This is a genomic window from Micromonospora sp. URMC 106 (assembly GCF_051386395.1).
Taxonomy (GTDB): Bacteria; Actinomycetota; Actinomycetes; order Mycobacteriales; family Micromonosporaceae; genus Micromonospora.
The window spans coordinates 1-103,528 of the sequence record NZ_JBPQTP010000008.1 but is presented as its reverse complement, the minus strand read 5'-3'; the positions used below and the strand labels follow the sequence as shown (position 1 = coordinate 103,528).

Here is a 103,528-nt window from a genome sequence, read left to right as displayed (position 1 = left end):
GCGGGAGGGGGGTCAGGTCAAGAGGTGGGCGCGGAGGGCGGCTAGCTGGGCGTCGGTGACGCCGGCGTGGCGGAGGTAGCCCTCGATCGAGCCGTGGGCTTCGCGCAACTCGGCGAGGAAGAGCGTCATGGCCTCGGCGGGGCAGGTCAGCGGCGGGAGGCTCTGCCCCGTCTGCCGGCTGGTGGCCTCGTACCAGGTGCGGAACCGCTCGCCGGCCTCGGTGCTCAGCGCGTAGTCGGCGGCGATGTCCTCGTCGGGGACGCCGAGCGCGGCGAGGGTGAGCCCGCAGACGATGCCCGTGCGGTCCTTGCCGACGACGCAGTGCACCACCACGGGGGCGTTGGCCGCGTCGGCGATCAGCCCGACGGCCCTCGCCAGCCCGGCGGTGCCGGTCTCGGCGAGGTCGGCGTACCGGTCGGCGAGGTAGCGGGCCAGGTCGCTGCCCGGCCGGTAGGGGGTCTCGCCCCACTCCGCGTGCTCGGGGTGGACGTGGTGCCAGGTCAGACCGTCGAAGTGGGGGACCCGGCCGTCGCGCTCCACCTCGTGGGGGCGGCGCAGGTCGATGACCGTGCGCACGCCGAGGGCGGCGAACGCCTCCCGGTCGGTGCCGTCGATGCGGTGCAGCGAGTCGGAGCGGTAGAGCCGGCCCCGGCGGACGGTGCGCCCGTCGTGCCCGTGGTGGCCGCCCACGTCGCGGAAGTTGAAGATCGTGGCGAACGGGAAGCTGCGGTTGACCTCGGTGGTGTCCACGCTGACACGGTAACGACCTCCCACGGGACGCGGGAGGCCGTCGCTCGCCGGTGACTACCGGGCGGTGCCGGGCGGGATGGCCGAGTACGTCTCGCCGTAGTAGCCGCCGAGCCGGTCGCGGTAGGTGGGGTCGGTGTCGGCGGTCTCGTCGTACTCCGGAGCGGCCTTGATCTGGTCCTTGCTCCGGTCGACGTGGACCTTGCGCTCGTCGTGGTCGACGTGGTTGACCGTGCCGGCCGGGATCATCACCTTCCGGCCGAAGACCCACGGCCCGGTGTCCACCACCAGGTAGCTGTCGTTGACCTCGTGGCTGGCGCTGTCGATCTTGCCGATGCCGCCGTCGGTGGCCTCGACCTTGTAGCCGACCAGGTCGGCGTCAGCCACCCTCGCGGTGTCCCGGTAGCGCCACGGGTCGAAGGCGCCGGCGGGCGCCCCGCCGGCGAACTCGCCCCGGCCACCGTCGCGCACCGGATCCGGGTTGCCGTGCGTGCTGTGCGGGTCGAGCCTGTCCATGTGACAACTCCTGCCCCGACTGTCGCCAGTCGTCTCGCCGGATCGTGTCCTCGTCCCGGGAGGAGCTACCCGGGCGGTCGCCGGCGGAAACGGCGGTGGGCCGGCGCCGTCGTGCGGCACCGGCCCACCGGGGGCGTACGCGTCAGGCGAGCGCGGCCTGGGCGTCCAGGGTGACCGCGGCGGCGTGCACGACGGCGGCGATGCGCAGCCCCTCGTGCACCTGCTCGCGGCTGAAGCCCGCGGCGCGCAGGGTCTTCTCGTGCGACTCCAGGCAGACCCCGCAGCCGGTGATCGCCGAGACGGCCAGGCACCAGAGCTCGAAGTCGGCCTTCTCCACGCCCGGCCTGGCGATGATCTGCATCCGCAGCCGCGCCGGGATCGACTGGTACTGCTCGTCGCCGATCAGGTGCTTGGCCCGGTAGTAGACGTTGTTCATCGCCATGATCGCCGCGGCGCCCTTGGCCGCCTCGACCGCCTCCGGCCCGAGGTGGGTGGCCGCCTCGTCGGCGATCTCCCGCAGCACCACCGGGTTGCGCGCCGCCACCGCGCAGGCCAGGGCGGTGCCCCACGCCTGCTCCGGCTTCAGCGTCGAGGTGCCGATGGTCGAGCCGAGGTTGAGCTTGATGTCCTTGGCGTACTCCGGCAGAGCCGCCTTGATCGCGTCCAGACCCATGGTCAGGCCCCGGCGCCGGCGAGCAGCTTGGTGGCGTCCAGGGTCTCGCCGCCCTTGTTCCAGTTGCACGGGCAGAGTTCGTCGGTCTGCAGGGCGTCGAGCACCCGCAGCACCTCGGAGACGTTCCGGCCGACCGAACCGGCGGTCACCATGACGAACTGGATCTCGTTGTTCGGGTCGACGATGAAGGTCGCCCGCTGGGCCACGCCGTCCTCGCCGAGCACGCCGCAGGCGGCGGTCAGCTCGCGCTTGATGTCGCTGAGCATCGGGAACGGCAGCTCGCGCAGGTCCGGGTGGTCCTTGCGCCACGCGTAGTGGACGAACTCGTTGTCCACCGACACGCCGAGGACCTGGGCGTCCCGGTCGGCGAACTCGTCGTTCAGCCGGCCGAACTCGGCGATCTCCGTCGGGCAGACGAAGGTGAAGTCCTTCGGCCAGAAGAAGACGACCCGCCACTTGCCCTCGTGGGACTTGTGGTTGATCGTCTCGAACGCCTTGTCGGCGTCCAGCGACACGCAGGCGGTGAGTTCGTACTCGGGGAAGCGGTCACCGACAGTGAGCACAGGTCCTCCTTGACAGCGGCACGAGGGCCGGTAACTGGATCGGTTCCAGATACTTCCGCAGCGTTGTTTCCGCCTGGTGGCGGCCGGGTGACTTGTGAAGTCGATCACCAACGTCCGGTTCCGGCCGCGCCCCGACCGCCGGTGCGGTATCGCGACCCTGCGTGATCGTCCCGCCATGTGGATTTCGCCTCCCAAAACCACGCCCGGATGGCAGAGTGGCGATCGTGAACAGCACCCACCTGATTATTCGGACCTAGCGCGCCGGCCTCCCCTCCGCCGAGCGCGCAGACCTCCCGCATCCGCGGGGGGTCTTTTTGTTGCTCTCGAAAGGATCCCTGATGACCTTCCAGGTGTACGACACGACGCTGCGCGACGGGGCCCAGCGCGAGGGGCTCAGCTATTCGGTGGTCGACAAGCTCGCGGTGGCCCGGCTGCTCGACGAGTTCGGGGTCGGCTTCATCGAGGGCGGCTGGCCGGGCGCGGTGCCGAAGGACACCGAGTTCTTCCGCCGGGCGCGCACCGAGCTGGACCTGAGACACGCGCTGCTGGTCGCGTTCGGGGCCACCCGGCGGGCCGGGGTGCGGGTCGCCGACGACCCGCAGGTCCGCGGCCTGCTGGACGCGCAGACCCCGGCGGTCGCCCTGGTCGCCAAGGCCGACCTGCGGCACGTCGAGCGGGCGCTGCGCACCACCGCCGCGGAGAACCTGGCGATGGTCCACGACACCGTGGCGCACCTGGTGGCCGAGGGGCGCCGGGTCTTCGTCGACGGCGAGCACTTCTTCGACGGCTACCGGCACGACCCGGCGTACACGGCGGCGGTGGTGGAGACGGCGCTCGCCGCCGGCGCCGAGCGGATGGTGCTCTGCGACACCAACGGCGGGATGCTGCCCTCCCAGGTGACCGCCGCCATCGCCGACCTGACCGCGCGGGTGGGGGTCGGCCCGGAGCTGCTCGGCATCCACTGCCAGAACGACACGGCGTGCGCGGTGGCCAACACCGTCGCCGCCGTCGAGGCGGGGGTGCGGCACTTCCAGGGCACCGCGAACGGCTACGGCGAGCGCCCCGGCAACGCCGACATCTTCGCGGTGGTCGCCAATCTCCAACTCAAGCTCGGGCTGCCCGTCCTACCGGAGGGCTGCCTGGGGCAGATGGTGCGGGTCTCCCACGCCATCGCCGAGATCGCCAACATCGCCCCCGACACCCACCAGGCATACGTCGGGGCCGCGGCCTTCGCCCACAAGGCGGGGCTGCACGCGAGCGCGATCAAGGTGGATCCGCTGCTCTACAACCACGTGGACCCACAGGTGGTGGGCAACGACATGCGGATCCTCGTCACCGAGATGGCCGGCCGGGCCAGCGTCGAGCTCAAGAGCCGCGAGCTCGGCCTGGACCTGGCCGGCCATCCGGAGGCGCTGTCCCGCGTGACCCGGCGGGTCAAGGAGCTGGAGGCCGGCGGCTGGTCGTTCGAGGCCGCCGACGCCTCGTTCGAGCTGCTGGTCCGCGCCGAGTTGGACACCGCGCCGGCGAAGCCGTTCGCGCTGGAGTCGTACCGGGTGCTCGTCGAGCACCGGGAGGACGGCGCGGTGGTCTCCGAGGCGACCGTCAAGATCCGCGTACGCGGCGAGCGGGTCATCGCCACCGCCGAGGGGAACGGCCCGGTGAACGCCCTGGACGAGGCGCTGCGCGCCGGGCTGGCCCGGCACTACCCGGAGCTGGGCGACTTCGAGCTGGCGGACTTCAAGGTGCGCATCCTGGAGGGCAGCAGCGGCACCGGGGCGGTGACCCGGGTGCTGCTGGAGACCGCCGACCGCACCGGCCGCGACTGGACGACGGTCGGGGTGCACCCCAACGTGGTCGAGGCGAGCTGGCACGCCCTCGTCGACGCGCTCACCTACGGCCTCGACCGGGCCCGCGTCTGAGGCGGGATCACCCCGCCGGAAGGCGCAGCTCGGCCAGGACGGCGCGGTGGTCGCTGCCCGGCACCCGGTGCACGGCCACCGCCCGCACGGCGATCCGCCGGTCGACCAGCACGTGGTCGATGGTCACCGGCGGGATCGGGTCGCCGTCGTAGGGGCCCCAGGTGCCGGTGAGGCCCGCGCCGACCTCGTCGGCGGCGTCGACGTATCCGGTGGACAGCAGTGCGCGCAGCGGGGCGTGGTCGAGGGTGGCGTTGAAGTCGCCGGCGAGGATCCGCAGCGGCCCGTCCGGAGTCGCGGGCGGCTGCGCCGCCAGGTCGGTGCGCCAATGGCCGACCTGGTCCACCGCGTACGGGGCCGCCGGGTGCGCCGACTCGACGCGGACCGGCGGCGCCCCGGGCACCGTCACCGTGCCGTACGCCTGGTCGAAGCCCCAACCGCCGCGGTTGTGCCGGACGCCGCCCTCGCCGACGGGGAACCGGGCGTAGATCCCGGAGCCGACGGTGCCGGGCCGCGGCTCGAGGTGCCGATGGGGGAGCAGCCGGTCGAGGCCGAGCCGGTCCAGGTCGGCCCGGGCCTCGGGGGTGAACTCCTGCACGGTGAGCACGTCGACCCGGTGCCGCTCGACCAGGTCGACCAGCGCCCGCGCGTCGGCCGCCCCGGCGAGCAGGTTGGCGGTCAGCAGCCGCACTGTCGGCCCGCCGGTCGCGGGCTGCCCGGCGGGCAGGGCCCGGGGCGCGACCACGGCCACCAGCGCCGCCGCGACCACCGCCGCGACCACCGCGGGCCAGCGGCGCCGCAGGGCGAGCGCGAGCACCAGCGGCAGCAGGCTTCCGGCGGCGACGTACGGGGTGAAGGCGAGCAGTTGGACCAGCGGCCCCCGGTCGAGACCGGCCAGCCGCACCACCGTCCAGGCGGCCCCGGGCGCGACAGCCGCCCAGCAGAGCACGGTGCCCGGTAGCCCCGCCCGGCTGTCCGTCGGCCGCTCCGCCTCGGTGATCATGGTGAGAGGGTAACCCGGCGCCGCCGCGCGCCGTGGCCCGTCGCCCTGCCGAACGCATTTCATGAATGACAAAGCATTCGCATTTCACAAATTGTCGACGCCGCCCCGAAGGTGACCGGAAAGCGTGATCGACTATTGACGTCTGGCTTTTTATGGTGCTACGTTCCAGTGGGTTGAGACGTCGAAACTCTGAGTAGTAATCCCTGCTCAGAGCCGGTGAAATTGTTGAGGCGACAACATCTAGGGTGCGGCCTGAAGTGCGGGCTTCCGGCGGTTGTCGCTTATTTCCCGGGCCCGAGAATTGGAAATCAGCCGTTCCGCCGTCGGGCGGGAACGGTCGAATCCGCACGGTCAACAAAAGGGAGACCTGTCATGACCACACTCTTCCGACGCAAGGCGGCGGCGGTGGCCTTCACCGCCCTGGCGCTCGCCCTGGCCGGAGGCGGCATCGCCGTCGCCCAGCCGGCGGCGCAGGCGCCCGCCGAGGTCGCCCAGCCGGCCCGCCAGCCCGGCTCCGGCAGCCAGCCGGCCGTGACGCCCGCCGAGGCCCGCAAGGCCAAGGCGGCACTGGCGCAGGGCCCGTCCGCGCTGGCGACCGCGCCGGGCACCGTCGCCTCCGCCGTCGTCTCCAGCGGCGGCACCCTGCTCCGCGGTTCGCCCGAGGCGATCTCCGCCACCCGGTACGGCCCCGGGCAGTACCAGGTCCTGTTCAACTACAACGTCTCGCTGGAGACGTTCGTGGCGACCATCGGCACCACCGACCCGTACAACGTGCCGCCGGGCGGCGAGATCTCGGTGGCGCCGCGGCTCCAGACGCCGAACGCGGTCTTCGTCCAGACCCGGAACTCGTCCGGCACCCCGGCCGACCGGCCGTTCCACCTGGTCGTCGCCAACTGAACACCCGCTGACGACGCCGGTCCCCACCCCCGGGTGGGGGCCGGCGCCCCCGCGTCCGGTGGGACGTGCCGCGCCGGTCCTGCCGGGCCGCGAGGCTCGTCCCGGTTCGGACCGGTAAGGGCCGTGCCGGCGCTGATAATCCGACGTTTGTCCGACGGCCGCCACGGGAAGCAAGCACCGTGACGGACATCTCGGACACCCTGGCCAGCGTGCCCAGCCCGGCCGATCCCGATGCGAGTTCGGCCGAGCTGGAACAGACCCTCTTCGAGGTCAAACGCGTGATCGTCGGGCAGGATCGGCTCGTCGAGCGCCTGCTCACCGCCCTCGTCGCCGACGGGCACTGCCTCCTGGAAGGCGTGCCCGGGGTGGCCAAGACGCTCGCCGCGCAGACCCTCGCCACCGTGGTCGGCGGCACCTTCTCCCGCATCCAGTTCACCCCCGACCTCGTGCCGTCCGACATCGTCGGCACCCGGATCTACCGCGCCTCGAAGGAGACCTTCGACACCGAGCTGGGCCCGATCATGGCCAACCTGGTGCTCGCCGACGAGATCAACCGGGCCCCCGCCAAGGTGCAGTCCGCGCTGCTGGAGGCGATGGCGGAGCGCCAGGTCTCCATCGGCGGGCGCAGCTACCCCGTGCCCGACCCGTTCCTGGTGCTGGCCACCCAGAACCCGATCGAGTCCGAGGGGGTCTACCAGCTGCCGGAGGCGCAGCGCGACCGGTTCCTGATGAAGGTCGTGGTCGACTACCCGAGCGACGCCGACGAGCTGGCCATCCTCTACCGGATGAGCGCCGACCGGCCCACCGCCCGCCGGGTGCTCGACCCGCAGCGCCTCCGGGACCTGCAGGCCCGGGCCACCCACGTCTTCGTGCACCACGCCCTCGCCGAGTACGTGGTCCGGCTCATCCTCGCCACCCGTGACCCGGGCCGGTTCGGCCTGCCCGAGGTCGGCCGGCTGCTCGCGTACGGGGCGAGCCCCCGGGCCACCCTCGGCCTGGTCGCCGCCGCCCGGGCCCAGGCGCTGCTGCGCGGCCGCGAGTACGTGCTGCCCGAGGACATCCGCGAGCTGGCCGTCGACGTGCTCGCCCACCGGCTGGTGCTCTCCTTCGACGCGGTCGCCGACGGGGTGTCCGCCGAGTCGGTGGTGCGCCGGCTGGTCGAGGCGGTGCCGCCGCCCCGGGTCGTCACCGGTCACCCCGAGCACGCGGCCGACCTGGCGGCGGCATGAGCTGGCGCGGGGCCACCGCGCCGGCGCCCACGCCGGCCGACCCGGGGCTGGCCGACCTCGCCCCGGACCGGCGGCTGCGCCGGCTGGAACTGACCGTCACCCGCCGGCTCGACGGCCTGCTGCACGGCCGGTACCGCGGCCTGCTGCCCGGGCTGGGCAGCGAGCCCGCCGGCAGCCGGGAGTACCGCCCGGGTGAGGACGAGGTGCGCCGGATGGACTGGGCGGTGACCGCCCGGACCACCGTCCCGCACGTGCGCGAGGTCGACGCCGACCGGGAGCTGACCACCTGGCTGCTGGTCGACGCGAGCCCCAGCATGGAGTACGGCACCGCCGAGCTGGACAAGCGGGAACTGGCCGTGGCGGCCGTGGCGGCGGTCGGCTTCCTCACGGCCGGGGTCGGCAACCGGCTCGGCGCGCAGGTGCTCGGGCCGGCCGGGCTGCGCCGCTTTCCGCCCCGCAGCGGGCGCACCCACCTGCTCGGATTGCTCCGGGCCCTGCTGACCGCGCCGCGCGCCGGCGGGTACGACGAGCGGACCCCGCCGCCCGACGGCCCCGACCTGACCGACGGCCTGGCCGCCGTGCACCGGGTGGCGCTGCGGCGCGGCCTGGTGGTGGTGGTCTCGGACTTCCTCGACGGCCTGCCCGACGACCCTCGGCACGCGCCGCCCTGGGAGGGGCCCCTGCGCCGGCTCGCCGTGCGGCACCAGGTGCTCGCCGTGGAGGTCACCGACCCGCGCGAGCTGGAACTGCCGGACGTCGGCCTGATCACCCTGGTCGACCCGGAGACCGGCCGACGGCGGGAGGTCTGGACCGGCGACCCCCGGCTGCGCGAGCGGTACGCGGCCGCCGCCGCCGCCCAACGCGACCAGGTACGCGAGGCGCTGCGCCGCAGCGGGGCCACCCACCTGCCGCTGCGCACCGACCGCGACTGGAGCGCCGACATCGTGCGCCACGTGCACGCCCAGCGGCGGCTCGCCGCGGCCCCGGCCCGCGCGGCCCGGGGAGGTGCGGCGTGATCTGGCAGTCGCCGGTGCGGCTCTGGCTGCTGCTCGGGGTGCTCGCCCTGGCGGTCGGCTACCTGCTCATGCAGCGCCGGCGCAGCCGCTACGCCGTCCGCTTCACCAACCTGCGGCTGCTCGACCGGGTCGCGCCGCAGCGGCCGACGTGGCGGCGGCACCTGCCGGCCGGGCTCTTCCTCGCCATGCTGGCGCTGCTGGTGGTCGGCTTCGCCCGGCCCACGGCGGAGGTGCGGGTGCCCCGGGAACGGGCGACGGTGATGGTGGCCGTCGACGTCTCCACCTCGATGCTCGCCGGCGACGTGGAGCCCGACCGGCTCAGCGCCGCCAAGGACTGCGCCCGGCAGTTCGTCGACGGCCTGCCCGACGAGTTCAACGTCGGGCTGGTCGCCTTCGCCGGCAGCGCGGCGGTGCTGGTGCCCCCGAGCACCGACCGGGAGGCGCTGCACGAGGGGATCGAGCGGCTGGTCGAGGGGGCCACCGGGGTGCAGGGCACCGCCATCGGCGAAGCCATCAGCACCTCGCTCGGCGCGGTCAAGGGCTTCGACAGCCAGGCGGCCAAGGACCCGCCGCCGGCGCGGATCATCCTGCTCTCCGACGGCGCGAACACCTCCGGCATGGACCCGATGGAGGCGGCGGCCGACGCGGTGACCATGAAGGTGCCGGTGCACACCATCTCGTTCGGCACCCCCGGCGGCACCGTCGACCGGGGCGGCCGGCCGATCCAGGTGCCCGTGGACGGGCAGACCCTGCGCGCGGTCGCCGAGGAGACCGGCGGCGGGTTCCACGAGGCCAGCACCAGCGACGAGCTGCGCGCGGTCTACGACGACATCGGCACCTCGGTGGGCTACCGCACGGAACGGCAGGACGTCTCGGCCCGTTTCATCGGCCTGGGACTGGTGTTCGCCCTGGGCTCCGCGGCCGGCTCGATGCGCTGGTTCTCCCGGCTGCCCTGACCCCCACCGCCGAGAAGGACACGTGAGGAGCGTACGCATGGCAGTGCAGACCGGGTTGGGCGAACCACGCGGCCCCTGGTTCATCTCGCCGGAGCTGGAGCCGGACGGGCGGGCCCGGTGGGACGGGCCGGGACCGGACCGCGGTCCGGCCGGGTGGCGCGGGCGCGGGCGGCTGCTGGCCGGGCTGGCGGTGGTGGCCCTGTCCACCGCCTCGGGCGCGGTGGCCGGCGGCGTGGTGGCCAGCCGGGACGGCGAGCCCGGCCCGGCGGCGGCCTCGGCGGCCCCGGTGCCGGCGGAGCTGGTGACCGCGGCCGAGAAGACGGTGCCGGGGGTGGTCTCGGTGCTCGTCGGCGGGGGGCGCGGCGCCTCGGCGACCGGATCCGGCTTCGCCGTCGACGACCAGCAGCACATCATCACCAACGACCACATCCTGGCCAAGGGGCGCAACGGCTCGGTGACCGTGGAACTGCCGGACGGGCGGCGGTTCGCCGCCGAGGTGGTCGGCCGCGAGCCGCGCAGCGACCTCGCGGTGCTCCGGGTGCCGCCGTCGGCCGGCCTGGCGGCGCTGCCGCTGGCCAAGCCGGGGTCGACCCGGGTCGGCGAGCCGGTGCTGGCGGTCGGCTCGCCGCTGGGGCTCGCCGGCACGGTCACCGCCGGCATCGTGAGCGCCCTGGACCGGCAGGTGCGCCTCGGCGACAACCGGCACACCGCGGTGCAGACCGACGCCTCGATCAACCCGGGCAACTCGGGCGGCCCGTTGGTCAACGCGCGCGGCGAGGTGGTGGGGGTGAACACCGCGATCGCCACGATCGACGGCAACGGCTCCATCGGGATCGGCTTCGCCATCCCCATCGAGCAGGTGCAGCAGACCGCCGACACGATCATCGGAAAGGGTGGCTGAGCTGCCCGTACGACCGCCGCGGCGCGGGTGGGAACGTGAAAACTGTCGGATACCCGGCGCGGAATGATCGGACCATGGAAATATTACGCTGAGTATGGATACTGGCGTGGGTGGAGCGTCCTGTAATCGTGGTCCTCCTGCTGGTGGGCCTGATCATCGGAACCGGTGTGGGGTCGGCGTACGCCCGGGCGCGACGCGGGTGGGCCGACTACCAGACCGTCAAGAAGACCGTGCCCGGTGCCCGGCGCACCGCGTGGCTGCTGATCAAGGTGGCCACCACGAAGATCGGGGTGATCGCCCTGCTGCTGGTCGGGGCGGTCGCGTACGCCGCCGTCGGCTCCGACGGCGAGCCGGCGCCGCCCGGCCCGACGACGGACCCGTCCGCGACCCCGAGCATCCGGGCGGGGCGTTAGCCTCGGGGTGTGGACGACGGACTGCGGGTGACCGACCGGTGGGTCGTCCCCGCCGCTGAGCTGCGGGAGCGTTTCTCCCGCTCGTCCGGGCCCGGCGGCCAGGGCGTCAACACCACCGACTCCCGCGTCGAGCTGAGCTACGACCTGGGCGCCTCGCCCGGGGTGCCCGAGTCGCTGCGGGCGCGGGCGCTGCAACGGCTCGCCGGGCGGCTCGTCGACGGCGTGCTGACCGTCACCGCCAGCGAGCACCGGGCGCAGTTGGCCAACCGGGAGGCGGCTCGGGAGCGGATGGCCGCCCTGCTGCGCGAGGCGGCGGCCCCGCCGCCCCCGCCCCGGCGGCCCACCCGGCCCTCGCGCGGCGCCAAGGAGCGCCGGCTGGCCGAGAAGAAGCGCCAGTCGCAGCGCAAGCGCGACCGCCGCGTCGACGGCGACTGACGGGCTCGGACACAGCCCCGGGCGTCACGTCAGCGCGCCAGCCGTCAGCCCGCCGGCCCGTCAGTCGCCCGCCGTCACCGGCCGGGCGTGGCGGGCACCGGCTGCTCCGGTCGGGTCGCGCGCTCCAGCAGTCGGAGCAGGTCGGCGACAGGCTGGACCCCGGAGACCGGCGGCTGGCCGTCGATCACCAGGTTGGGAACACCGGTGACGCCCAGCTCGACTGCCCGACGCCGGTCGGCGCGCACCTCGTCGGCGTAGCCGTCGCCGGCTAGCACAGCGCGTGCCTGGTCGGCGTCGACCCCGGCCGCGCCGCTCAGACGCTGCAGGATTTGAGGGTCCGCCACGTTGAGCCCTTCGGTGTGGTAGGCGTGCAACAGTGACTCCATCATCTCGTCGGCCCGGCCATGGTCGGCGGCCAGCTTGCACAGTCGGTGCGCGTCGAAGGTGTTCACCGGGCGGGCCAGATGCAGGTTCAGCTCCACGCCTGCCGCGGCGCCCATCGACTGGATCCGGGCGACGCGGGCCGGCGCCTGCTCGCCCCACCAGCCGGCCATCGCTTCGGCTGCGGTCGGGCCGGGAACCCGTCCCTCCTCCGGCGCGAGTTCGAAGGCGCGCCAGACCACCTCCACGCTGTCCCGGTCGGCGTGTCTCGCCAATGCGGCCGACAGTCGTCTCTTTCCGATGTAGCACCACGGGCAGAGCACGTCGGCGAATACCTCGAGCTTCATGGATCTCTCCTCAACGATGTGCGGGGCTGTCGGTGGTACGGCCGCCCCGCCCGGCCCGCCCGTTGACGGGCCGAGCCGGTGGTCGGGGTGGTCAGGACTCGAGGCGCTGGGGGCCGGGGCCGACCTCGCGGACGACGGTGTAGGTCGGCGCCCCCGTCATGCGCGGCTCGGCCGTGCCCGACAGCGCCGCCAACGCCCTGCCGATGGCGGCCATCCGGCCGTCGGTGTCGGAGGTCCGTACAAAGTTCTGGTAGTCCGCCTCGCTCGCCCAGTGGACGATGTTGTAGACGCGGGTGCCGTCCGTACTCACGTGGAAGCGGGCTGACCGGTAGCCGGGATAGAAGCGCACCCACCGTTCCTGGATCTCCGCGAAGGCCTCCACGAGCTCGCGCTGGGTGTCGGGTCCGTCGACGGTGTAGTCGATGATCGAATAGAAGCCGGAATCCGCTCTCACGGAGCACTCCCAAGATCGGTTGCGGGGCTTTCCCCGAGGGTCGGCCCATCCTGCGACCTCAACTCAGGTTGAGGTCAACTGTGGATCCTGGACACGTCCACGCCATCCCGCCGCCACGTCGAACGTCCGTGCCAGCCCCGCCGCCGCGGCAGCCCTCGATGTCGCCGGGGACAGCGGGGGCCAGGACGGCTCAGTCGGTCACACCTTCACCGTGCCGGCGGCTCCGCCGCGTCCAGCAGCGTCGCGCACACCTCGATCAGCCGGGCGCGTAGCCGGCCGGCACGTCGCGCGAACTCGCGTTGCCGAGCCACGTACTCCGCCTTGCCCTCCGGAGTCTCGATGGCCACCGCCGGTTGCCCGTACGAGGAGAGGTCGTACGGGGACGCCTGCATGTCGAGCAGCCGAATGTCCCGCGCCAGCTCGAAGCAGTCGAGCGCCAGGTCCCCCGGGACCGCGGGGCCCAGCTTGGTCGCCCACTTGTGGCAGTCCATCGAGGCGTGCAGGCAGCCGGGCTGGTCGAGCTCCACCTGGCTCTCCCTGGTGGGCCGCAGCCGGTTGAGGCCCACCGCGTCGGGCGTGAAGAACCGGAACGCGTCGAAGTGCGTGCAGCGGATCTGGTGCGACTCGACCACCGCGTCGGTGCCCGCCTGCCCGAGGCGCAGGGGGAGCGGGTGTCGATGCTCTCGTTGGCGGTACACCATCGCCCACTCGTGCAGGCCGAAGCAGCCGGTGAAGGCGGGGCGCGACGCGATCGCGGACAACAACCGGTGGACGAAGCGCACCGAGTCACCCCGGTCGGCGAGGAACGCCGCGACGTCGAGACCCACGACCCCGTCCGCGTCCGCGGCGTACCAGCGCCACCGCCCGTGCGGGACGGCGACGTCCGGCCCGGGCTCCAGCCGGACACCCACCCCAGGGTGCCACCGCCGCAGCACGGAGGGCCGGGTCCCGTAGTAGTCGTACAGGAAGTCGTCGATCGCGTGGCGCTCCCGGGTGGTCCGGCGCGCGCGGTGGCCCGCGGTGAGAGCGTCGGCGCGCTGCTCGTGGGCCGCCATGAGAGGAAGCCAGTTCGCCACGGGGATGCTGGTCATCGTTCCCGGCCCCTGTTGCCCGCTCCGAGCCGCCTGACGAATCCCCAGCTCGGGCAGGTCGGGTGCGCAGGCGGCGGTCACGGACCCCAGGGTACGACCGCCGCCCCGCCGCCGGTCAGGGCACGTCCACCCGGACCCCGGCGGAGAACACCCCGCTGCGCAGCTCCAACTGCTCCGGCGGCGCCTGCCCGTCGACCGTGAAGACCAGCGGCAGCACGGCCCGGCTGCCGGCCGCCATCGGCTGGGCGAAGACGTCCCGGCCCTGGTTGGCGGCCCGGGTGGCCTGCTCGTCGGTGGTGACGAAGTTCCCGTCCGGCAGGTACGCCCGTTGCAGCCGGCCGTGCCAGCTCTGCTGCTCCGGGGTGAGGTTGCGCACCCCGACCGTGGCCTGGCACTGCCGCGCGCTGCGGCCCGGCTCGCACGCGATCCGGTAGACGGTGAACTCGAACGCCGACTCGCGCAGCGGCTCGCCGATCGCGCCGTTGGCGCCCCGGCCGATCCACGCGCCGCTGGTCGGCTGGCTGTCGGTGTCGATGGCCGCGACCTCCCGGGTGGCCGTCCAGGCGGCGGTGCCCACCGTGCCGGCCAGTACCGTGGCGGCCACCGGGACGATCAGCCAGACGGACGGGGTGCGGCGGGCCTGCGCCGGCCGGGGCGTGGCCGGCCGCGGGTAGACGGTCCCCCGCCCACCGGGGGAGAGGGCCGCGGCGACCGGCCGACGGCGCCGCCGCCACGTCCAGACGCCGCCGACCGCGAGCACCGCCACCGTGGCCAGGCCGGCCAGCAGCACGGGTGTGTGGCGCCACGCCGGTGTCCCCGCCGTCTCCTGTGCGGCCGCCGGCGCGGCCGCGTTCCAGGTCGCCGTCGCGCAGTCGTACGGCCGGCTGCCGTCGCGGGCGAAGGCGCAGGCCGGCGCGGTCAGCGGCCGGTGCGGGGCGGCGGTGGTCAGCGCCGTGCCGAGGGTGGTGGTGCTCCGGGCGGGGAGCTTGAGCTGCCAGGTCACCTCGGTGGCCGACCCGGCGGCGCGGCTGGCCCGGCCGCCGGCGGTGATGGCGGTCGCCGAGGCGCCGGGCGGCAGCTCCTGCCGCACGGTGGTGTCCACCGGCGAGCTGCCGGCGTTGCGGACCTCGATCCGGTAGCGGGGCGCCGGCGTGCTCTCCGGCGCCACCGCCACCGTGACCGGCGGTTTCGCCACCGGCGGGGCGGCCCGGGTCGGGGTGGGCACCGCCGGCGGCGCCGACGGCATCGCCGGCGCCGGGGTCGGCGCGGCCGCCGCCGGTGGTGGCTGCGCGGCCGCCGCGGGCGGTGCCGCCGTGGGCAGTGCCGGCACGGCGGCGAGAATGCCGAGGCAGTGTACGAACACTGCGAGGGCCCTGTGGTGTCGTGTCGATGCAGGCATACGAACGAACCTCCGGAGCCGACGCTAGGGGCGGGGCGGCGCCGGGCGGGTACGAAGTCGGGAAGTGCGCCCGGGCGGGCGGCCGGTGGCGTAGGGTGCGCGGCTGGCCCGCCCCCGGCGAGCCGGGGAGCCGCCCGCCCACCAGGCGAGGATCCACACGACCACCGGCAGGACCCGGTGAACGTCGGTGGACACCGCACTAGATTGGCCTGGTGCGTATCGCTCGTTTTGCTCATGCCAAGGGAATGTCGTTCGGGGTCGTCGAGGGCGAGCCGGAGGCGGGCCCACAGGGCCTGACCGTCGCCGAGATCGAGGGCCACCCGTTCGGCCAGATCACCTTCAGCGGCGCCCGCTGGGCGCTGTCGGACGTCCGGCTGCTCTCGCCGATCCTGCCCAGCAAGGTCGTCTGCGTCGGTCGCAACTACGCGGAGCACGCCGCCGAACACGGCACCGAGGTGCCGAAGGAGCCGCTGCTCTTCCTCAAGCCGTCCACCTCCGTGATCGGGCCCCGGGACGCGATCCGGCTGCCGATCTTCTCCAAGCAGGTCGAGCACGAGGCCGAGCTGGCGGTGGTCATCGGCGCGCCGGGCGCGCGCCGGGCCGACCGGGCCGCCGCGGAGCGGGCCATCTTCGGCTACACCTGCGCCAACGACGTCACGGCCCGGGACCTCCAGCGCTCCGACGGCCAGTGGACCCGCGCCAAGGGCTTCGACTCGTTCTGCCCGATCGGGCCGTGGATCACCACCGGGCTCGACGTGCGGGACCTGGAGATCCGGTGCGAGGTGGGGCGCAACCCCGAGGAGATGGAGGTCCGCCAGCTCGGCCGGACCCGGGACATGGTCTTCGACGTGCCGGCCCTGGTGTCGTACGTCTCGCACGTCATGACGTTGCTCCCCGGCGACGTGGTGCTCACCGGCACGCCGGCGGGGGTTAGCCCGCTCACGGACGGGGATACGGTCACCGTGCGGATCGAGGGGATCGGGGAGCTGACCAACCCGGTGGTGCCCGTCGCCTGATCCGCGTCGAGGCCCGGTTCACGCAGCTCAGAGGCGTTTCCGGGGGCTCGATTTGGCCTGCCGGCACCGGGAGGGTAAAGTTTGTTCCCGGCGCCGCAAGGGGCCAATGGGGTATGGGGTAATTGGCAGCCCGACTGATTCTGGTTCAGTTAGTCTAGGTTCGAGTCCTGGTACCCCAGCGCAGCCGAGGTTCGGAAGAGCCTCGGGCGCTGGATCTCGCTGGAGTGGATCTCCGGTTCCCGTCAGGGAGTCGGAGGTTCTCTCTGATAGAGTCCAGCGGCGCCGCTCGGCAGAGCGGCGTGGCAAGGAAGTTCTGGCCCCGTCGTCTAGCGGCCCAGGACGCCGCCCTCTCAAGGCGGTAGCGCCGGTTCGAATCCGGTCGGGGCTACAAGCATGGTCGGCCCGTCTCACCCCGGTGAGGCGGGCCGTTTCGCATTCCGGCCGCCGCGTTGCGGCCCGTCATGCCCGGCGCGGCCCGTCATGCCCGGCCAGCCCGCGCCGTTGCCTCCAGAGGCTGCCCGCGCCGGCCGTCGCGCGGCGGACCCGCTGCCGCCGGGCGTCCCGGACGCTGCCCGGCCGACGGCCGCCTGCCGCGGTGTGCCGGGCGACCCGGTGCGGACCCCCGCGGGGGACGCCGCTAGACTACAGCCGCACCGCTCGCGTGGGCGGTGGAAGCAGGGAAAGTCTTGGCCCCGTCGTCTAGCGGCCCAGGACGCCGCCCTCTCAAGGCGGTAGCGCCGGTTCGAATCCGGTCGGGGCTACAAGCATGATCGGCCCGTCTCACCCCGGTGAGGCGGGCCGATCCGCGTTCCAGGCCCCTCGGCGCGTCCCGAATCCCCGGGTCGCCGACCATCGGCTGCCCGGCGCCACCCGGTCCGGGGCGAGGGCCGGTCCGGGGCGAGGGCCGGACCCGGTTACGGTCCGGGACCGATGCCGGGCCGGCGCCACGGGCAGCGTCGCGGCCGGGTCCGGGCTGACACGGGCCGGTGCCACGGGCGGGACCCACCGGTGACACCGGCAGGGTGGGGTCCGGTCAGCACCGCCGCTGCGGGCCGTCCCACGGGCAGGGTGGGGTCCGGCCGGGGCCGGACGCTCCGGGTCGTGCGAAGGGACAGGGGTCAGAGGCCGGAGAGACGCTGGCCGGCCCGGACGACGGCCATGGCGTGGCGCTCGCCGGGGCGACGGCCCAGGCGCTCGATCGGGCCGGAGATGCTGATCGCGGCGATGACCCGGCCCGTGCGGTCGCGGATCGGGGCGGAGACGCTCGCCACACCGGCCTCGCGCTCGGCGACGCTCTGTGCCCAGCCGCGGCGGCGCACCTCGGCCAGGGTGCGGCCGGTGAACTTCGACCGGGGCAGCAGCGGCATCACCGCCTCCGGCGGCTCCCACGCGAGCAGGATCTGGGCCGCCGAGCCGGCCGTCATCGGCAGCACCGAGCCGACCGGCACGGTGTCCCGCAGGCCGCTGGCCCGCTCCGCGGCGGCCACGCAGATCCGCTCGTCGGCGCGGCGCAGGTAGAGCTGCGCACTCTCGCCGGTGGCGTCACGCAGCGCGGCCAGCAGCGGCTCCGCCGCCGTCAGGAGCACGTCCGGCGCGGCGTTGGCGAGCTCACCCAGGCGCGGGCCCGGGCGCCAGCGGCCCTGGGTGTCCCGGACCAGCATCCGGTGGATCTCCAGCGCCTGCGCCAGCCGGTGCGCGGTGGCCCGGGGCAGCTTGGTGCGTTCAACGAGTTCGGCCAGGCTGGCGCCGTCGACACAGGCGGCCAGAATGACCACCGCCTTGTCGAGAACGCCGACACCGCTCATACTGTGTCCCACAAGCCGAAATTTACCTCCCAGAATTTAGGATGTCCAGATGGTGGGAGTCACTACTACCGAGCCGAGGACCCTGGCCGAGAAGGTCTGGGACGCGCACGTCGTACGGTCCGCCGAGGGGGAGCCGGATCTGCTCTTCATCGACCTGCACCTGCTGCACGAGGTGACCAGCCCGCAGGCCTTCGACGGGCTGCGCCTCGCCGGCCGCCGGGTGCGCCGCACCGACCTCACGCTCGCGACAGAGGACCACAACACCCCGACCGGGTACGCCGACCCGTCGTTCCGGGAGCGGCGTGGCGATCTGCTCACCATCGCCGACCCCACCTCGCGTACGCAGATCGAGACGCTGCGCCGCAACTGCGCCGAGTTCGGCGTCCGGCTGCACCCGCTCGGCGACGCCAACCAGGGCATCGTGCACGTCATCGGCCCGCAGCTCGGCGTCACGCAGCCCGGCATGACCATCGTCTGCGGCGACTCGCACACCGCCACCCACGGCGCGTTCGGGGCGCTCGCGTTCGGCATCGGCACGAGTGAGGTCGAGCACGTGCTGGCCACCCAGACGCTGCCGCAGACCCGGCCGAAGACGATGGCGGTGAACGTGACCGGGCAGCTCGCCCCCGGGGTCACCGCCAAGGACCTGGTGCTCGCGTTGATCGCTCAGGTGGGCACCGGCGGCGGGCGCGGACACATCGTCGAGTACCGCGGCGAGGCGATCCGGTCGCTGTCCATGGAGGGGCGGATGACCATCGCCAACATGTCGATCGAGTGGGGCGCCAAGGCCGGCATGATCGCGCCGGACGACACCACCTTCGCGTACCTGAAGGGGCGGCCGAACGCGCCGCAGGGCGCCGACTGGGACGCGGCGGTCGCGTACTGGCGGACCCTGCCCACGGACGAGGGGGCGACCTTCGACGCCGAGGTGACGCTGGACGCCACGGCGGTGACCCCGTTCGTCACCTGGGGCACCAACCCGGGTCAGGGCGCCCCGCTGGGCGCGGTGGTGCCGGATCCGGAGGAGTTCGTCACCGAGGCCGAGCGGACCGCCGCCCGCCGCGCGCTGGAGTACATGGACCTGCGCGCCGGCACCCCGCTGCGGGACCTGGCGGTCGACGTGGTCTTCGTCGGCTCCTGCACCAACGGCCGGCTGGAGGACCTCCGGGCCGCCGCCGACGTGCTGCGCGGGCACCGGGTCGCCGACGGGGTGCGGATGCTGGTCGTGCCCGGCTCCGCCGCCGTCCGCGAGGCGGCCGAGGCGGAAGGGCTGGACAAGGTCTTCACCGACGCCGGGGCGGAGTGGCGCTTCGCCGGCTGCTCGATGTGCCTGGGCATGAACCCGGACACGCTCTCCCCGGGCCAGCGCTCCGCGTCCACCTCCAACCGCAACTTCGAGGGCCGCCAGGGCCGGGGCGGACGCACCCACCTGGTCTCCCCGCCGGTCGCCGCCGCCACCGCCGTGGCGGGCCGGCTGGCCGCTCCCGCCGACCTGTAGAAGGGCACACCGCAGATGGAGAGGTTCACCACCCACACCGGCACGGCCGTGCCGCTGCGCCGTTCCAACGTGGACACCGACCAGATCATCCCCGCCGTGTACCTCAAGCGGGTGACCCGGACCGGTTTCGCGGACGGCTTGTTCAGCGCGTGGCGCGAGGACCCCGAATTCGTGCTCAACGACGCGGCGTATTCCGGTGCGTCGATTCTCGTGGCCGGTCCGGAGTTCGGCACCGGCTCCTCGCGGGAGCACGCCGTCTGGGCGCTGCGCGACTGGGGCTTCCGCGCCGTGATCTCCCCCCGCTTCGGCGACATCTTCCGGGGCAACGCGCTCAAGGAGGGGTTGCTGCCGGTCGAGTTGGAATTGAAAGCGGTCGAGGAGATCTGGGATCTGGTCGAGGCCGACCCGACCACGCCGGTCACCGTCGACCTGACCGCCCGACAGGTCCGGGTCGGCGAGGCCACCTGGTCGTTCCCGCTGGACGACTTCAGCCGCTGGCGGCTGATGGAGGGCTTGGACGACATTGGACTCACCCTCCGGCACGAGGCCGAGATCAGCGCCTTCGAGGCCACCCGGCCGCCGTTCCTGCCCACGGTCGCATAGCCGTACGCCCGATCGCGCAGCGGATTCCGCCCCCACCGGTCTCACCGGTGGGGGCGAATCCGTTACGACACAAGGGCTTTTTTCCACCGAATGTTTGTGTCCCGGCAGCACAGGGCATACCGTGCGCGCAGAATGGCTCGCGTCGAGTCAGTTGCACAATCGGGAGGAAGTCGTGAACAAGGCCGAGCTCATCGAGGCGCTCGCCGTTCGCCTGGGGGACCGGAAGACGGCGACGGCCGCGCTCGACGCGGTCCTCGCTGAGGTCCAGGCGGCGGTCACCAAGGGCGAGAAGGTGGCGATCACCGGATTCGGAGCGTTCGAAAAGCGCGTCCGGGGCGCCCGAACAGCGCGCAACCCGCGGACCGGCGAGGCGGTGAAGGTCAAGAAGACATCCGTCCCGACCTTCCGGCCGGGTGCCGGATTCAAGGAGATGGTGGCCAGCGGCAAGGTGCCGAAGGCCACGGCGGCGGCGAAGAAGACCGCCACGGCCGCCGCCAAGACCACCGGGGCCAAGGCGACCGGCGCCAAGGCCACGGGCGCCAAGGCGACCGGCGCCAAGGCCACGGGCGCGAAGGCGACCGGCGCCAAGGCCACCACGGCCGCGGCGAAGAAGACCACCGCGGCGAAGACGACCACGGCGGCGAAGGCGACCAAGACCACCGCGGCGAAGAAGACCGCGACCACCAAGGCCGCCCCGGCGAAGAAGAGCGCCGCGGCGACGAAGGCCACCGCGGCGAAGAAGACCACCGCGGCGGCGAGCAAGAGCGCCGCGGCCAAGAAGGCCCCGGCCAAGAAGGCCCCGGCCAAGAAGGCCCCGGCCAAGAAGGCCGCGGCCAAGCGCTGAATCGCAGCGGTACGAGGGCGTCCACCGGCACGGTGGGCGCCCTCGTCGCGTCCCCCCGCTCGTCGGGCGGGCGTTGACCGGGGCGGTGCGCCGCACGCAGAATCGCCGCACCCCTTCCGGTCGGCGAAAGGCAGCCCCCGTGCGCTACCGCCACCTCACCACCCTCACCCTCGCGCTGGGCGTCGTGCTCCTGGTCGACGTGCTGCGCGTCTTCCTGCCGGCCGTCATCACCATCTTCGGGCAGGCCGCCTCGACCCCGGCCGAGCTGCTGGGGGCGTTCGCGCTCGGTTGGTTCGTGCTCGCCCTGGCCGCGCCCGCGCTGGTCCGCCGGGTCGGCGCCCGCCCGGTCACGCTCGCCGCCGCCGTGCTGCTGGTCGCCGCCCGGCTCGCCGTCGTCGGCCAGCCGGGCGGGCGGCCCCAGCTCTGGATCGCCGCGGCCGGGCTGCTCGCCGGGCTGGTCTGGCTCGCCGGTGTCGCCGCCGCCACCGACCGGCCGGTGCCCGGCCTGGCGTCCGGGCTGGCGCTCGGCGCGGTCCTGCACACCGCGCTGGACACGTACCACCCGCCGTTGCTCGGGAGCCGGGCGTCGTGGCTCGCCGCCGGCCTGGTCGGCGCGCTCTTCCTGGCGGGGCAGGCGCGGCCGGCGCCGCCGGCCGGACCGGGCGGCGTGCGGAGCTGGCTGCTGGCCGGCCCGGCGCTGCTGCTCGCCGGCATGGTGGCGCTCTCCCCGGCGGTCGCCCGCACGGCGACGTCCTACCAGTTCGGCCTGCTGCGGTCGCACCCCGGCGACGACGTGGGGGTCGCCACGGTGCCGCTCTTCGGTCCCGCCCCGGTCGCCGTGGCCGTCGGCGGCTTCCTGCTCGCCGCGCTGGCGTCACCGCGCCGCGGGGCGTGGCGGTGGCTCGCCCCGGCGGCCCTGGTGGCCGGGGCCGTCCTCTTCGCCCTCGAACGCGGGGAGCTGCTGCTGCCGGCCGTCCTGCTCACCGCGGTGGGGCTCGGCGGCTGCCTGGCGTCGGCCGGCGCCGCCGACGGACGCGATACGTCGGGCGTCCGGCCCGCCGCCGACCCGGCCGGAGCGGTCGACGGCGACGCCGGATCCGGCGGGACGGCCGACGACGACGCCACCGATCCGGTCCGGGAGGCCGGGCGGCGGGCGTACGCGGTGGTCGCCGGGATGCTCGTCTTCGCCGTCGCGGCGGTGCTCTACTACGCCGCGTACGACCTGGGCCACCCCAACGCCGGGGTGCCCGTGGCCGTGGCCGTGCTCGTCGCCGCGACCGCGCTGGCCGCCCGGCCCGGGTCGGGGCCGGTGGCGCGGTCGCTGCCGCCGGTGCTCACCGCCGCCTCCGCCGCCGTGCTGACCCTGCTCGCCGCGATCGTCAGCGACGAGCTGCTGACCGCCACCAACCGCGACGGGCCGCCTGACACGGTGCGGGTGGCGGCGTACAACGTCCGGATGGGATTCGGGATGGACGGCCGCTTCGATCCGGACGCGCTGGCGCGGGCGGTCGCCGGGGCCGACGTCGTGGCGCTCGGCGAGGTGGACCGGGGTTGGCTGCTCAACGGCGGTCACGACACGCTCGACCTGCTGGCGGAGCGGCTGGACATGCCCTACGTCTTCGCGCCCGCCGCCGACGCGCTCTGGGGCGACGCCGTGCTGAGCCGCTGGCCCCTGGACGAGGCCCGGACCCGGCGGCTGCCGGCGGTCGGCGCGCCCACCGGCGCGCAGGCCCTCGGGGTCACGGTCGACTTCAGCACGGGTGTCCGCCTCGCGGTGGTCGCCACCCACCTGCAACCGCCGCCCGGCGAGGAACCCGTGGTCCAGGCCCGCGCGGTCGCCGGGTTCGCCCTCCGGTACGCGGCCGGTCGCCCGCTGGTGGTCGCCGGCGACCTGAACACCGAGCCGGACGACCCGGCGTTCGCCGAGTTCACCCGCGCCGGGCTGGTCGACGCGCTGGCCCCGGCCCGCCCGCTGCCGACCAGCCCGGCGGACGACCCGCGCCAGCAGATCGACCACGTGTTCGTCTCGCCCGGCCTGGCCGCCCGGGACGCGGCGGCGCCGCGCGGCACGGCCAGCGACCACCTCCCGGTCGCGGTGACCCTGACCCTGCCGTCGACCTGACCGTCGGGCCCTCCCGCGACCGACGGGAGCGGCGCGAGCCGCCCCGCCGCCCGGGCGGAAGCCGCGGGTCAGAGGCGGTCGGCGGCGAGCATGCGGTCCCCGGCGAAGGCGAGCAGCCAGCCGCCGCCCTTCGGGGTGGTGAAGTCGTCGGTCCGCCCGGTCAGCCGCTCCAGGGCGCCCGGGATCACCTTGCCCTGGCTGCACACCCCCACCTGCCCGCCCGAGGTCGCCAGTGCGCTCAGGCGGGCGGCGGCGGCCAGCGCGCACTCGTCGGGCTGCTGACCCGGCCTCGGCTCGTCCAGGTCGCCGTCGACCTCGATCGGCAGGTCGAGCAGCGCCGCCGCCGGGTCGAGGGTCTGCACGCACCGGCGGGCAGAGGCCGACAGCAGCCGTGCCGGGCGGACCAGCGCGACCAGCGGGGCCAGCGCGTGGGCCTGCGCCCAGCCCCGGGCGTCGAGCGGCCGGCCGGTGTCCGGGCCGGACCAGGTGGCCCGCTTGCCGGCGTGCGCGTGCCGGACCAGCGCGATCGTCCCGGTGACCGCAGGCAGGGCGGCGAACGCGGCCAGCACCTCGGCGTCGTGTGGGTAGCTGACCAACCGGATGGCCTCGTCCACGCCGAGCCAGCGCACCTCGTCGACCTCCGTGTCCGGCTGGAAGCCGCCGTCGGCCACCGCCCGCATCGACCAGTAGTCGACCACCTTCGGCCGGCCCTCGCTGCGGTAGCGCACGGTGGGCAGCCGCACCTGCGGCACCGCCCGGACGTCGGACTCCTCGGCCACCTCGCGTACGGCGGCGAGCAGGGGGTGCTCGCCCGGCTCCAGCTTGCCCTTCGGCAGCGACCAGTCGCCGTAGCGGGGCCGGTGCACCAGGCAGACCAGCATCCCGGCCCGCCGCGCGCCCGGCGCGGCCTGGTCGGGCTCGTCGGCGGGGCGCCACACGACGCCGCCCGCCGCGCGGATCGATGGCGCCCCGTCGGGGACGTCGGCCGCCCAGGTCCGACCCGGGCCGGCCGCGTCCCGCTCATCCAGCATCTCGTCAGCCTATGCGCGTGCCGGTCAGCTCGCGGTGCCACCGACCCGACGCAGCAGCAGTTCCTGCAGGTGGACCAGCGGCTCCTCCGCCGTGCCGGTACGCCGGCTCCAGGTGCCGTCGGCCGCCAACTCGAACGCCTCCACGTCCGGGCCCATCGCCGCGGCCATGACGTGGTCCAGCTCGGCCCGGGCGACCGGATCGCTCACCCGCACCAGCGCCTCGACGCGGCGGTCCAGGTTGCGGTGCATCAGGTCGGCCGAGCCCATCCAGAACTCGGCGTCGCCGTTGTTGCCGAACCGGAAGATCCGGGAGTGCTCCAGGAACCGGCCCAGGATGGAGCGGACCCGGATGTTCTCCGACAGGCCCGGCACCCCCGGCCGCAGTGTGCACATGCCCCGGATCAGCAGGTCGACGTGCACACCGGCCCGGGAGGCCCGGTAGAGGGCGTCGGTGATCTCCTCGTCGACCAGCGAGTTCACCTTGATCTGCACGAGCCCCGGCATGCCGAGCCGCACGTGCGCGATCTCCCGCTCGATCCGCTCGATCAGCCCGCTGCGGATGCCCTGCGGCGCCACCAGCAGCCGCCGGTACGCCGTCTGCCGGCTGTAGCCGGTGAGCACGTTGAACAGGTCGGTCAGGTCGGCGCCGATCTCCGGGTCGGCGGTGAGCATGCCGAAGTCCTCGTAGAGCCGGGCGGTCTTCGGGTGGTAGTTGCCGGTGCCGATGTGGCAGTAGCGGCGGATCTGGTTGCCCTCCTGGCGTACGACCAGGGCGGTCTTGCAGTGCGTCTTCAGGCCCACGAGGCCGTAGACGACGTGGCAGCCTGCCCGCTCCAGGGTGCGCGCCCAACCGATGTTGGCCACCTCGTCGAAGCGCGCCTTCAGCTCGACCAGCACCACCACCTGCTTGCCGGCGGCCGCCGCGTCGACCAGCGCGTCGACGATCGGCGAGTCGCCGCTGGTGCGGTAGAGGGTCTGCTTGATGGCCAGCACGTCGGGGTCGGCGGCGGCCTGCTCGATGAAGCGCTGCACGCTGGTGGCGAACGAGTGGTACGGGTGGTGCACCAGGATGGCGCCGTCGCGCAGGGTGGCGAAGACGCTGCGGGGCACCTCGCCCTCGGTGAGCCGGGGGTGGGTGGCCGGCACGAACGGCGGGTCCTTCAGGTCGGGCCGGTCCGCCTCGTTGTAGAGCTGCCAGAGCGCCGACAGGTCCAGCAGGCCGGGCACCCGCAGCACCTCCTGGTCGTGCATGTCCAGCTCGCGCACGAGCAGCTCCAGCATGTGGTCGGAGATCGAGGCGTCCACCTCCAGCCGGACGGGCGGGCCGAACCGGCGCCGGGCCAGCTCCCGTTCCAGGGCCTGGAGCAGGTCCTCGTCGCGGTCCTCGTCGACCTCCACCTCGGCGTTGCGGGTGACCCGGAACAGGTGGCACTCCACCACCTGCATGCCGGAGAAGAGCTGCCCCAGGTGCACCGAGATCAGGTCCTCCACCGGCAGCATCCGCACGCCCGGCTGGTCCCGGTGCACGCGGACGAAGCGGGGCACGTTGTTCGGCACCTTCACCCGGGCGAAGAGCTCGGAGCCGCCGTCCGGGTCGCGGACCGCCACGGCCAGGTTGAGCGACCGCCCCGAGATGTACGGGAAGGGGTGCGCCGGGTCGACCGCCAGCGGGGTCAGCACCGGGAAGATCTGCTCCCGGAAGTACGCGCGCAGCCGCTCCCGCTCCGGGCCGTCCAGGTCCGCCCAGCGCAGGATCCGGATGTCCTCGGCGGCCAGCTTCGGCAGCACGTCGTCGGTGAAGCAGGCCGACTGCCGGGCGACCAGCGCGGCGGCCTTCTCGGCGACCAGCTCCAGCTGGGTGCGCAGCGGCATCCGGTCGCCGCCGCGCACCGGCAGGCCGGCCTGGAGCCGCCGCTTCAACCCGGCCACCCGCACCATGTAGAACTCGTCGAGGTTGCTGGCGAAGATGGCGAGGAACTTGGCCCGTTCCAGCAGCGGCGTGCGCGGGTCCTCGGCCAGCGCCAGCACCCGGGCGTTGAAGTCGAGCCAGGAGAGCTCCCGGTTGAGGAAGCGGTCCTCGGGCAGCGGCGCCGCGGTGGGCGGCTCGTCGTCGGGCCCGGACGCCGACGGCACCGCGGTGGGCGGCTCGTCGTCGGGCCCGGACGCCGACGGCGCGGCGGGGGACGGCCCGGTGACCGGGTCGAGCACCTCCTCGAGGCCGGCGGAGGCGGCCGCCGCGTCGGGGCCGTCGTCGTCCGTCCGGGCGTTCTCGGCCGGACCCTCCGGTCGGAAGCGGCCGTCGGCGCCCCGGGGACGGGTGCCGTTGCGGGGCGCGGTGGGATCGGCGACGCGGGGCGGTCGGTTGGCGGGCTCGCGAGGGGTGCTCACCCGCTCATAATCACCCGATCCGGGTTAACGCAAAATGAACTTCGACCAGTCGTTCAGGCCATCGTCGGCAACGTCACCCGGACGACCTCGCCGGCCGCGTCGGTGTCGACGCGCACCCGCTGGCCGAGGCGGAGCAGCCGCAGGCCGGAGGCGTCGAACGCCCGGGCCGGGAAGGCCAGCTCGGTGCCGTCGTCGAGGAGCAGCATCCCGCTGCGGGTCGCCGCGTCGTAGGTGGCCACCGTCCCCTGCATGCCCCGCACGCTACACCGCCCGCGCCCCCGCAAGAGCGCGCACACCGCCGCCACAACCGCGGCCCGCCGGCCATGTCCGCGGCGGACCGGCCACGCCTGCGGCGGGCGGGCCGCGTGGCGGGCGGGCCACGCCCACGGCGGACCAGCCGCGCGTCAGGCGGGGCAGCCGGCGGCGGCGAGCGCCGCGGTGTGCGGCCCCAGCCCGAGCCGGGCCGCCGCGGCCAGGTCGTCGGCGGTGTCCACGTCGCGGCGCAGGCTCGGCCACTCCCCGGCCAGGGCGAGCGCACCGCTCGCGGCGTGCGCGGCGGCCGAGCCGACCCCGAACCGGGGATCCAGGGCCACGCCCGGCGGCGCGGCCAGCAGCACGGTGCCGTCGCCGGGCGCGTCCGCGACATACCGGCGTACGCCCGGAGGGTCGGCCTGGGCCGCCCGCAGCGCCGCCGCCAGCTCGGCCGGGCGCAGCGCGGGCAGGTCGGCGGTGAGCCCGGCCACCCAGCCGCCGCCGGCGGCCGACGCGCCGTGCCGGAAGGCGGCGTTCAGCCCGGCGTCCGGGGCGTCCGGCAGGGCCGTCGCGCCCGCCCGCCGGGCCGTCGCCGCCACCCGAGGGTCGTCGGTGACCACCAGCACCCGGGTCACCGCCGGGCAGGCCCGCACCGCGGCGACCGTGTCGGCCGCCAGGGCCAGCGCCAGCTCCTCGTGCGGTACGGCCAGCAGGGCGCCCCGCAACCGGCTCTTCGCGGCGGCGAGAGGCTTCACCGGCACCACGACGGTCCACCCCGACTCACTCACACCCGCCATCCTGCCAGCGCACGGCGGTACCCTCTCTGGCCGGACCCTGGTCGAGCAGGCATGATTTCCGCTGCGGGCGTCACCGGGTGCGGATCCGGTGCGGGCGGGGCGGCACGAGGAGGCGCAGTGACACGGCGGAGGCTGGGATTCTGGCAATGGTTCGCCGTGGTGCTGGTCAAGCCGGTGATGCTCGTCTGGACCCGACGCACCTGGCGGGGCATGGAGCACCTCCGCCGCGACGGCGGCGTGATCATCGTGCCGAACCACATCTCGCACGCCGACCCGCTGGTCGCGGCGCACTTCGTCTACGACTCGGGCCGCTGGCCGCAGTTCCTGGGCAAGGCGAGCGTGTTCCGGGTTCCGCTGGTCGGCTGGATCCTGCACCGATGCCGCCAGATCCCCGTCGAGCGGGGCACCGTCGACGCGGTGCGGTCGCTCGACGCCCTGGTCGCCGCGCTGGCCGAGGGCGGCGCGGTGGTGATCTACCCGGAGGGCACCATCACCCGCGAGCCGGAGCTGTGGCCGATGAAGGGCAAGACCGGCGCGGCCCGGCTCGCGCTCGCCACCGGCGCGCCGGTGGTCCCGGTCGCCATGTGGGGGCCGGAGCGGATCTTCGACCCGCGTCGGTCCCGGCTGAACCCGCGCCCCCGGATCCCGGTGACCGTGGTGGCCGGTCCGCCGGTCGACCTCAGCCGGTGGGCCGGGGCCACCCCGACCAAGGCCGTCCTCGAGGAGATGACCGACACCATCATGCTGCGGCTGCGTGACCTGCTCGCCGAGATCCGGGGCGGCACCGCGCCGCCCCTGTGGGAACGACCGGCCCGCCCGGCAGACCGGCGCCGGCCGGAGGCGGCGGCGTGAGCGGGCACGTCGCGGTGCTGGGGGCCGGCTCGTGGGGGACGGCGTTCGCCAAGATCCTCGCCGACGCCGGCCGGGACGTCACCATCTGGGCGCGCCGGCAGCCGGTCGCCGACACGATCCGTGCCGAGCGGCGCAACCCGGAGTACCTGCCGGACGTGCTGCTCCCGTCCCGGGTCACGGCGACCGGGGACGCCGCCGAGGCGATCACCGGGGCCGAGCTGGTGGTGCTGGCCGTGCCGTCGCAGACGCTGCGCGGCAACCTGGCCGAGTGGACCGGGCACCTGCACCCGGACGCCACCCTCGTCTCCCTGATGAAGGGGATCGAGCTCGGCACCACCAAGCGGATGAGCGAGGTGATCGTGGAGACCGCCGGGGTGGCGGCGGACCGGGTGGTGGTGGTCTCCGGCCCCAACCTGGCCCCCGAGATCGCCGCCGAGCAGCCGGCCGCCACGGTGGTCGCCTGCACCGACTCCGCCCGGGCCACGCTGGTGCAGCGTTCGATCACCACGCCCTACTTCCGGCCGTACACGAACGACGACGTGATCGGCTGCGAGCTGGGCGGCGCGGTGAAGAACGTGATCGCCCTGGCGTACGGCATCGCCGTCGCGATGGGCTTCGGTGACAACACCCGCGCCATGCTGGTCACCCGGGGGCTGGCCGAGACCGCCCGCCTGGGGGTGGCCCTCGGCGCGGATCCGCTCACCTTCGCCGGCCTGGCCGGGATGGGGGATCTGGTCGCCTCCTGCTCCTCGCCGATGGCCCGCAACCGCACCTTCGGCGAGCACCTGGGGCGGGGCGCGACCCTGGAGGAGGCCCGCGTCGCCACCCGACAGACCGCCGAGGGGGTCAAGAGCGCGCTCGCCATCCGCGACCTGGCCCGGGCGCACGCGGTGGAGATGCCGATCACCGAGCAGGTCGAGCTGGTCTGCCACGAGGGCGTCGACCCGCGGCTCGCCGTCGACGCCCTGATGAGCCGGACGACGAAGCCGGAGTGAGTGACATGACCGAGCCCCACGCGTACCAGGCAGACGGCGCCGCCGCCGGCCGACGGGAGGGGCCCGCCGACGGCACCCGCTGCGTCCGCGCCGGGCTGCCCGAGCCGGCCCCCGGCCAGCCGTTCCTGCCCGGGCCGGTCTTCGCCGCGCCGTACCACCTCGACCCGTGGGCGGGACCGGCGGCGGCGCCGGACGGCTACGGCCGGCCGGACAACCCCACCCGGCGGCTGCTGGAGGCGGCGATCGGGGAGCTGGAGGGGGGCGACTGCCGGGTCTTCGCCAGCGGGCAGGCCGCGATCACCGGGCTGCTGCTGACGGTGCTGCGGCCGGGGGACACCGTGGTGCTCCCGTCGGACGGCTACTTCTCCGTCCGGGCGTTCGCCACCGACACCCTGGAGGGCATCGGGGTCCGGGTGCTCTTCGCCCCCACCGCCGGCCCCTATCCGGCCTTCGACGGCGTACGCCTGGTGCTGCTGGAGACCCCGGCCAACCCGGGCCTGGACGTCGCCGACGTGCCCGCGCTGGCCGCCCGCGCGCACGCCGCCGGTGCCCTGGTCGCGGTGGACAACACCACGGCCACGCCGCTCGGGCAGCGCCCGCTGGACCTCGGGGCCGACCTCGCGGTGGCCTCCGGCACGAAGGCGCTGACCGGGCACTCCGACCTGCTGCTCGGCTACGTCGCCACCCGCTCGGCCGAGCTGCTGGCGGCGGTGACCGGCTGGCGGAACGTCACCGGGGCGGTGCCCGGCGCCTTCGACGCCTGGCTCGCGCACCGGTCGCTGGCCACCCTGGACCTGCGGCTGGCCCGGCAGACCGCGAACGCCGAGGCGCTGGCCGGGCTGCTCGCCGGGCGCGCCGACGTGACCGGGCTGCGCTGGCCGGGGCTGCCCGGCGACCCGGCCCACCCGGTGGCGTCGGTCCAGATGCGACGGATGCCGGGGGTGCTCTCCTTCGATCTCGGCGACGCCGAGCGGGTGGCGCGGTTCCTCGACGCGGCCCGGCTCGTGGGCGCGGCCACCTCCTTCGGCGGCCTGCACACCACCGCCGACCGGCGGGCCCAGTGGGGCGACGACACCCCGCCCGGCTTCGTCCGGCTCTCCTGCGGGGTGGAGGACGCCGTCGACCTGGTCGCCGACGTGGCCGCCGCGCTCGACGCCAGCCGCTGAACACGCCGGCCGCCCGATCGCGGGCCGGCTGCCCGATCGCGGGCCGGCTGCCCGATCGCGGGCCGGCTGCCCGATCGCGGGCCGGCCGCCGAACACGACGGCCGGTGACCGCTCGACGGCCGGTGGGCACGACGGCCGGTGGGGCACGCCGGCCGGTGGCCGCTGGGCTATGGTGTCCGTGGTCCGGAGCCGGGCCGTCCGTGGCCCCCGCCGGGCCCCGACCCGAGGAGGTGAGTCCGATCCACCCGACAGGCAGGACCGACGCTCCCCTCCGACGGCACGCCGGCTGATTCCCGGCGGCCCGGGAGCGTCGACGAGCGTTCCCGGAGGTTCACCGTGACTGTTACCTTCCATCCCGACCGACCCGCCCTCGTGCACCGGCTGCGCGCCGCCGGCTGTGTCTACGCCGAGGACGAGGCGGACCTGCTGATCGCCGCCGCCGACTCGCCGCAGGCGCTGGCCGACCTGGCCGCCCGCCGGATCGCCGGGCTGCCGCTGGAGCACCTGCTCGGCTGGGCCGAGTTCTGCGGCGAGCGGATCGCCGTCGAACCCGGCGTGTTCGTGCCCCGCGCCCGTACGGCCCTGCTGGTCGACGCCGCCGCCGCGGTGACCGGTCCGGCGGCGGCCGTGGTGGACCTCTGCTGCGGTTCCGGCGCGACCACCGTGGCACTGGCCCGCCGGCTCGCCCCGCGCTGGCTGGCCGCCGCCGACGTCGACCCCGCCGCCGTGGCCTGCGCCCGGCGTAACCTGGCCCCGCTGGGCGTACCGGTCTTCCACGGCGACCTGTACGCGCCGTTGCCGGCGCGCTGGCGGGGGAGGCTGGACCTGGTGGTGGCCAACGCGCCGTACGTGCCGACGGCGGCGGTGGCGCTGATGCCGCCGGAGGCCCGGTTGCACGAGGCGCCGGTGGCCCTCGACGGCGGGCCGGACGGGCTGGCGGTGCTGCGCCGGGTCGCCGCGGGCGCGGCGCGCTGGCTGGCCCCGAGCGGGCACCTGGTGGTGGAGACGAGCGAGGCGCAGACGGACGCGCTCTGCGCCGCCCTGGCCGCCGCCGGCCTGCGCCCCACGGTGACCCGCGACGACGACCGGGACGCCACCGCCGTCACCGCCCGCCGCCCCGCCTGAGCCCCCGCTCCCGCGTCGCCGGTCGGGCTCCCGCGTCGTGACCCGCGCGTCGACGGCCCCACCGGCTCCCATCGGCGGGACCGTCGACGGCGCGGGGGCGCCGGCGTCGCGTGCGGGCAGCGGCGCGCCGGCGCCGTGGGTGGGTCAGCGGCGGGGCGGTGCCCCGGCGAAGGCGGCCCAGGCGGCGGGCGGGAAGAGCAGCGCCGGGCCGGACGGGTCCTTCGAGTCGCGGACGGCGACCGTTCCCGGGAGCACCGCCATCTCCACGCACGCCCCCTCGTCGCCGCTGTGGCTGCTCTTGCGCCACCGGGCCACGGCGAGCGTCGCGCTGGTCGTCGGTGTCATGTCCTACCGTCCCTTCAGGAGTTGGAGGAGCTGGTCGCGGCTGGCCGCCGGGCTGAGCGCGACGGTCCGCAGGTGCTCCATGATCTTGGTGCAGGTTCGCAGGTCACCCGGTCGGTCCAGGACCATCTGCCCGGCCACGGTCTCCACCGAGGCGATGATCGGGTCCTCCGGGTCGGCGAACTCCAGGATGTGCAGCGAGCCCCGGGTGCCCCGGTGGTAGCCGGCGGCGAGGGGGATCACCTGCACCGTGATGTTCGGCAGCTCGCCCATCTTCAACAGGTGGTGCAGCTGACTCTCCATCACCGGGCGGCCGCCGACCGGGCGCAGCAGCGCGCCCTCGTCGATGATGGCGTCCAGGATCGGCGGGTTGTCGGCGGTGAGCCGCTGCTGCCGGTCGAGCCGGACCTGGACCCGCTGCTCCACCTCGTCGTCGCCGAGGGTGTGCGGGCCGCCGCGCATGACGCCCCGGATGTAGTCGGCGGTCTGCAGCAGCCCCGGCACCACCGACGGCTCGAAGTTGGCGATCCCGGTCGCCTCGGCCTCGAGCGCGATGAAGTCGATGGTGCGCCGGTCCAGCAGGTACGAGTACGACACCCACCAGCCGGGCTTGCGCGCGTCCTTGGCGAGCTGGACGGCCGCCGCCACCTCGTCCGCGCCGACCCCGTAGAGGGTGAGCAGGGCGCGCACGGTGGCCGGGCTGACCAGCGTCTGGGCGTTCTCGTAGCGGGACAGGGTGCTGCGGGTGCTGCTGATCTCGTCCGCCGCCGCCTCCAGGGTGAGGCCGGCGGCTTCCCGGTGCGTGCGCAGCGCGATGCCCAGGCGTCGGGCGCGGGCGGTCTTGGGAGCCATGCATCGATCGTCCCACATCTTGCCGGGAAGGTGTAGATGAGAGAACGTCGATGAGAGTTGCATTCACGGCTGTAGACATGTCAATCTGTCGTCGCGTCCTCACCGCCGGTTGTCGTGGCGACGGTGGTGGTGAGCGACCGGAGGGGATGGGGCGCGCGGCGATCGGGTTTCTCCCCCGTACCCGATCGCCGCGTGCCACGCCCGTGGCCCGCCAGCCGGAAGGGATTCGACGTGCGTACTGGTCAGCAGATCCGCGCCGACCGCGCCGGCGGCCTCCGGTGACGCGGTTCCTCGTGGTGCTCACCGACGTCCGCCCCGTCGACGGCGCCGGACGCGACGAGCGGACCTGCCCCGAGCGGCGCCGTCAGGTGGTCGGTGCGACCAGCCGGGAGGCGGCCGACCGGATCGCCGGCGCGTTCATGGCGCTGGGCATGGTGCGGGCCGGCCGGCAGCGGGTCAAGGTGATCGCCATCGGCCGGCGACACGCGCGCGGCTGACCCGCCGCCGCAGGCGACACCGCGTCCGGCACGCCGGGCAGGGCGAAGCGCCTCCTCGACCGCGCCGCCGTTCACGGCACGCATGATCGAGCAGGGAGACGCTGCGAGGTCGGCGCCGTGCGCGCCGGCGAGTCGGTGCGACCGGGGAGAGCGGCCCCGCCGGACACAGCCCGTCCGGCAGGAGGCCCGGCCCGGCGGAGAGGCGCGGCCCGGCGCCCCGCCGGGCCGTCTCCGGCGTCACAGCATCCGGCGCCGCTTCAGGTACGCCACCAGGTCGTCGTAGACGCCCCCCTCGTTGGCGAACATCGCCACGTTGCGGGCGGTGGCCATCCACGGCTTCGTCGAGGGCCGGACCTCCTTCGCCGCCCGCTCCAGGTCCCGCTGCTCGATCATGCGCACCTCGCCGGTGCGTACGGAGTCGGCCATCGCGTACTCGGCGGCGGTCTCGCAGAGGTGGGCCAGGTCGGCGCCGGAGTAGTCCTCGGTGGCGGCTACGATCTTCCGCAGGTCGATCCCGGCGATCGGGCGTTCCCGGAGGTGGTACTCCAGGATGGACCGGCGCGCCTCCGCGTCCGGCGGCAGCACCAGCACCACCCGGTCGAGCCGTCCCGGGCGGCGCAGCGCGGGGTCGACGTCCCAGGGGGTGTTGGTGGCGGCCAGCACGAAGACGCCCTCGTTGCTGCCCTCCATCCCGTCCAACTCGGCCAGCAGTTGGTTGCCCAGTGTGCGCATCGAGCTGGAGCCGACCTGCGAGCGCTTGTGCCCGAGCGCGTCGACCTCGTCGAGGAAGAGCACGCAGGGCGCGTTGCGGCGGGCCGCCTGGAACAGCTCGTGCAGGTTGCGCTCCGAGTTGCCCATCCACATGTCCAGCACGTCCACGATGGACAGCGAGATGAACTTGGCGCCCATCTCCCCGGCGACGGCCCGGGCGAGGAACGTCTTGCCGCAGCCGGGCGGGCCGTAGAGCATGAGGCCGCCACGCAGGCTCTTGCCGTACATCTTGCGTAGCTGGGGGTTGCGCAGCGGGCCGAGGAAGGCCAGCTCCAGCCGCTCCTTGACCGCCGACATGCCGCCCACGTCGGCCAGCCGGATGCCGGAGGTCTCCACGTCGAACACCCGGTCCTCGTCGCCGGTCACCGGCTCCGGCTCGTCGCCGGCGCGGGCGAAGCGCGGCGGCACGACGTCCGCCAGCTCCTGCTCGTAGGCCGCGAGGGGATCCTGGTCGGCGGTCGCGGCGGGGCCGTCGGGCCCGGCCGGCGCCCGGCGCTGCGCCGGCGGCTGCGGGCCCGCCGGGGCGGGCGCCGGCGGCGGTACGGAGCCACCCAGCGCCCGCTGCATCAGGGCCTGCGCCTGGGTGTTGCCCGGATCCCGGGCGAGCGCCTGCCCGACCTGCGCGATCGCCTCCCCGGCCCGGCCGGCGTCCAGCAGCAGCGAGGCGAGGTGGAGTCGCAGCGGCAGGTCGTCGGGGCGGGCGTCCAGGGCCGCCGTCAGCGATTCGATGAGGGGATCAGCGCTCATAGGACGAGCAGCGTAGTGGGCGCCCGGCGCCGTCATCGCCCCGGATCTCGGTGGCGGCGGACGCGGGCGGCCCTCAGTGCGTCGTCCCGTCGCCCAGCTCCTCGACGAGCTTGCGGTAGACGTCGAAGGCCGGCTTGCGGGTGTAGTCGTCGGTGAGGAGCCCGAACCGGTGGAACAGGCTGGCCCGCGTGCTGTCGGCGTCGCGGAGCGCGAAGTGCGAGTATCCGTCGACCAGCAGCTCCGGGGCCACCGCCGCCAGGGTGCGGAGCACGATGTCGACCACCTCCGCCTGGCGGGCCGCCGGACGGTCCGGCCCGGTGGGCCAGCCGTGTTCGGTGATGCGCAGCGGCACCCCACCCAGCCCCGCCGGCGTGAGTGCCTCGACGCGGTGCCGGCGCAGCAGCCACTCGACGGCGCCGGCGAGGTCGGCCACGGCGACCGGGTGGAAGACGTCGGGGAAGAAGTCCAGACCCACGTAGTCGAGGTCGGCGACGAAGTCCGGGCCGCCCCGGCGGGTCAGGTCCGCGATGAACGAGGCGGCCGGGCCGAACAACGGGGTGGTGTTGAAGCCGACCCGGAGGTGCCGGTGACCGAGCCGGCGCGCGTGTTCCCTGGCGGCCGACACCCCGGCCACCACGGCGTCGGCGACGTTCGGGTAGTAGCCGTCCAGCACCGGGTTGCCGGGCACGTTCGGCTCCTCCGTGATCTGGAGCCGGTCGGTGACGGCACCGTACTGGTCGATCACCTCCCGGACGAAGTCGCAGTACCCGGCGACGTCGCCGGAATCCGACCGGTACTGCGCCACGAGTTCGAGGCGGCGGCCGTCCCCGGCGTACCGGGCCGCGTCGGGTGGCGTCGCGGTCGGGTGCGGTCCGCCACGCGGGGTCTGGTCGTGGAAGGTGAGGTAGGCGCGGACCAGGAAGGGCCGACCCGGCCGGCCCTGGAGGTCCGCCAGCGCCGTGGCGATCTGCTGCGGATCGTCGGGCCGGCCGGCGGCGATCCCGCCGGCGTCGTCGCCGGTCACGCTGCCGGGGTAGATACCGAAGAGCATGTCAACTCCCGTGGGGTTCGGCGGTGCCCGGCCAGGCCAGCGCACCGGTGCGGATCTCCGCGAGCACCGAGTCGATCCAGGCCAACTCGGCGCGGGCCAGCCGGAGCGCGTACTCGGCCTCGATGACGTGCAGCCGCGGCACGCCCTCGCCGAGCACCTCGGCCAGCCGGCGCTCGTCGGCCGCGGTCCGTTCCCGCAGCAGCCTGGCGCGCTCGGCCAACGCGTCCGTCGCGCCCTCCGGGCCCAGGGCCCCGAGGTAGGCGACGGCGCCCAGGAACGGGGTGAACTCCCGCTGCGGGTTGCGGATCTGCGCGTCGAGGCGACGGACCAGCTCCTCCCGGCCGGCGGCGGTCAGCGCGTACACGGTCCGCTCCGGGCGGTTCCCGGCCCGCAGCCGGGCCGCCTCGGCGATCCAGCCGGCGGCGAGGAGCGCGCCGACGATGTCGTAGACCGAGCCGCGGGTGATCGCCGCGGCCCGGTACTCGCTGCGTCGCCGCAGCTCACCGAGGAGGTCGTACGGGTGCATGGGGCGTTCCAGGAGCAGGCCGAGGATCGCCAGCACCAGCGGATTGTCGAGGGCGCGCCGTGGCATGGTCGAACTCTAACAGTCGAAATCGACTACCCGTCGACGGTCCCGGGCGGAGGATGGGTGGGATGGCGTGTCGAAGTTACGCACCGTATAGGCTTCGCTGACCGATTGCGCGTGGTCGTCGTCGCTCCCGGGTATCGGCATCCGGATTCGGCCACGCACAGTAAGGTCAACCGGGTGAGCGCCACGACCGGAACAGTCGCGTACGAAGAGGTGACGCAGTGACCACCCCAGGCAGGACCCGCGTGGCGATCGTCTTCGGCGGCCGCAGCCCGGAGCACGGCATCTCCTGCGTCAGCGCCGGCAGCGTGCTCGGCGCGCTCGACCCGGACGAGTTCGAGGTGGTGCCGGTGGGCATCACCCGGGCCGGCCAGTGGGTGCTGACCAGCGGCGACCCGGCCCAGTTGGCGATCAACGCCCGCCGGCTGCCGGAGATCACCGCCGAGTCCGGCACCGACATCGTGCTGCGCGCCGACCCGACCGGCAACGGGCTGATGGTGCTCGACCCGGCCGAGGGCCCCCGGGCGCTCGCCGACGTCGACGTGGTCTTCCCGGTGCTGCACGGCGCGTACGGGGAGGACGGCACCATCCAGGGCATGCTGGAGATGGCCGGCATCCCCTACGTCGGGGCGAACGTCTTCGCCTCCGCCGCCGCCATGGACAAGGAGTTCACCAAGAAGCTCTGCGCCGCCGAGGGCATTCCGGTCGGCCCGTACGCGGTGCTGCGCAACGGGATGACGCTGAGCGAGGCGGAGAAGGAGCGGCTGGGGCTGCCGGTCTTCGTCAAGCCCTCCCGGGCCGGCTCGTCGTTCGGCATCACCAAGGTCACCGACTGGGCGGACCTGGACGCCGCCGTCGCCACGGCCCGCCAGATCGACCCGAAGGTGCTCGTCGAGGGCGCCGTCGTCGGCCGCGAGATCGAGTGCGGCGTGCTGGAGGGCGAGGCCGGCGGCGTGCCGGAGGCGTCCGTGCTCGCCGAGGTCCGGGTCGTCGGCGACTACGACTTCTACGACTTCGAGGCGAAGTACATCGACGCCGAGGGCGCCTGCGAGTACGACATTCCCGCCGGCCTGCCCGAGCGGGTGACCCGGCAGATCCAGGAGTACGCGGTCCGCGCCTTCACCGCGCTCGACTGCGCCGGCCTGGCCCGGGTCGACTTCTTCGTCACCCCGGAGCTGGACGTCTACCTCAACGAGATCAACACGATGCCGGGCTTCACGCCGACGTCGATGTTCCCCCGGATGTGGGCCGCCTCCGGGTTGGAGTACCCGAAGCTGGTCAACCGGCTCATCCGCACGGCCCTGCACCGCGGCGTCGGCCTGCACTGACCCGGACGTCGGCCGGCACCGACCGGGACGTCGGCCGGTGCCGACCCACCCCGCCGGTCGGCACCCGCGCACCCCTCCCCGCACCGCCGCGCCCGGCGGGCGCCCTCCGCGAAGATCGCGCTGTTTCAGGGAAGTAGTGGCCTCCCGACGAGGGGAGACCACTACTTCCGGGAAGTTGCCGACAGGATCGCCCGGGTGGCCGGGCGGGGTGGTGGCGGAGGTGTCAGCCGCGGCAGCCTGCCGGGGCGTCGCCGCCGGAGGGCACGGAGGCCACGATCGTCTCCGAGATGGGGGAGACCCACTGCAAGGCCTGACCGTAGGAGCGCGGCACGCGGACCGTGACGGCGGTCTCCCGGTCCAGGGTGGTGAGCACGGTGGCGTCGGTCTCCTCCCGGGCGTACCAGCAGACCTTGTTGACCGTCCACACGTCGTCCGTCTCGCCGACGGTCGGCTCGGCGCCGCCGCAGGCCAGGGTCAGCGCCGGGTCGCCGTACGCGGCGTTCTGCTCCGGGCCGGCGGTGACCGGCCGCTGCGGGAGGTCGTTGACGGTGGGCGGCAACTGCGAGAGCAGGGCCCGGCAGACCGTGGCGGGCCGCTCGCGCAGCGCCGGCGCGGCCATCTCGACCGGGGCGGTGGACTGCGCGCGGGGGGCGCTGGCCGTCGGGCTCGGCGCGGTGACCGGTTCGGCCGGCTCGTCCGGGGAAAGCTGTGTGAAGGCGAGCGCGCCCACCAGCGCGGTGACCGGCAGCGCGACGAGCGTGGCGATCAGCGCCGCGCTCCGGGTCGTCCGGTCTCGGGTCGGGCGGTCGGGGACGACCTCGTCCGGCTGGGCGGAATCGGTCACGGGAGAGTCAGTAATCTTGTCCACTTACAGGCGCACCACCGAACACGTGAGGGTGCGGGTGATGCCGGGCACCATCTGCACCTTGCTGACGATGAGTTTGCCGAGCTCGTCGACGGTGTTCGCCTCGGTGAGCACGACCACGTCGTACGGCCCGGTGACGGCGTCGACCCGCACTACGCCGGCAAGGTCCGCGATGAGACCGGCCACGTCACGCGCCCGGCCGACCTCGGTCTGGATGAGGATGTACGCCTGTACCACGACTCGACCTCCGTCCGTCGCCGCCCGCGGGCGGCCCGAAGGGAGAAAGTACCTTACGGACCAGGTCTGATCCCTATCGGTGGTCAAGGAGAAGCGGTGAGCGAGCACGGCGGAGGGCCGGCATGAGTGTCGCGGGGGTCGGCGAGTTCGGCCTGATCGACCGGGTGACCGCCCGGTTGTCGTACGGATCGACTGTTCTGCTCGGTCCCGGGGACGACGCGGCGGTGGTGGCCGCCCCGGACGCCCGGGTCGTGGCCTCGACCGACGTGCTGGTGGAGGGGCGGCACTTCCGGCGGGACTGGTCCGGCCCGCGGGACGTCGGCCACCGGGCGGCGGCGGCCAACCTGGCCGACGTCGCCGCGATGGGGGCGGAGCCGACGGCGCTGCTGGTCGCGCTCTGCATGCCGCCGGAGCTGGAGACCGGGTGGGCCGAGGAACTCGCCGACGGGCTGGCCGCCGAGGCGGCGAAGGTGGGCGCGAGCGTGGTCGGCGGGGACATGTCGGCCAGCCCCACGCTGACGATCGCGGTCACCGCGCTCGGCGACCTCGGTGGCCGGCCGCCGGTGACGCGCTCCGGGGCGCGGCCCGGGGACGTGCTGGCCCTGGCCGGCCGGACCGGGTACGCCGCGGCCGGGTTCACCGTGCTCTCCCGGGGCTTCCGCACGCCCCGGCTGCTGGTGGAGGCGTACCGCCGGCCGGAGGTGCCCTACCGGGCCGGACCGCACGCGGCCCGGCTCGGTGCCACCTCGATGATCGACGTGTCGGACGGCCTGCTCGCCGACCTCGGGCACGTGGCGAAGGCCAGCGGGGTGGCCCTCGACGTGCGGCGGGACGCCTTCGAGGTGCCCCGGCAGATGCGCGACGCCGCCCAGGCGCTCGGCGTCGACCCGTACTCCTGGCTCCTCGCCGGGGGCGACGACCACGCGCTGGCCGCGACCTTCCCGCCGGCGGTGGCGCTGCCGCCCGACTGGCGGCCGATCGGGCGGGTGGCGGAGGGCTCCGGCGTCACCGTCGACGGCGAGCCGTACGACGGACCCGCCGGCTGGGACCACTTCCGGTAAGGGCCGGCATGGGTCGTACCCTTTACTCCGTGAGTGAGATCGAGATCCGCGTCGAGCGCTTCGACTCGCCGGTGGCGCAGCGGCTGATCCGCGCCGCGCTGGCGGACCTCAGCGCGCGGTACGGCGGCAGCGGCGACGACACCCCGGTCGACCCGGGCGAGTTCGAGCCGCCGTCCGGCGCCTTCCTCGTCGCCCACCTGGGCGGCGAGCCGGTCGGCTGCGGCGGCTGGCGCAGTCACGGCGACGCGGGCGACACAGCCGAGCTGAAGCGGATGTACACCGCCCCGGCGGCCCGGGGACGGGGCGTGGCCCGGGCGGTGCTGGCCGCCGTGGAGCGCTCGGCCCGCGAGCACGGGCGCAAGCGGATCGTCCTGGAGTGCGGCGACAAGCAGCCCGAGGCCATCGCCATGTACACGGCGGCCGGCTACGAGCGGATCCCGAACTTCGGCTTCTACAAGGACGCCCCGGGCTGCCTCTCGTTCGGCCGCACCCTCTGAGCCCCGGCCCGGCCCGGCTGGGTAACCCGCGCCGGCCCGGCTGGGTAACCCGCGCCGGCCCGGCCCGATAGAGGAACCCGCGCCGGGCCGCACCCGCTGAGCCGCCGGCCCGGGACGGCCCGGCAGAGCAGCCCGCGCCGGGTCGACCGCGGCGCGCTCAGGCGGTGGTGATCCGGATCTGCTCGGCGGCCCTGCCGGCGTTGGCGGTCGCCTCGGCCGGGTCGGCGCCCCAGGCCAGCAGGTGACCGCTGCGCCACAGCGAGGACGTGACCTCGGCCACGGTGTCGCCGACCGCGACGTCGAGCTGCACCTCGAGCACCCCGGGCGCCCGGAGGGCCTGGCGTGCCCCGTCGACGGCGGTGACGGTGCCGGGCGGGGCCAGCAGGAACTCGACCGCCGCCGCGCCGACCGGCCGCACGGGCAGGGCCGGCCGCTCCCCGCGCAACGTCCGCAGGTACGCCTCGATGAACCCGCACTCGTACGCGATCGACACCAGCGCGGTGATCATGTCGCCGGGCAGCCGGGCCGCGCACTCGACCAGCGTCGGCACCCCGTCGGCCACGATCCACTCGCTGTGCAGCGTGCCGGTGCGGAAGCCGGCGGCGGCGGCCAGCCGGGTCGCCACCCCGATCAGCTCCCGGCGGGTGGCCTCGGGCAGCGCGGTCGGCACGGTGTGGCCGGTCTCCACCGGGGAGCGCCCCGGCCGCACCCGCTTGTCGGTGACGTTGGCGAAGAACACCTCGCCGTCGGCGACCAGCAGCTCGACGCTGTGCTCCCGGCCGTCGACCACCTGCTCGACGAGGACGGCCGTGGGCAGCCCGCGGCCGGTCGCCTCCGGCGGGTCCTCGGGGGAGGCGGTCCCCGCCCAGGCCCCGGCGATCTCGGTCGGGTCGGCGATGATCTGCACCCCGAGGCTGCCCGAGCGGCGGGTCGGCTTCAGCACGCACCGGCCGCCGTGCCGCTCGGCGAACCCCGTCGCCGCGGCGGGGGAGTCGACCAGCGCGAAGGCCGGGTTGGTCAGGCCGGCCTCGGCGGCGAGCAGCCGCATCCGGTGCTTGTCGGCGAAGATGTCGGCCGCCGCGGGACCGGCGCCGGGCAGGTCCAGCGCCTCGGCGAGCCGGGCGGTGGCGCCGACGGCGTACTCCAGGCCGGGCATGACCAGCCGGGCGGCGGCCAGCGCGGGTTCCCGGGCGACCAGCGCGGCGGCGTCCAGGCCGGTCTGGTACTCGGCGGGCACCACCCGGGAGATGAAGGCCATTTCGCGGGCGAACCTCTCCAGTCCCCGGCGCTCGATGACGTCCGGTTCCTCGACGAGGACGACGCTGCCGGCGGGCAGTTCCTCGCTGAACCAGCGCAGCATTCCAAGGGAGGCCCCGACGATGACCATCTCGTCCCGGCCTAGGTCAAGCTGCACCTGTCGTCCTCCGCGCTCGGCTTCTCAAGGCGCCGGATCCGACCCGGACGCCCGGCGCAGGCAGACCCTAACCGGGCCGGCGCCGCCCGTCGAACCGGCCGTCGCGTACCCGTCAGCCGGCCCGCCGGGACCCGACAGAGCCGGCGGGGGTGCCGGGACCGGCGGCGCCGGCGGGCGGGCGCGGACACGACAGAGCCGGCGGGAGTGCCGGGACCGGCGGCGCCGGCGGGCGCGGGCGTCAGCGCCGGCGGGCGGGCGCGGACACGACAGAGCCGGCGGGCCACGGGGGCCCGCCGGCAATGACGAGTGTGAAGCTGGGGCCTACCGCGTCAGGCGCGGGTGACCTTGCCAGCCTTGATGCACGAGGTGCAGACCTGCATCTTCTTGGTGTTGCCGCCACCGGCCGGGGTACGCACCGACTGGATGTTCGGGTTCCAGCGGCGGTTGGTCCGCCGGTGCGAGTGGGACACGTTGTGGCCGAAGCCCGGTCCCTTGCCACAGACGTCGCACACGCTAGCCACGGGATACTCCTGGGTTTGAAACGTTCATGAGGTCGCCGCCAGGCGCAGCCCGGGCAACCTGGCCAGGTTACCCGATGACCCGGGCACCCGGCCAACCGGCCCTGAGCGGTGCCCCGGGTGGGGGCCGCCGCAGCGCGACGCGCCCACGGTAGCCCGGCCCGCGCCGTCCCTCCGACACCACCGCACGAGGGACGCGACCACGAGGGTGGTTCGGGCCGGGGCCGCCGGCTGATCGGGCCCCCCGCACCCCGTCGGCTGCTCGCCGCCGGTCACGAGGTCGTCGGCACCACCCGCGCCGCCGACCGCGCGTGGAACGCCGGGGCCGGCGGTGGTCGCCGGCGCCCTAGACCGCGACGGCCTGCTGCGCGCGCCTGACGGGACGCCCCCGGGCCGGGGACGGCCGGGGCGGACACGCCGCGGGAGGACCGGCGGCCCCGGCGCGCGTCGGTGTGCGCCAGTAGGCTTCTCGCCGTGCTGGACACCCTCGACGCCGCCGCGGTCCGCCGCTGGTGCGCGGGCGGGCTGGCCGCGCTCAAGCGGCACCAGGGCGAGATCGACGACCTGAACGTCTACCCGGTGCCCGACGGCGACACCGGCACCAACCTGGTGCTCACCCTCACCTCCGCGCAGCAGGCGCTGGCGATGGACCTCGGCACCCTCCCGGAGGACGGGCCCACCCCGCACGGGCACGCGCTGCGGCTGATGGCCCGGGGCGCGCTGCTCGGCGCGCGGGGCAACTCCGGTGTGATCCTGTCGCAGATCCTGCGCGGCTTCGCCGACGCGGTCGCCGCCGTGCCCGCCGTGCGCGGCCGGGAGTTGGCCGCCGCGCTGCGCGACGCCACCACCGCCGCCTACGCCGCGGTCGCCCAGCCCGTCGAGGGGACGCTGCTCAGCGTCGTCGCGGCGGCGGCCCGCGCCGCCGAGCGGGCGGACAGCGACGACCTGCGCGCCGTCGTCCGGGCGGCGGCGGGCGAGGCGGCGCGGGCGCTGGCCTGCACCCCCGAACAGCTGCCGGCGCTGGCCCGGGCCGGGGTGGTCGACGCCGGCGGCCAGGGCCTCTGTCTGCTGCTCGACGCCCTGGTCGAGGTCGTCACCGGGGAGAGCCCCGAACATCCCGCGCCCGCGCCGCGCGCGGCCCGCCCGCCGGCCACCGTCGTCCGCGAGACCGGTTCCGAGGAGTACGCCTACGAGGTGCAGTTCCTGCTCGACGCGGGGACCGAGGCGGTGGCCCGGCTCCGGGCCGAGCTGGCCGCCCTGGGCGACTCGCTCGTGATCGTGGGCGACGGAGGCGCCGGTGAGGGCACCTGGAACGTGCACGTGCACGTCAACGACGTCGGCGCGGCGATCGAGGCGGGCGTGGTCGCCGGCCGGCCGCACCGCATCTCGGTGACCCGCTTCGCCGACCAGGCGGCACCGGTGTCGCCCGCCGTGGCGGCGGACGGGCGGGCCGCCGTGGTGGTGGCGGCCGGCGCGGGCATCGCCGAGCTCTTCGCCGGCGAGGGCGCGACGGTGGTGCCCGGCAACCCGTCCACCGGCGAGCTGCTGGACGCGATCCGCGCGACGGGCGCCGCCCGCGTGGTGGTGCTGCCCAACGACCCCAACACGCAGGCGGTGGCGAGCGCCGCCGCCCGGGAGGCGCACGGGCTGGGCGTCAAGGTCAGCGTGGTGCCCACCCGGTCCCCGGTGCAGGCGCTGGCCGCCCTGGCGGTGCGCGACCCGGCCCGCCGCTTCGAGGACGACGTGATCGCGATGGCGGAGGCGGCCGGCGCCTGCCGCTACGCCGAGGTCTGCTACGCCAGCCGCGAGGCGCTGACCGTCGCCGGCCCGTGTCGCCCCGGCGACGTGCTGGCGCTGGTCGAGGGCGAGGTGCACCTGATCGGTGCAGACCTGGCCGACACCTGCGCTGCCGTGGTCGACCGGATGCTCGGCGGCGGCGGCGAGCTGGTCACCCTGCTCTCCGGGGCGGACGCCCCGGACGGGCTGGCCGAGGCGGTCCGCGAGCACGTCGGCCGGCGCTGGCCGTTCGTCGAGGTGCACGCGTACCCGGGCGGGCAGCCGTACTATCCGCTCCTGGTGGGGGTCGAATGACGTCCGAGCAGTCCACGGTGGACACGCCGCTGAAGAAGCTGGTCGGGGAGAAGACCGCGAAGGCCCTCGCCGGGCACCTGGACCTGCACACCGCCGGCGACCTGGTCTACCACTTCCCGCGCCGCTACGACGAGCGCGGCGAGCACACCGACATCCGCTCGCTCGACGTCGGTGAGCAGGTCACCGTGCTGGCGCAGGTGCAGCGCACCGCCGTGCGCCCGATGCGCCAGCGCCGGGGCAACCTGCTGGAGGTGACGGTCGGCGACGGCTCGGGCGGCACCCTCACCCTCACCTTCTTCGGTAACCAGGCGTGGCGGGAGCGGGAGCTGCGTCCCGGCCGGTGGGGGCTGTTCGCGGGCAAGGTCACCGAGTTCCGGGGCAAGCGGCAGCTCAACGGCCCGGAGTACGTCCTGCTCGGCGAGGGCGGCGACGGCGAGGCGGCGGCCAGCGAGGAGATCGAGGAGTTCGCCGGCGCGCTGATCCCGGTCTACCCGGCCGCCGCGGCGGTGCCCACCTGGGTGATCGCCCGCTGCGTCCGCGTGGTGCTGGACACCTTCACCCCGCCGGAGGACCCGCTGCCCGCGACCGTGCGGGCGAGCCGCAACCTCGTCGGCATCGACGTGGCGCTGCGCGAGATCCACCGGCCGTCCAGCAAGGAGGCGCTCTACCGGGCCCGGCGGCGCCTCAAGTGGGACGAGGCGTTCGCCGTGCAGCTCACCCTCGTGCAGCGCAAGCACCGGGCCGCCGCCTGGCCGGCCCGCCCCCGTCCGGCGAAGCCCGGCGGCCTGCTCGACGCGTTCGACGCCCGGCTGCCGTACGAGCTGACGCCCGGCCAGCGGGACGTGGGGGCGGAGATCGCGGCGGACCTGGCCACCGAGCACCCGATGCACCGGCTGCTGCAGGGCGAGGTCGGCTCCGGCAAGACGGTGGTCGCGCTGCGCGCGATGCTCCAGGTGGTCGACGCGGGCGGGCAGGCGGCGCTGCTGGCCCCGACCGAGGTGCTCGCCGCGCAGCACCACCGGGGCATCCTCGACCTGCTCGGGCCGCTCGGCCGGGCCGGCGAGCTGGGCGCGGCCGAGGACGCCACCCGGGTCGAGCTGGTCACCGGCTCGCTGGGCGCGGCGGCCCGCCGGCGCGCCCTGGCCGAGGTCGCCAGCGGCGCCGCCGGCATCGTGCTCGGCACCCACGCCCTGCTCTACGAGGGCGTCGACTTCGCCGACCTCGGCCTGGTGGTGGTCGACGAGCAGCACCGGTTCGGCGTCGAGCAGCGCGACGCGCTGCGGGCCAAGGCCGACCAGCCGCCGCACGTGCTGGTGATGACGGCCACCCCGATCCCGCGCACGGTGGCGATGACCGTCTACGGCGATTTGGAGACCTCGACCCTCTCCCAGCTGCCGCAGGGCCGCTCGCCGATCGCCTCGCACGTGGTCCCGGCCGCCGAGAAGCCGGCCTTCCTGGACCGGGCCTGGCGCCGGCTGCGCGAGGAGGTGGCCGCCGGCCACCAGGCGTACGTGGTCTGCCCGCGGATCGGGGAGGGACCGGCGTCGGAGGAGGAGCCGCCGCCGGTGGACGACAACGGTCGGCGGCCGCCGATGGCGGTGACCGAGGTGGCGCCGCTGCTCGCCGAGGGGCCGCTGCACGGCCTGCGGATCGGCGTGCTGCACGGCAAGCTGCCGGCCGACGAGAAGGACGCGGTGATGCGCTCGTTCGCCGCCGGCGACCTCGACGTGCTGGTCGCCACCACGGTGGTCGAGGTGGGCGTCAACGTGCCGAACGCCACCGTGATGATCGTGCTCGACGCCGACCGGTTCGGCGTGTCCCAGCTGCACCAGCTCCGCGGCCGGGTCGGCCGGGGCTCCGCCGCCGGGCTCTGCCTGCTGGTCACCGAGGCGCTGGAGGGCACGTCCGCGCGGGAGCGGCTCGACGCGGTCGCCTCCACGACGGACGGGTTCAAGCTGGCCGAGCTGGATCTGGAGCAGCGCCGCGAGGGCGACGTGCTGGGGGCCACCCAGTCGGGGCGGCGCTCGCACCTGCGGCTGCTCTCGCTGCTGCGCGACGCCGACCTGATCCGGGACGCCCGCGCGGAGGCGATCGCGCTGGTCGAGGAGGATCCGGAGCTGGCACGGCACCCGGCGCTGGCCGCCTCGGTGGCCGCCCTGGTCGACGAGGAACGCGCGGAGTACCTGGAAAAGGGCTGACCGCCGGCGGCCACCACGGCCGCCCGCCGGAACGGGCGGCGAGCCCCGGTCAGGAAGCGGGGCGGGCCCTCGCCGGCGGCCGGGCCGCCCGTCGGAACGCGGCCGGGCCGCCCGTCGGAACGCGGCCGGGCCGCCGTCGGCGACAGCGGGTCGGGCGCGCTCGGGCGGGTCGATCCGAGGCGCCCACCGTGTCGACGCCGGCCGCCCCCGTGTCGCGTAGCGTCGTGCGCATGAGCAGGAGGAGATGGTGACCCGGATCGTGGCCGGGGCGCTCGGTGGGCGCCGGATCGCCGCGCCGCCCGGGGCGGGCACCCGGCCCACCTCGGACCGGGTCCGCGAGGCGCTGTTCAGCGCGGTGCAGGCCGAGGTCGACCTCGTGGGCGCCCGCTTCGCCGACCTTTACGCGGGCTCCGGCGCGGTCGGCCTGGAGGCGCTCTCCCGGGGCGCCGCGCACGTGCTGCTGGTGGAGTCCGATCCGCGGGCGGCCCGGGTGATCCGCGAGAACGTGGCGACGCTGCGCGCCGCCCCCGCCGCCCGGCTGGTCACCGGCAAGGTCGCCACGGTGCTGGCGGCCGGCCCGGACGGCGACCCGTACGACGTGGTGTTCGCCGACCCGCCGTACGCCGTGCCGGACGCGGAGGTCACGGCGATGCTCGCCGCGCTGGTCGACGGCGGCTGGCTGGCCGCCGACGCCCTGGTCGTGGTGGAACGGTCCAGCCGGACCGGACCGGTCGGGTGGGTGGAGGGTGTCACCGGCGAGCGCAGTCGCCGGTACGGCGAAACCACCCTTTGGTACGGTCGCCGATCATGAGACGTGCGGTGTGTCCCGGCTCGTTCGATCCGGTCACCAACGGACACCTCGACATCATCGGCCGGGCGAGCCGCCTGTTCGACGAGGTGATCGTCGGCGTGCTGGTGAACCAGTCGAAGAGCGGCCTGTTCACCGTCGAGGAGCGGATCGACATGCTCCGCGAGGTGACCGCCTCCTACGACAACGTCCGGGTCGAGTCGTTCCGTGGCCTGCTGGTCGACTTCTGCCGGGCGCAGCAGGCGAGCGTGCTCATCAAGGGCCTGCGGGCGGTCAGCGACTTCGACTACGAGCTGCAGATGGCCCAGATGAACATCGGCCTGGCCGGCGTGGAGACGCTGTTCATGCCGACCAATCCGCTCTACTCGTTCCTCTCCTCCAGCCTGGTCAAGGACGTGGCGAAGTGGGGCGGCGACATCTCCGCGCACGTGCCCGACCGGGTCCGTGAGGAGCTCAGGGCCCGCCTCTCGCCGCCGGCCCGCGGCTGACCGCCACGCCCGCGGCGCGCCGGCCCACCGCCGGCCACCCGTCGCCTCCGCCCACCGGCTCGCCCACCGGAGCCGGCGGGGCGGCGCGACGCGCCGGGCCGGGGTGAGGGGCGCGGTGTGGTCGGGGCGCGACATGATGTGTGGAGCGGGAACCCGGCCGTAGCCCGCATCATGTAGGTCGGCCCGACGAACGACAGGAGTGAGGTACCGGTGGACCCGCTCGATCGCATCGACGAACTGATCGCCATGGTGGAGCAGGCGCGCTCCGTCCCGATGTCGCGCAACAACTGCATGGTCGACCGGGGCGAGTTCATCGCGGCCCTCGACGAGTTGCGCGCCGAACTCCCCGCCGACCTGCGCCGGGCCGCCGCGCTGCTGGAGGAGCGGGACAAGATCATGGAGGCCGGCAAGCGGGAGGCCGACCGGATCATCAGCGAGGGTGAGGCGGAACACGCCCGCCTGGTCTCGGTGAACGAGATCACGGTCTCGGCCGAGCACGAGGGTGCCCGGATCATCGCCGAGGCCCGCGCCGAGGCCCAGCGTCTGCGCGAGGAGGTCGACGACTACGTCGACACCGCGCTGGCCAACTTCGAGCAGTTCCTCACCCGGGCGCTGGCCTCGATAGAGCGCGGCCGGGACAAGATGCACGCGCTGCGGGAGATCGGCACCTTCGGTGGGGACGAGGCGGAACGCCCGCTACCCTTTTGAGCGGCACCTCACCAGCCGGCAGGCGGGGGCGGGCGTCGCCCCCGGTTCGACGGTGCGGCGGTCGCCCAGGTAACCTTTTTTGTCGGCCTCTCACCGGCCGGAGTCTGACTATGCCCAAACACACGCCTTCCACACTCAACCCCAGGTCGCCGCTGGTCCTCGACACGAGGGAACTGCCGCGCCGGCCTGGTGCGTTGCGTACGGTCAAGCGGGTGGCACCGGCACCGGCGGACCTCGGCGTGGAGTTGATCGGCGTGCCGGAGGGCGCGGACCTCGACCTCGACCTGAGGTTGGAGTCGGTGTCCGAGGGCGTGCTCGTCTCGGGGACTGTGACCGGTCCCGTCCGGGGCGAGTGCGGCCGCTGCCTGCGCGAGATCAACGACTCGGTGGTCGTGCGGATCCAGGAGCTGTACGCGTACGAGAACAGCACCACGGACTCCACGACCGACGAGGACGAGGTGGGCCGGATGCAGGGAGACCTGATCGACCTGGAACCGGCGCTGCGGGACGCGGTGGTGCTCGCGCTGCCGACCAACCCGCTCTGCCGGGAGGACTGCCCAGGCTTGTGCCCCGAGTGTGGGGTGCACTGGGACGATCTGCCGGCCGACCACAGTCACCAGCAGATCGACCCGCGTTGGGCGGGCCTGTCGCAACTGACCCGTAAAGAGGAGTAGGAACCGTGGCCGTCCCCAAGCGCAAGATGTCGCGCAGCAACACCCGCGCCCGCCGGGCGAACTGGAAGGCTGCCGTGGTCGCGACCGTGGCCTGCCCGCAGTGCAAGTCCGCCAAGCTGCCCCACGCCGCCTGCTCCGTCTGCGGCACCTACAACGGCCGCCAGGTCCTCGAGGTCTGACCCGGACGCCGAGTGACGCCTCCGACCGCTGGTCGGGCGGCGCGCGCACCCTGGCAATCGCCCGGTGCCCCGGCTCCCTCCGACGCCGGCCGGCCTGTTCCGGCCGGCGTTCCGATGGAGCCGGGCACCGCGCGGATCGCCGTTGACCTCCTCGGCGGGGACGACGCTCCCGCCGTCGTGGTTGACGGCGCTCTGCGGGCCGTGCGTGCCGACCCGGATCTGCACCTGCTGCTCGTCGGTCCGGCCGAGGCCGCCGGCGCGCTGATCCACGCCCTCGACCCGGCGCAGCGCGCCCGGGTCGCCGTCCGGCCGGTCCGCACCGTCGTGGGCATGGCCGACCACCCCGTGGCCGCCCGCTCCGACAGCACCGTCCGCGCGGCCGTGCACGCCGTCCGGGACGGCCTCGCCGACGCCCTCGTCTCCGCCGGCTCGACCGGCGCCACCGTCACCGCCGTCGCCCTCGGCCTCGGCCGCTGGCCGGACGTACGCCGCCCCGCGCTGGTCGCCACCCTGCCCGCCGTCGCCGGCCCGGTGGTCCTGCTCGACGTCGGCGGGTCGCTGGAGCCGCGCCCGGCCACCCTCGCCCGACACGCCGTCCTCGGCGCGGCCTACGCCGCGGTCGCGCACGGCATCGCGATCCCGCGCGTCGGGCTGCTCTCGGTCGGCACCGAGGCGGGCAAGGGCGACCGCGCCCGGCGGCTCGCCGATCCCGTTCTCGCCGCCGCGTCGCTGCCCTGCGGCGGTCGCTACGTCGGCCTCGTCGAGGGGTACGACGTCTCCCTCGGCACGCGCGCCGATGTGGTGGTCACCGACGGCTTCACCGGTAACGTGCTGCTCAAGGCGATCGAGGGCGCGTACGCGATGGCCGGCGGCCCGCCGTCCAGCGGCGGCGCCCCCCGGGCGGCCGCCCTGCTCGGGGTGGCCGGGACGGTGGTCGTGTGCCACGGCGCGGCCCGGCCCGAGGACGTCGCCTCCGGCATCGCGCTGGCCGCCCATCTCTGGCGGCGCCGTGCCGCCGACCAGGTCCGCGCGCTGCTCGACGGCGCCGAGGCGGGCGAACGCGAGGAAAGCACCGACCGCACCACCGACACCGAGGTACCCACATCATGAGCAACGACAAGCGGCGGCGGGCGTCCGTCGGTCACCTTGAAGCCGCGTTCGGCGTCAGCCTGGATCCGGAGCTGCTGGAGCGCGCGCTGACCCACCGCTCGTACGCGTACGAGAACGGCGGCCTGCCGACCAACGAGCGGCTGGAGTTCCTCGGCGACTCGGTGCTCGGCGTGGTGATCACCACCGCGCTGTTCCACAACCACCCCGACCTGCCCGAGGGGCAGCTCGCCAAGCTGCGGGCGAGCGTGGTGAACATGCGTGCCCTCGCCGACGTGGCCCGGGGCCTGGGCCCGGACGGGCTCGGCGCCTACCTGCTGCTCGGCAAGGGGGAGGAGACCACCGGCGGCCGGGACAAGGCGAGCATCCTCGCCGACACCCTGGAGGCGCTGCTCGGCGCGATCTACCTCCAGTACGGGCTCGACACCGCGGCGATCGTCATCCACCGGCTGTTCGACCCGCTGATGGCCGAGTCGGCCGGGCGGGGCGCGGCCCTGGACTGGAAGACCAGCCTCCAGGAGTTGACCGCGGCGCTCGGGCTCGGCGTCCCCGAGTACCGCATCGAGGGCACCGGGCCCGACCATCTCAAGACCTTCACCGCCTGGGTGGTGGTCGCCGGCAACCGCTACGGCGGGGCCGAGGGGCGGAGCAAGAAGGAGGCCGAGCAGCGGGCCGCCGAGGCGGCCTGGCGCACGCTCACCGAGCAGGCGGAGCGGGAGCGGGCCGAGCGGGAGCGGGTCGAGGCGGCCGGCGCGGCCGACGAGGCGACCGCCGGAGCCGAGGCGGGACTGGGCCGTGCCTGAGCTGCCGGAGGTCGAGACGGTGCGCCAGGGGCTGGCCCGGTGGGTCACCGGCCGGCGGATCGCCGCCGTCGAGGTGCGCCACCCCCGCGCGGTGCGCCGGCACGCGCCCGGCGGCGGGCACTTCGCCGACGTGCTGGCCGACCGGACGGTGCTCGACGTCCGCCGGCGGGGCAAGTATTTGTGGCTGCCGCTGGACAGCGGGGACGCCGTCATCGGGCACCTGGGCATGTCCGGCCAGCTGCTGGTGCAGCCGGTCGACGCGCCCGACGAGACGCACCTGCGGGTCCGGTTCCGGTTCGCCGACGACGGGCCCGAGCTGCGCTTCGTCGACCAGCGCACGTTCGGCGGGCTGTCGGTCTCCGCCGGCGGCGCGGAGCTGCCGGCGGAGATCGCGCACATCGCCCGGGACCCGATGGACCCGGAGTTCTCCGACGCGGCGTTCGTCGCCGCCCTGCGCCGGCGGCGTACGGAGGTCAAGCGCGCGCTGCTGGACCAGACGCTGATCTCCGGGGTGGGCAACATCTACGCCGACGAGGCGCTGTGGCGGGCGAAGCTGCACGGCGCCCGCCCCACCGACGCGCTGACCGGCCCGGCCGCGCTGCGGCTGCTGGGCCACGTCCGGGACGTCCTGGCCGAGGCGATCAAGTCGGGCGGCACCAGCTTCGACGCCCTCTACGTCAACGTCAACGGGGAGAGCGGCTACTTCGACCGGTCGCTGAACGTCTACGGCCGGGAGGGCCTGCCGTGCCACCGCTGCGGCGCGCCCGTGCGCCGGGAGGCGTTCATGAACCGTTCGTCGTACAGTTGCCCGCGCTGTCAGCCCCGCCCCCGGGTGGCCCATCGGGGATGACCCCGAGGCGTTTCCGGGTCGCGGTCGGCGCGCCGGCTCCGGCCGATCGGGGATCGCCCGTCCGCCGCGCCCGTTTCGGCCCGGCTCGCCCGGCCGGAACGGCGTTCAGGCCGCGTACAGGTGCCGGGGAAGGGCCGGGGCCGTTCCCTGATGTCCCGGGCTCGTCCCGTCCATAACGTCGACCCCGTTGACAGGGATGACGTGACAGGGGGACCCGGAATGGGGGCAAGACCGGTGACGGTGCGGCTCGCGCGGTGGAGCGCGGAGCATCCGTGGCGGGCCATCGCGCTGTGGGTGGTGTTCGTGGCGGTGTGCTTTGTCGGGGGGAACGCCGCGGGCCTCAAGGAGGCGACCGGCGCCGACCAGGCCGTCGGCGAGTCGGGCCGGGCCGGGCTGATCGTGGACGCCGGCAACTTCGCCGACCCGGCGATGGAGAACGTCCTGATCACGGCGCGCGGCGGCACGCTCGACCCCGCCGCCGCGAAGGCCGCGGCCGCCGACGCGGCGGCCGAACTGCGCTCGGTGACCGGGGTCGCCTCGGTCGGCGAGCCGGTGACGGCGCGCGACGGCTCCGCGCTGCTGGTGCCGATCACGATGTCGGGCGACGCGGAGACCGCGTCCGACCGGGTGCAGCCGCTGCGGGACGCCACCGCCCGCGTGCAGGAGGGGCACCCGCGGCTGCGCGTCGAGCAGGTCGGCGGCCCGTCCATCAACAAGGCGTTGAACGACACGCTCGGCGAGGACTTCAAGCGGGCCGAGCTGCTCAGCCTGCCGGTGACCCTGGTCATCCTGATCATCGCGTTCGGCGCGCTGATCGCCGCCGGCGTGCCGGTCCTGCTGGCGCTCTCCTCGGTCGCCGCGGCGATGGGGCTGTCCACCCTCGCCTCGCACCTGGTGCCGGCGACCGACACGACGGCCAGCGTCATCCTGCTGATCGGCATGGCGGTGGGGGTCGACTACTCGCTGTTCTACGTGCGGCGCGAGCGGGAGGAACGGGCCAAGGGGCGCTCGGGCCTGGACGCGGTGGAGATCGCCGCCGAGACCTCCGGTCACGCCGTCGTCGTCTCCGGCTTCGCCGTGATGATCTCGATGGGCGGGTTGCTGCTCGCCAACGACGCCATGTTCTCCTCCCTCGCGGTGGGCTCGATGCTGGTGGTCGCGGTCGCGGTGATCGGCTCGCTGACCGTGCTGCCGGCCCTGCTGGCCAAGCTCGGCCGCTGGGTCGACCGGCCCCGGGTGCCGCTGCTGTGGCGGCTCACCGCCCCGCGTACCGGGCGGCACGGCGAGGCGAAGCCGCGGTTCTGGCCGGCCGTGCTGAAGCCCGCGCTGCGGGCGCCGGTGGCCACCCTGGTGATCTCGGTCGGGCTGCTGCTCGCCCTGGCCGCGCCCGCGCTGGGCATGAAGATGAAGTTCCCCGGCATGGAGGACGTGCCGCGCAGCACGTCGGCCATGCAGGCGTACGACCGGCTCACCGCGGCGTTCCCGAGCAACGGCACCAGCCACACGGTCGCGGTGCGGGCGCCGGCGGCCGAGGCGGACCGGGTCGCGGCGGCGCTGACCACCCTGGCCGGCGCGGCGGCGGCCGACCCGCTCTTCGCGCCGATCGAGGCGGACGGCCCGAAGCTCAAGGTGTCGGCGGACCGGCGGGTGTCCGTGCTGGAGGTCGCGACCCCGCACGCCAGCCGCACCGACGAGGCGGCCCGCTCGCTGGACCGGCTGCGCGGCGACCTCGTCCCGGCCGCGCTCGGCGGGGTGTCCGGTGTGGAGTACGCGGTCGGCGGCGACGTCGCCGACAGCGAGGACTACTCGCAGCACATCCGCGACAAGCTGCCGATCGTCATCGGCTTCGTGCTGGTGCTGACCTTCGTGGTGATGGTCCTGACGTTCCGCTCGGTGGTGATCGCGCTCAGCTCGATCCTGCTCAACCTGCTCTCCGCCGGCGCCGCGTACGGGCTGCTGGTGCTGGTCTTCCAGGGCGACTGGGCCGAGGGGCTGCTCGGCTTCACCTCGATGGGCGCGATCGTCACCTGGCTGCCGCTCTTCCTCTTCGTGGTGCTGTTCGGGCTCTCGATGGACTACCACGTCTTCGTGGTCAGCCGGATCCGCGAGGGCGTCCGGGCCGGTATGTCGAACCGGGACGCGGTGGCGTACGGGATCACCTCGTCGGCCGGCGTGGTGACCAGCGCGGCGCTCGTCATGGTCGGGGTCTTCTCGATCTTCGCCACGCTGAGCACGATCGACATGAAGCAGCTCGGCATCGGGCTGGCGGCGGCGATCCTGCTGGACGCCACGATCATCCGCGCGGTGGTGCTGCCGGCGCTGATGACGATGCTGGGCAACGCGAACTGGTGGGCCCCGAAGTTCCTGCGGGCCCGTCCCGCCGAGACCCCCATGGACCCGCCGGCCCCGACCCCGGAGCTGGTCGGCGCGCGCTGACCCCACCACGGCGCAGGCCGGACCGCGCCCGCGGTCCGGCCTGCGTCATGGCACCGGGCAGGAGACCCGCCAGGCGTCCAGCTCCCGGTCCTTGCGGATCGAGGAGAAGCCGTAGCCCACCGTGGTGACGCAGAAGTCCGCGGTCGAGCCTGTGTACTCGACGTGGAACACCGGCTTGCCCGCCTCGACGAACGGCAGCAGCTTGGCGCACAGGTTCCGCCGGACGCACTCCTGGTTGACGGCGAAGTCGAAGTCCGGCGCCAGGGCGGCCACCTGCGGCACGTCGTCGACCAGGCCGGGGGAGAGGTCCAGGGACCGGGCCAGCTCGGCCAGCCGGCGGTTGAACAGCAACTGGTCGTCGAAGCCGAGCGGGAAGCCGGAGCGGTGTGTGTACCCGTCGGCGTCGGCCAGCGCGACCGCGCCGAAGCCCTTGCCCCGGCAGAGCCGGAACCGGTCCGCCAGCACCGGCCGCAGCGCGTCCCACTGCCGGACGTCGAGCCACCGGCTCTGCGGGCGGCGGGCCGCGGCGCCGCGTACGGCGGTCGGGAAGCGGCTCGCGTCCGGGTCGGTGGGCGCGACCGTCCCGACGTGCACCTGGCAGACCAGCCGACGGTCCCGGGAGCGCAGCTCGGCGGTCTGGGCGGCGGTGGTGGCGACCGGGTCGAGCAGGAAGACGTCGGCGTCGACGGTCGGGTCCAGCACCCCGCTCAGTTGCCACTGCCACTGCCACCGTCCGGCCCACTCCGCCGGCCAGGTGGTCGGAGCGCCCGGCGGGGCGAGCGCCACCCGGCAGGCGCCGACGGTGGCCAGCAGCGCGAGGACGACACAGCCGGACAGGACCCGGCGCGGGCCCCGCCCGACGGCGCGCGTACGTGGCCGGGTCCGCATCGGCAGCTCCGCAGGTCGCGGGCGGCGGTAGTGCCGCCCGGGTGGGGTACGCCGACGCGGCGTACCTCACCCGGTCAAACGAGCGCGGACCCGGTCACGACTCGCGTTCAGCGCGGCGCGGCGAAGACCTGCGTCCAGTACGGCCCGTTGCTGCTGGCGACGCCGACGCCGATCTCGGTGAAGGCGCAGTTCAGGATGTTGGCCCGGTGACCGGGGCTGTTCATCCAGGCGTCCATCACCGCGGCGGGCGTCTTCTGGTTCCAGGCGACGTTCTCGCCGTAGGTGCGCCAGGCGTAGCCGACCCGGTCCAGCCGGTCGCCGGCGTCGCTGCCGTCGCTGCCGGTGTGCGACATGTCCTGGTGGTCGGCCTGGTCCTGGCTGTGCCGCTGGGCCGCGGTCATCAGCTTGTCGTCGATGCCCAGCGCGCCGCAGCCGGCCTTGGCCCGCTCGGCGTTGACCAGGTTCACCACCTCGCGGGCCTGGGCGCTGACCCCGCTGCCGACGGGGGCCTTCGTGCCGCCGCCGGCCGGCGCGCTGCTCCGCTCGACCGTGCGCCGCGAGGCCGCCGTGGAGCGCGACGGCGCCGGCGTCGGCTTGGCCGCCTTCGTGGGGGACGGGGTGGGCTTCACGGTGGTCGGCGCGGCGCTCGGGGTGGGCGCGGTCAGCGCGTCGGCGGGGGACCCCTCGGTGCCCGGCAGGGCAGGGGCGGCGGCGATGGTGTCGTCCACGGCGGCCGGGTCGGTCTCCGGGCCGTCGCCGCCCAGCGCGACCGCGCCCACGCCGAGGCTGACCACCAGCGTGGCGGCCGCGGCGGCGCCACCGATCAGCGTCGGGCGGGAGAAGCGGCGGGGGAAGCGGTGCCGGCCCTCGGCGGGGGGCGTCCCGGCCGGGGCGTCCCCGTGCGCCGCCAGGTCGAACGCGGCGGTCGGGGCGTCGATCGGCCAGCCCTCGGTCCCCCGCCCGTCGGCCGGGGGACCGTCACCCCGGTACGGCCCGTCCGCGCGGGCATCGGCGTCGGCGTGCCAGCGGTCGCCCGCCGCGGCCTGCCAGGTCATGGGCGGCTCCGCCTGCCACGCTGTGGACGGCTCCGCCTGCCAGGTCGCCGTCGGCTCCGCCTGCCAAATCGCGGACGGCTCGGTGGGCCCGGTCGGCCGGGTCGCCGCCGGCTCGGGGGGCTCGGCCCAGCGGGCGGTCGGCTGGTCGCGGTGCCACTCGTCGGCGGGCCGGTCCGGGTCGTCCCCGAACAGGTAGGCCGACCTCGGCTCCGGACGGTCGGTCAGCCAGGCCGGCTCCTCGCTGTGCGGCTGCTCCGGGCGCCGAGGAGCGCCGTCCGGGTCGTTCGGGTCGGTCCAGCGGTACACGCCTGTGCCTCCACGGGGTCGGTTGCGGGCCGGGGTGACGCTACGGGGCGGCCGTGAACAGCGGCAACGTGGCTAAGGAAGAGTTAAGGGGAAGTCGGACGGCCGGGTAGGGACTTCCGGGGATCCGAGGCGTAGAGTCAAGGTGTCCGGACAGAGCGTGTCCGCGCCTTGTGGCAGCCCCCCGACAAGCGGACAGGTCGACGTAGAAATGATCTACGGCCTGCGAGAACTTGACGACGGAGGGGGTATCGGCTCAATATATAGGTGTCGCCAGTCGCGCCCGGTCATGCCCAGAATCGTCTGGGTTGACAGCCGCGTACACATGGGCGCGCGTTGGCCGGCCTTTCCGGCAGCGCACATCAAGGAGTCATCATGGCTAAGGCCCTGTACGGCCACGTAGGCGCAGCGCCCGATCGGCGTCTGCTCGACGAGGTCACCCGACTGCGTGCCACGGTTCGGGCACTGGAGTTCGAGATCACGCGGCTGCGTGCCGAGAACGATCGGCTCGCGGCGGCCGCGGCGGAGGCGGACGATCTGCTCCGTCTGGCCGAGCCCGCGCTGACCTGAGCTCCGGGATCACAAAACTGAATCGCACCACGCAAAAAAGCGCGCCGACACTTCTGTGCCGGCGCGCAGCTTTGTCCGCACCCTTTCGTCGGCGCCAATTCGCGATCTTGTGCCCCGGGGAACAGTGCTAATTGGCCGCCCCGCCCCCGCCGGACGGACACCGCCCGGCCCCGCCGGACGGTACGGCTCCGCGGCGGCCAGGCGGGTCGCGTGCCGGGCGGTTGCCGGTGGCGGGTTAGTCTGCGGGTTCACCCAGGTCCGCGCAGCCGGCGACGGTACGGCGGCCACCGGACGAGGATCGAGAAGGTGCATCTCAAGAGCCTGACGGTGAAGGGCTTCAAGTCCTTCGCCTCCGCGACGACGCTGAAGCTGGAGCCGGGGATCACCTGCGTGGTCGGCCCGAACGGCTCCGGCAAGTCCAACGTCGTCGACGCCATCGCCTGGGTGCTCGGCGAGCAGGGCGCCAAGGCGCTGCGCGGCGGCAAGATGGAGGACGTCATCTTCGCCGGCACCGCCGGCCGGGCGCCGCTGGGCCGGGCCGAGGTGACCCTGACCATCGACAACACCGACGGCGCGCTGCCGATCGAGTACACCGAGGTGTCCATCACCCGCCGGATGTTCCGCTCCGGCGAGAGCGAGTACGAGATCAACGGCGACTCCTGCCGGCTGCTCGACATCCAGGAGCTGCTGTCGGATTCCGGCATCGGCCGGGAGATGCACATCATCGTCGGGCAGGGCCGGCTCGACGGCATGCTGCACGCCAAGCCGGAGGACCGGCGGGCGTTCATCGAGGAGGCGGCCGGCGTCCTCAAGCACCGCAAGCGCAAGGAGAAGGCGCTGCGGAAGCTCGACGCGATGCAGACCAACCTCAACCGGCTCACCGACCTCACCGCCGAGCTGCGCCGCCAGCTCAAGCCGCTGGGCCGGCAGGCCGAGGTGGCCCGGCGCGCCGCCGCCATCCAGGCCAACCTGCGCGACGCCCGGCTCCGGCTGCTCGCCGACGACCTGGCCACCCTCCGCGCCACCCTGGACCGGGAGATCGCCGACGAGACGGCGGTGCGCGAGCGGCGCGAGCAGGTCGAGGCCGAGCACACCGAGGTGCAGGCGCGCCTCGCCGAGCTGGAGGCGGCCCTCGCCGAGGACGCGCCGCTGCTGGCCGCCGCGCAGGACACCTGGTACAAGCTCTCCGCCCTCGCCGAGCGGTTCCGCTCGATCGAGCAGCTCGCCCGGGAGCGGCTGCGCCACCTCAGCGCCGCCGGTGACGACGAGCGCCCCGGCCGCGACCCGGACCAGCTGGAGGCCGAGGCCGAGCGGGTCCGCGAGCAGGAGGAGGAGCTGCGCGCCGCGCTCACCGACGACCAGATCCGGCTCGCCGAGGCGGTGGAGCACCGCCAGGAGCTGGAACGGCAGCTCGCCGCGGCCGAGCGCGAGCTGGTCGCCGCGGCCAAGGCGATCGCCGACCGGCGGGAGGGGCTGGCCCGGTTGACCGGCCAGGTCAACTCCGCCCGGGCCCGGACCACCAGCGCGGGCGAGGAGATCGAACGGCTCGCCGCCGCGCACGCCGACGCGCTGGCCCGGGCCGAGCAGGCGCAGGCCGAGCTGGACGCGGTGGCCGAGCAGTCCACCGAGGCGGACCGGGACAACGCCGACCTCGACGCCCGGCACGCCGAGGCGGTCGCCGCCCTGGAGCGGGCACAGGCCACGGTGCGGTCGCTGACCGACGCCGAGCGGTCGGCGGAGAAGGACGCGGCCACCTGGAAGGCCCGGGAGGAGGCGCTCGCCCTCGGCCTGCGCCGCAAGGACGGCGCGGGCGCGCTGCTGGCCCGCGCCGACGAGGTCCCGGGCCTGCTGGGCAGCCTGGCCGGGCTGCTCACCGTCGCGCCGGGGCAGGAGGCCGCCCTCGCCGCCGCGCTCGGCGGGCTCGCCGACGCGGTCGCGGTCAGCGGCGTCGACGAGGCCGTCGAGGCGATGCGGCTGCTGAAGATCTCCGACGCCGGCCGCGCCGGCCTGCTGGTCGGCAGCCCCGCCGGCCCGGGCATGGACGCCCACCCCGACGCGCTGCGGCCGAAGCTGCCCGACGGCGCCCGCTGGGCGCCCGACCTGGTGGAGTGCTCCCCGCAGATCCGGCCGGCGGTGCACCGGGCGCTGCGCGACGTGGTGCTGGTCGACGACCTCGCCGCCGCGGCCGAGGTGGTCGCCGGCAACCCGGAGCTGCGCGCCGTCACCCCCGACGGCGACGTGGTGGGGGCGTACGCGGCCGCCGGCGGGTCGGCCAAGGCGCCCAGCTTCATCGAGGTGCAGGCCGCCGTCGAGGAGGCCCGGTCGAACCGGCTCGCCGCCGAGCGCACCGGCGCGGAGCTGCGCGAACAGCTCGTCGACGCCCGCGCCGAGGTGGCCGCCGCCAAGGAGGCGGTGCAGCACGCCGCCGCCGCCAAGCGGGAGGCGGAGAGCCACCGCAACGCCGCCGCCCGGCGGCTGGCCGAGCTGGGCGCGGCGGCCCGCTCGGCGAAGGCCGAGACCGACCGGCTCGGCGAGTCCCGGGCCCGCGCGGAGGCGGCCCGGGAACGGGACCTGCTCACCCTGGCCGAGCTGGAGGAGCGGCTGCGGCTGGCCGAGGAGACCCCGGTCGACGCGGAGCCCTCCACCGAGGAACGCGACCAACTCGCCGCGATGGTGCCCCAGGCGCGGCAGAACGAGATGGAGGTCCGGCTCGCGGTGCGTACCGCCGAGGAGCGGGTCTCCTCGATCGCCGGCCGCGCCGACTCGCTGCGCCGGCAGGCCACCGCCGAGCGGGCCGCGCGGGAGCGCGCGGCGGCGCGGCGGGCGGCCCGGACCCGCGGCGCGGGGATCGCCCGCGCCGTGGCGGGCGGCGCCCGGGAGGCCCTCACCCGGCTGACCGTCTCCATCGCCGCCGCCGAGGAGCACCGCGACGCCGTGGCGCGCGAACGCGCCTCCCGCGAGGCCGAGCTCCAGGAGGTACGCGGCGCCGCCAAGCGGCTCGCCGCGGAGCTGGAGCGGCTGACCAGCCAGGTGCACCGGGACGAGGTGGCCCGCGCCGAGCAGCGGCTGCGCATCGAGCAGTTGGAGGCCAAGGCCGCCGAGGACTTCGGGCTGGACGTGGAGACGCTGGTCGCCGAGTACGGCCCGCACCAGCCCGTCCCGCCCACCCAGGCCGACGTGGCGGCCGCCGAACGGGACGGCCTGCCGGCGCCCGAGCCGGTGCGCTACGAGCGGCCGGTGCAGGAGAAGCGGGCCGCCAAGGCGGAACGGGAACTCACCCTGCTCGGCAAGGTCAATCCGCTCGCGCTGGAGGAGTTCGCCGCGCTGGAGGAGCGCTACAAGTTCCTCTCCGAGCAGCTGGAGGACCTCAAGGCCACCCGCCGCGACCTGCTCACCGTGGTCAAGGACGTCGACGACCGGATCCTCGAGGTCTTCGCCAGCGCGTTCGAGGACACGGCCCGGGAGTTCCAGCAGGTCTTCACCGTCCTTTTCCCCGGCGGCGAGGGGCGGCTCGTGCTCACCGACCCGGACGACCTGCTCACCACCGGCGTCGAGGTGGAGGCCCGCCCGCCGGGCAAGAAGATCAAGCGACTGTCGCTGCTCTCCGGCGGCGAGCGGTCGCTGACCGCCGTGGCGATGCTGGTGGCGATCTTCCGCGCCCGGCCCAGCCCGTTCTACATCATGGACGAGGTGGAGGCGGCGCTCGACGACGTCAACCTGGGCCGGTTGATCACGCTGCTGGCCCAGTTGCGGGAGAAGAGCCAGCTCATCGTCATCACGCACCAGAAGCGGACGATGGAGGTCGCCGACGCCCTGTACGGCGTGACCATGCGCAACGGGGTGACCCAGGTGATCAGCCAGCGGCTCAACCGGGCCGACGGGGACGACGAGCGGCGCGGCCGCGGCGAGGGGGACGAGTAGTGGGTCGGGAACAGGCGACGGCGCTTCTGGTGGACTTCGACGGCGTGCTGCGGCGCTGGGACCCGGCGGTGGCCGCCGGCGTGGAGCGGGAGTACGGCCTCTCCGAGGGCGTGCTCCTCGAGATCGCCATGCAGTGGGGTCGGGTCCAGCCGGTGCTCACCGGCCAGGTCAGCCACGCCGACTGGATGACCAGCGTGGTCGACGCGCTGGCCGGGCAGGCCGGCGGGCCGGAGCGCGCCCGGGCCGCGGTCGAGCAGTGGCAGCGCTACCGGGGCGAGGTGGACACCGAGGTGCTCGACTTCGTCCGCGAGGTGCGCGCCGGCGGCCTCCCGGTCGGCCTCGCCACCAACGCCACCGACCTGCTCGACGACGACCTGGCCGCGCTCGGCCTGGTCGGCGAGTTCGACGCGGTGGTCAACTCGTACCGACTCGGGGTGAACAAGCCGGCCAAGGAGTACTTCCAGGCCGCCTGCCGGGCGGTGGCCACCCCGCCGGACCGGGTGCTCTTCGTCGACGACGAGGACTGGTCGGTGCGCGGCGCCCGGGCCGCCGGGCTGTCGGCGCTCCGCTGGGCCGGCCGCCCCGAGGACCTGCGCTACCTGCGGGCGGCGCTCGCGTACTGAGGCACGCTCGCGTGTCGGGACGGGCGGCGCGGGGCCCGTGGGCGGCGCTCGGATGCGCGGCGCCGCCCGGGCCGGTCACTCCCCGGTGGCGCCGTCGATGCGTTCGCGGATCAGGTCGGCGTGGCCGTTGTGCCGGGCGTACTCCTCGATCAGGTGCACGTAGACCCAGCGCAGGTTGAACGTCCGGCGCTTCGGGCCGACCTCGGTGAAGGTCTCGTCGAGCGAGCGGCCCGCGGCGGCGGCCCGGGCCAACTCGACCTCGCGGTGGAAGGTGGCGAAGTCGGCCTCGGCGTCGGCGTTGCTGACGTCGTGGTCGGCGTCCGGGTTGTCCGGCGTAAAGTAGGGGTAGTCGACCCGCTGGCCGGCGAAGTTCTCCCGGAACCACCAGGCCTCCACCTCGGCCAGGTGCCGGACGAGGCCGAGCAGGGTCAGCCCGGACGGCTCGACGCTCGGCGTCTTCAACTGCTCGGCGGTCAGCCCGGCGCACTTGAGCAGCAGGGTCTGCCGGTGGTAGTCGAGCCAGCCCTCCAGCATGGTGCGCTCGTCGCCGACGTAGGGCTCGGGGGTGCGGGTGATCTCCGGTGCTCTCCAGGTCATGCCGGCCATCCTGGCCGGGGGGACCGAAAACCGCGACCGCTTATCCGGGCACCACGACCTGTCAGGGCACCACGACGACCGGCCAGCGGCCGGCCCGGACCAGGCGGGTGGCGACCGAGCCGACCAGCCGGTGCCCGGCCTGCTCGGACGAGCCGACGACCACCAGGTCCGCCCGGAACTCGTCGGCCGCCGCGCGCAGTTCGGCGTACGCGTCCCCGCGCCGGCACAGGAAGGTGACCGGCAGGCCGAGTTCCTCGGCGCCGCGCCGGCACTCCCGGCGCAGCTCCGCGGTCAGCTCGTCCTGACCGCGCCGCACCTCCCCGGCGTCCAGGCCCGGCACCAGGGTGGCCAGCCCCGGCGGGGCGCTGACGTGGACCACCACCAGGGCGGAGCCCTGCCGGCGGGCCAGCCCTGCCGCGTACCAGCCGGCGCGCTCGGAGGTGCGGCTGCCGTCCAGGCCGACCAGCACCACCCGGGGTCCGTCCGTGCCGCGCTCGTAGGGCAGCGGCCGGGTGCGCGGGCCGTACTCCTCCCGCTCGGCGGGTGCGTCCGGGATCATGTCGGCTCCGTCCTTTCCCGTTGCCCTAGGCAACAACTTGCCGCGGCCGGGCGGTATTCCGGCGGCCTAGAAGTACTCCTCGTTGAAGCGGCGCAGCAGCCGGGCGAACTCCTCGACGTCGACGGCCGACCAGCTGTCGAGGGTCTGCCGGAAGCGTTCGAGCCGGCCGCACTGGGCGGCGTCGAACCGGCGCTGCCCCTCCTCGGTCAGGCTGAGCTGTGCGGCGCGCCGGTCCGTCGGGTCGGGATCGCGCCGGATGAGGCCGAGGCCCTCCAGCCCGTGGATCTGCCGGCTCAGCGTCCCCTTGCCGACGCCGAGGCGGGCGGCCAGGTCGGTGAGCCGGACCGAGCCGCACCGGCGCAGCCACAGCAGCAGCCCGTACGCGTTGGGCTCGAGGTGGGGATGCACCTCGCGGGCGATCTCCCAGGAGACCGCGCGCCCCCGGCGCAGCAGGGCGGTCAGCTCGTGCTCGACGGCCCGCATCGCCTCCGGCAGGTGCTCGTCCACGGTGGTCAGCGTACGGCCGACGGCTCAGCCGCCGTCGGCCAGGCGCTGCCGCATCACCGGCCGCAGGTGGCCGTCGCTCGTGGTGCCCTCGATGGTCACCTCGGCCGCCCGCCCGGTGTGCACCAGCGTGGCGACCGCGTTGCCGAAGTAGGGGCCGGCCAGCCGCTTCCAGCGGAACGGCGGGCGGCGCACCCCGGCCGAGCGGGCGAGCGCCCGGGTGGCCCCGGCGGGCCCGGCCGACCAGCCCAGCCGCATCAGCGGCCGCATCCCGGCGGGCACCTGGTTGTGGATGGGCGAGCAGGTGAGCTGGTGCACCGGGGTGACCACGCTCCGGTCGTCGAACCGGGCCCGCGCCACGTACGAGTGGTGCACGTCGCCGGAGAGCACGCTGATCGAGGCCGGCGGCGCGTACGCCGGCCCGGCCCCGACCCGGTCGCCGGGCTCGCCGGGGGTGCCGCTGCCGATCCGGGCGAACAGCGCGCCCAGCGCGTCGAACGAGCGGCGGAAGGCGGCCCAGTGCTCCAGGTCCAGCGCCCGGCGCAGCCTCTCCGACAGGCGCCCGACCCAGCGCCGCCGGGAGTCCGCGAGCCTCTCGTTCCACGCCTCCACGTGGTGGATGCCCGGCGGCAGCAGCCACGGCAGCGAGGCGCCGACCACGAGGTGGTCGTAGACGCCGTGGGCCCGGTCGAGGAACCAGGACCACTCGCCCGGGGGCAGCATCGCGCGCTGGCCGGACTCCAGCACCCGGCTGCACCGGTTGTCCAGCATCACCAGCCGGGTCCGGCCCAGGTCCAGCGCGTAGCTCCACTGGTACTGCACGGCCCGCCACCGTTCGGTGTCGTGGGCGAGGTCGGCCTCGGTGTCGACCCGCTGGCCGAACTCGCGCAGCACCCCCGTGGCGTCCTCCGCCGCGCTGACCTTGGCGAAGACCGGGTCGGCGGCGATCTCGTCGGGGGAGAGGTTGCCCAGGTGCTGGTAGACCCAGTAGGACGCCAGGCCGCTGGCGATGCGCTCCGCCCACCAGGGCTGCTCGCGCATGTCGGCCCGCCAGGCGGCCGAGGTGTTCCAGTCGTCGATGATCTCGTGGTCGTCGAAGATCATCACGCTCGGCACGGTGGAGAGCAGCCACCGGATCTCCGGATCGCGCCAGGACTCCAGGTAGAGCTTGGTGTACTCGTCGAAGCTGACCACCTGGTCGCTCGGCGCGCCCTTCGGCCGCCGCCGGCGCCGCTTCAGCAGCCGCCGCACCGTGGGGGAGGTCACGTCGGCGTAGACCTGGTCGCCGAGGAGCACCAGCAGGTCGGGCAGGTCGGCCGGGTCGGGGTCGGCCATCAGCCGCCGGGCGTACGCGTCGAGCGCGTCCGGCGGCAGCCGCCGGGTGGTGGCGTGCTGGGTGGTCTCCCGGCAGGAGCCGAAGACCAACCGGACCGGCTGGTCGAGGTCGTCGGCCGCCCGGGTGCGGATGACGCTGGGCGGGAACCCGCTCTTCGCCACCGGCCAGGCGACCTCGTCGTCGATCAGCACCTCGTAGGTCGTCGCGCTGTCCGGGGTGAGCCCCTCCACCACGACGAGCGCGTAGTGGTGCTCGTACGCGGAGAAGGTGGGCGCGGTGCCGTGGGCGCCGTCGGCGGTGCGGACGGTGACCACGGCGGGCGCGCTGGTCTCGACCCAGACGGTGGCCCGCGTCCCGACCACCCGCCGCAGCAACGGGCCGATGAGCAGGTGTGCCGCGGGCATGGTCGACCTCCAGGTGAGCGGACTTCATCTTTACTACCCGGCCGGCGGTCGCACCACTGCTGGCTGTGACCGAGCCTACCGCCGGCTTCCGGACCCCCCGGCGGGAGCGGTGGCTGGGACAGCTTCGCCGGCATCTGACAGGATTCCGGCATGACCGAATACCTCCTCATCGCACTCGCCCTGCTCGGCGTGCTGATCCTTGGCGGCATCGGGCTGGTCGTGCCGCGGCTGCGCCGGCGCCCGGAGCCGCCGCTGCCCGAGACGGAGGTCGAGACCCGGGCCGAGGAGGACCTGGCCGGCCCGCCGGTGCAGGCGCCGGAGGCCGAACTGTCCACCGGGATCCTGGTGGAACCGCCGGTGGTGGAGGCCCCGGCGCCGGTGCTGGAGGTCCCCGAGCCGACCGCCGGGCGGCTGGTCCGGCTGCGCTCCCGGCTGTCCCGCTCGCAGAACGTCTTCGGCAAGAGCCTGCTCGGCCTGCTCAGCCGCGACCACCTCGACGAGGACGCCTGGGAGGAGATCGAGGACAGCCTGATCACCGCCGACGTCGGCATCGACGCCACCCGCGACATCGTCGACCGGCTGCGCGAGCGGACCCGCGTCCTCGGCACCCGCTCCGCGTCCGAGCTGCGCGCGCTGCTCGCCGCCGAGCTGGTCAACGCGCTCGACCCGACCCTGGACCGGTCGCTGCGCACGGCCCCGAAGGAGGGCGTGCCGGCGGTGCTGCTGGTGGTCGGCGTCAACGGGGCGGGCAAGACCACCACCTGCGGCAAGATCGCCCGGGTGCTGGTCGCCGACGGCCGCAGCGTGCTGCTCGGCGCCGCCGACACCTTCCGGGCCGCCGCCGCCGACCAGTTGGAGACCTGGGGTGGGCGGGTCGGCGCGGAGACCGTCCGCGGCCCGGAGGCGGCCGACCCGGCCAGCGTGGCCTTCGACGCCGTCAAGCGCGGCATCGACACCGGCGTGGACACCGTGCTGATCGACACCGCCGGCCGGCTGCAGAACAAGGTCGGCCTGATGGACGAGCTGGGCAAGGTCAAGCGGGTGGTGGAGAAGCACGGCCCGATCGACGAGACACTGCTGATCCTCGACGCCACGACCGGGCAGAACGGGCTGGAGCAGGCCCGGGTCTTCACCGAGGTGGTCAACGTGACCGGCGTGGTGCTCACCAAGCTCGACGGCACCGCCAAGGGCGGCATCGTGATCGCCGTGCAGCGCAAGCTGGGCATCCCGGTCAAGCTGGTCGGGCTCGGCGAGGGCAAGGACGACCTGGCGCCGTTCGACCCCGCGCAGTTCGTCGACGCGCTGCTCGGTACCGAGCCGCTCGCCCGGGACGCGTAACCTCGCAGTGACGACCGACGACCGCGCCTACGCCGGGTGGCGCGACCCCAGCCACCCGTCGCAGCGCCTCGGGAGACCGTACGTGACTTCGCAGGAGATCCCGCTGCACGGCGGGAACGTCAGCACCGTGGTCCGGGTCGGCGACACGGTCCGGCGCAACGCCGGGCCGTGGACGCCCTCGGTGCACGCCCTGCTGCGCCACCTCGAGTACGTGGGGTTCACCGGCGCCCCCCGCGCGCTCGGCATGGACGAGCGCAACCGTGAGGTCCTGTCGTACCTGGAGGGGGAGTGCGGGGAGTACCCGCTGGCCCCGCACTGGGTCACCGACGAGGCGCTGGTGACCGTCGCCACCATGCTGCGGATGTTCCACGACGCCCAGTACGGCTTCGTGCCGCCGCCCGGGGCGGTCTGGCGCTCGTTCGGCCCGCCGCCGCCGGACACCGAGGTGATCTGCCACCACGACGCCGCCCCGCACAACGTCATCTGGCGGCCCGACGGCACCCTCGGGCTGATCGACTTCGACCTCGCCTCGCCCGGCGCGCGGATCTACGACGTGGCGTACGCGGCCTGGACCTGGGTGCCGATCTTCTCCGACCGGGACTCGATCACGCTCGGCTGGAAGCACCCCGACCGGCCGCGCCGGCTGCGCCTCTTCGCCGACGCGTACGGGCTGATCCCGCGGGACCGGCACCGGCTGATCCGGACCATCCGCAAGCGGATCGTGGACCACGTGGAGGGCATCCGCCGGATGGCCGCCGCGGGCGAGCCGGCGTTCGTCCGGATCGTGCACAAGGGGCACCTGCGCCGGCCGATGCGGGACCTGCGGCTGCTCGACTACGAGCGCAACGCCCTGGAGCACGCGCTGCGCTGAGCGGTTCGTGCCGCCGTGCGGCGGTGGTGAGGTTCTCTTCACACGTCCGAAACAAGCCGTCACCGTCCGGAAATCGACGGGTGACGTTGGGGGAAACAGGGAGCGAGCAGGCTTCCGCGCATCCGGCGTACGGGCGACGCTGCCCCGGAAGCCGGGAAGGAGGGACTTCACCTTTAGGAGGCCAGCGTGCCTGAGGCACCCACGATCGATTCCGGCAACACCGTCTGGTTGCTGGTGTCGACGGCGCTCGTGCTGCTCATGACGCCCGGACTGGCGCTGTTCTACGGCGGCCTGAACCGGGCCAAGGGTGTACTGAACATGATGATGATGAGCTTCTCCGCGATCGGGCTCATCTCCGTTTTGTGGTGGTTCTACGGTTTCAGCATCGCGTTCGGCAGCGATGTCAACGGCTTCTGGGGCGACCCGGGCGCCTACCTCGGCACCAAGACCTTCCTCGCCGAGACCGACCTCTGGGGCGCGACGGCGGAGAACCCGAGCGGCATCGGCGTCCCGCTCTACGTGTTCATGGCCTTCCAGATGGTCTTCGCCGTGATCACCGTCGCGCTGATCAGCGGCGCGATCTCCGACCGGGCGAGGTTCGCCGGCTGGCTGCTGTTCGCGTTCGGCTGGGCGACGCTCGTCTACTTCCCGGTCGCCCACTGGGTGTGGGGCGGCGGCATCATCGGCGGCGACATCCACGCGCTCGACTTCGCCGGCGGCACCGCCGTGCACATCAACGCCGGCGCGGCGGCCCTGGCCCTGGTGCTGGTGCTCGGCAAGCGGCTCGGTTGGCCCCGGGAGGGCATGAAGCCGCACAACATCCCGCTCGTGGCGCTCGGCGCCGGGCTGCTCTGGTTCGGCTGGTTCGGCTTCAACGCCGGCTCCGAGCTCACCGTCGACTCGGTCGCCGGCCTCGCCTTCCTCAACACCCAGCTCGCCACCGCCGCCGCGGTGCTCGGCTGGATCGCCGTCGAGTGGATCAAGGACAGGAAGCCGACGATGGTGGGCGCCTCGTCCGGCGCCGTCGCCGGCCTGGTCGCCATCACCCCGGCCTGCGGCTTCGTCGCGCCGTGGGCGGCGGTGCTGCTCGGCGTCGTCGCCGGGGCGGTCTGCGCGCTGGCCATCAGCCTCAAGTACAGGCTCGGCTACGACGACTCGCTCGACGTGGTCGGCGTGCACTTCGTCGGCGGCTGGATCGGCTCGCTCTGGCTCGGCCTGTTCGCCACCAACTCGGTCAACGGCGCGATCAGCGACGTGGTCGGCGCCTCCGACGGGCTCTTCTACGGTGGTGGGGCGACCCAGCTCGGCCGGCAGGCCCTGGCCGGCCTGATCGTCACCGTCTGGTCCTTCGGGGTCGCCTGGGTGCTCGCCTTCGTGATCGAGAAGACGATCGGCTTCCGGATCCGGGCCGAGGACGAGGTCGGCGGCATCGACATCGCCGAGCACGCCGAGAGCGGCTACGACCTGTCGCCGGCCGCGGGCAGCGGCGGCGGCAGCGCCTTCGCCATGGCCGGGCTGACCGGCGCCAAGCAGACGGCGGAACCGGCCGCGCCCGCCGCGTCCCCCGCCGAGCCGGCCGCCGAGCCGGTCGACGAGAAGGTCGCCGGTTAACGTTCCTGTGATGGAGGGGTTGGACATGAAGCTGGTGACCGCGGTCATCAAGCCGTACCAGCTGGACGCGGTGAAGGAGGCCCTGCACGCCCTCGGCGTGGCCGGCCTGACCGTCAGCGAGGTCCAGGGCTACGGCCGGCAGAAGGGGCACACCGAGGTCTACCGGGGTGCCGAGTACACGGTCGAGTTCCTGCCCAAGATCCGGGTGGAGGTGCTCACCGACGAGATCGACGTGGAGAAGATCGTCGACGCCGTCGTGGCCGCCGCCCGGACCGGCAAGATCGGCGACGGGAAGGTCTGGGTGACCTCCGTCGACGAGGTCGTCCGGGTACGCACCGGCGAGCGCGGCCTCGACGCGCTCTGACCGGGCCGCGACCGACATGACCCCGTCGATCGAGAGGAACGCGGTGGGAGCCGCCGGCGACGGCGGCGCGGACCTCCCGATCGACGGGGTCGTCGGGGGCGTCGGGGAGGCGGCGCGGGCCGCGCGCGCCGACGCCCACGACCGGTGGCTGCGCGAGCTGCTGCCGGACCGGCCCGGGGTGGCGCTCGTCGCCGTCGGCGGGCTGGGGCGGCGGCAGTGCGCGCCGCACGGCGACCTCGACCTCGTGCTGCTGCACGCCGGGGTGCCCGGCGTGGAGGAGCTGGCCGCCTCGCTCTGGTATCCGGTCTGGGACGCCGGCCTGCGGCTGGACCACTCCGTCCGGACCGTCGCCGAGGCGTTGGAGGTCGCCCGGGACGACGTGAAGGTCGCCCTCGGGCTGCTCGACGCGCGGCTGGTCGCCGGGGACGCCGCGCTCGCCGACACCCTCGTCCGGGCCGCCGCCGACCACTGGCGGCGGACCGCCGTGCGGCAGCTGCCCGGGCTGCGGGAGCTGACCGCCGCCCGCTGGGAGGCCCACGGCGAGCTGGCCTTCCTGCTCGAAGGCGACCTGAAGGAGGCCGCCGGCGGGCTGCGCGACGTCGGCATCCTGCGGGCGATCGCCACCGCCGGGATCACCGACGCCCTGCGCCCCGCCGTCCACGCCGCGCACCGGCGGCTGCTGGACACCAGGGACGCGCTGCACGTGCAGGTCGGCCGCCGGATCGACCGGCTGGTCGCCCAGGAACGCGACGGCGTCGCCGCGCTGCTCGGCCTGCGCCAGCTCCCGCCCGGCGCGCCCGACACCGCGCGGCCCCGACCACCCCGCCCCGGCGCGTCGGACGCCGCGCTCGCAGCCGTCGGCGACGGCGACGCGCTGCTGCGCCGGATCGCCGGGGACGCCCGGACCGTCAGCCACGCCCTCGACGACGCCTTCCGCGCCGCCGACCGGCTCCGCTCCGGCCGCCGCCGGGGAGCCGACGGTCGGCCGCTGCGCCGGCCGGTCGCCCGGGACGTCGTGGCGCACGACGGCGAGCTGGTGCTGGCCCGCACCGCGATCGGCGCGCGGCCCGACCCGAGCCTGTCGCTGCGGGTCGCCGCCGCCGCGGCCACCACCCGGCTGCCGATCGCCCGGGCCACCTGCGAGTGGCTCGCCGCGTACTGCCCGCCGCTGCCGGCGCCGTGGCCGGCCGAGGCCCGGGCCGCGCTGATCACCCTGCTCGGCGCCGGTCCCGGCCTGGTGCCGGCCTGGGAGACCTGCGACCGGTACGGGCTGATCGAGGGCTGGCTGCCCGAGTGGACCCGGCTGCGCAGCCTCCCGCAGCACAACCCGGTACACCGGTTCACCCTCGATCGGCACCTGGTGCAGACCGCGTCCGAGGCCAGCCGGTACACCCGCGAGGTCGACCGCCCCGACCTGCTGCTGCTCGGCGCCCTCCTGCACGACATCGGCAAGGGGCTGCCGGGAGACCACAGCACCGTCGGCGCGCCGCTGGCCGAGGCGGTGGCCGCCCGGATCGGCCTGCCCGGGCCGGAGGCCGCGCTGATGGGCACGCTGGTCCGGCTGCACCTGCTGCTGCCCGACGTGGCCACCCGGCGTGACCTCGCCGACCCGGTCACCATCGCCGGGGTGGCGGAGCGGGTCGGCGACACCAGCACCCTGGACCTGCTGCACGCCCTGGTCCGCGCCGACGCCGCGGCCACCGGCCCCGCCGCCTGGTCGGACTGGAAGGGCCGGCTGGTCGCCGAGCTGGTCGCCCGGGTACGCACCGCGCTGGACACCGGCGCGCTGCCCGCCCCGCCCGCCCCGGACCCGGCGCTGCTGGCGGGGCCCCTGCCGGTCGTACACCTGACGGGGGACCGGGTGGCGGTGGCGGCGGCGGACCGGCGTGGCCTGCTCGCGACGGTGGCCGGCTGTCTGGCCCTGCACCGGCTCGAGGTGCTCTCCGCCGACGCCTCCACGGTCGACGGCCGGGCCCTGGTCGAGTGCCGGGTGCAGCCCCGGTACGGCCTCGCGCCCGACCCGATCGCCCTCGGCGCCGACCTGCGCCGCGCGGTGAACGGCGACGTCTCGGTGACCCAGCGGCTGCGCGGTCGGGCCCTGGCGGCGCGGGCCGAGGGGGCCGCGCCCCGGGTGGTCTGGCACCGGGAGGCGGCCACCGACGCCGTGCTGCTGGAGCTGCGCGCCGCCGACGCGGCCGGCCTGCTCTACCGGGTCACCTGCGCCCTCGACGAGGCCGGCGCCCAGGTGCGCGCGGCCCGCATCTCCACCCTCGGCGGGGACGTGGTGGACGCCTTCTACCTGGTCGGCGGCTGGCCGGACGACGCCGCCCGCGCCCGGCTGGCGGCCGCGGTGCTGGCCGCCGTGTGAGGAGGGGCCCCGGTCGCCGCCCGCGGCGGGATGCCCTGCCGGCGCGGCCCCCGGCCGGCCCGCGGCCCGCGTCGGCGGGGCCGGCTGCGCCCGGCCCGGAGCGGCCGTGCGGGCGGCCGGATACCCTAGCGGTGGCCGGACGCCTCGCCCGGTCGCCGATGTGCCCGCCGGAACACTGACAAACGGGATGTTCGCGTGTTTGACACCTTGAGTGACCGCCTGTCCGGGATCTTCACCAAGCTCCGCGGCAAGGGTCGGCTCACCGACGCCGACATCGACGCCACCGCGCGTGAGATCCGCCTCGCGCTGCTGGAGGCGGACGTCGCGCTGCCGGTGGTCAAGGGCTTCATCTCGAACGTCAAGGAGCGGGCGCGCGGCGCCGAGGTCTCCCAGGCGCTCAACCCCGCCCAGCAGATCATCAAGATCGTCAACGACGAGCTGGTCAACGTGCTCGGCGGCGAGGGACGGCGGCTCCAGTTCGCCAAGCAGCCGCCGACCGTGATCATGCTCGCCGGCCTCCAGGGCTCCGGCAAGACGACCCTCGCCGGCAAGCTGGCCCGCTGGCTCAAGGCCCAGGGGCACCAGCCGCTGCTGGTCGCCGCCGACCTCCAGCGCCCCAACGCCGTCGGGCAGCTCCAGGTGCTCGGTGGCCGCGCCGGCGTCGAGGTGTACGCCCCGGAGCCCGGCAACGGCGTCGGCGACCCGGTGCAGGTCGCCCGCGCCTCGATCGAGCACGCCCGGCGGGCGGCCCGGGACATCGTCATCGTCGACACCGCCGGCCGGCTCGGCATCGACGCCGAGATGATGCAGCAGGCCGCCGACATCCGCGACGCGGTCGACCCGGACGAGGTCATCTTCGTCATCGACGCCATGGTCGGCCAGGACGCGGTGCGCACCGCCGAGGCGTTCCGCGACGGCGTGGGCATCACCGGCGTGGTCCTCTCCAAGCTCGACGGCGACGCCCGCGGCGGCGCCGCGCTGTCGGTCCGGGAGGTCACCGGGCAGCCGATCCTCTTCGCCTCCACCGGCGAGAAGCTGGAGGACTTCGACGTCTTCCACCCCGACCGGATGGCGAGCCGGATCCTCGGCATGGGCGACGTCCTCACTCTGATCGAGCAGGCCGAGCAGGCCTTCGACGCCGATCAGAAGGAGAAGATGACCGCCAAGCTGATGGGCGGCGAGCAGTTCACCCTGGAGGACTTCCTCGACCAGCTCATCGCGGTCCGCCGGATGGGCCCGATCGCCAACGTGCTGGCCATGATGCCCGGCATGGGGCAGATGAAGGACCAGCTCGCGGAGCTGGACGACAAGCACTTCGACCGGGTCACCGCGATCATCCGGTCGATGACGCCGGGCGAGCGCAGCAACCCGAAGATCATCAACGGCTCCCGCCGGGCCCGCATCGCCAACGGCTCCGGCGTCACGGTGATGGACGTCAACCAGCTGCTCAACCGCTTCGCCGACGCACAGAAGATGATGAAGCAGATGGGCGGCATGATGGGCCTGCCCGGCGGCGGTCGGCGCAAGGCGACCAAGTCGCCGAAGAACAAGCGCAAGGGCACCAAGGGCGGCAACCGGCCGCGCGCCGGGGCGGGCGCCGGGATGCCGGGCGGGTTCCCGGGCGGCATGCCCCAGCTCCCGCCGGGCATGGACCCGAACGACCTGGCCGCCGGCCAGGGCCTGCCGCCGGGCTTCAAGCTGCCGAAGATCGACTTCAACAAGCTCGGCAAGGGCGGTGACGGCCGGCCCCGCTGAGGCGTGTCGGTGGCGGCGGGTGACGTGACCTTGCTTCCACACCGAGGACCTCTCCGTCGCCGAGCGGCCCTGGCAGGTCTCCGTCGACCCGCCCGCGCCGACGACGCGGCGGGCCGGGCTGCTCCGCGCGCGACGGGGACCGACCCCACCGCTGCGCACGGGCGGGGCCCGGCCGTGACCGGCCGGGCCCCGCTTTCCGTGCGACAGGTCAGGACACCAGGTCCGGCCGGTCGGTGACCCGCAGCGCGTTGACGATCGGCGCGCCGTAGCCCTTGTGCGTCACGAACCGCACGTTGAGCTGGCCGTCCGTCACCCGCACCGTGTACGTCCGGTTCAGCGCGGCGAAGCTGCCCACCGCACCGGCCACGTCCAGGGACGGCAGCACCTCCTGGCCTTCGAGCAGCACGTCGAAGACCCGCTTGTCCGGCGACTGCGGCCGGACCTCGGCGAAGTCCAGTTCGACCGTGTAGTGGCCGTCCGCCAGCCCGTCGACGCGGTACTCGTACATCCCCTCCCGCTGGTCCGCGAAGCGGGCCGGGTCGTTGGTGCCGGTGATCGGGGTGTTGGTCGACCGCGCGTTGGAGTTGCCGAGGTAGCCCGCGCCGCCGGCGGTCCAGGCCCGGTCCGGCGACCAGGTCTGACCCTCCACGTCGGCCCGCGCCGCGCCGGCCCCGGCGTTGACCGCCAGGACGTAGCTCGGCACCACGAGGGTGACCGGGACGAGAAGGACCGGCTGGCGGCCGCTGGCCGAGGTGATCCGCAGCTTGGCCCGGTGGTGGGTGCCGGGGGTCAGCCCGGCGGTGCTGACCGCCACGCCGACGGTGTGCCGGCCGCCGCTGGCCAGGCTGGCGGTGGCTCCGGTGAGGCTCAGCCAGCCGATGTCCTGCGGCGCCCCGTCGGCGTTCAGTTCGGTGACCGTGACGTCGGTGCCGAGCGCGCCCGTGTTGCTGAGGGCGACCTGACGGCCGCGGGTCTGGTCGGCCGGGGCGACGACGGCCAGTTCGCTGGTCGGGGTGACGACCCGGGCGGTCCGCAGCGCCGCCGAGCGCACCTCGGCGCCGCCGGCCGGCACGGTCACCGTGCCCACCGCCGACTCGTAGTGCTCCCTCTCGATGCCGAACCCGACGGCGCCGGTCGGGGCCTGGATCAGGTACGACCCGTCGGCCTCGGTCGTCTCCGTGGCGGTCGCGTCGCCCACCCGGGCGGTCACCGTGGCACCGGCGACCGGATGCCCGTCGTTGGCGTCGGTGACCACGCCGGAGAGCACGCCGGTGCGCGTGGTGCGGAACGCGATCGCGGTGCCGTCGGCCACCGCCCGGGCGTTGTACGAGTACTCGAACCCGACGGTGCCGTCGACGTTCTCCAGGCCGATCGTCGCCCCGGTGCCGGTCTCCGCGCCGGTGCCGTCGACGTCGGCGTACCGGTAGGTGATCGAGCCGTCCTCGCTGATGGCGGCGCTGAAGGTCAACCGCATCGACCGGTCGGCGAAGAGCGCGACGTTACGCCACTCCACGACGAAGGTGCGGTGCGGCCGGGCGCCGGTGACGGCGGTGTAGACCCCCGAGTCGGCCTCCACGTAGAGGTCGTCCCAGAACGGGAAGAGCGCGAGGTCGGGGTTGGCGGTGTTCGGCAGGGCGGTGTTGGCGCGGCTGGTCGACGCGGTGTCGAAGCCCAGCACGCCGTTGGTGCTCACCCACGCCTGCCGGTAGGACTTGCCGTACAGCGGCACCCGGAAGGGCAGCGTGACGGGGGCGGTCCGGTCGTCCCCGGTCAGCGGCATCAGCTCCGTGCCGTTGACGAAGGAACCGCCGGCCGCGCCGCACGCGTACCCGAAGGCGTCCACCCGGTCGGGCAGGCTGACGTCCAGGACGGTGTCCGCGCCGACCGCCGCCGGCCGGGTCACCACGTCCGAGCAGCGGTACGCGTGCGCGAAGCGGACGTCGTACGTGCCCTGCGGCACGGTCACGCGGTAGCGGCCCTGCTCGTCGGCGGTGGTGGCGAGCGGGGTGCCGAGGACCGTGACGCTGGCGCCGCCGGCCGGGCCGGCCGAGGTGCGCACCGTGCCGCTGAGCGTGGCCGAGGGCGCCTGCTCGACGGTGATGTCCGCCTCGATCGTCTGGTTCTCGGTGACCGTCACCGAGGTGGTCGCCGTCAGGTAGCCGAACTTGCTCACCGAGACGGTGTACGCGCCGACCATCAGCCGGTCGAACGCGTACGACCCGTCGGCGGCGGTGGTGGCGGCACGTCCCATCGGGCCGCTGACCGTCACGCTGGCCCCGGCCAGCGGGGTGCCGCCCGAGGTGACCTGGCCGCCCAGCGCGCCGAGGGCGCCCCGGGGGGTGGCGTTGACCGCCGCGTACGCGTCGAGCCGGCCCTCGCCGAAGACGTTGTTGTCGTCGACGGTGCCACCGCAGGTGAGCGCGTTGACGTCGATCGCGGTGTCGTCCAGGATGCGCCGGGTCTCGGCGATGTCGCCCTGGATGGCCGGCGAGGCCGACCACATCAGCGCCACGGTCGCCGCGGTGTGCGGCGAGGCCATCGAGGTGCCGCTGAAGGACGCGTAGCCGCCCGGCACCGAGGAGCGGACGTTGGCGCCCGGCGCGGCGATGTTCGGCTTGATGTCGCTGTTCTCGCCGGTGCCCCGGCTGGAGAAGCTGGCGATCGCGTTGTTCACGTCGAACGCGCCGGAGCTGTAGCTGATCGTGTAGGACCCGGGGCTGCCCGAGGTGTTGCAGCTCGGGCCGCTGTTGCCGTTGGAGAAGGCCGGGAAGATGCCGGCGGCCACCCACGACGAGACGGTCTCGGTGTACCACGGGTCGTAGGCGCTGGAGCCCCAGGAGTTGTTCACGACGTCGGGGGCGAGGTCGGGGCGCGGGTTGGCGCCGTTGAGGTCGGTGGGGGCGACGATCCACTGGCCGGAGGCGAGCAGCGACGCCCGCGAGCAACTGCTGCTCTCGCAACCCTTGGCGGCGATCCACCGGGCGCCCGGGGCCACGCCGATCACGTTCGCGCCGTCCGAGCCGACCATGGTGCCCATGGTGTGCGTGCCGTGGTCGTTGTTGTCGCACGGGGCGGCGGTGGGGCAGACGTCGGCCGGGTCGAACCAGTTGTAGTTGTGGTCGAGCGTGCCGTCGCCGTTGCGGCCCCGGTAGCTGGCGGCCACGGCGGGGTGGGTGACGTCGACCCCGCTGTCGATGTTGGCGACCACGACGCCCTCGCCGCGCACGCCCAGCTCGTTCCAGACCCGGGGGGCGCTGACCCGGTCGATGTTCCACTCCGCCGCGTCGGTGGCGGGAACGGTCTCGCCGGGCAGCGGCTTCGGGATGTCGACCGGGTCGTCGGCGAGGATCTCGGCCACGTCGGAGCGCACGGCGAGGTCGCCGAGCAGGTCGGCGTCGCCGGTCACCTTGATCGCGTTGACCAGCCAGAACGGGGTGAACTCGGCGCCCTTCGCGGTCAGCATGGCGCGCAGGCCCGCCTGGCTGCGCGCGGCGTGCGCGGTCTTGGTGCGGTGGACGTGCGCGGCCTTGTCCGCCTTGCGCTTCAGCTTGGCCGCGCCGGACAGGTCCGCCTTGCTGTCCAGGAAGACCCAGAAGCTGGCCTTGGTCTGGCCGGCGAGCCGGGTGGTGACCTTCCTGTCGACCTTCTCGGCCACCGCCCTGGCCTCCGCCCGGGCGGGATCCGGTCCGGCGGCGGCGGGTCCGCCGGCGCCGATCGGGACGGTGAGGCCGACCGCCAGGCCGACCACTGCCATTCGCCATCGTCGTGCTGCCACTGTCTCGACGCTCCTTCGTGAGGCGAAACTGCGCATGCCCTGGTGTGCGGGCACTTTCGGAGCATCCTGGCGACGGAAGATCCCTTCATCAAGACATGTGTAAATAAAGGAATCTGTCAATCAGCCGTTCGTTCCGCTCCGTGTCGAGGCGACAGCGGAGGGGAGTCGCCGCTGCGAAGGCGGCCGGGCGGCCTGCCGCCCGCCGAGGCCGGCCCGCGCGGACCGGCCCGCGCGGACCGGGGAGAATGGCCCGGACCGCCCTTTCGCTCGCAGACCGGAGGACGCATGGCCTGGCACGTACGCGGCGTGGTGCTGCCCGACGACGAGGTCCGTGACCTGTGGCTGGTCGGGGACCGGGTGACCTTCACCCCGGTCCCGGGGGCGGAGACCATCGCGGACGGCGGTTTCGTGCTGCCCGGCCTGATCGACGCGCACTGCCACATCGGCATCGCGCGGGGCGGCGCGCCGATCACCTCGATCGACCAGGCCCGCGAGCTGGCCCGCACCGACCGGGACGCCGGCGTCCTCGCGATCCGCGACGCCGGGTCGCCGTATCCGTACCCCGAACTGGACGACGCCGAGGACCTGCCGCGGCTGGCCCGCGCGGGCCGGCACATCGCGCCGCCGAAGCGCTACCTGCGCGACATCGGCGTGGAGGTCGGCGCGGCGGAGGTCGCGGCGACCGTGGCCGCGCAGGCGCGCGCCGGCAACGGCTGGGTGAAGCTGGTCGGCGACTGGATCGACCGGGGCGTCGGCGACCTCGCCCCGGCCTGGGACGCCGACACGATGACCGCGGCCGTCGCGGCGGCGCACGCGGCGGGCGTCCGCGCCGCCGTGCACACCTTCTCCGAGTCGGCCGTCGAGATCATGGTGCGCGCCGGGGTGGACTCGGTGGAGCACGGCACCGGCCTGAGCCTCGACCTGATCGACGAGATGGCCCGGCGGGGCACCGCCCTGGTCCCCACGATGATCAACATTCAGACCTTCGGCGGGATCGCCGACCAGGCGCGGGCCAGGTTCCCCGGGTACGCCGACCACATGCTGGCCCTGCGAGACCGCTTTCCCGAGGTGGTGCGGGCCGCCCACGAGGCGGGGGTGCCGATCTACGTGGGCACCGACGCGGGCGGCGGCATCGACCACGGCCTGGCCGCCGAGGAGATGCTGCTGCTGCACGAGCGGGCCGGCATGTCCACCGTCGACGTGCTCGCCGCCGCCTCCTGGCGGGCCCGCGAGTGGCTCGGCTTCCCCGGCCTGGTCGAGGGCGGCCTGGCGGACCTCGTCGTCTACGCCGACGACCCGCGCGTGGACCTGCGTGCCGTGCGTGCCCCCGCCCGGATCGTGCTGCGCGGTCGCGTCGTCCGCTGACCGGCGGAGGCCGCCCCGCCGGCGGGGGAGCGGCTCCCGCGCCGCGACCGCTCCGGTGGGCCGGCGCCCACCGCGCCCGTAAGCCGGCGCCCGCGCGTCGCGCCCGCTCCCCGTGGGTCGGCGCCCGTCGCGGCCGCCCCCCGTGGGTCTGCGCCCGTCGCGGTTGGCCGGTCAGTCGGTGTGGGCGCCCTGGGTGACCGCGTGCAAGAGGAGGTACACCGCCAGGTCGGCCAGGGCCGCGGCGGTCCGCTCGACCGGGGCGGTGGGCAGGACGATGTGGCTGATCACCAGCCGGACGACCGAGTCCGTGGCGAAGGCGACCGCGGCCCGGTCGGCGCCCGGCAGCACCGTGTCGGCCCACTCCAGCAGCGCGTCGGTGGCCTCGGTCAGCACCAGGTCCGAGCGGGTGGTGAGGTAGGGCAGCAGGTCGTCGGAGCCGCCCCGGGAGCTGGTCAGTACGGCCTTGATCAGCGGGTCGCCGGCCGCCTCGGTGAGGGTGTGCGAGATGGTCGCGTGGGCGGCGGCCCGGACGTCGTCGCCGTGCGCGCGCAGGAGGGTGCGTACGGCGCCGACGAACCGGTCGACCTCCCGCCGGGCGAGCGCCTCGGCGAGCCCCGCCTTGCTGCCGAACTCGTTGTAGACCGTCTGCCGGCTGACCCCCGCCGCGCGCGCGACGGCACCCATCCGGACACCGTCCCAGCCGGTCGCGACGGTCAGCGCACGGGCGGCCTCGACGATGCTGTCCCTGGACCGGTTGCCCTCTTTCACCCTCCCATGGTGGCCCACGTCGCCGGCCCGCCGCACCCCGCCGTCCGGGGCGATGACGACGACGCCGCGCCCGAGCGCGCCCCCCGGGCGGCCGGCGCATAGGATGTGCGGTCATGGCACGCGTGCTCACTCCCCGTGCGGAGGACTTTCCCCGCTGGTACCAGGACCTGATCGCCAAGGCGAAGCTGGCCGACAACGGCCCGGTCCGGGGGACCATGGTCATCCGACCGGCCGGCTACGCCATCTGGGAGCGGATGCAGGCCGAGATGGACGCCCGGATCAAGGCGGCGGGCGCGGAGAACGCCTACTTCCCGCTCTTCATCCCGGAGAGCTACCTCAAGCGGGAGGCGGAGCACGTCGAGGGCTTCTCGCCGGAGCTCGCGGTGGTCACCCACGGCGGCGGCAAGCAGCTCGCCGAGCCCGTGGTGGTGCGCCCCACCAGCGAGACCGTCATCGGCGAGTTCATGGCCAAGTGGATCGACTCCTACCGCGACCTGCCGCTGCTGCTCAACCAGTGGGCCAACGTGGTCCGCTGGGAGCTGCGCCCCCGGATCTTCCTGCGCACCAGCGAGTTCCTCTGGCAGGAGGGGCACACCGCGCACGCCACCCGCGAGGACGCCCGCGCCTACGCCCGCAGGATCCTGCACGAGGCGTACGAGGACCTGATGGTCAACGTGCTCGGCATCCCGGTGGTCGTCGGCCTGAAGACGGCCCGCGAGCGCTTCGCCGGGGCCACCGCCACCTACACCTGCGAGGGCATGATGGGTGACGGCAAGGCCCTCCAGCTCGGCACCAGCCACGAGCTGGGGCAGAACTTCGCCAAGGCGTTCGACATCAGCTACTCGTCGGCCGAGGGCGGCCGCGAGCACGCCTGGACGACCTCTTGGGGCACCTCGACCCGGATGCTCGGCGGCCTGATCATGTGCCACGGCGACGACAACGGACTGCGGGTGCCGCCGAAGCTGGCGCCGGTGCAGGCGTACGTCATGGTGGTCAAGGACGGCGAGGGTGTCGGCGAGGCGGCGGCCAAGCTGCGCGACGCGCTGCGCGACGCCGGCGTCCGGGTCGCGCTCGACGACCGCACCGACACCCCGTTCGGCCGCCGGGCCGTCGACGCCGAGCTGCGCGGCTATCCGGTACGCGTCGAGGTCGGCCCCCGCGACCTGGCCGCCGGCAACGCGGTCGTGGTCCGGCGCACGGACGGCTCGAAGTCCCCGACGCCGGTGGCCGACGTGGTCGGCGCCGTGCTGGCCGCCCTCGACGCCGACCAGCAGGCGCTGCACGACCAGGCGCTGGCCCACCGGCAGTCCCGCACCGTCGAGGTGTCGACGCTGGCCGAGGCGATCGAGGCGGCGGCCACCGGCTGGGCGCGGGTGCCGTGGTCGGCGGTCGGCGTCCAGGGCGAGGCGGAGGCGAACGGCCAGGGTGTCACCGTGCGCTGCCTGCTCCGCGCCGACGGCTCGGTGCCCGACTCCGAGGACGAGCCCGACCTCGTCGCGATCCTGGCGCGCGCCTACTGACCCACCCGTACGCCGCACGGCCGGTCCCGCCTCGCGGGGCCGGCCGGCCGCGTTCGGCGCACCCGGCGGGTCGTCGGGCCGGGAGCGGACCGGGCGCCGGTAGGGTCGGGGCGTGAGGTTCGAACCGGGGCGGCTGATCGTCCACCGCAACGTGCGCCGGGGCCGCATCGGCTGGGTCCGCGCCGCCCGCGTGGTCAGCGACGACGACCGGGGCCTGCTGCTCTGGGTGGCCCGCGACTCGCCCGTGGCGGCCGAGGTCACCGCGGCCGGGCTGGGCATGCGGGCGGTGCCGTTCGCCGAGTGGGTCTCCTCGTCCTACCGCCTGGCCCACAGCCGGTGGCACGGCCCGTCCGTGCTGAAGTTCCTGCCCACCGGGGCGGCCCACTCGGTCTGGTGGTTCCGCGACGCGCACGACCGCTTCGCCGCCTGGTACGTCAACCTGGAGGAGCCCGGGGTGCGCTGGGACGACGGCGCGCTCGCCGGGGTCGACATGGTGGACCAGGACCTCGACGTGGTCGTCCGGCCGGACCGCGGCTGGGAGTGGAAGGACGAGGACGAGTTCGTCGAGCGGCTCGCCTTCCCCGAGCACTACTGGGTCGCCGACCCCGACGCCGTCCGGGCCGAGGGCAAGCGCGTGATCGCGTTGGCCGAGGCGGGGGAGTTCCCCTTCGACGGCACCTGGTGCGACTTCACCCCGCCGCCGGAGTGGACCACCCCCGACGAACTTCCACCGGGCTGGGACCGCCCCCCGGTGCGCTGACCCGGCGGGTGTGTTTCCCGTCACTTCCGCGGCTGCGCGGGTGACCCAGGGTGGTCCGGTGTGAGAGATCCGGTCCCGATCTGGCAGAATGGCTGGCTGGTATCCGGCGCGTGTCCGGCGCCCTCTAACCCGGGCACGTCGCCAGTCCACCGAGCAGTCTCCGGCCCAACCCCACTGTGCCGGTCGGCGCTCACCCGTGCACCGCCCTCGTCGGGCTGGTGAGATCGCAACAGGAGCGAAACAACTGTGGCCGTAAAGATCCGGCTCCTGCGGATGGGCAAGATCCGCAACCCGCAGTACCGCATCGTCGTCGCCGACTCGCGCACCAAGCGCGACGGCCGGGCGATCGAGTTCGTCGGGGTCTACCAGCCGAAGGAAGACCCTTCGGTGATCGAGGTCAAGTCGGAGCGGGTCCAGTACTGGCTGTCCGTCGGCGCCCAGCCGAGCGAGGCGGTGCAGCGGCTGCTGGAGCTGACCGGTGACTGGCAGAAGTTCAAGGGCCTGCCGGCCCCGCCGCCGCTGAAGGTCGCCCCGGAGCGGGTCGACCGCACCGCGGCGTACGAGGCCGAGGCGAAGGCCGCCGCCGGGCTGGCCGAGACCCCGGCCAAGCCGGCCAAGAAGGCCGCCAAGGCCGAGGCTCCGGCCGCCGAGGAGGCGCCGAAGACCGAGGAGCAGGCCGGTGCGGACTCCGGCGAGCAGGCCTGACATGGCACTGCGTCCGGCGTTGGAGCACCTGGTCAAGGGCATCGTCGACCATCCCGATGACGTGCGCGTCCGGCTGGTCGACTCCCGTCGGGGCAAGCGGCTGGAAGTCCGCGTGCACCCGGAGGACCTCGGCACGGTGATCGGGCGGTCCGGCCGGACCGCCAAGGCGCTGCGCCAGGTGATCGGCTCCATCGGCGGGCGCGGCGTGCGCGTCGACATCGTCGACTCGTACTGATGCTGCTCATCGTCGGCAGGATCGGCAAGCCGCACGGCATCCGCGGTGAGGTCACCGTGGAGGTGCGGACCGACGAGCCCGAAGCGCGCTTCGCCCCCGGCATGGTGCTGCGCACCGAGCCGGGGGCGGCGCCGCCGGCTGTGCCCAGCAATCGCGTGCTGCGCGCCGAGCCGGGGTCGGCGCCGCCGCAGCCCGCGTCCGAGCACGGCGAGCCCTTCCGGGTTCCCGCCGAGCTGACCGTGGAGGCCGCCCGCTGGCACCAGGGGCGGCTGCTGGTCGCCTTCGAGGGCGTCCTGGACCGGGACGTCGCCGAGGCGCTGCGCGGCACCCTGCTCGCGGTCGACAGCGCCGACGTCGCCCCGCCGGAGGACCCGGAGGAGTTCAACGACCACCAGCTCGTCGGGCTGGCCGTGGTCACCCCGGACGGCGAGCGGCTGGGCGAGGTGGCCCGGATCGACCACGCCCCCGCCTCCGACCTGCTGGTGCTGCGCCGCCCCGAGGGCCGCACCGCCCTCATCCCGTTCGTCAAGGCGATCGTCCCCGAGGTTGACCTCGCCGGCGGTCGCGTCGTCGTCGACCCGCCGGCCGGTCTGCTCGACCTGTAGAGCCGCTGGAGCACCCCCGCATGCGCGTCGACATCGTGTCGATCTTCCCGGAGTACTTCGCCCCGCTGGACCTGTCGCTGATCGGCAAGGCGCGGGCGAACGGCACGCTGCGGCTGGCCGTACACGACCTGCGGACCTGGACCCACGACGTGCACCGCACGGTCGACGACACGCCGTACGGCGGCGGGCCCGGCATGGTGATGCGGCCGGAGCCGTGGGGCGAGGCGCTCGACGCCCTCGCCCCGGCGGAGGTGACCCCGCCCCGGCTGGTGGTGCCCGCGCCGACCGGCGCCCCCTTCACCCAGGCGATGGCGCACGAGCTGGCCGCCGAGCCGCACCTGCTCTTCGCCTGCGGCCGGTACGAGGGCATCGACCAGCGGGTCCTCGACCACGCCGCCACCCGGATGCCGGTGACCGAGGTCTCCCTCGGCGACTACGTCCTCTTCGGCGGGGAGGTCGCCGTCCTGGTGATCCTGGAGGCGGTCACCCGGCTGCTGCCCGGGGTGCTCGGCAACGCGGGCTCGCTGGACGAGGAGTCGCACGCCCACGGGCTGCTGGAGGCCCCCATGTACACGAAGCCGGCGACCTGGCGCGGGCTGGAGGTGCCGGAGGTGCTCCGCTCCGGCGACCACGGGCGGATCGCGCGCTGGCGGCGGGACGAGGCGCTGACCCGCACCGCCCGGCGCCGCCCGGACATGTTCGCCGCGCTCGACCCGGAGCGCCTGGACAAACGGGACGTCGCCGCGCTGGACCGGGCCGGATTTCAGGTGCCGCCGGGGGATGTGGCAAAGTAGGGGGGTTGCCGCAACCGGCCGCGCCGCGGCCGGCTGCGAGGATCCTCGACCGCGATCGGGTCACCGACCGCACCCGGGGATCAGAATCACCCATCCGCGCACCGATTGACGGTGCGCCGTGAGCCTCACGAGGACGCAGCGATGAACATCCTGGACGCCCTTGACGCCCAGTCGAAGCGGACCGACCTCCCCGACTTCCGTGCCGGTGACACCGTCAAGGTGCACGCCCGGGTCGTCGAGGGCAACCGGTCCCGTGTCCAGATCTTCCAGGGCGTCGTCATCCGCCGCCAGGGTGACGGTCTGCGCGAGACCTTCTCGGTCCGCAAGATCAGCTTCGGTGTCGGCGTCGAGCGCACCTACCCGATCAACAGCCCGGCCATCGACCGGATCGAGGTCGTGACCCGCGGTGACGTCCGTCGCGCCAAGCTCTACTACCTGCGCGAGCTGCGGGGCAAGAAGGCCAAGATCAAGGAGAAGCGCGAGAAGCAGCCGAGCTGACCTCACGCTCGCCACGCCGCCCGAGCTGCGCGTGTGTCGTACCGGCCGGACCGCACTACCCTGGTCGTACGGGCGCAGCCGGGCGACGTCCCGCCAGCACGGCGGGGAGACGTCCACTACCGCCCGGGGGGCCTCGACGAGGCTCCCGGGCGGTAGTTGTCTTATCTGCTGACCGGAGAGTTGCGTGGTGCAGACGCTGGACGAGGACGGCACCGTCGACCCCTGGCGCCGCCGAGCGCGGCGGCCCCGCCGGCAGATGCCGCTCTGGCAGGAGCTGCCGCTGCTGCTGGTCGTCGCGTTCTGCCTCGCGGTGCTGATCCGCACCTTCCTGCTCCAGGCGTTCTTCATCCCCTCCGGCTCGATGGAGGACACCCTCCTCGTCGGCGACCGGGTCCTGGTCAACAAGGTCGTCTACGACGTACGCGACCCGGTGCGGGGCGAGGTGGTCGTCTTCCGGGGCACCGACCGGTGGGCCCCGCAGGTCGACGAGCAGCCGGAGCCCGGCTTCGTGGGCAAGCTCAGCCGGACGGTCGGCGACCTGGTCGGCGTCAGCCGCCCCGGCGAGAAGGACTTCATCAAGCGGGTCATCGCGCTGCCCGGCGACCGGGTGAAGTGCTGCGACGCGCAGGGGCGGGTGCTGGTCAACGGCACGCCGCTCGACGAGTCGTCGTACGTGATCAGGGACTCGCCGCTCGACGTCCCGCCCAACCCCCGCGAGTGCCGGTCCCGGCGCTTCGAGGAGGTCGTGGTCCCGCCCGGCCAGATCTTCGTGATGGGCGACCACCGGCTGGTCTCCCAGGACGCCCGCTGCCAGGGGCCGGTGCCGATCGACAACGTGGTGGGCCGGGCCTTCACCGTGGTCTGGCCGTCGTCGCGGTGGAGCGCGCTGTCGGTGCCGGCCACCTTCGACGACGTCGCCGATCCGCCCGCCGCCTCCACCGGGGCCCCACCCCCGATCCGGCCCACGCCGGGCGGCGGCGTGGTGCTCCTCGTCCCGGTCGCGGCCGCGCTCGCCGTTCTCGCGCGTTCCGGACGGTGGCGTCCAGCCGGGCAACGTAGGCTCCTTCCGTGATTGACGAGCAGACCGACAAGCCGCGCAGTTCCTTCTGGAAGGAGCTGCCCATCCTCCTGGGCGTGGCGATCCTGGTCGCGGTGCTGGTGCGGGCCTTCGTGCTGCAGACCTTCTTCATCCCCTCCCCGTCGATGGAGAACACGCTCCAGATCGACGATCGGGTGCTGGTCAACAAGCTGGTCTACGACTTCCGGTCGCCGCACCGGGGCGAGGTCATCGTCTTCAAGGCGCCCCTGGAGTGGAGCAGCAACCCCGACGGCGAGGACTTCATCAAGCGGGTCATCGGCGTCGGCGGCGACCACGTGGTCTGCTGCGACCCGCAGGAGCGGCTGGTGATCAACGGCAAGTCCTTGGACGAGCCGTACATCTTCCCCGGTGACAAGGCCGGCGAGGAGTTCGACATCACCGTCCCGGAGGGGCGGCTCTGGGTGATGGGCGACCACCGCGAGGCGTCGGGCGACTCGTTGCAGCACTGGCAGCAGTCCGGACAGGACATCACCGCGGCCACGATCCCCGAGGACGAGGTCGTCGGGCGGGCCTTCACCGTCTTCTGGCCGGTCGACCGGGCCACCTGGCTGAGCGTCCCCAAACAGTTCGAGGGCATCCCCGAGCCGTAGGGGTCGCCGGGCGTGGGCGTTGTCGGCGGCGTCTGGCAGGCTGGTGCGGTGACCGACTACACCCCTCGGCGCGCGGCGCGCGTCCTGCTCGTCGACGCGGCGGGTCGGGTGCTGCTGTTCAGCGGCTCCGACCCGGCCCGTCCCGAGCACGGCCGCTGGTGGTTCACCCCCGGTGGCGGGCTGGACCCGGGCGAGACGTACGCCGAGGGCGCCGCGCGGGAACTGGCCGAGGAGACCGGGCTGCGGCTGCCGGTCGCGGCATTCGGCGCGCCGGTGCACCGCGACCTGACCGAGTTCCCGTTCGACGGCGTCTGGTACCGGCAGGAGCAGGAGTTCTTCCTGGTGCGGGTGACGGATCACGAGGTCGACACCGCCGGCTTCAGCGAGGTCGAGCGGGCCAGCGTCGCCGCGCACCGGTGGTGGCCGCTGGACGAGCTGGCGACCACCGACGAGCGCTACTACCCGCCGGACCTGCCGGCGGTGCTGACCCGGGCGCTGGCCGAGGCGCCGACGGCCGACGGAGGTGTGCCGTGCTGACGCCGCCGCGCACGGTGGTGCGCCGCGAGGGCGGGCTCTACGCGCTGGAGCGCGCGTTGCAGCGCCGCGGTTTCCGGCACGTCGCCGGCGCCGACGAGGCGGGGCGGGGCGCGTGTGCCGGGCCGCTGGTCGCCGCCGCCGCGATCCTGCCCGAGGGGCGGCGGGGCGAGATCGACGGGCTGGCCGACTCGAAGCTGCTCACCCCGGCCAGCCGGGAGCGGGTCTACGACGAGGTCGTCGCCCGCGCCCTGGCGTACTCGGTGGTGGTCATCCCGGCGGAGGAGGTCGACGAGCGGGGCCTGCACGTGTGCAACCTGGCCGCGATGCGCCGCGCCCTGGCCTCGCTCGCCACCCGGCCCGAGTACGTGCTGACCGACGGCTTCGGGGTGGACGGCCTCGACGTGCCGGGGCTGGCGGTGTGGAAGGGTGACCGGGTGGCCGCCTGCGTGGCGGCGGCGAGCGTGCTCGCCAAGGTCACCCGGGACCGGATCATGGTCGAGCTGGACGGAACGTTCCCCGGCTACGGGTTCGCCGAGCACAAGGGTTACATCACGCCGGAGCACAGCGCGGCGCTGCGCGAGCGCGGGCCGTGCCGGGAGCACCGGTTCTCGTACGTCAACGTGGCGACGGTGTCCGGCCGGGACGGCGCCCCGCCCCGGGCCCGCCGCCCGGTGGGCGCAAGCCTGGACGAGCCGATGGAGCGCTCTTGCGCGCCAGGGGGTACCGTCGGCGTGGCGTTGGGCGAGCAGCCTCGGCCTCCGGCGTCGGTGGGGGAAGATGTGGTCATGGAAGGCGGAGTGCGATGAGCGCGGAAGATCTCGAGAAGTACGAGACCGAGATGGAGCTGCAGCTCTACCGGGAGTACCGCGACATTGTCCGCCAGTTCTCCTACGTGGTGGAGACCGAGCGCCGGTTCTACCTGGCCAACCAGGTGGACCTGCACGTGCGCAACTCCGACGGCGAGGTCTACTTCGAGGTGGAGATGCACGACGCCTGGGTGTGGGACATGTACCGTCCCGCCCGGTTCGTGAAGAACGTCCGGGTGATGACCTTCAAGGACGTCAACGTCGAGGAGTTGGAGAAGCCGGACATCTCCCTCCCCGCCGACTCCGGCTTCGGCGGCTGACCCGCCGCCCAGGTTCCGCCCGGTGGCCCGACCACCGGGCGCACGGCCCCCTGTCGGCGCCCCCACCCGCCACGTGGCCCTCGTTTCGTCCCGTTTCCGGGCCCTGATCGGGCGCCCGGCGTCGTCCCCGCCGGCAGGCCGGGTCGATCGGCTCCCTCGCGGCGCGCGCCGAACGTAGCCCGCGTCGCGGGGCCGGTGTCACCCGGGCAACGCCACGACCTCGACCCGCTGGACGAGGTTGTCGGCGAAGCCGCCCCGGCTCCAGGGCTGCTCGACCGGCTGGCTCCGGCCGGAGGCGTCGGTGGCGCGGGCGCCCAGCACGTGCCACCCCGGCCGCGCCGCCCACTCGCGCCGCCAGCGGCGCCAGGCGAGCTCGCCACCCACCTGTTCGTCCAGGATGGCCGGTGCCCGGGTCGCCCCGCCGTCGGTGGTCACCTCGACCGGGACGACCGGGGCGTGGCCCGACCCGGCCCGACCGTCCAACGTGCACGGCCCGGGACGCGGCAGGGCGCGGGACACGAGGTCGGGGAGGCCCGGCGGCGGGATCAGCGCCCGCGGCTCGATCCGGGGCACCGGCACATTGGGCCCCGCCGGCCCCGGTCGCCGCCTCGCCGGTTCCGACCGCCGCCCGCGGTGTTGGGGGAGGCGGCGGGACGGGCCTCAGTCGACGAACTCGAACATCGTCACCCCGGCCGGCAGCGGGCGGGGCTCGCCGAGGAACCGGTGCACCCCCACGCCCACGCCGTCCGCCGGGCTGCTCACCGAAACCGCCGCGAAGCCCTCCTCGGCGAACCACTCGCAGATGGTCGGCACCAGATCGGGGCTCTGCCGGTGCCGGGTCCAGAACACCCTGCCGCCGGTCGCGCAGAGCGCCGCGCAGTGCCGCACCGTGGCGCGGATGTCCGCCTCGCTGATGTTGCCGAACACCCCGCAGACCAGCACCAGGTCGGCCGGGGCGAGATCCGCGTACGCGTCGGTGCGCGCGGCGTCGCCGACCACCACCTCCACCGACGACAGGCCCGCCGCGCGGGCGGCCGACCGGGCCACCTCCGCGTTGCGGGGATCCAGCTCCACCAACCGGGCCGTCACCTCGGTGCGGCGGGGGTGGGTCGCCAGCACGGGGATCAGGTCGCGTCCCTGCCCGGCGCACAGGCTGACCGCCCGCAGCGGGCCGGGCGGGGCCGCGTCGAGCGCCTCACCGATCCGCCGCCGCACCTCGGCGAGCCGGCGGGACAGCGCCGACCCCGCGTCCTCGTAGTCGTCGTGCCAGGCGTACCAGTCCCGCGTCACCGGCCCAGCCTAGGCGTCATCACGCCGCCGGGATGCCCTGCGCGGTCGGTGCCAGCGACGAGCGGCGGGGCCCGGCACATAGCAGATCGGGTCGTGTTCCGGCGGCTGTCCACAGGAGGCTCCGCCGTCCACAGGGGCGGGTGCCGGGGCGGCGGGGCGGGCCGGTCGCCGGGCAGGCTGCGACCCATGCGACCAGTCACCCGTACCGCCATCGCCGCGCTCTGCGCCGCCCCGCTGTCCCTCGGGCCGGCCGCCGTGCCCGCCGCCGTGCCCGCCCCGGTGCCGGTCGGGGCGCCCGTCACCGACGTCGTGGGCGTGTCCGGAGCGTCGGCGACCGGGGAGCTGCCGCCGGCGGCCCCGACGTTCGCGGCCCCGGCGCCCGGGGCGGCGCGGTTCCGGTGGCCGCTCGACGGCGTGCCCCGGCCCGTGCGTCGGTTCGACCCGCCGCCGCAGCCGTGGCTGCCCGGCCACCGGGGCGTCGACCTGGCCGCCGCGCCGGGGGCCACCGTGCGGTCGGCCGGCGTCGGCGCGGTGCTCTTCGCCGGCATGGTCGCCGGCCGTCCGGTCGTCACCGTCGGACATGTCGGCGGCCTGCGGACCACCTACGAGCCGGTGTCGCCCGCGGTCCGCCCCGGCGAGCGGCTCGCCGCCGGGGCGCCACTGGGCGGCCTGGTCGCCGGCCACCCCGGCTGTCCCGTCCCGGCCTGCCTGCACTGGGGGCTGCGGCGCGGCACCGACTACCTCGACCCACTGGCGCTGCTCGGCCTCGGCGCGGTGCGGCTGCTGCCGCTCGACGGCGCCGGTGTCGGTGGCCGGCCCGGTGCGGTGGCCGGACTGACGCCCAATCCCGGTTGGGCGTCGGTGGCCGGGCTGGCGCCCGGTCCCGGTTGGGCGTCGGTGGCCGGGCTGGCGCCCGGTCCCGGTTGGGCGTCGGTGGCCGGTCCGGTGCCGGCAACCGGGGTGGCACTCAGCGTTGGGCGAGCAGCGGGGGGAGCCGCACCGAGAGCCGCTCGTACTCGTCGGCGGTGTTGTAGACCTGGGCGCAGAGCCGCAGCCAGCCGCGCCCGTTCCAGGTCATGACCGCCACCTCCGTGGCGAGCCGCTCGGCGATCCGTTCCCGCAGCGCCTGCGCCGCGTCGAAGGTGGTGCCCAGGCCGGCCGGCAGCGGGATGATCCGCATGGCGACCCCGGGCCCGCCGGGGTCCGGCAGGTCGGCGGGGGCCACCCCCAGCGCGTCCCCGACCACCCGCTGGCCGTACGCCGCCAGCGCGGCGTTGTGCTCGCGTACCCGGTCGACGCCGAGGCTGCGCAGCGTGAACAGGCCCACCGGCGCGGCCAGCCAGCCCGTGTAGTCCTGCGTCGCCGCCCACTCGACCCGGCCGGGGAAGCCTGCCTCCTGCTCCCACGAGACGACCAGCGGCTCGATGCGCTCCCGCCACGGCGGCGCGACCACCAGCGCGGCGGTGCCGCGCGGCGCGTACGCCCACTTGTGCAGGTTGCCCACCCAGAAGTCCGCGCCGATGCTCCCGACCGGGGTCGGCAGCATCCCCGGAGCGTGCGCGGCGTCGACCAGGACCGGTATCCCGTGCTCCCGGGCCACCCCGACGACGGCGGCGACCGGGAGGAGCCGGGCCGTGGCCGAGGTGAGCTGGTCCACCACGAGCAACCGGGTCCGGCCGGGGCGCAGCCCCGCGCGGACGATCTCGACGACCTCCTCGTCGGTGGCGGCCAGCGGCACGTGCAACGCCCGGGTGACCGCCCCCGTGCGGCGGCACTCACGGGCGATGGAGAGGCCGACCGCGCCGTAGCCGTGGTCGGTGGTGAGCACCTCGTCGCCGGGGCGCAGGCCGAGCGACTGGAGCACCACCGCCACGCCGGTGGTGGCGTTCGGCACCAGGGCGGTGCCGTCCGGGTCGGCGCCCAGGAAACCGGCCAGGTGGCGGCGGGTGTGGGTGATCCGGTTGACCAGACCCTGCGTGAAGAAGCGCAGCGGGTTGGCCTCCATCTCGTCGCGCAGCCGCTGCTGTGCCCGCTGCGCCGCGATCGGCACCGCGCCGAAAGAGCCGTGGTTGAGGTGGCTGACCGCCGGGTCGAGGGAGAAGAGCAGGCGGGCTGCCGCGATCGGTTCGGGCGGCTGCGGGACGCTCACCCGATGATCGTAGCGGCCGGTGGATCTCCGGGCGCCGTTCCTGCCGGGTGTCCGTGCCGGTCGACCGCCCTCGATCCCGCAGAATCGCGGGTCATGGACGCCCCCGTCGAACTGCGCTGGCCGACCACCGCCGACCGGCAGCTCCGCGCCGACGTGCACCGGGTGCTGCACGCGGTGGCCGAGCGCGGTGGAGCGATCGGGTACCCGGTCCCGCCCGGCCGCGCCGAGACCGACGCCTGGCTGGACGCCGTGCTGAGCCTGGTCGAAGCCGGCGACGCCGCGTTGGTCCTGGCCGTGCTCGACTCCCGGGTCGTGGGCACCGGGTTGTGGCGGCGCGGCCCGAAGCCGATCTTCGCCCACTACGCCGACCTGGAGAAGATCACGGCGCATCCGACCGCCCGTGGCCGAGGGATCGGCCGGCTCGTCACCGGCGCGCTGATCGACGACGCCCGCAAGGCCGGCATCGAGACCCTCGCGCTGGGCGTACGCGGCAACAACCACGGCGCGATCGAGCTCTACGAGCGGCTCGGCTTCCGCGAGTGGGGTCGGCTGCCGAACGTCATCGAGGTGGGCGACGAACGCTACGACGACGTCCGGATGTTCCTGGACCTGGGCCGGCCACCGCACGTCGTGCTCCGCGGCTCGGCCCCGGACGGCCCGGGCTCGTCGCCACGCCGGTCCTGAGAGCCCGGCCGTCCCTGCCGCGGCCGGGCCGCTGCTCCGGTTTTCGACCATGGCCGGGTCGTTGCTCCGGTTTCTCGACCGTGGCAGGGTCCGCCGCTCCGGGCGGGCGCTGTGGCCCCGGCCCGCCGCTCCGGGCGGGCGCCGTGACGGGCTGCCCGGGCGGGCGGGGTCCGAGGAACGATCTGACCGGACCCGACCGGGTCAGGCCCGGGGGTGGGCCTGGCGATAGGCGGCGCGGAGCCGCTCCACCGAGACGTGGGTGTAGATCTGCGTGCTCGCGAGGGACGAGTGCCCCAGCAACTCCTGCACCGCCCGCAGGTCGGCGCCGCCCTCGAGCAGGTGGGTCGCCGCCGAGTGCCGCAGCCCGTGCGGGCTGACCGGGGGCAGGCCGGCGGCCTCGGCGTACCCGCCCACGATCCGCCGGGCCGTCGTCGGATTGAGCCGCCCGCCGCGGGCGCCGAGCAACAGCGCATCACGGGAGCGCGGCCCGGCCAGCGTGGGTCGGCCGTGCCGCAGCCACTCGTCGAGCGCCCGCTGCGCCGGCACCCCGTACGGAACCGCCCGCTCCCGGCCGCCCTTGCCGAACACCCGCACGACCCGTCGCGCGTGGTCGACGTCGGCCACGTCGAGGCCGCACGCCTCGCTGATCCGTACGCCCGTGCCGTAGAGAAGTTCCAGCAGCGCCCGGTCCCGCAGCAGCACCGCCTCGGCCGCTTCGTCCGCCATGCCGGCCCCGTCGGCTTCGTCCGCAGTGCCGGCCGCCGCGTTCCGATCCACCGCGTCGACGGCCGCCGGTTCGAGGGCGTCGACCGGGCCTGCGGGCGGTGCACCACCGCCGGCGTTCGGCGCCGCCGGCGTGTCGGGGCTGGACCGTCCGGGAGCCTCGACCAGCGCGGCCGCCTGGTCGGCACGGAGCACGCTCGGCAGGTCCCGGTGCGCGCGAGGGCTGGCCAGCGCGCCCGCCACGTCGGTGGGGAGCAGTCCGCCGCGGTGCGCCCAGGCGCTGAACGCCCGTGCCGAGGCCGCCCGGCGGGCGAGCGACGTCCGCGCGGCACCCGTCGTCCGCTGCTTCGCCAGCCAACTGCGCAGCATGGTGAGGTCCAGCTCCGCCAGCTCGGCGCAGCCCATCCGCCGCGCGTGGTCCAGCAGCGACACCACGTCGCCGACGTACGCCCGGACGGTGTGCGCGGACCGGTTGCGCACCCCGGCCAGGTGCCCGGCGAAGTCGTCCACCGCCTCCCGCATCGCCGCCGGGAGCGCCTCGTGCATCGCCCGCGTGCCGGTCGACTCCCGGCTCACCGCGGGGCCCCCGAGGCCAGCCGCCGGCCTGGTGCGCGACGCGGTCGTCCAGGCGCGATCCCCACGGGGGCCGGCGATGGCGGGTCCTCGGCTGGCACAGGCCCAGCCTACGGTCGACGGGCTGCCCCGGCACGGCGCCGGCGCCGGGGCGTGAACTCGGCCGGCACGCGTCGGGAGCCGGCCGACGCCGACGAGACCGCCCGGAGGCGGTGCCGACGCCGGACAAGCTGTCACCGGTCGCCCGCCCGTCAAGCCGGACGAGCCGGGCGTGGGCACCGTCCGGCCGGCCCGGGCCTGCGCCCGACCTTGCGCCGCCGGCCGGCCCGGGCCTGCGCCCGCCTTGCGCCAACGGCCGGCCCGGATCTCCGCCCGGCGCGGCGGCGCGCGCCCGCGGGTCAACCGGGATGGGCGGCAGCTCTTCGCTCCGCGGCCTCCCGGCCCTGGGTGATGGATTACGGCGGTCGATGCGCGCAGACTTGCCGTACCAACGGGTGTGAGTCCAGGCCGTGGTCGCCGCGCGACGGACCGGGCTCGACGGAGGGGGGCCGGACATGGGGGTGGACGTCGTCCTCTACCGGGTGGTCGGGGTGGGCCCCGGCCGGCGTCGCCTCGTGCCGGCCGAGGTGCTGCCCGATCCCGACGACGTGCTGCTCGATCTCGTCCAGCGGGTCCGTGGCGGCGGGCGCACCCCGCTGCTGGACCGGGTGGACCCGGTCGGTGAGCTGGTGCTCCCCGCCGACCAGGCCCCGCAGCTCCTCGCCGAGCTGCGCTGCCTCGCCGAGGTGGCCCGGACGGCGCCCGAGGTGACGCATGTTCGCCGGCTGGACCTCCTGGCGCGGCACTGCCGGCAGGACCGCGAGATGGAGATCCGCTTCGAGGGAGACTGACCGGGCCGTGCCTCAACGTCGGCCCTCCTCGCCGGCGTGGGTCGGCTGCTCGTGGCCGTGTCGGCCCCGGCCGGTCCGACCCGTGCCACCCGGCGGCGCGAGGGCATACCCGCCCTCGCGCCGGACCACCAGGGCCAGCTCCTCCAGCATGGACAGTTTCCGCAGAGCCGTGCGGACGGCGACGCCGGCGCGGGCGGCGAGGACGTCCACCCCCACCGCGCCCCGGCGGGGCAGCACCTCGACGATCGACCTGGCATCGTCGTCGAGCAGGTCGACCGGCCGCTGCGGACCGCGCGGCACCGGCGCCAGCTCGCCGATCCGCCCGACCTCCTCCAGCACGTGCGCGACCCCGGTGACCAGCCGGGCCTTCGGGTACTCGCGCAGCAACTCGTGCGCGCCCACCGACATCGCCGACGTGACCGGGCCCGGCACCACCATGCCGGGCTTCGCCAGGGCGAGTGCGCGGTGCGTGGTCTGGGTCGCGCCGCTGCGCGCCGCCGCCTCGACCAGGACGGTGCCGAGGGTGCCCGCCGCGATCACCCGGTTGCGGACGAGGAACCGGGGACGGAGCGGCTCGGCCCCCGGCATCCACTCGCTGACCAGCAGCCCGGTGTCGGCGATCCGGTCGAACAGCGCCGCGTTGCCCATCGGGTAGGGACGGTCCACGCCGCAGGCGAGCACGGCGACGGTGACGCCGCCGGCGTTCAACGCGCCGCGGTGGGCCGCCGCGTCGATGCCGAAGGCGCCCCCGGAGACGACGGTCCAGTCCCGGTCGGCGAGCCCGTAGCCGAGTTCGGTGGCGACGTGTGTGCCGTACCCGCTGGCGGCCCGGGCGCCGACGACCGCGACCGAGCGGTCGAATGCCTCCGCCAGCGGCCACGAGCCGCGCACCCAGAAGCAGAGCGGGGGCGCGGTCTCGGTGTCCACCCGGCGGTACGCGCCGGGCAGTCGCAGCTCGCGCAACTGGTCGACCCGGGCGGGCCACTCGTCGTCGCCGGGGACGACGATGCGGGCCCCGAGCCGGTCCGCGCGGGCCAGCGCCTCGGCCGCGACCGCCCGCGCGTCTCCGGCGGCGGTACGCGCCGCCACCGTGGCCCGCAGCGTCTCGTCCGGCGCGCCCCCGTCGAGCAGCAGGTCGAGCGTCCCCACCGGGCCGAGCCGGTCGACCAGCCGGTGTACCGACCGGGTGCCGGGCTCGGCGAGCCAGGTCAGCGCCACCCGGGCCAGCGTCTCCTCGTCCGTGCTCACGTGCCGTCCCCCGTTCTCAGTTGAATGGCCTCGCGGACGTCGTCCCGGTCGGGCCGGTCCCGACCGTCGAGGTCCGCGATCGTCCAGGCCAGGCGGATGACGCGGTCGAAGCCCCGGGCGGAGAGCGACCCGGAGTCCAGTCGCGCGCGTAGCTCGGCCGTGTCCGGCCCGGGCAGCCGCCAGGGCGGTCGACGCAGGTGCGGGCCGGGTATCTCGGCGTTGAGCCGGCGGCCGAGGACCGCCCAGCGCGCGGCCGCGGCCTCCCGGGCGGCCGCCACCCGCCGGGCGACGGTGGCGGACGACTCGCTGTCCACGGTGGCCTCCATCAGCTCCGCCGCCCGCACGGGCGGCAGCTTCACCTGCACGTCGATTCGGTCCAGCAGCGGGCCGGAGAGCCGACTGAGATAGCGCCGGCGGGCCTGCGGCGGGCACTCGCAGTACGCGTCCCCGGCCGGCTTGGCGCAGGGGCACGGGTTGGCTGCCAGCACCAGTTGGGTGCGGGCCGGGTATTCGGCGCCGCCACGGCTGCGGGCCAGCCGCACCCGGCCGCTCTCCAGCGGCTGGCGCAGCGCCTCCAGGGCGCCCCGGCTGAACTCGGGCGCCTCGTCGAGGAAGAGCACCCCCCGGTGGGCGAGCGAGACCGCGCCGGGGCGGGCCAGCCCCGAGCCGCCGCCGACCAGCGACGGCACCGTCGCCGTGTGATGCGGCGCCTGGAACGGCGGGCGGCGCAGCAGCCGGCCGCCCGGCGGGAGCAGCCCGGCGATCGAGTGCAGGGCGGTGACCTCCAGCGCGGCCTCGTCGTCGAGCTCGGGCAGGATGGACGGGAGGCGCTCGGCGAGCATGGTCTTGCCGGCCCCCGGCGGCCCGAGCAGCGCCAGGTGGTGCCCGCCCGCCGCGGCCACCTCCAACGCCCGCCGGCCCAGCCCCTGCCCGGCGACCTCGGCCAGGTCCGGCCCGTCGCCCGCCGGGGCGGGGCCGCCCGCCTCCGGCTCGATCAGGGGCGTGCCGTCGCGGACGAAGCTGACCAACCGGTGCAGCGTGTCCACCGCCCGGACCCGGATTCCGGGGACGACCGCCGCCTCGGCGGCGTTGCCGGCCGGGACGATCACCCGTTCGACGCCGGCCCGGGCGGCCGCGGCGACCATCGGCAGCACGCCGCGCACCGGCCGGACCGTGCCGTCGAGGCCCAGCTCGCCGAGGACCACCACGCGGTCCAGCGGCAGCAGCGGCAGCTCACCCGAGCCGCCCAGCAGGGCCGCCGCGATCGCCAGGTCGAACGCCGAGCCGAACTTCGGCAGGTCGGCCGGCAGCAGGTTGAGCGTGATCCGGCGGTTGGGCCACCGCTGGCCGGAGTTGACCACCGCCGCGCGGACCCGGTCCCGGGCCTCGTGCAGGGCCGTGTCCGGCAGCCCCGAGATGACCACGGCCGGCAGGCCGGCCGCCAGGTCGGCCTCGACCTCCACCAGGTGCCCGGTCACACCGACCAGGCCCACGCAGAGCACCTTGGCGTAGCTCACGCCGCCACCCGCCCCAGGCCGGCGCCGCTCGGGCTGGCTCCGCCCGTCCCGGTGACCCGCTCGCCGCGCCCGCTCGCGCCGGCCTCCCGTGTCCGGCCGGCGCCAGGTGGCCCGGTTACGCCGGTCCGCCCGCCGCGCCCGCTCCCGCCGGTCTCCCGTCTCCGGGTGCAGGGGTGTGGCCGGCGCGCGTCGCGCCCGCAGACCCGTCCGCCGTGCCCGCCCATCTCAGAACGCGCCCTTGAGGTGCTCGACCCGGGCGGCGCCGGCGCCGGTGAGGCGTACGGAGATCACGTCGAAGCGCACCTCGTCGGCGGTGGTGCCGGTGTCGGCCAGCCACCGGGCGGCGAGCCCGCGCAGCCGGCGGGCCTTGGCCGGTACGACGGCCTCGGCCGGTGCGCCGAACTCGTCCGTGCGGCGGGTCTTCACCTCGCAGAAGGCGAGCACCGGCCCGTCCCAGGCGATGATGTCGATCTCCCCCGCCGGGCAGCGCCAGTTCCGGGCGACGGGACGCAGCCCCGCCCCGATCAGGTGCCGGACGGCGCACCGCTCGCCGTACGCGCCGACCGCCTGGTTTCGCTTCGTCATGTCCGGCACCGTGCCCGGCCGCAACGGGGTCCGCCGCCCCGCGCCGCCGGCCTGTGGACGGGCAACCGGGTTGTGGACGAGCGGACGATCATGCCTGCGGTGTGCTATGTGGACCGCCGGCGGACCAGGGCCGGCGACCCGCGCACCTCCCGGAGGCTGCGCGCCGACGGCCGACGCCTGGTGGAGCGATCCGGCGTACGCCTCGGGCCCTCGCCCGAATGAGCTGCGCGCGCAGCTCCCCGCGGAGCTGGACCGGCTCGCGGCTCGCCGGCCCCGACCGTCCATCCGCGCTGGCCGGCTGCTCGGCCGGGGCGGGTGGCCGTGGGGCGAATGGCGTCCCTGGAGCCCGTCGCATACGGTGCCGGACGTGGACGGACGACGGAGCTTTGCCGAAGATCAGGAGTCGGGTTGGTATCCGGCTGACCGCGACCGTGACTACGCGGAGCGGGACTGGCGCGGTGCGGCCGAGACCCGGTACCGGGACGACGACCCGAGCGCCCCGGAGCAGCGCCGCGCCGCCGAGGAGGGCCGCTACGGCGAGCCCGCGGCCGGCCGGCGCGGTGAGCCGGGACGCTTCGGCGCGACGACCGAGCCCGACTCCGGCCGCTTCGCCGCCCTCGACGCCGACCGGGGCCGCTTCGGCGGCCCCGAGGACTCGGGTCGGTTCGCGGCGGTCGAGCCGACATCCGGGCGATTCGCGGCGGTCGAGCCGACATCCGGGCGGTTCGCGGCGGTCGAGCCGACGTCCGGGCGGTTCGGTGGCGCTGAGGGCGAGTCGGGGCGGTTCGCCGCGGTGCCGCCGGTCGGCGGCGAACCGTCGGAGACCGGGGGATACCGGGCAAGCCGCCTGCGGCGCGCCGAAGCGGACCCGGAGGTCTCCGGCGAGCTGCCCGCCGACCGCCCGGGGCGGCGCGCGGCGCGGGAGGCGAGGGAGTCCCGGGACGCGGTGTCGACGTCGTCGGCCGACGCGCTGGCCGGGGCGGGCCCCGTCGAGCGGGCCACCGAGCCGACCCGCCCGGCCCCGCTCGCCGGCTATCCCATCGTCGAGCCGCAGCGGGCGGCCGAGGCCGCGCGGCCGGTGGAGATGCCGGTCGTCGCGCCCGACCGGGTGGCCGGGGCGCCGAATCCGCTGGAGATGCCCACCGGGCCGATGCCGCCGATCGGCCCCCGTAATGACCTTCCGCCGGGAGAGGTGCCGGTCTATCCGCCGGTGGTCGGCCCGCACCCGACCCCGCCGGCCGGCGACGGGGTCTACCGCACCCGCCGGCCCGCGCTGGCCGCGCTCTTCACCGTGCTGGTCGCGGTGTTCGAGGTTCCCGCGCTGCGGGTGCTGCTCGACGGCGTGACCGGCGATCCGGTCTCGGCCGCCCACGTCGTGGTGGGCACCTTCCTGGTCTGCGGTCTGCCGATCTTCGCGATCGGCCTGTACGGGCTGCGCACGGGCGGGTTGTCGCTGGCGGAGGGGAGTCGGGGCTGGCTGCGGCCGCCGACGGCGTACCTGACCGTGGGCCTGGTGCTCTTCGTCGCCGCCGCCCTCGCGGTCGGCTGACGCCGGCCGGGCCGGCCTGGCCGCCGCCGCGGCCCTCGCGACCGGGCTCGCCCTCGCGGTCACCGCACCCGGAGCGGCCCCGGCGGACCCGCCGCCCGCGCGCCCTGGTCGCGGTCCCGGGCCCGGGCGGACCCGGCGCGCGGTGCCGGCGGCCGGCAGCGGGGCGGACCGGTTGGCGGATTGCGGCGCGGGGTTCCGCCACATGCCGGAAATGGGCGTTCCGACCCGTTCCCCCCACCCCAGGCGTCGGCGGCGGGGAAGGGGCGTACACTGGTCGACTGGCGACCGCCTCGTGCGGTCGACCTCGCGCGCCCTCTCCACGAGTCGTCGTGGGGCGACGGCCTCCCTGGTCCCGATCTTGGTCGGGCCCGTCATGGTCGGCGACCGGGCGCCAGGACGCCCGGCCGCCGGCCGGGCGCGACAACCAGGGATCGCAAGGAGTACCCCACCATGGCCGTCGTGACCATGCGTCAGCTGCTGGAGAGCGGTGTCCACTTCGGGCACCAGACCCGGCGCTGGAACCCGAAGATGAAGCGCTTCATCTTCACCGAGCGCAACGGTATCTACATCATCGACCTGCGCCAGACCCTCGACTACATCGAGAAGGCCTACGAGTTCGTGCGCGGGACCGTCGCCGAGGGTGGCAGCATCCTCTTCGTCGGCACCAAGAAGCAGGCCCAGGAGGCCATCGCCGAGCAGGCGACCCGGGTCGGCCAGCCGTACGTCAACCACCGCTGGCTCGGCGGCATGCTGACCAACTTCCAGACGGTGTACAAGCGGCTGCAGCGGATGAAGGAGCTGGAGGCCCTGGGTGACCTGAGCGGCACGGCCGCCGGGTACACCAAGAAGGAGACCCTGCAGCTCTCCCGCGAGAAGATCAAGCTGACCCGCACCCTCGGCGGTCTGCGGGACATGCAGAAGCTCCCGGCCGCGATCTGGGTGGTCGACACCAAGAAGGAGCACATCGCCGTCGACGAGGCCCGCAAGCTGGGCATCCCGGTGATCGCGGTGCTCGACACCAACTGCGACCCGGACGAGGTCGACTTCCCGATCCCGGGCAACGACGACGCGATCCGCTCGGCGGAGCTGCTGACCAAGGTCGTGGCCGCGGCCGTCGCCGACGGTCTGATCGCCCGCTCCGGCCGTCGTCGGGGCACCGACGAGAAGCCGGAGCCGGGGGTGGCCTCCGACGAGCCGCTGGCCGAGTGGGAGCGCGAGCTGCTCGAGGAGCCGAAGAAGGCCGACGAGCAGCAGGCACAGCCGGCCGAGCAGCCGGCGCAGCCGGCCGAGCAGCCGGCGGCCGTCGCCGCGGAGTGACCGCGCCGCCGCTTCCCCGCCGTCCGTTTTCCGGATGGCGGGGAAGCGGCAGGTACGCCGGGCACGTCGCGCCCGGATCCGGGTAACCGGCACCAGGACCAACCCACCCGCAGTCTCAACACCGAAGAGAGAGCCATGTCCAACTTCACCGCCGCGGACGTCAAGAAGCTCCGCGACCTCACCGGCGCCGGCATGATGGACTGCAAGAAGGCGCTGACCGAGGCCGAGGGCGACTTCGACAAGGCCGTCGAGATCCTGCGCGTCAAGGGCGCCAAGGACGTCGGCAAGCGGGCCGGCCGTACGGCCGCCAACGGTCTGATCGCCCACTCCGGCCAGGCGCTGCTCGAGCTCAACTGCGAGACCGACTTCGTCGCCAAGACCGACGCCTTCATCGAGCTGGCCCAGCGGCTGGTCGAGCACGGCGAGCGCAGCGGCGTCGGCACCGCCGAGGAGCTGCTCGCCACCGAGCTGGACGGCAAGACGGTCGCCGACCTGATCCAGGAGCAGTCCGCCAAGATCGGCGAGAAGCTGGTCCTCAACCGGTTCGCCAAGCTCGACGGCACCACCGCCGTCTACCTGCACCGCAAGAGCCAGGACCTGCCCCCGGCGGTCGGCGTGCTGGTGCAGTACGCCGGCAAGACCGACGAGGCCGGCGACGCCGACGCGCGCGCCGTCGCCATGCAGATCGCCGCGATGCGGCCGAAGTACCTCACCCGTGACGAGGTGCCGGCCGACGTCGTCGAGTCCGAGCGGCGCATCGCCGAGCAGACCGCCCGCGAGGAGAACAAGCCCGAGGCGGCGCTGCCGAAGATCGTCGAGGGTCGGGTGAACGCCTTCTTCAAGGACTACGTCCTCGTCGAGCAGGCGTCGGTCGCCGACAACAAGAAGACGGTGAAGCAGATGCTGGCCGAGGCCGGCATCGAGGTCACCCGCTTCGTCCGGTTCGAGGTCGGCCAGGCCTGAGCCGCCCCCGGGGCGCGCTGAGCGCCCGCGGGCAGGAAACGTCGACGAGGAGGCCGCCGGTGTACGTGACAGGCACCGCGGCCTCCTCGTCACATAGGGTCGGCTACGGCAGTTTCGCGGTACGCGGCGTACGGGACGTGCGCATGGGGAAGGGCGGGCGGATGACGCAGGTTGTGAGTGACCGGAGTCTGGCGGCGGACGATCCGACGGCGCCGCCCCCCGGCCGGGCCCGGCGGGTGGTGCTGAAGCTCTCCGGCGAGGTGTTCGGCGGGGGCGCGATCGGGGTGGACCCGGACGTCGTGCAGGCCATCGCGCGGCAGATCGCCACCGTGGTGCGCCGCGGGGTGCAGGTCTCGGTGGTGGTCGGCGGCGGGAACTTCTTCCGGGGCGCGGAGCTGCAGAAGCGCGGCATGGACCGGGCCCGTGCCGACTACATGGGCATGCTCGGCACCGTGATGAACTGCCTCGCGTTGCAGGACTTCCTGGAGAAGGAGGGCATCGAGACGCGCGTGCAGAGCGCGATCACGATGGCCCAGGTCGCCGAGCCCTACATCCCGCTGCGCGCGATCCGGCATCTGGAGAAGGGCCGCGTGGTGATCTTCGGCGCGGGCGCCGGCATGCCGTACTTCTCCACCGACACGGTGGCCGCCCAGCGCGCCCTGGAGATCCGCGCCGACGTGGTGCTGATGAGCAAGAACGGCGTGGACGGCGTCTACACCGCCGATCCGCGGGTCGACCCGACCGCCAGCAAGTTCGACTCGATCACCTTCTCCGAGGTGCTGCGCCGCAACCTGCGGGTCGCGGACGCCGCCGCGTTCAGCCTGTGCATGGAGAACGGCCTGCCGATGCTGGTCTTCGGCGCGCAGGGCGACGACACCATCATCCGGGCCGTGGGTGGCGACAAGATCGGCACCCTGATCACCGCCTGAGCGGTCGCCTGACCCGCCCTCAGCGGTTCCTCCGACACGACAAGCCCACGACGAGCACAGAAGGAGGCGAGGAGACCAGTGATCGACGACACCCTCCTCGAGGCCGAGGAGAAGATGGAGCGTGCCATCGAGCACGCCAAGGAGGAGTTCGGCGCGATCCGCACCGGTCGCGCCAACGCCGCCATGTTCTCCAAGATCATCATTGACTACTACGGCAGCCCCACGCCGCTGCCCCAGATGGCGTCCATCGGCGTTCCCGAGCCGCGCATGGTGATCATCAAGCCGTACGACAACTCGCAGATCAACGCCATGGAGAAGGCGATCCGCGACTCCGACCTCGGCGCGAACCCGAACAACGAGGGCAACCAGCTGCGCATCCTGCTCCCGCAGATGACCGAGGAGCGCCGCCGCGACATGATCAAGGTCGCCCGGCACAAGGGCGAGGAGGCCAAGGTGGCCATCCGCAACATCCGCCGCAAGGGCAAGGAGGAGCTCGACCGCCTCGTCAAGGACGGCGAGGTCGGCGAGGACGAGGGCCGGCGCGCGGAGAAGGAGCTCGACGACCTGACCCAGCGCTTCGTCGCCGCCGTCGACGAGCTGGTGAAGCACAAGGAGAACGAGCTCCTCGAGGTCTGAGGCCGTACGCCGGCCACCACCGGCGACGACGACACCGTGGCACCGGCGCCGCCGCCCGCATCCGGGTGGCGGGGTCCGGTGCCACCGTCGTTGCGCCAGCCCTGCGGGAGCGGCGGCGGGACACGGTCCGGCGTGGGGGAGCGGTGGGTGCAGTAGGCTCGGCACGATTCCCGGCACCCTGCGGTGAATGGTGGGAATCGGCCGGCCGTCGGGCGGGTCAACCGGACGGAACAGTCGCGCGGGTAGGGGAATGGTTGTGGTTGTGCGTCATGTGGTGGATCTCGCGCCGGGCCCCCTCGGTGCGTGATGTCCCACCTCGACCCCTACGGCAGCACCGAGCCCCGCGGCTGGGACCGCCCCGACCGTCCCGCCACCGCCCTGCCCTGGCCCGAGCCCGAGATCGAGCCCGGCTCCTGGCACCGCCGACCCGGCGCCGCCCCTGACATGTACGCCGAGCCGCACCCCCCCCCCCGCCCCCCGGTGGTCATC

The 103,528-nt window shown here is 74.7% G+C and carries 98 protein-coding genes, 3 tRNA genes and 3 pseudogenes; 66 read left to right on the top strand and 38 right to left on the bottom strand.

Annotated elements, in window-relative coordinates; genetic code table 11:
* Positions 1-12: 12 nt before the first annotated feature.
* The 4 genes from ACSNOB_RS04615 to ACSNOB_RS04600 form a co-directional block, all read right to left on the bottom strand.
* On the bottom strand, positions 13-774 hold the full coding sequence (locus ACSNOB_RS04615; RefSeq protein ID WP_436685309.1) for a tyrosine-protein phosphatase: 762 nt from the start codon (positions 772-774) through the stop codon (positions 13-15).
* Positions 775-804: 30 nt separating this feature from the next.
* Positions 805-1,263: a PRC-barrel domain-containing protein gene (locus ACSNOB_RS04610; RefSeq protein WP_436685308.1), complete on the bottom strand. Its 459-nt coding sequence runs from the start codon at positions 1,261-1,263 to the stop codon at positions 805-807.
* Positions 1,264-1,405: 142 nt separating this feature from the next.
* Positions 1,406-1,936: a carboxymuconolactone decarboxylase family protein gene (locus ACSNOB_RS04605; RefSeq protein WP_436685307.1), complete on the bottom strand. Its 531-nt coding sequence runs from the start codon at positions 1,934-1,936 to the stop codon at positions 1,406-1,408.
* A gap of 2 nt (positions 1,937-1,938) precedes the next feature.
* Positions 1,939-2,499, bottom strand: coding sequence for a peroxiredoxin (locus tag ACSNOB_RS04600; RefSeq protein ID WP_350686876.1), 561 nt, complete (start codon positions 2,497-2,499; stop codon positions 1,939-1,941).
* Positions 2,500-2,837: 338 nt separating this feature from the next.
* Here ACSNOB_RS04600 and cimA point away from each other — a divergent pair, with 338 nt between their 5' ends.
* On the top strand, positions 2,838-4,418 hold the full coding sequence (gene cimA, locus ACSNOB_RS04595; protein WP_393105111.1) for a citramalate synthase: 1,581 nt from the start codon (positions 2,838-2,840) through the stop codon (positions 4,416-4,418).
* A gap of 7 nt (positions 4,419-4,425) precedes the next feature.
* Here the strand turns inward: cimA and ACSNOB_RS04590 are convergent, their stop codons facing one another.
* The gene (locus tag ACSNOB_RS04590) at positions 4,426-5,418 is read right to left on the bottom strand and encodes an endonuclease/exonuclease/phosphatase family protein (RefSeq protein ID WP_436685306.1); all 993 of its coding nucleotides are present in this window, start codon (positions 5,416-5,418) and stop codon (positions 4,426-4,428) included.
* Between the two features lie 372 nt (positions 5,419-5,790).
* On the opposite strand from ACSNOB_RS04590, the gene ACSNOB_RS04585 reads away from it, so the two are divergent.
* From ACSNOB_RS04585 to arfB, 7 genes are all read left to right on the top strand, one after another.
* Positions 5,791-6,315 carry a hypothetical protein gene (locus ACSNOB_RS04585; protein ID WP_436685305.1) on the top strand — a complete coding sequence of 175 codons (525 nt, stop codon included), beginning with the start codon at positions 5,791-5,793 and terminating at the stop codon, positions 6,313-6,315.
* A gap of 179 nt (positions 6,316-6,494) precedes the next feature.
* Complete coding sequence (locus ACSNOB_RS04580) at positions 6,495-7,544, top strand: AAA family ATPase (RefSeq protein ID WP_436685304.1); 1,050 nt, start codon at positions 6,495-6,497, stop codon at positions 7,542-7,544.
* Positions 7,541-8,560, top strand: a complete 1,020-nt coding sequence (locus ACSNOB_RS04575) for a DUF58 domain-containing protein (protein ID WP_436685303.1) — start codon at positions 7,541-7,543, stop codon at positions 8,558-8,560. Before ACSNOB_RS04580 ends, ACSNOB_RS04575 begins: the two co-directional genes overlap by 4 nt.
* Entirely contained in the window at positions 8,557-9,516 is a 960-nt protein-coding gene (locus tag ACSNOB_RS04570; RefSeq protein WP_436685302.1) for a VWA domain-containing protein, read from the top strand. Before ACSNOB_RS04575 ends, ACSNOB_RS04570 begins: the two co-directional genes overlap by 4 nt.
* A 37-nt stretch (positions 9,517-9,553) precedes the next feature.
* Positions 9,554-10,417 (top strand): S1C family serine protease, encoded by an 864-nt coding sequence (locus ACSNOB_RS04565; protein ID WP_436685301.1) that lies wholly within the window; start codon positions 9,554-9,556, stop codon positions 10,415-10,417.
* Positions 10,418-10,527: 110 nt separating this feature from the next.
* Positions 10,528-10,830, top strand: a complete 303-nt coding sequence (locus tag ACSNOB_RS04560) for a hypothetical protein (RefSeq protein WP_436685300.1) — start codon at positions 10,528-10,530, stop codon at positions 10,828-10,830.
* Between the two features lie 9 nt (positions 10,831-10,839).
* The gene (arfB, locus tag ACSNOB_RS04555; protein ID WP_436685299.1) at positions 10,840-11,265 is read left to right on the top strand and encodes an alternative ribosome rescue aminoacyl-tRNA hydrolase ArfB; all 426 of its coding nucleotides are present in this window, start codon (positions 10,840-10,842) and stop codon (positions 11,263-11,265) included.
* A gap of 74 nt (positions 11,266-11,339) precedes the next feature.
* On the opposite strand, the gene ACSNOB_RS04550 is transcribed toward arfB, so the two are convergent.
* The 4 genes from ACSNOB_RS04550 to ACSNOB_RS04535 form a co-directional block, all read right to left on the bottom strand.
* Complete coding sequence (locus ACSNOB_RS04550; RefSeq protein ID WP_436685298.1) at positions 11,340-11,993, bottom strand: DsbA family oxidoreductase; 654 nt, start codon at positions 11,991-11,993, stop codon at positions 11,340-11,342.
* Between the two features lie 91 nt (positions 11,994-12,084).
* Complete coding sequence (locus ACSNOB_RS04545; RefSeq protein ID WP_436685297.1) at positions 12,085-12,447, bottom strand: antibiotic biosynthesis monooxygenase family protein; 363 nt, start codon at positions 12,445-12,447, stop codon at positions 12,085-12,087.
* 206 nt (positions 12,448-12,653) lie between these two features.
* On the bottom strand, positions 12,654-13,538 hold the full coding sequence (locus ACSNOB_RS04540; RefSeq protein ID WP_436685296.1) for a 3-methyladenine DNA glycosylase: 885 nt from the start codon (positions 13,536-13,538) through the stop codon (positions 12,654-12,656).
* A gap of 115 nt (positions 13,539-13,653) precedes the next feature.
* Positions 13,654-14,937 (bottom strand): hypothetical protein, encoded by a 1,284-nt coding sequence (locus ACSNOB_RS04535; protein WP_436685295.1) that lies wholly within the window; start codon positions 14,935-14,937, stop codon positions 13,654-13,656.
* Between the two features lie 212 nt (positions 14,938-15,149).
* On the opposite strand from ACSNOB_RS04535, the gene ACSNOB_RS04530 reads away from it, so the two are divergent.
* From ACSNOB_RS04530 to ACSNOB_RS04515, 4 genes are all read left to right on the top strand, one after another.
* On the top strand, positions 15,150-15,953 hold the full coding sequence (locus tag ACSNOB_RS04530) for a fumarylacetoacetate hydrolase family protein (RefSeq protein ID WP_436685294.1): 804 nt from the start codon (positions 15,150-15,152) through the stop codon (positions 15,951-15,953).
* A 107-nt stretch (positions 15,954-16,060) separates the two neighbouring features.
* Positions 16,061-16,132 (top strand) — tRNA-Gln (locus tag ACSNOB_RS04525).
* 136 nt (positions 16,133-16,268) lie between these two features.
* Positions 16,269-16,341: transfer RNA gene (locus ACSNOB_RS04520), tRNA-Glu, on the top strand.
* Between the two features lie 300 nt (positions 16,342-16,641).
* A tRNA-Glu gene (locus ACSNOB_RS04515) sits at positions 16,642-16,714 on the top strand.
* A gap of 357 nt (positions 16,715-17,071) precedes the next feature.
* On the opposite strand, the gene ACSNOB_RS04510 is transcribed toward ACSNOB_RS04515, so the two are convergent.
* Positions 17,072-17,758 (bottom strand): IclR family transcriptional regulator, encoded by a 687-nt coding sequence (locus ACSNOB_RS04510; RefSeq protein ID WP_013284529.1) that lies wholly within the window; start codon positions 17,756-17,758, stop codon positions 17,072-17,074.
* Positions 17,759-17,807: 49 nt separating this feature from the next.
* Between ACSNOB_RS04510 and leuC the strand changes: the two genes are divergently transcribed.
* The 4 genes from leuC (at position 17,808) to ACSNOB_RS04490 (ending at position 22,825) form a co-directional block, all read left to right on the top strand.
* Complete coding sequence (leuC, locus tag ACSNOB_RS04505) at positions 17,808-19,256, top strand: 3-isopropylmalate dehydratase large subunit (protein ID WP_436685293.1); 1,449 nt, start codon at positions 17,808-17,810, stop codon at positions 19,254-19,256.
* Between the two features lie 15 nt (positions 19,257-19,271).
* Complete coding sequence (gene leuD / locus ACSNOB_RS04500) at positions 19,272-19,859, top strand: 3-isopropylmalate dehydratase small subunit (RefSeq protein WP_436685292.1); 588 nt, start codon at positions 19,272-19,274, stop codon at positions 19,857-19,859.
* Positions 19,860-20,031: 172 nt separating this feature from the next.
* On the top strand, positions 20,032-20,703 hold the full coding sequence (locus ACSNOB_RS04495) for an HU family DNA-binding protein (RefSeq protein ID WP_436685291.1): 672 nt from the start codon (positions 20,032-20,034) through the stop codon (positions 20,701-20,703).
* Between the two features lie 139 nt (positions 20,704-20,842).
* Positions 20,843-22,825: an endonuclease/exonuclease/phosphatase family protein gene (locus ACSNOB_RS04490; protein ID WP_436685290.1), complete on the top strand. Its 1,983-nt coding sequence runs from the start codon at positions 20,843-20,845 to the stop codon at positions 22,823-22,825.
* A 68-nt stretch (positions 22,826-22,893) separates the two neighbouring features.
* On the opposite strand, the gene ACSNOB_RS04485 is transcribed toward ACSNOB_RS04490, so the two are convergent.
* From ACSNOB_RS04485 to cofC, 4 genes are all read right to left on the bottom strand, one after another.
* The gene (locus ACSNOB_RS04485; RefSeq protein ID WP_436685289.1) at positions 22,894-23,856 is read right to left on the bottom strand and encodes an NUDIX hydrolase; all 963 of its coding nucleotides are present in this window, start codon (positions 23,854-23,856) and stop codon (positions 22,894-22,896) included.
* Positions 23,857-23,880: 24 nt separating this feature from the next.
* Positions 23,881-26,244 carry an RNA degradosome polyphosphate kinase gene (locus ACSNOB_RS04480; protein WP_436685288.1) on the bottom strand — a complete coding sequence of 788 codons (2,364 nt, stop codon included), beginning with the start codon at positions 26,242-26,244 and terminating at the stop codon, positions 23,881-23,883.
* A 53-nt stretch (positions 26,245-26,297) separates the two neighbouring features.
* Complete coding sequence (locus ACSNOB_RS04475) at positions 26,298-26,495, bottom strand: cold-shock protein (protein WP_393105074.1); 198 nt, start codon at positions 26,493-26,495, stop codon at positions 26,298-26,300.
* Between the two features lie 153 nt (positions 26,496-26,648).
* Positions 26,649-27,284: a 2-phospho-L-lactate guanylyltransferase gene (cofC, locus tag ACSNOB_RS04470; protein WP_436685287.1), complete on the bottom strand. Its 636-nt coding sequence runs from the start codon at positions 27,282-27,284 to the stop codon at positions 26,649-26,651.
* A 126-nt stretch (positions 27,285-27,410) separates the two neighbouring features.
* Here cofC and ACSNOB_RS04465 point away from each other — a divergent pair, with 126 nt between their 5' ends.
* The 4 genes from ACSNOB_RS04465 (at position 27,411) to ACSNOB_RS04450 (ending at position 31,431) form a co-directional block, all read left to right on the top strand.
* A complete protein-coding gene (locus tag ACSNOB_RS04465; RefSeq protein ID WP_436685286.1) occupies positions 27,411-28,145 on the top strand; it encodes a lysophospholipid acyltransferase family protein in 735 nt (244 codons plus the stop codon).
* Positions 28,142-29,140, top strand: coding sequence for an NAD(P)H-dependent glycerol-3-phosphate dehydrogenase (locus ACSNOB_RS04460; RefSeq protein ID WP_393105068.1), 999 nt, complete (start codon positions 28,142-28,144; stop codon positions 29,138-29,140). The genes ACSNOB_RS04465 and ACSNOB_RS04460 overlap by 4 nt, the downstream gene beginning before the upstream one ends.
* A 5-nt stretch (positions 29,141-29,145) precedes the next feature.
* Entirely contained in the window at positions 29,146-30,306 is a 1,161-nt protein-coding gene (locus ACSNOB_RS04455) for a cystathionine gamma-lyase (RefSeq protein WP_436685285.1), read from the top strand.
* Positions 30,307-30,642: 336 nt separating this feature from the next.
* On the top strand, positions 30,643-31,431 hold the full coding sequence (locus tag ACSNOB_RS04450) for a putative protein N(5)-glutamine methyltransferase (protein ID WP_436685284.1): 789 nt from the start codon (positions 30,643-30,645) through the stop codon (positions 31,429-31,431).
* A gap of 144 nt (positions 31,432-31,575) precedes the next feature.
* Here the strand turns inward: ACSNOB_RS04450 and ACSNOB_RS04445 are convergent, their stop codons facing one another.
* Together ACSNOB_RS04445 and ACSNOB_RS04440 are read right to left on the bottom strand one after the other, a co-directional pair.
* Positions 31,576-31,776, bottom strand: coding sequence for a DUF397 domain-containing protein (locus ACSNOB_RS04445; protein ID WP_436685283.1), 201 nt, complete (start codon positions 31,774-31,776; stop codon positions 31,576-31,578).
* 3 nt (positions 31,777-31,779) lie between these two features.
* Positions 31,780-32,625, bottom strand: coding sequence for a helix-turn-helix domain-containing protein (locus ACSNOB_RS04440; RefSeq protein ID WP_393105060.1), 846 nt, complete (start codon positions 32,623-32,625; stop codon positions 31,780-31,782).
* 278 nt (positions 32,626-32,903) lie between these two features.
* On the opposite strand from ACSNOB_RS04440, the gene ACSNOB_RS04435 reads away from it, so the two are divergent.
* Positions 32,904-33,122, top strand: coding sequence for a hypothetical protein (locus ACSNOB_RS04435; RefSeq protein ID WP_350704800.1), 219 nt, complete (start codon positions 32,904-32,906; stop codon positions 33,120-33,122).
* A 237-nt stretch (positions 33,123-33,359) separates the two neighbouring features.
* Here the strand turns inward: ACSNOB_RS04435 and ACSNOB_RS04430 are convergent, their stop codons facing one another.
* The 3 genes from ACSNOB_RS04430 to ACSNOB_RS04420 all read right to left on the bottom strand — a co-directional run bounded on the left by ACSNOB_RS04430 (position 33,360) and on the right by ACSNOB_RS04420 (position 36,283).
* Positions 33,360-34,640, bottom strand: coding sequence for an ATP-binding protein (locus ACSNOB_RS04430; RefSeq protein WP_436685282.1), 1,281 nt, complete (start codon positions 34,638-34,640; stop codon positions 33,360-33,362).
* A 73-nt stretch (positions 34,641-34,713) separates the two neighbouring features.
* Entirely contained in the window at positions 34,714-35,691 is a 978-nt protein-coding gene (locus tag ACSNOB_RS04425) for a hypothetical protein (protein WP_436685281.1), read from the bottom strand.
* Position 35,692: 1 nt separating this feature from the next.
* The gene (locus ACSNOB_RS04420; RefSeq protein WP_436685280.1) at positions 35,693-36,283 is read right to left on the bottom strand and encodes a PadR family transcriptional regulator; all 591 of its coding nucleotides are present in this window, start codon (positions 36,281-36,283) and stop codon (positions 35,693-35,695) included.
* A gap of 218 nt (positions 36,284-36,501) precedes the next feature.
* Here ACSNOB_RS04420 and ACSNOB_RS04415 point away from each other — a divergent pair, with 218 nt between their 5' ends.
* Positions 36,502-37,608 carry a D-alanine--D-alanine ligase family protein gene (locus ACSNOB_RS04415; protein WP_436685279.1) on the top strand — a complete coding sequence of 369 codons (1,107 nt, stop codon included), beginning with the start codon at positions 36,502-36,504 and terminating at the stop codon, positions 37,606-37,608.
* Positions 37,609-37,831: 223 nt separating this feature from the next.
* On the opposite strand, the gene ACSNOB_RS04410 is transcribed toward ACSNOB_RS04415, so the two are convergent.
* Both ACSNOB_RS04410 and ACSNOB_RS04405 read right to left on the bottom strand, forming a co-directional pair.
* Positions 37,832-38,476: a DUF3515 family protein gene (locus ACSNOB_RS04410; RefSeq protein ID WP_436685278.1), complete on the bottom strand. Its 645-nt coding sequence runs from the start codon at positions 38,474-38,476 to the stop codon at positions 37,832-37,834.
* Entirely contained in the window at positions 38,477-38,710 is a 234-nt protein-coding gene (locus ACSNOB_RS04405) for an Lrp/AsnC ligand binding domain-containing protein (protein WP_013284547.1), read from the bottom strand.
* A 122-nt stretch (positions 38,711-38,832) separates the two neighbouring features.
* Here ACSNOB_RS04405 and ACSNOB_RS04400 point away from each other — a divergent pair, with 122 nt between their 5' ends.
* Entirely contained in the window at positions 38,833-39,771 is a 939-nt protein-coding gene (locus ACSNOB_RS04400) for a thiamine-phosphate kinase (RefSeq protein WP_436685277.1), read from the top strand.
* Between the two features lie 8 nt (positions 39,772-39,779).
* Positions 39,780-40,268 (top strand): GNAT family N-acetyltransferase, encoded by a 489-nt coding sequence (locus ACSNOB_RS04395; protein ID WP_436685276.1) that lies wholly within the window; start codon positions 39,780-39,782, stop codon positions 40,266-40,268.
* Between the two features lie 157 nt (positions 40,269-40,425).
* On the opposite strand, the gene ACSNOB_RS04390 is transcribed toward ACSNOB_RS04395, so the two are convergent.
* Both ACSNOB_RS04390 and rpmB read right to left on the bottom strand, forming a co-directional pair.
* A complete protein-coding gene (locus tag ACSNOB_RS04390) occupies positions 40,426-41,682 on the bottom strand; it encodes an ATP-grasp domain-containing protein (RefSeq protein ID WP_436685275.1) in 1,257 nt (418 codons plus the stop codon).
* Positions 41,683-42,011: 329 nt separating this feature from the next.
* Positions 42,012-42,203, bottom strand: coding sequence for a 50S ribosomal protein L28 (gene rpmB, locus ACSNOB_RS04385; protein WP_088963534.1), 192 nt, complete (start codon positions 42,201-42,203; stop codon positions 42,012-42,014).
* A 471-nt stretch (positions 42,204-42,674) separates the two neighbouring features.
* Between rpmB and ACSNOB_RS04380 the strand changes: the two genes are divergently transcribed.
* From ACSNOB_RS04380 to ACSNOB_RS04330, 11 genes are all read left to right on the top strand, one after another.
* Positions 42,675-44,291: a DAK2 domain-containing protein gene (locus ACSNOB_RS04380; RefSeq protein WP_436685274.1), complete on the top strand. Its 1,617-nt coding sequence runs from the start codon at positions 42,675-42,677 to the stop codon at positions 44,289-44,291.
* A complete protein-coding gene (gene recG, locus ACSNOB_RS04375; RefSeq protein WP_436685273.1) occupies positions 44,288-46,489 on the top strand; it encodes an ATP-dependent DNA helicase RecG in 2,202 nt (733 codons plus the stop codon). Before ACSNOB_RS04380 ends, recG begins: the two co-directional genes overlap by 4 nt.
* Positions 46,490-46,736: 247 nt before the next feature.
* Positions 46,737-47,300, top strand: coding sequence for a 16S rRNA (guanine(966)-N(2))-methyltransferase RsmD (gene rsmD / locus ACSNOB_RS04370; RefSeq protein WP_436685272.1), 564 nt, complete (start codon positions 46,737-46,739; stop codon positions 47,298-47,300).
* On the top strand, positions 47,297-47,785 hold the full coding sequence (gene coaD, locus ACSNOB_RS04365) for a pantetheine-phosphate adenylyltransferase (RefSeq protein ID WP_393105036.1): 489 nt from the start codon (positions 47,297-47,299) through the stop codon (positions 47,783-47,785). Before rsmD ends, coaD begins: the two co-directional genes overlap by 4 nt.
* 210 nt (positions 47,786-47,995) lie before the next feature.
* A complete protein-coding gene (locus ACSNOB_RS04360) occupies positions 47,996-48,493 on the top strand; it encodes a hypothetical protein (protein ID WP_436685271.1) in 498 nt (165 codons plus the stop codon).
* 110 nt (positions 48,494-48,603) lie between these two features.
* Positions 48,604-49,167, top strand: a complete 564-nt coding sequence (locus ACSNOB_RS04355) for a YceD family protein (protein ID WP_436685270.1) — start codon at positions 48,604-48,606, stop codon at positions 49,165-49,167.
* Between the two features lie 5 nt (positions 49,168-49,172).
* On the top strand, positions 49,173-49,346 hold the full coding sequence (rpmF, locus tag ACSNOB_RS04350) for a 50S ribosomal protein L32 (protein ID WP_091096818.1): 174 nt from the start codon (positions 49,173-49,175) through the stop codon (positions 49,344-49,346).
* 114 nt (positions 49,347-49,460) lie between these two features.
* Positions 49,461-50,456 (top strand): phosphate acyltransferase, encoded by a 996-nt coding sequence (locus tag ACSNOB_RS04345; RefSeq protein WP_436685269.1) that lies wholly within the window; start codon positions 49,461-49,463, stop codon positions 50,454-50,456.
* Complete coding sequence (gene rnc / locus ACSNOB_RS04340) at positions 50,453-51,256, top strand: ribonuclease III (RefSeq protein WP_436685268.1); 804 nt, start codon at positions 50,453-50,455, stop codon at positions 51,254-51,256. The genes ACSNOB_RS04345 and rnc overlap by 4 nt, the downstream gene beginning before the upstream one ends.
* Positions 51,249-52,106, top strand: coding sequence for a bifunctional DNA-formamidopyrimidine glycosylase/DNA-(apurinic or apyrimidinic site) lyase (gene mutM, locus ACSNOB_RS04335; protein WP_436685267.1), 858 nt, complete (start codon positions 51,249-51,251; stop codon positions 52,104-52,106). The genes rnc and mutM overlap by 8 nt, the downstream gene beginning before the upstream one ends.
* 219 nt (positions 52,107-52,325) lie before the next feature.
* Positions 52,326-54,542 (top strand): MMPL family transporter, encoded by a 2,217-nt coding sequence (locus ACSNOB_RS04330; protein ID WP_436685266.1) that lies wholly within the window; start codon positions 52,326-52,328, stop codon positions 54,540-54,542.
* Positions 54,543-54,587: 45 nt separating this feature from the next.
* Here ACSNOB_RS04330 and ACSNOB_RS04325 read toward each other — a convergent pair whose 3' ends face one another.
* Both ACSNOB_RS04325 and ACSNOB_RS04320 read right to left on the bottom strand, forming a co-directional pair.
* Positions 54,588-55,430 carry an endo alpha-1,4 polygalactosaminidase gene (locus ACSNOB_RS04325; RefSeq protein WP_436685265.1) on the bottom strand — a complete coding sequence of 281 codons (843 nt, stop codon included), beginning with the start codon at positions 55,428-55,430 and terminating at the stop codon, positions 54,588-54,590.
* Positions 55,431-55,537: 107 nt separating this feature from the next.
* Positions 55,538-56,791, bottom strand: a complete 1,254-nt coding sequence (locus ACSNOB_RS04320; protein WP_436685264.1) for a CAP domain-containing protein — start codon at positions 56,789-56,791, stop codon at positions 55,538-55,540.
* A gap of 372 nt (positions 56,792-57,163) precedes the next feature.
* Between ACSNOB_RS04320 and ACSNOB_RS04315 the strand changes: the two genes are divergently transcribed.
* The 3 genes from ACSNOB_RS04315 (at position 57,164) to ACSNOB_RS04305 (ending at position 61,902) form a co-directional block, all read left to right on the top strand.
* Positions 57,164-57,358 carry a hypothetical protein gene (locus ACSNOB_RS04315; protein ID WP_091096806.1) on the top strand — a complete coding sequence of 65 codons (195 nt, stop codon included), beginning with the start codon at positions 57,164-57,166 and terminating at the stop codon, positions 57,356-57,358.
* 306 nt (positions 57,359-57,664) lie between these two features.
* A complete protein-coding gene (smc, locus tag ACSNOB_RS04310) occupies positions 57,665-61,279 on the top strand; it encodes a chromosome segregation protein SMC (RefSeq protein WP_436685263.1) in 3,615 nt (1,204 codons plus the stop codon).
* Positions 61,279-61,902 (top strand): HAD family hydrolase, encoded by a 624-nt coding sequence (locus ACSNOB_RS04305; protein WP_436685262.1) that lies wholly within the window; start codon positions 61,279-61,281, stop codon positions 61,900-61,902. The genes smc and ACSNOB_RS04305 overlap by 1 nt, the downstream gene beginning before the upstream one ends.
* A 75-nt stretch (positions 61,903-61,977) precedes the next feature.
* On the opposite strand, the gene ACSNOB_RS04300 is transcribed toward ACSNOB_RS04305, so the two are convergent.
* The 4 genes from ACSNOB_RS04300 to ACSNOB_RS04285 form a co-directional block, all read right to left on the bottom strand.
* Entirely contained in the window at positions 61,978-62,499 is a 522-nt protein-coding gene (locus ACSNOB_RS04300; RefSeq protein WP_436685261.1) for a DinB family protein, read from the bottom strand.
* A 61-nt stretch (positions 62,500-62,560) separates the two neighbouring features.
* Positions 62,561-63,058: a universal stress protein gene (locus ACSNOB_RS04295; protein ID WP_436685260.1), complete on the bottom strand. Its 498-nt coding sequence runs from the start codon at positions 63,056-63,058 to the stop codon at positions 62,561-62,563.
* 66 nt (positions 63,059-63,124) lie between these two features.
* Positions 63,125-63,565: a MarR family winged helix-turn-helix transcriptional regulator gene (locus ACSNOB_RS04290; protein ID WP_436685259.1), complete on the bottom strand. Its 441-nt coding sequence runs from the start codon at positions 63,563-63,565 to the stop codon at positions 63,125-63,127.
* Between the two features lie 24 nt (positions 63,566-63,589).
* Positions 63,590-65,302: an alkaline phosphatase D family protein gene (locus ACSNOB_RS04285; protein WP_436685258.1), complete on the bottom strand. Its 1,713-nt coding sequence runs from the start codon at positions 65,300-65,302 to the stop codon at positions 63,590-63,592.
* Positions 65,303-65,452: 150 nt separating this feature from the next.
* On the opposite strand from ACSNOB_RS04285, the gene ftsY reads away from it, so the two are divergent.
* From ftsY to ffh, 6 genes are all read left to right on the top strand, one after another.
* Entirely contained in the window at positions 65,453-66,640 is a 1,188-nt protein-coding gene (ftsY, locus tag ACSNOB_RS04280) for a signal recognition particle-docking protein FtsY (RefSeq protein ID WP_393105009.1), read from the top strand.
* A gap of 7 nt (positions 66,641-66,647) precedes the next feature.
* Positions 66,648-67,511, top strand: coding sequence for an aminoglycoside phosphotransferase family protein (locus ACSNOB_RS04275; RefSeq protein WP_436685257.1), 864 nt, complete (start codon positions 66,648-66,650; stop codon positions 67,509-67,511).
* Between the two features lie 186 nt (positions 67,512-67,697).
* The gene (locus ACSNOB_RS04270) at positions 67,698-69,122 is read left to right on the top strand and encodes an ammonium transporter (protein WP_393105007.1); all 1,425 of its coding nucleotides are present in this window, start codon (positions 67,698-67,700) and stop codon (positions 69,120-69,122) included.
* A gap of 25 nt (positions 69,123-69,147) precedes the next feature.
* Positions 69,148-69,486, top strand: coding sequence for a P-II family nitrogen regulator (locus ACSNOB_RS04265; RefSeq protein ID WP_357695411.1), 339 nt, complete (start codon positions 69,148-69,150; stop codon positions 69,484-69,486).
* A 43-nt stretch (positions 69,487-69,529) separates the two neighbouring features.
* Positions 69,530-71,854, top strand: a complete 2,325-nt coding sequence (locus ACSNOB_RS04260) for a [protein-PII] uridylyltransferase (protein ID WP_436685312.1) — start codon at positions 69,530-69,532, stop codon at positions 71,852-71,854.
* 195 nt (positions 71,855-72,049) lie between these two features.
* The gene (gene ffh, locus ACSNOB_RS04255) at positions 72,050-73,609 is read left to right on the top strand and encodes a signal recognition particle protein (protein ID WP_436685256.1); all 1,560 of its coding nucleotides are present in this window, start codon (positions 72,050-72,052) and stop codon (positions 73,607-73,609) included.
* Positions 73,610-73,817: 208 nt separating this feature from the next.
* On the opposite strand, the gene ACSNOB_RS04250 is transcribed toward ffh, so the two are convergent.
* Positions 73,818-77,363, bottom strand: coding sequence for a S8 family serine peptidase (locus ACSNOB_RS04250; RefSeq protein ID WP_436685255.1), 3,546 nt, complete (start codon positions 77,361-77,363; stop codon positions 73,818-73,820).
* Positions 77,364-77,669: 306 nt separating this feature from the next.
* Between ACSNOB_RS04250 and ACSNOB_RS04245 the strand changes: the two genes are divergently transcribed.
* Positions 77,670-78,749: an amidohydrolase family protein gene (locus tag ACSNOB_RS04245; protein WP_436685254.1), complete on the top strand. Its 1,080-nt coding sequence runs from the start codon at positions 77,670-77,672 to the stop codon at positions 78,747-78,749.
* Positions 78,750-78,920: 171 nt separating this feature from the next.
* Here ACSNOB_RS04245 and ACSNOB_RS04240 read toward each other — a convergent pair whose 3' ends face one another.
* Positions 78,921-79,517 carry a TetR family transcriptional regulator gene (locus tag ACSNOB_RS04240; protein WP_436685253.1) on the bottom strand — a complete coding sequence of 199 codons (597 nt, stop codon included), beginning with the start codon at positions 79,515-79,517 and terminating at the stop codon, positions 78,921-78,923.
* A gap of 113 nt (positions 79,518-79,630) precedes the next feature.
* Between ACSNOB_RS04240 and proS the strand changes: the two genes are divergently transcribed.
* The 12 genes and pseudogenes from proS (at position 79,631) to ACSNOB_RS04180 (ending at position 87,986) form a co-directional block, all read left to right on the top strand.
* Positions 79,631-81,037, top strand: a complete 1,407-nt coding sequence (gene proS, locus ACSNOB_RS04235; RefSeq protein WP_436685252.1) for a proline--tRNA ligase — start codon at positions 79,631-79,633, stop codon at positions 81,035-81,037.
* Between the two features lie 112 nt (positions 81,038-81,149).
* Complete coding sequence (locus ACSNOB_RS04230; protein ID WP_393104991.1) at positions 81,150-81,797, top strand: DUF402 domain-containing protein; 648 nt, start codon at positions 81,150-81,152, stop codon at positions 81,795-81,797.
* A 246-nt stretch (positions 81,798-82,043) separates the two neighbouring features.
* Positions 82,044-82,502, top strand: a complete 459-nt coding sequence (gene rpsP / locus ACSNOB_RS04225; protein ID WP_436685251.1) for a 30S ribosomal protein S16 — start codon at positions 82,044-82,046, stop codon at positions 82,500-82,502.
* Entirely contained in the window at positions 82,477-82,737 is a 261-nt protein-coding gene (locus ACSNOB_RS04220) for an RNA-binding protein (protein WP_350680397.1), read from the top strand. The genes rpsP and ACSNOB_RS04220 overlap by 26 nt, the downstream gene beginning before the upstream one ends.
* Before the next feature lie 2 nt (positions 82,738-82,739).
* Positions 82,740-83,342, top strand: coding sequence for a ribosome maturation factor RimM (rimM, locus tag ACSNOB_RS04215; RefSeq protein WP_436685311.1), 603 nt, complete (start codon positions 82,740-82,742; stop codon positions 83,340-83,342).
* Between the two features lie 20 nt (positions 83,343-83,362).
* On the top strand, positions 83,363-84,136 hold the full coding sequence (gene trmD / locus ACSNOB_RS04210) for a tRNA (guanosine(37)-N1)-methyltransferase TrmD (RefSeq protein WP_436685250.1): 774 nt from the start codon (positions 83,363-83,365) through the stop codon (positions 84,134-84,136).
* A gap of 141 nt (positions 84,137-84,277) precedes the next feature.
* A complete protein-coding gene (gene rplS / locus ACSNOB_RS04205; RefSeq protein WP_089001547.1) occupies positions 84,278-84,634 on the top strand; it encodes a 50S ribosomal protein L19 in 357 nt (118 codons plus the stop codon).
* Between the two features lie 184 nt (positions 84,635-84,818).
* A pseudogene (gene lepB / locus ACSNOB_RS04200) lies at positions 84,819-85,693 on the top strand (signal peptidase I).
* A gap of 9 nt (positions 85,694-85,702) precedes the next feature.
* Positions 85,703-86,323, top strand: coding sequence for a signal peptidase I (lepB, locus tag ACSNOB_RS04195; RefSeq protein WP_436685249.1), 621 nt, complete (start codon positions 85,703-85,705; stop codon positions 86,321-86,323).
* Positions 86,324-86,371: 48 nt separating this feature from the next.
* Positions 86,372-86,860, top strand: coding sequence for an NUDIX hydrolase (locus tag ACSNOB_RS04190; protein ID WP_436685248.1), 489 nt, complete (start codon positions 86,372-86,374; stop codon positions 86,858-86,860).
* Positions 86,854-87,666 (top strand): ribonuclease HII, encoded by an 813-nt coding sequence (locus ACSNOB_RS04185; RefSeq protein ID WP_393104980.1) that lies wholly within the window; start codon positions 86,854-86,856, stop codon positions 87,664-87,666. Before ACSNOB_RS04190 ends, ACSNOB_RS04185 begins: the two co-directional genes overlap by 7 nt.
* A complete protein-coding gene (locus ACSNOB_RS04180; RefSeq protein ID WP_007075222.1) occupies positions 87,663-87,986 on the top strand; it encodes a DUF2469 domain-containing protein in 324 nt (107 codons plus the stop codon). The genes ACSNOB_RS04185 and ACSNOB_RS04180 overlap by 4 nt, the downstream gene beginning before the upstream one ends.
* Before the next feature lie 198 nt (positions 87,987-88,184).
* Here the strand turns inward: ACSNOB_RS04180 and ACSNOB_RS04175 are convergent, their stop codons facing one another.
* Positions 88,185-88,559: a hypothetical protein gene (locus ACSNOB_RS04175; RefSeq protein WP_436685247.1), complete on the bottom strand. Its 375-nt coding sequence runs from the start codon at positions 88,557-88,559 to the stop codon at positions 88,185-88,187.
* Between the two features lie 87 nt (positions 88,560-88,646).
* Entirely contained in the window at positions 88,647-89,276 is a 630-nt protein-coding gene (locus tag ACSNOB_RS04170; RefSeq protein ID WP_436685246.1) for a class I SAM-dependent methyltransferase, read from the bottom strand.
* Between the two features lie 186 nt (positions 89,277-89,462).
* Between ACSNOB_RS04170 and ACSNOB_RS04165 the strand changes: the two are divergent.
* Positions 89,463-90,077: pseudogene (locus ACSNOB_RS04165) on the top strand (murein hydrolase activator EnvC family protein); the annotation flags it as partial.
* A 166-nt stretch (positions 90,078-90,243) separates the two neighbouring features.
* On the opposite strand, the gene ACSNOB_RS04160 reads toward ACSNOB_RS04165, so the two are convergent.
* Positions 90,244-91,425: an aminotransferase class V-fold PLP-dependent enzyme gene (locus ACSNOB_RS04160; protein ID WP_436685245.1), complete on the bottom strand. Its 1,182-nt coding sequence runs from the start codon at positions 91,423-91,425 to the stop codon at positions 90,244-90,246.
* Positions 91,426-91,518: 93 nt separating this feature from the next.
* On the opposite strand from ACSNOB_RS04160, the gene ACSNOB_RS04155 reads away from it, so the two are divergent.
* Positions 91,519-92,109: an N-acetyltransferase family protein gene (locus tag ACSNOB_RS04155; protein ID WP_436685244.1), complete on the top strand. Its 591-nt coding sequence runs from the start codon at positions 91,519-91,521 to the stop codon at positions 92,107-92,109.
* 201 nt (positions 92,110-92,310) lie between these two features.
* Here ACSNOB_RS04155 and ACSNOB_RS04150 read toward each other — a convergent pair whose 3' ends face one another.
* Positions 92,311-93,378 (bottom strand): tyrosine recombinase XerC, encoded by a 1,068-nt coding sequence (locus ACSNOB_RS04150; protein WP_436685310.1) that lies wholly within the window; start codon positions 93,376-93,378, stop codon positions 92,311-92,313.
* A 581-nt stretch (positions 93,379-93,959) separates the two neighbouring features.
* On the opposite strand from ACSNOB_RS04150, the gene ACSNOB_RS04145 reads away from it, so the two are divergent.
* Entirely contained in the window at positions 93,960-94,295 is a 336-nt protein-coding gene (locus tag ACSNOB_RS04145; protein WP_436685243.1) for a hypothetical protein, read from the top strand.
* A 12-nt stretch (positions 94,296-94,307) separates the two neighbouring features.
* Here the strand turns inward: ACSNOB_RS04145 and ACSNOB_RS04140 are convergent, their stop codons facing one another.
* The 3 genes from ACSNOB_RS04140 to ACSNOB_RS04130 form a co-directional block, all read right to left on the bottom strand.
* Positions 94,308-95,543 (bottom strand): DNA-processing protein DprA, encoded by a 1,236-nt coding sequence (locus ACSNOB_RS04140; protein ID WP_436685242.1) that lies wholly within the window; start codon positions 95,541-95,543, stop codon positions 94,308-94,310.
* Positions 95,540-97,060 carry a YifB family Mg chelatase-like AAA ATPase gene (locus tag ACSNOB_RS04135; RefSeq protein ID WP_436685241.1) on the bottom strand — a complete coding sequence of 507 codons (1,521 nt, stop codon included), beginning with the start codon at positions 97,058-97,060 and terminating at the stop codon, positions 95,540-95,542. Before ACSNOB_RS04135 ends, ACSNOB_RS04140 begins: the two co-directional genes overlap by 4 nt.
* Positions 97,061-97,285: 225 nt before the next feature.
* Positions 97,286-97,645 carry a YraN family protein gene (locus ACSNOB_RS04130; protein WP_393104965.1) on the bottom strand — a complete coding sequence of 120 codons (360 nt, stop codon included), beginning with the start codon at positions 97,643-97,645 and terminating at the stop codon, positions 97,286-97,288.
* Positions 97,646-98,012: 367 nt separating this feature from the next.
* On the opposite strand from ACSNOB_RS04130, the gene ACSNOB_RS04125 reads away from it, so the two are divergent.
* The 6 genes and pseudogenes from ACSNOB_RS04125 to ACSNOB_RS04100 form a co-directional block, all read left to right on the top strand.
* Positions 98,013-99,194 (top strand): hypothetical protein, encoded by a 1,182-nt coding sequence (locus ACSNOB_RS04125; RefSeq protein WP_436685240.1) that lies wholly within the window; start codon positions 98,013-98,015, stop codon positions 99,192-99,194.
* Between the two features lie 450 nt (positions 99,195-99,644).
* Positions 99,645-100,511: a 30S ribosomal protein S2 gene (gene rpsB / locus ACSNOB_RS04120; RefSeq protein WP_393104963.1), complete on the top strand. Its 867-nt coding sequence runs from the start codon at positions 99,645-99,647 to the stop codon at positions 100,509-100,511.
* A 135-nt stretch (positions 100,512-100,646) separates the two neighbouring features.
* Positions 100,647-101,474: a translation elongation factor Ts gene (gene tsf / locus ACSNOB_RS04115; RefSeq protein WP_393104961.1), complete on the top strand. Its 828-nt coding sequence runs from the start codon at positions 100,647-100,649 to the stop codon at positions 101,472-101,474.
* 161 nt (positions 101,475-101,635) lie between these two features.
* On the top strand, positions 101,636-102,403 hold the full coding sequence (gene pyrH, locus ACSNOB_RS04110; RefSeq protein WP_091096741.1) for a UMP kinase: 768 nt from the start codon (positions 101,636-101,638) through the stop codon (positions 102,401-102,403).
* 78 nt (positions 102,404-102,481) lie between these two features.
* Complete coding sequence (gene frr, locus ACSNOB_RS04105; protein WP_393104959.1) at positions 102,482-103,039, top strand: ribosome recycling factor; 558 nt, start codon at positions 102,482-102,484, stop codon at positions 103,037-103,039.
* Between the two features lie 306 nt (positions 103,040-103,345).
* Positions 103,346-103,528, top strand: a pseudogene (locus ACSNOB_RS04100) (hypothetical protein); the annotation flags it as partial.

Bases quoted from the DNA above. Each gene is read 5' to 3' on its own strand.
- ACSNOB_RS04550 (WP_436685298.1), bottom strand. From the start codon at position 11,993: ATGAAGCTCGAGGTATTCGCCGACGTGCTCTGCCCGTGGTGCTACATC.
- ACSNOB_RS04245 (WP_436685254.1), top strand. From the start codon at position 77,670: ATGGCCTGGCACGTACGCGGCGTGGTGCTGCCCGACGACGAGGTCCGT.
- ACSNOB_RS04605 (WP_436685307.1), bottom strand. From the start codon at position 1,936: ATGGGTCTGGACGCGATCAAGGCGGCTCTGCCGGAGTACGCCAAGGAC.
- ACSNOB_RS04540 (WP_436685296.1), bottom strand. From the start codon at position 13,538: ATGACCAGCATCCCCGTGGCGAACTGGCTTCCTCTCATGGCGGCCCAC.
- ACSNOB_RS04485 (WP_436685289.1), bottom strand. From the start codon at position 23,856: ATGCTGGATGAGCGGGACGCGGCCGGCCCGGGTCGGACCTGGGCGGCC.
- recG (WP_436685273.1), top strand. From the start codon at position 44,288: ATGACGTCCGAGCAGTCCACGGTGGACACGCCGCTGAAGAAGCTGGTC.
- coaD (WP_393105036.1), top strand. From the start codon at position 47,297: ATGAGACGTGCGGTGTGTCCCGGCTCGTTCGATCCGGTCACCAACGGA.
- rnc (WP_436685268.1), top strand. From the start codon at position 50,453: ATGAGCAACGACAAGCGGCGGCGGGCGTCCGTCGGTCACCTTGAAGCC.
- ACSNOB_RS04345 (WP_436685269.1), top strand. From the start codon at position 49,461: ATGGAGCCGGGCACCGCGCGGATCGCCGTTGACCTCCTCGGCGGGGAC.
- proS (WP_436685252.1), top strand. From the start codon at position 79,631: ATGGCACGCGTGCTCACTCCCCGTGCGGAGGACTTTCCCCGCTGGTAC.
- ACSNOB_RS04145 (WP_436685243.1), top strand. From the start codon at position 93,960: ATGGGGGTGGACGTCGTCCTCTACCGGGTGGTCGGGGTGGGCCCCGGC.
- ACSNOB_RS04325 (WP_436685265.1), bottom strand. From the start codon at position 55,430: ATGCGGACCCGGCCACGTACGCGCGCCGTCGGGCGGGGCCCGCGCCGG.
- ACSNOB_RS04155 (WP_436685244.1), top strand. From the start codon at position 91,519: ATGGACGCCCCCGTCGAACTGCGCTGGCCGACCACCGCCGACCGGCAG.
- ACSNOB_RS04315 (WP_091096806.1), top strand. From the start codon at position 57,164: ATGGCTAAGGCCCTGTACGGCCACGTAGGCGCAGCGCCCGATCGGCGT.
- ACSNOB_RS04430 (WP_436685282.1), bottom strand. From the start codon at position 34,640: ATGAGCGCTGATCCCCTCATCGAATCGCTGACGGCGGCCCTGGACGCC.
- ACSNOB_RS04395 (WP_436685276.1), top strand. From the start codon at position 39,780: ATGGGTCGTACCCTTTACTCCGTGAGTGAGATCGAGATCCGCGTCGAG.
- ACSNOB_RS04285 (WP_436685258.1), bottom strand. From the start codon at position 65,302: ATGCCCGCGGCACACCTGCTCATCGGCCCGTTGCTGCGGCGGGTGGTC.
- ACSNOB_RS04575 (WP_436685303.1), top strand. From the start codon at position 7,541: ATGAGCTGGCGCGGGGCCACCGCGCCGGCGCCCACGCCGGCCGACCCG.
- ACSNOB_RS04610 (WP_436685308.1), bottom strand. From the start codon at position 1,263: ATGGACAGGCTCGACCCGCACAGCACGCACGGCAACCCGGATCCGGTG.
- pyrH (WP_091096741.1), top strand. From the start codon at position 101,636: ATGACGCAGGTTGTGAGTGACCGGAGTCTGGCGGCGGACGATCCGACG.
- ACSNOB_RS04295 (WP_436685260.1), bottom strand. From the start codon at position 63,058: ATGATCCCGGACGCACCCGCCGAGCGGGAGGAGTACGGCCCGCGCACC.
- tsf (WP_393104961.1), top strand. From the start codon at position 100,647: ATGTCCAACTTCACCGCCGCGGACGTCAAGAAGCTCCGCGACCTCACC.
- ACSNOB_RS04475 (WP_393105074.1), bottom strand. From the start codon at position 26,495: ATGCAGGGGACGGTGGCCACCTACGACGCGGCGACCCGCAGCGGGATG.
- ACSNOB_RS04400 (WP_436685277.1), top strand. From the start codon at position 38,833: ATGAGTGTCGCGGGGGTCGGCGAGTTCGGCCTGATCGACCGGGTGACC.
- leuC (WP_436685293.1), top strand. From the start codon at position 17,808: ATGGTGGGAGTCACTACTACCGAGCCGAGGACCCTGGCCGAGAAGGTC.
- ftsY (WP_393105009.1), top strand. From the start codon at position 65,453: ATGACCGAATACCTCCTCATCGCACTCGCCCTGCTCGGCGTGCTGATC.
- ACSNOB_RS04420 (WP_436685280.1), bottom strand. From the start codon at position 36,283: ATGCCACGGCGCGCCCTCGACAATCCGCTGGTGCTGGCGATCCTCGGC.
- ACSNOB_RS04180 (WP_007075222.1), top strand. From the start codon at position 87,663: ATGAGCGCGGAAGATCTCGAGAAGTACGAGACCGAGATGGAGCTGCAG.
- ACSNOB_RS04150 (WP_436685310.1), bottom strand. From the start codon at position 93,378: ATGCACGAGGCGCTCCCGGCGGCGATGCGGGAGGCGGTGGACGACTTC.
- ACSNOB_RS04440 (WP_393105060.1), bottom strand. From the start codon at position 32,625: ATGGCTCCCAAGACCGCCCGCGCCCGACGCCTGGGCATCGCGCTGCGC.
- ACSNOB_RS04330 (WP_436685266.1), top strand. From the start codon at position 52,326: ATGGGGGCAAGACCGGTGACGGTGCGGCTCGCGCGGTGGAGCGCGGAG.
- ACSNOB_RS04265 (WP_357695411.1), top strand. From the start codon at position 69,148: ATGAAGCTGGTGACCGCGGTCATCAAGCCGTACCAGCTGGACGCGGTG.
- trmD (WP_436685250.1), top strand. From the start codon at position 83,363: ATGCGCGTCGACATCGTGTCGATCTTCCCGGAGTACTTCGCCCCGCTG.
- ACSNOB_RS04130 (WP_393104965.1), bottom strand. From the start codon at position 97,645: ATGACGAAGCGAAACCAGGCGGTCGGCGCGTACGGCGAGCGGTGCGCC.
- ACSNOB_RS04510 (WP_013284529.1), bottom strand. From the start codon at position 17,758: ATGAGCGGTGTCGGCGTTCTCGACAAGGCGGTGGTCATTCTGGCCGCC.
- ACSNOB_RS04585 (WP_436685305.1), top strand. From the start codon at position 5,791: ATGACCACACTCTTCCGACGCAAGGCGGCGGCGGTGGCCTTCACCGCC.
- ACSNOB_RS04355 (WP_436685270.1), top strand. From the start codon at position 48,604: ATGCCCAAACACACGCCTTCCACACTCAACCCCAGGTCGCCGCTGGTC.
- ACSNOB_RS04590 (WP_436685306.1), bottom strand. From the start codon at position 5,418: ATGATCACCGAGGCGGAGCGGCCGACGGACAGCCGGGCGGGGCTACCG.
- ACSNOB_RS04445 (WP_436685283.1), bottom strand. From the start codon at position 31,776: ATGACACCGACGACCAGCGCGACGCTCGCCGTGGCCCGGTGGCGCAAG.
- rpsB (WP_393104963.1), top strand. From the start codon at position 99,645: ATGGCCGTCGTGACCATGCGTCAGCTGCTGGAGAGCGGTGTCCACTTC.
- leuD (WP_436685292.1), top strand. From the start codon at position 19,272: ATGGAGAGGTTCACCACCCACACCGGCACGGCCGTGCCGCTGCGCCGT.
- rplS (WP_089001547.1), top strand. From the start codon at position 84,278: ATGAACATCCTGGACGCCCTTGACGCCCAGTCGAAGCGGACCGACCTC.
- ACSNOB_RS04565 (WP_436685301.1), top strand. From the start codon at position 9,554: ATGGCAGTGCAGACCGGGTTGGGCGAACCACGCGGCCCCTGGTTCATC.
- ACSNOB_RS04250 (WP_436685255.1), bottom strand. From the start codon at position 77,363: ATGGCAGTGGTCGGCCTGGCGGTCGGCCTCACCGTCCCGATCGGCGCC.
- ACSNOB_RS04300 (WP_436685261.1), bottom strand. From the start codon at position 62,499: ATGACCTGGAGAGCACCGGAGATCACCCGCACCCCCGAGCCCTACGTC.
- ACSNOB_RS04535 (WP_436685295.1), bottom strand. From the start codon at position 14,937: ATGCCTGCATCGACACGACACCACAGGGCCCTCGCAGTGTTCGTACAC.
- cimA (WP_393105111.1), top strand. From the start codon at position 2,838: ATGACCTTCCAGGTGTACGACACGACGCTGCGCGACGGGGCCCAGCGC.
- ACSNOB_RS04425 (WP_436685281.1), bottom strand. From the start codon at position 35,691: ATGCTCTTCGGTATCTACCCCGGCAGCGTGACCGGCGACGACGCCGGC.
- ACSNOB_RS04455 (WP_436685285.1), top strand. From the start codon at position 29,146: ATGACCGAGCCCCACGCGTACCAGGCAGACGGCGCCGCCGCCGGCCGA.